The organism is Streptomyces africanus, from assembly GCF_002150735.1.
GTDB classification, from domain to species: domain Bacteria; phylum Actinomycetota; class Actinomycetes; order Streptomycetales; family Streptomycetaceae; genus Streptomyces; species Streptomyces africanus.
Map to the genome: position 1 here is coordinate 1 of NZ_MUKA01000111.1, position 83,732 is coordinate 83,732.

Sequence of the window (83,732 nt, forward strand, 5' to 3'; positions counted from 1 at the left end):
TCAGGGTGCTCGACGGCGAGCCAGTCGTCGCCCGTGAGCTCGCCGTCCGGCCCGAACGCCTGGGACGAATAGACCGTCTGACACCCCAACGCCACGCGCTTCTTGTCGACCGCGCAGGCGTCCACTGCAGGGCCGGATATCTCGTCGGCGCCGTCGAAGCGGTATCGGAAGTGGACCTGGTCGCCTTCGGAGGGCACCTGCGGGTGAGGCTCAAGGCGCCAGTCAACGACTTCGGCGGTGACGCCGAAGGACCGCCCAGACGTGTCCTCGACCTGCACCCTGACACCCGCCTCACCGCGCTCCGCAGTGGTGTCGGTGCAACCCCAGTGGGAAGAACAACCGGACAGGGCGAAGATCACGAGAACCAACGGAGCACCGGCAAGCATCCGTGCGGGGAACACTCAGGTGACCTCCAGTCAGGGCGGAGCGGAGCAGTGTATCCCTGGCCGGCTGCCTGACCCGTCGTACCCCGCGTCACCAGCTGGCAGACCGGGTTCCGGCGACTTCGTGACGCTGCCTGCCGACAGGGGGCGCGCTGTCGATGAGCAGCCGGTCACCCCGTTGGCTGAGACTGCCTCCTTCCGTCCCCTTTTCGTCCCCCGTATCTTCAGAGAACTCTGTGTCTCGCAGAAGAGGGGCCCTCCTTTGGTCCACGATGACGCCATCGTGGTCAGCTCGGCGCAAAGCCTTACTCGCCCGACGGGCGTGTTCGGCAACTTCGCGATCAGCTTCTCCGTCATCTGCAACCTCGCCGGCGGAATGAGCCCGATTACCAGCTCACCGCCCACGCCAGCACCGCCCAGCAGGGCGGACCAGAGGAGGACGTCTGATGCACAGCCACGACGAACAGCGCGACGAGCAACCCACGCCCGGGCCCGGGCCCGGGCCTACTGGAGCCGTCACGCTGGGGGCGTTCAAGGAATCGGTACAGAGTGGGGAGATCACAGCGGTGAGACTCGCCGTGCCGGACATGCAGGGTCGGCCCAAGGGCAAGATCCTCACCGCTCCCGTCTTCGTGGACCGGATGAACTCCGAGGCGGGGATGTGCGCCTACGTCCTGGCCACAGACGTCGACATGACCCCGCTCGATGGCTTCGCCCTCACCGGCTGGGAGCAGGGCTTTGGCGACCTCGGTGTGAAGGCGGATCCCCGCAGCATCCGCCTCCTGCCCCACCAGCCCGGCACGGCCCTCATCATGGGTGACGTCTTCCACCACGACGGCCGACCCGTCGAGGTCGCTCCCCGCCACATGCTGCGCACTCAGCTGGAGCGCCTGGCCGATCTCGGCTATCAGGTGGCGCTGGGCACGGAGGTTGAATTCATGCTGTATCAGGACACTGGCCAGGAGGCGCACAGGTCGGCATACCGTGGTCTGCGCCCGGCCTGGTCCGGCGACCTCGACTACGCCCTCAGCCATCCCCCGGAAGTCGCTGACTTCCTCCAGCACCTCCACGATGCCCTGCGGGAAGCGGGCGTTCCCGTCGAGGCGATCAAGACCGAGAGTGCGGCAGGCCAGGTCGAAGTGACCTTCGCCTATGGCGAGGTGATGTCAGCCTGCGACGCCTACACCGCCTTCCGGCTCATCGTGCCGGACCTCGCTCAGCGGCGCGGCATGACTCCGACGTTCATGGCCGCACCCGCCACCGGCGTGGGCAGCGGCCTGCACTTGCACCTGTCCCTGTGGTCCGCCAACGGCAACGCGTTCACCTACCACCGGAGCGCGGACCTGCCTCCGGTGTTGGAACGGGCCATTGCCGGCCTGGTGTCCGGCTTGCCACACCTGGCTCCGCTGTATGCCCCCACCCCCAACGCCTACAAGCGGTACGCTCCGCACACCTTCGCCCCGACCAGCTACACCTGGGGCTTCGACAACCGCACCTGCGCCGTTCGCGTCACCGGTGTCGGCGAGAGCGCCCACCTCGAAGTCCGCCTGCCGGGCGCCGACGCCAACCTCTACCTCGCCGTCACCGCCGCCTGCGCCGCCATCATCCACGGTATCCAGGACCGCCCCGAGCTTCCGGCGCCCTGTGGCGGCGACTCCTACACGGCAAGCGACGCCGCCCCCGTGCCGGCCGACCTCACCGAAGCCATGAACAGCTTCATGGGCAACAAGGTCGTGTACGACGCACTCGGGGAAACGGTCATGAACCACTACGCCCGCGCGGCCCAGGCCGAACTCGCCTGGCACCGCAGGCAGGTCACCGACGTGGAGCGCGAGCGGGGTTTCCACCGTGCCTGATCTTCCCCCGTCGCTCACAGAGATCCAACAGGTGAGCCCAGCCAGCCGAGCCACTTGTCCCAGCCCGGCCCCCGGCACCCGCCTGACTCAGGCAGTCCCCTCTTCATTCACCTGCGTCAGTCGTCGCGGCACGGAACACCGTCGGCTGCTGAAGTCGAGTACCCACATGGGTAAGTACGCGTACTCAAGCGGGGCGAGCGGTGGTGACCGGAGACTCTGCATATGACACGCATCCGTGCCTCCATCAGCGCATTCGCCCATCACCGGCGCGGTCTCGCGGCTGCCGCTCTCGCCTCTCTGGCACTCACCGGCTGCGGAACTGAGCTGAAGGGCAGTGCCCCACAGGATGAGCCGGTCAGCAGCGTCTCCTCCAAGGCGAGACCCACCCAGCCATCCCCCGAGCAGAAGGCGTTCGCGGCGATGCTGGACATGTACGCGCAGGCGTGTCCCCCGGCCGACGGGGTCCCGTCGGCACCGCCCGGAAAGTCGACCAGTCCGGAGCCGGTGCTGAGTCTCGCCCCTGGGGAAACGCCCCCGACTGACCCGATCGAGCCCGGCCCTCTGACAGGGCCCGCGGCAGAGTTGGACCGGCACGATTCGTGCACGAGCGTCCACCACGAACAGCGCGTCATCGAGGCGCTGCAAAAGGTCGTGGAGCCCACGCCCGCCAAGGTCCGGAAGACCCTGAACAGCCTCGGTTACATCGACGAACGCATTCACGGCCTCAAGCAGGACGGCAAGACCACGCGGTTCTACCTCGACCTGCGCGAGAATGGCGGCCAGCTGTGCGAGGCGGGTCTGGCGGCGGGCGAGACAACGGACGTCACCCCGTGTGTAGCCCCCGCCACCGGGCCATTCACCGTCAAGACAGAAGAGCAACCATAACGGTGGTCCATTCCTGGGGCGACGACGTTGCAGTGTCGCCAGCGGGGGCGGTGAGGGCCGGTGGGTCATGGGTGCTGCCGGCCGCCTGTGGTGTTCCAGGGCCAGGTGACCAGGGTGGTGCGCATCAGCCGGGTAGCGGTCGAGAGGCGACTGTCGGCGGCCCGGTGCAGGGTGAGGGTGCGGCGGCAGGCGGGGTCGTCGATGCCGATCCAGGCGCCCGGTGCGCTGATGTCGGCACCACGGGCCATGGCCGGGATGAGGGTGAGGCCGATGCCGGCGCTGACCAGGCCCGCGAGGGCGGCCGGTTCGTCGCCCTCGCAGACGATCCGCGGGGTCAGATTCCGGTCGGCGAAGAGCCGGTCGAGCAGGCGCCGCTGCCAGTGGCCGGGCCGTGAGATCACAAACGGCTCCTCGCGGAGTTCCTCGACACTGACCAAGGCGCGGGAGGCAAGCCGGTGGTCGGGCGGCGCGGCCAGCCAGACCGGCTCGTCGTGCAGGTGGACGCTGTCCAGTCCGTCGCCCGGGATCGGCTGGGAGGCGACGCACAGGTCGACCTCGCGGGCGTGCAGGGCGCGGTGCATGTCCCCGGCGGGCATCTGGTGGAGTTCGACGTCGATGTCGGGGTGGGCGTCTTTGTAGGCGGCCAGAGGGCCGGTGATCGTCAAGAACGTCTCCGAGGCCAGCCGTACGCCGCCGACGCCGCCGCGGGCCGCCTCGGCCACAGCACGGCGTCCCGCTTCCAGCTCCCCGAGGGAGCGCTCGACGTGCTCGCGGAAGAGCCGCCCCGATTCGTTGAGCCGAAGACGGCCGGCCCGGTCGAACAGCGGCGCGCCGAGTTCGGACTCCAGCCGTGCGATGGTGCGGCTCAACGACGGCTGGGCGACACGCAGTTCCCTGGCCGCCCGGCTGAGGTGCTCCAGCCGTGCGACCACGAGGAACTGCTGGAGCGCATGCAGGTCCATCGCCGCTCTCTCCTCTCATAGCATCGATCGCATAGCAGGATAGCGATATTGATCTTTGACGTGATGCCGTAGTGAGCATGACTGTGGATGGCGTGACCACCACATGTGAAAGACCATCAACAAGCTTGCGAATCTCGGGCGTTGCGGGCCTGCCGTTCCGGGCGGCGGTGACAGTGCACACCGTTGCGGCCTTCGGCCAGCCGGTCTTCGCGGGCGTCTATCTCACTGGGGAGATCGGCGGCCTTGACTGGCACGCCCGCGGCGCCGACCTCGTGTTCTCACTCGGACTGCTGCAAGCCGCCGTCGGCGCCGCGGCCTGGGCGCGGATGCGCCGCTGGTGGCCGATAGCCGTGTCGGTGCTGATCGTGGCGGCCGAGACGGGGCAGTACATGGCGGGCTTGTCCGGTCTGCTGTGGGTGCACCTCCCTCTGGGCGTGATGATCATCGCCGCGTTGGCCGTACTGTCCGCCGCGGTCTGGGTGCGGCCGCTGCCGAACCGCGCCGTGGCAGGGCGGGCCGCAGATGTGGGTGGGCCGCGGCGGGAGGAGCCCCATGTCTGAGCGACCGGGACTCAGCCATGACGACGGCTGGAGCAGCACGGAGTGGACCCGTCGGCGCGTGCTGGGACTCGGCGGCGCACTGGGGTTGGCCACGGCGGGCGGACTCGCGCTGTCCGGGGCGATGGCCCACCGTCCGGCGAGCACCGGCAACCAGCTGCGCAGTGCCGTGCCGCTGCCCAAGCCGTACACCGTGCCGCTGCCGATCCCGCCCGTCCTCGAACCGGCCGGTACCTCCAAGGGCTCCGACCGGTACGACATCACCCAGCGCCAGGTGTCCGCGGAGATCCTGCCCGGGATCCGAACGGAACTGTGGACGTACGACGGCATCTTCCCCGGGCCGACGATCGAGTCTCGCCGCGGACGCCCCGTCACCGTGGCGCACCGCAACGAGCTGCCCGTGCCGACCGTGGTGCATCTGCACGGCGGGCGCACCCCCGCCGCCTCCGACGGCTACCCCACCGACCTCGTCCTCCCGCGGAGCTGGCCCGACCCCACAGCGCACCACCGCCGGCACCATGCCGGAGCACACGCCATGCCCGACCCCCGCGCGGTCATCAGCCGGACCACGCGTGAGTACACCTTCCCGATGGACCAGCGGGCGGCGATGCTCTGGTACCACGACCACCGCATGGACTTCACCGCCCCGGCGATCTGGCGCGGTCTGGCCGGGATGCACATCGTCCGCGACGACACCGAGGACGCCCTCGATCTGCCCCGCGGGGAAGGCGAACTGCCGCTGATGATCGCTGACCGGTCGTTCGCCTCCGACGGCTCCCTGGCCTACCCGTCCCTCAACCCCGCACTGCGCGAGCGGCCCGGCGTGAGAGCGCCCTACGCGGCCGGCGTGCTCGGAGACGTGATCCTGGTCAACGGCGCCCCGTGGCCGATCCACGAGGTTGCCACATCCCGGTACCGGCTGCGGCTGCTCAACGCCTCCAACGCCCGCCACTACGAGCTCCAGGCCGTCACCGACGGCGGACGCCGACTGGATCTGGTGCAGATCGGCGCCGATCAGGGTCTGCTTGCCGCTCCCGTCACCCACACCACTCTGCCGATCGCACCGGCGGAACGCTACGACGTGGTCGTCGACTTCGCGGGCCTGCCGGTCGGCAGCCGGGTGCGCCTGATCAACCGGCTCGGCACCGGACGCACCCGCGAGGTGATGGCGTTCCGTATCGCGCGCCGCGCCCGGGAATCCGCCCGCATCCCCGCACTGCTCGCCGACGACCTGCCCACCTGGCGGCGCTCCGAGGAAACCACGGTCCGGGACTTCGTCTTCCGCGCCGGACAGATGCAGCACGGCCGCGGCTGGGTCATCGGCGGGCGAGCCTTCGATCCCTCGCGCACCGACATCCGCACCCGGCTCGGGGCCGTGGAGGTGTGGCGGTTCGTCGCCGACGTCCACCACCCCGTCCACCTCCACCTGGTCGGATTCCGGGTGCTGGCCCGCGGCGGGCGCGCGCCCCTGCCGCACGATGCCGGGCTGAAGGACACCATCTCGCTGCGACCGGGCGAATCAGCGGAGATCATCACCCGCTTCGACGGCTACCGCGGCCGCTACCTCTTCCACTGCCACAACGCGGAACACGAGGACATGGGCATGATGGCCAACATCGAAATAACCTGATGCGCTCTCATTGTGCGCGGCCGATGCGGCGGGGATGCTGACTTGTCGCGTGCTGCGCGATGTGTCGGACAAGGGGGAGCCCATGACCGCCGTACGGGGGAGCGATGTCCTTGAGGCGTCGCAGGTGCGGATCTACTCGTCTGCCGGTCGGGTGATCGGCGCCGGGTTCCTCGTCGCCGCCGATGTGGTGTGCACCTGCGCCCATGTTGTCGCGCGGGCACTCGGCGTCTCGGATGGTGCGGAGCAGGGGCCCGGCGAGCCGGTGGTCCTCGACTTTCCGCTGCTGGCCGGCCGGCCCAGGGCACGGGCGAGCGTGGTGTCCTGGCGGCGCGGCGGGATCGATGTCGCGTTGCTGCGGCTCGACGCTGCGGTCGAGGGGGCGAGGCCGGTGCAGCTCGTCGATGGGACGGGGGTGTGGGGGCACACGTTCCGCGCGTTCGGTTACCCGGCTCGCGCTGACAACGGGGTATGGGCCGCGGGCACCCTGCATGCCAGACAGGGCTCGGGCTGGCTGCAGATGGAGGCGCAGGAACCTGGGCCGCGCATCGAGGAAGGGTTCAGCGGGTCGCCCGTCTGGGACGACGTACAGGACGGCGTCGTCGGGATGACGGTCGCCGCGGAACGGGGTGACCGCACCGCGTATCTGTTGCCGTCGGCCGAGCTGATCGACGAACGGACGCTGCCGCCCGTGTGCCCGTTCAAGGGGCTCGAGGCGTTCACGGAGGACGACGCGGAGTTCTTCCACGGTCGCGACAGAGATATCGCCCGCGTGCATGCCGCCGTGCGCGGGCGGGCGGTGACACTGGTGGCGGGGCCCTCGGGGTGCGGGAAGTCTTCTCTCGTGCGGGCGGGGGTGCTGCCCCGGATGCGGGCCGAGGGTATGAGCGTGTCCGAGCTACGTCCCGTGCCCGGGGTGCGGGCGGCCGCCGTGCTGGCTCGGGGGCTGATCGGGGTCCTGGAGCCGGGGCTCGGCGAGGTCCAACGGCTCACGAAGGCCGAGGAGCTGGCCGGGCTCCTGGAGACCGCCGACGATGTGCCCACCGAACTGCGCGGCAGACTCCTCGCCCGTGGTGAGAGAGCGGGGCACGTCATCTTCGTTGATCAGCTGGAGGAGCTCGCGGCCGCCGAACCGTCCGCTGCGCGCGACCTGTTCGGCCTGCTCACCGCGTTGGCGGGCAAGGACGGCGCGGCTGTGCTGCGGATCGTCGCCACCGTGCGGCCCGACTCCCTCGACGAGCTGGTGACGGCCGGCACCTCCGACCTCGTCAGCGACGCCGTGCAGTTCCTTGCCGCGCTGGCAGCCGAGGATCTCGGGCGGGCAGTGACCGCGCCCGTCGACGCCGTGCCGGGGCTGTGGTTCGAGCCAGGACTGCCGGAGCGGATCGTCGCGGACGCGGGCAACGAGCCCGGGCGGATGCCGCTGGTCCAGTTCGCCCTGACCGAGCTGTGGAAGCGCCGCACCCGCTCGATGCTCACCCACGCCGCCTACGACGACCTGGACGGTGTCGTGGGCGCTCTCGTCGGATACGCCGATGACGCACTCGCCGGCTTGACGCAAACCCAGCAGGACTGTGCCCGGCGGCTGTTCGTGCAGCTGGCCCGGCCCAGTGACGGTGACACCTTCTCCCGCAGGCCCACCCGCACCACGGACCTTGCCCCCGAACTCCTGGAGTTGGCCCGGCAGCTGGCCCCCACCAAGCTCGTGGTGCTCTCCCCCGCCCCCGGTGGCGCCGGGCGGGAGGAGATCGTCGACCTGGCGCATGAGGCGCTGACCCGGCTCTGGCCACGGCTGAGGCAATGGCTCCTCGACTCCCGGGACCTTCGCCTGTGGCAGGAACAGGTGCGGGCCGACCTGCGCCGCTGGCAGGAACAACACCGCGAGCCCGCTCGCCTGCTGAGCGGAGGCGACCTGGCCGAGGCCGACCGCAGGCTGGCCGAGCACCCCGAGGACGTCTCCGCCGACGAGCGCGCATACATCCAGCTCAGCCGCCGCCACGCCAGACGCGGGGCTCGCCTCCGGCAGGCCGCCGTCGGTGCGCTGGCCGTTCTCACGGTGCTCGCCGTCGTACTGGCACTGTCCACCTACCAGAGCCTCAAGGAAACCGAGGAGCAGTTACGCACGCAGGCCGCGGGTCTGCTCGCCCAGGCCGCCGATGACCGCCCGGGCAGCGATCCCGCCACCGCGTTGCAGCTCGCCCTGGCCGCATACGAGACCAAGGACACAGCAAAGACCCGCCAGGCCCTGCTGAACCAGTACGCGCGAGGGCAGTACCTGGTGGGCAGCTACCCGTCGGTGTGGCGGGGCTGGGTCACCGGCATGGACGCCACCCCCGACGCCCGCACTCTCGTCGTGCAGTCCAAGCCCGGCGGCGGCAACCGGTCGACGATCCACGTGGTCACAGGCGCCCTGCAGGGCAAGCCCCGGGCGCGGAAGCTGAGCGGCGTCCCCGAAGGGGTGCTGAAGACGGCCCTCAGCCCGGACGGCCGCTTCTTCGCGGCGACCGCCGGTGAAGGTGTACGGCTGTGGCGACTGAGTGACCCGCAGCACCCGCAGGTACTGGACCTGGATGGCCGCGACCTCCCTGAGAAGGCGGGTGGGACGCTGGACTTCAGCAGCGACGGGAAGAGGCTGCTGCGCACAACGGACGACCACTCCGTGGAGTGTGCCAACGACACCCGGCGGTGCATCCCTGCCTTCGCCGAGGCGTGGCATGTACCCTCCGGCACCCGCATCGACGTGCCGGACCGACTCGTGCCCGAGACGGGGCTGAACGAGGCCGCGTTCACATCCGACGCGAACACCGTCGTGACGGTCAGCTACATCGACGATGACCTGCGCGAGCGCATCGAGATCAGAGACTTCACGACCGGCCGGCTGCGGTACACCTCCACCGTTCAAGACGGTGCCGCGAGCCTGTTGGCGGGTGGTGAGAGCATCGTCAGGTCACAAGGCACCACCAAGTACGGACAGGCGCTGGGCCGCACACCTGGCCGCAAGACCAAACTGCCCCACGGCGGAACGTGGAAGTTGGACGCCACCTCGCGGTATGCCGTCGACAACGCAAGCTCGTACTCCTCCGTCGGCTCGGTCGCGGGCTACGCTGAGACGGCCGTGACCGACCTGCGCACCGGGCGCACCTACCGCGCCCGCATCCCGACCTCGGGCGACGCTCCAAAGGCGTACGACCGTGTCGCTGTGGTGCCGGGTTCGGGCGGCGAGCTCACCGTCCTCGTACCGGTCGGCACCGCGCTGATGGCAGTGCGTGCCCAGCGTGCGGGTAGCGGACAGCTCCAGGAGGAGCACGGGACCGGGAAGTACGCCGTGTCCCCGGACGGGCGTTTTGTTGCCCGGGCCACGGACCGCCGTCTTGAGGTCCTCGACGCCTCCCGTACCCGCCATCGGTCAGTGCCGCTGCCGTCGCCTCCGGACACATCGGACTGGATACCTGCCTGGACGGCCGACTCGACGCGGATCGTGGTGTGGAGCGAGCACGGCAACCTCTACCGGTCGTACGCCGTACAGAACCTGAGCGACAGCGTGCCGCTCGACGACGTCGTCCCGAAGGCGAAGGAACTGGACGGCGTCACCGTGTTGCGGGGTGGCGAAGTGGACAGTGTTACTGCGCTCCGGGGCAGCGAGATCGTTCTGCTGACCGTTGACGGCAGGCTCACCCTCGTCGATGCCGCCGATGCGGCCGTGCACACCCGCCCCTTCCTCGTCCACCCTGCGCCGAACTGGGCCGGCATCGGCTTCACCAACGAGATCTCCGCGCGCGGCCAGCTCCTCGCCCGTCCAGGGCATCCCGGACAAGTCGCTGTTGTCACCAGGACGGGAAACCTGCGCGGCGAGATCCTTCTGTGGGACGTCCGTGCTCCTCGACGCATCACCACTCTTTCGGTGCCAGGCATCACCGTGCCGTACAGCCCCGAGTCCCTGGCCGGCGCGCTCGCCTTCGACGCGGACGGCTCACACCTCGCCGTGCAGAACCCCGATGGGCGCGTGCGTGTGTGGGACCTCGACCGCAGGAAACAGCTGGCCCGCAGCACCCCCAGCACGGTCGGTGACATCCTGGTCGGCTTCGGGCCCGGCGACAGCGTCGTCACATACCTCTCGAACAAGAGCCGGATCCAGATCCACGACCTGATGGGCGACGGCACGTCCGTCACGGTGCCGGTCGCGGGCGACTGGACGACAGGCCTCGTTCAAGGCCACCGCCTGACCATCGACACCGGAGCCGTGCGTCAGACCTTTGACCTGCGCCCCAGCACCCAGTTCCGCACCCTGTGCACCGCCGCAGGGCGCGACTACACCAAAGCCGAGCGCAAGCTGCTGCCGGAGGGAACCCCGTCGAAGCCGCCCTGCTCCTGACATTCGACGCAACCGGCCCTCCAGTCCACCGGGCCCTTACCCAGCGAGCCGGGGGTGTGCTCGGAGTGCCACTCCCTCGTCGCGTCGGACTCGGAGGCGCAGGTCGATGCCAACCGAAGAGCTGTCCCGGAAGTCGCCGTTCACGCTTTGCCTGGTTTGGTTGCTTGGAGTCCTCGGGTCAGGCGCGCGAGCGTCTCAGGGACCTTGCGTACGGTGATGCTCTGTTGCAGGAGTTCGAGGTCGGCGCCGCGGGCGCCGAGGTGGGCCAGGAGCGGCTGGTACCGGTCGGGGCGATCGCGTAGGAACTCGGTGGTCAGCCGGAGCTCCAACCGCACGCATTCGATGCGGTGCCCGCCGCAGTCCACGGTGACGTAGTGCCGCCAGGGGCCGGGCCCCTGGCACTCCCATCCATCCTCGTCGCACGGTACTTCCACTGTGCTGACGCTGAATCCGACGCCGCCCAGGCTGTAGCAGGCGAAGTACTGCCGGGCCGATGCCAGCCACTGCGGAGCGGTCACACACGGAAAGTCCGCCAGCGCCTCAGCAACAGCGTCGACGTCGTGGCGTCGGTCGACAAGGATGTCGACATCGCCCACGGACAGGTCGACGCCCTGCAGGCAGGCCGCTGCCGTGCCGACGAGCCGGTACCGCAGCCCCGGAGCGACAGTCCTGATCAAGTCAAAGCCGGTGCGTAGCACCGCCTCCAGTTCGTGGCGGTCGCGCAGCGGCTGAGTTTCGGTCCCATCCATGGTCGACAGGGTGCCCGATGGGTCTGACATGGCTCGCTGCTCGCTCCCGCCGACGGGTCAGGCAGCCCTTGGTCTTCACCCGGCTCGTCGTCGCCGTCGGCCGCTGCCCGGCAACCGCATCGACTGCACAGCGGACGGCGGCTACCGGGGCACCGGTCTGGTCATTCCCCGCCGCCGCAAGCACGGCCAGGATCCCGTCCCCTCCTCACCGATCCCTTCTTGACATCCGTCCCTCTTGCTCGCTCAATGGAAATATCTAGACAACTAGATACATTTCTCCTCAAAAGGGGCAGAGCGAAGGTATGAGGCATGTCTCGGTCAGTCACCGGCGGACAGCTGGTCGTGAGGATGCTGGAGTCGTTGGGCATCCGGACCGTCTTCGGCGTGCCCGGCGGTCAGACGCTGGCCCTCACCGACGCGATCCTGTCGTCGCCGGCGATGGACTTCGTCACCGCACGCCATGAGAACGCCGCAGCGGTCATGGCGGACGCCTACGGCCGGCTGACCGGGACGCCGGGCGTCTGCCTCGCGACGACCGGGCCCGGTGCGACCAACCTGCTCACCGGGATCGGCGGAGCGGTGCGGGACTCCAGCCCGGTCCTTGTCCTGACCTGCAACAACGCCGGTGAGAACATCCACCGGGACGACGCGCAGAACGCCGACCACGTCGAGCTCTTCCGCTCCCTGACCAAGTACAGCCGCCTCGTGGCACACCCCGGCGCGCTGCGGCAGGCCGTGGAGGAGGCCTATCTCAACGCGATGTCCGGCAACCCGGGGCCGGCCCACCTGGACTTCGCCCGGGACACGATCGAGGGGCCCGTGGCCGACGCCGACGCGGCCGTACCCGAGGGCGAGCACCCGATGTGCCGGTGGGTCACCCAGCGTCCACGCGCCGACGCCCACGCGCTGGCCGACGTCGCCACGCGGCTCGCGGAGGCCGAGCGCCCGGTGCTGTGGCTCGGCAACGGCTGCAACCGTTCCGGTGCGGGCGAGGCCGCCCTCGCCCTGGCCGAGTCACTGCGGATACCGGTGATCACGACGTTCAACGGCATCGGCACCGTCCCCACCACACATCCCCTGGTCTTCGGTGCGCTGAGCCGGATGGGCACACGGCTGTCCAGCCGTGTCATGGCCGACGCCGACCTGGTGCTCGCGGTCGGCAACAGCCTCAACGCCGTCTCGACCGGCCGGTGGCGGATGGAGTTGCCGCATGTGATCCAGATCGACGTCGACCCCGCCATGCTGGGCCGCTACTACGGCCGCCGGACGACCGGGGTCGTCGCGGACGCCCGGGCCACACTGGAGGAGCTGCACGGTCTGCTGGCCGACCGGGCCGGCGAGCTGTCCGCGGCCCGCTCCTCCTGGACAGCCGAGCTGCAGCAGGCCGAGGAGCTGTGGTGGCAGGAACGGGCCGCTGTGGAGGCACCCACGGGAGCCGACGGCCTATCGCCCGCGGAGGTCGTGCGGCGGCTGCGCACGGCCGCGCCCGACGACACCCTGCTCATCCCGGACGCCGGCAATCCGGGGGTGTGGTCGTACCTGTGGCAGATCCGGCAGCCGGGCAGCTACATCAAGCCGGTCGGTTTCGGGAACATGGGCTTCGCCGTCCCCGCCGCCGTCGCGGCCGTCGTGGCCGATCCCGGGCGCCCCGTGCTGGCCCTGGTCGGGGACGGTTCGCTCGGCATGAGTCTGGCCGAGCTGGAGACACTGGTGCGGGTCGGCGGACGGGTCGCGGTCGTCGTCCTCAATGACGCCGGTTACGGCAACATCCGCCAGGAACAGATCGTCCACTACGGCAACCGGACCATCGGCGTGGACTTCGGACCGTCCGACTACGCCCGGGTCGCCCGCGGTCTGGGCCTGCCCGCCGAGCGGACAGACCGCCTGGAAGAGCTCGCCAAACACGTCGGGGAAACCCTGAAGGGCCACTCCCCCGCCCTCTTCGACGTCCCCATCGACAGAAGCGTCAACGCCTGGACGTATCCCGCCTTCCGTCCCTACGAGCCGGAGGAGGGCTGATCATGACCGACGGCACCGGGGCACTCACCGGAATCAGGGTGCTCGACCTGTCGCGGTTCATCGCCGGACCCCTGTGCTGCCAGATCCTCGGCGACATGGGCGCCGAGGTCGTCAAGATCGAGCGGCCCAGCGGCGAGGACGCCCGCAAGCACGCGCCGTTCCACCGGCAGCACAGCGTCTACACGATGGTCTACAACCGCAACAAGTACGGGGCCACCCTGGACACCCGGCGCCCCGAGGCACGGGCGCTGCTGGAGGACCTCGTACGGCGCAGCGACATCGTGGTCGAGAACTACCGCCCCGGGACCATGGAGGCGATGGGCCTGCCCTACCCGCGGCTGCAGGAACTGCGCCCCGGCATCATCCTGGTGTCCATCTCCGGCTTCGGGCAGACCGGGCCGCTCGCGCGACGCGCCCTCTTCGACGCCATCGCGCAGGCCACGTCGGGCTTGATGAGCCTCACCGGCCCGCCGGACGGAGAGCCCACCCTGGCCGGCACGTACATCGCCGACTACATCGCCGGGTTCCACGGTGCGATGGGCGCGCTGCTCGCCCTGCTGCACCGGGACCGCACCGGGCACGGACAGCACGTCGACGTGGCGTCCCTCGACGCGCTGTTCGCCTCCCTGGGGACGCGGCCCAGCGCCTACGCCATGCTGGGCGAGCACCCGCGGCGCAACGGTTCCCGGGACCTGCTGACCGGCCCTGCCAATGTCTTCCCCGCCGCCGACGGTTACGTGTACATCCACGCCGGGACCGACCCCCTCTTCCCACGACTGTGCGGGGCGATCGGCCGTCAGGACCTGGCGGAGGACGAGAGGTTCTCCTCGGTTCCGGGCCGCATGGCGAACATCGAGGAGCTCGAGGAAGCCGTCGCCGCCTGGACCAAGAGCCGCCCCTGCGACGAGATCGCACACGTCCTCGGGGAGGCCGGCATCCCGTTCGGGAAGGTCAGCGAGATCCCCGAGGTCGTCGAGTCCGAGCAGATCAGGGCGCGGGAGATGATGCTCGACGTCGACCACCCCGCACTCGGCACACTCCGGCTGCCCGGCATCCCGATCAAGATGAACGCCTCCCCCGGGTCGGTCCGCAAGGCACCGCCCCTGGTGGGCGAGGACAACGACCACGTCTACGGGCGGCTGCTGGGACGGTCCGACGAGGAGATCGCCCGCCTGAAGTCCCTGGGGGTGATCTGAGTGAGCGTACTGACGCACCACCCCACCCACCTGCGCGTCGACCGGTCCGCTCTGGCCCTGGCAGGGGAAGGCCGCGTGTTCGACCTGTCCTCCGGGTGGTGGCCCGGCATGCCGCTGGCGCCCGGTCACCCGCCGTTCCAGGTCCTCACGTTCCGGACACCGGCGGGGGAACGCGCCCAGGGCTCCCGGGGAGATCTGGAGTGGCTCGGGGACAACACCTCCCGGTTCGGCTTCATCTCCGAGATCCTCTCCTTCTGCGCGCACTCCGGCACCCACGTCGACGCCCTGGCGCACATCACGTCGGGGGAGAACGACGAGTGGTACGGCGGCTACTCCGCGCGCGAACACCTCGGCGACCACGGCCCCCTCACCCACGACGCGTCGACGCTGCCACCGCTGGTGTGCAGGGCGGTGCTCGTGGACGCCCCCCGTGCGCTGGGACAGGAGACCCTGCGGCCCCACCAGCCCGTGGACGCGGACCTGATCTCCCTGGCGCTGGCTCGGCAGGACGTGCGCCTCAGGGAGGGCGACGTGGTGCTGTTGCGCACCGGAACCATGAAGTACTGGCCGGACACGCGGGCGATGACCGCGGTCGAAGGGGCCGGGCTGGACCTGGACGGCGCGACGCTGCTCGCCCGGCACCGGCCCGCCGCCGTCGGCAGTGACACCGCTGCCGTCGAGGTCGCCCCCTCCGGGGTCGCGGGCGAACCGCAGCCGGTGCACCGCCTGCTGATCCGTGACCTCGGCATCCCGCTCATGGAGTGGGTCTACCTCGAGGAACTCGCCGCCGCGGCGGTCCACGAGTTCCTGCTGCTGTGCCTGCCTCTTCCCATCACCGGCGCGACCGGCTCGCCCGTGCGGCCTGTCGCGATCGCCTGATCCACCATCCGTCCGTCGTAGGAGAAGCGACATCATGACCACCACACGCGGACGCCGCATTCGCCACTGCGTGCTCGCTCTTCCGGTCGCGGCGGTCCTCGCCGCGGGCAGCGCCTGCGCGGGGATCTCCTCCGCGCAGAACGACTCCGATGCCGGTGCCGACGCCCGGAACGCCGCCGCGATGGCCGGTCCACGCTCCGACCAGTGGGACGACCTGCACAAGGCGGCAACCACCGAATCGCCCGCCACGTACCAGGGCCCCACCCAGTCGGTCACCGCGCCCAAGAACGTGAAGGTCGCCGTCATCACCTGCCTGAGCATCCTCAGCGGCTGCGTATCACCCGCCACGGGCGCCCAGCAGGCGGCGAAGCATCTCGGCTGGCAGGTCAGGGTCTTCGACGGCGGCGGCACGCCCGACAAGCAGAACGCCCAGATGCTCAACGCCCTCTCCTGGGGCGCCAAGATCATCCTCAACATCGCCATCGACCCGAACGCCGTCCAGGACGGGCTGAGGGCGGCGAAGCGGGCCGGCGTGCCGGTGGGCGCCGGATCCAACGGCCTCGACTCCCCCAACCCGCCCGTCAAGCCGACCGGGAGCAATCTCGGTTACGCCTTCGACGTCGGCCCCGACTACGCCGCGCTCGGCACGAAGGCCGCCCAGTGGGTGCAGGCCGACTCCAAGGGCAAGGCCAACATCGTCGTCTACTCCGACAAGGAGTTCCCGTCCGTGCTGGCCCTGCAGAAGGGGCTGCTGGACCAGCTGAAGACGTGCAAGGACTGCACGGTGCAGCCGCTGCGCTACTTCACGGGCAACCAGGTGGCCCAGGTGCTCCCGCAGTCGGTCGTCAGCTACCTGCGGTCCAACCCTGACGTCGACTACGTGTTCATCCCCTACGACCCGGCGGCGGCAGCGGTCGTGCCGGCGATCGCCCAGGCCGGTCTGGGCGACCGGGTCCGCCTCATCAGTGTGCTCGGGAGCCAGGAGAACCTGAACTTCGTGCGCGAGTCGCGGGTCCAGGTCGCTGACGCCGCATACGACAACCGGTACATGGGTTACGCGATGCTCGACCAGACGTCCCGGCTGCTCACCAAGAAGCCACTGGCCGAGCCGCACGGCGAGAACCTGCCCTTCGTCGTACTGGACAAGGACAACGTGCCCGAGTCCGGCTCCGACTGGCACGCCTCCTTCGACTACCCGGGCACGTTCGACGGACTGTGGAAGTGAGGTCCGATGACTGCCGCGCTGCATGGCGTCACCAAACGGTTCGGGACCTTCGCGGCTTTGAGCGAGGTCTCCCTGACCGTCGAGGACGGTGAGATCCACGCCCTGCTGGGCGCCAACGGCAGCGGCAAGTCCACCCTGGTCCGCACGATGACGGGCGTGTACGTACCCGACGCCGGGCGGATCCTGATCGACGACCGGGACGTCACGGGCGGATGGAGCCCGCCCGTCGCCGCGACGGCCGGGGTCCGGGTGGTGCACCAGGAGGCCCCGCTGGTGGACCGGCTGTCGATCGCCGAGAACGTGGCCCTGTTCGCCGGCTACCCGCGGGGCCTGTTCGGCCGGATCGCCTGGCGCAGGCTGCGGGCCGACACGCAGCGGCTGCTGGACGACCTGTCGATCAAGCGGCTCAGCCGGGAACTGGCCGGGCGCCTCACCGGCGCCGAGCGGGCCATGCTCACCGTGGAACTCGCCGTACGCACCGCCGGCGAGAACCTGCGGCTGCTGGTCCTCGACGAGGCCACCGCGGCCCTGCCGGAGGCCGAGGCCGAGCCCTTCCTGCGGCACGTGAGGGGCATCGCCGACCGTGGTCTGCCGGTCCTGGCCGTCACCCACCGGCTCGCGGAACTCGCCTTCGCGGACCGGGTCAGCGTCCTCGACGCCGGCCGCGTGGTGATCGAGGGCCCCGCCTCCAAGGTGGAGCGCTCCGAGATCGTCCGGGTCATGCGGGGCGCTGCCCCGGCAACCCGCCCGGCCGGCGACACGTCTGCCATGACGGAGGAGGACCACGCCCGGGGCGGGATCGGGATCGCCGCCCTGTGGAGGCGTGAGGCCGGCGGCAGCGGGGCCGGTCCCCCGCCGCAGCCGAGGACCGGCCCCGTGCTCCGGGTGCGGGACCTGCGCGGCAACGACGTCGACGGACTCGACCTCGACCTGGCGCCGGGCGAGATCGTCGGCGTCATCGGGGTGCGCGGCAGCGGCCTGGAGGAGCTGCCGCGCCTGCTCACCGGTGCCGAACAGCGCCGCGGCGGCACCATCGAGGTCGCCGGGCGCCGGCTGCCCGCGACGCTGCCGCCGAGGGTGGCGATCCGTCACGGCCTGGTGTTCCTGCCCGCGGACCGACTTCGCGAAGGGGGCATCCACAACCTGTCGGTCACCGAAAACCTGATCCTGCCCGAGGCACGCACGTTCTGGCACCGGCGGGCGCAGATGCGTACGGCGGTCCGGCAGGTCGTCTCCTACCTCGACGTGCGGCCCACCGACCCGTCGACCGTCTTCGGCCGGCTGTCCGGCGGCAATCAGCAGAAGGTCGTCCTGGGCCGGCTGCTGCGCATGCGGCCGCGTGTCCTGGTCCTGGCCGACCCCACCTACGGCGTCGACCCGGCCGCGCGCGAGGTGATGTTCGACGCCATCCGCGACGCCGGAGCAAGCGGCATCGCCGTCCTGATGACCTCGACCGAACCCGAGCAGATGGCGGGGCTGTGCGACCGGGTCCTGGTGCTGCGCGACGGGCGCGTCGCCGAGGAGATCTCCGGATCCACGATGACCGCCGAGAACCTCATGACGAAGGCCCTGTGATGACCGACAAGACCATCCGGCACATCGGTGCCCCGGCGTCCGGCCGCAGCACGCGCGAACGCCTCAATCCGGCCCGGCTGCTCTCCTGGGTGAGCGGATACGAGACGCTCGTGCTCCTCGGCGTGCTCATCGTCGTCTTCACCCTCACCTCCGACCGGTTCCTGACGGCCGACAACCTGCAGAACGTGGCCCTGGTGCAGGCCGTCACGGCGACCATGACCCTCGCCGTGCTGATGCCGCTGATCATCGGCGAGTTCGACCTGTCCGTCGGGTATCTCATCGGGTTCCTGGTCATGCTCGAAGCCGTCGTGGCCCAGCACACCAGCAATCCGGGGATCATCATCGCCGCGGGCCCGGTCGTCGGCCTGCTCGTCGGTCTCGTCAACGGGCTGCTGACGGTCTACTTCAAGATCAGCTCGTTCATCGCCACGCTCGGTGTCGGCATCCTGCTCAGCGGCGCGACCCAGGGCATCAGCAACGGCAAGGTCATCTTCGAGAACATCCCGTCCTCCGTGACGACCCTGGCGTCCGAGGACTTCCTGGGCCTGTCGCTGGCGGTGTGGCTGACCCTGCTGCTCGCCGTGGTCCTCTTCTACGTACTGGAGCACACCCCCTTCGGGCGCTTCTGGTACGCCATCGGCGGCTCGGAGCGCGTGGCCTACCTCGCCGGTGTCCGGACCAACCGGATGCGGATGACCGCCTTCGCCGCAGCCGGGCTGATCGTGGGCTTCGCCGCCAACTTCGCCCTGGCGCAAGCCGGTTCGGCCAACCCCGGCTACGGACCCGAGCTGCTGCTGCCGGCCTACGCCGCGGCGTTCCTCGGGGTGGCCACCTACCGGCCCGGCTACTACAACGTCCTGGGCGCCCTGGTCGCGATCATCCTGCTGGCCATCGGTTTCAACGGACTGAGCCTGCTGGGCGTGCCGTTCTGGGTGCAGCCCATCTTCAACGGAAGCGTGCTGATCATCGCCGTCCTGGTGGCGCGGCAGGAGACCCGCCAGGTGCGGACCGGTTGACCCGAGGAGGACGGGATGCGTACAACGACGGCTGGACAGGACCCGACGACCGTCCGGGCACTGGGCGAGGTACTCGCCGGTGCCCGCCTGGTGGACCTCAGCCGGACCCTGGAAGAGGGCATGCCCACCTACCCCACCCACGCCAAGTACTTCCAGAACCGGTGGCTGTCGATGGGCGACGTCGCCCGCATGAACCAGCTCGTGCTCGGCGAGCACACCGGCACCCATGTCGACAGCCCCTGCCACTTCCCGATCCAGGGCCCGCACGCCGACGTGAGCGTCGGTCAGCTCCCGCTCACCGCGCTCACCGGACGCTGCGCGACCGTCACCCTGGACCCGCCACCCGGACCGGACGAGTTGGTCGGCCCCCGGGCCCTGCATGAGTGGGAGGAACACAACGGGCCGCTGCGGGCCGGGGACATCGTGCTGCTGGACTTCCAGTGGGCCCGCACCCGCTGGGGGCTGAACGAGGAGGGCTTCGCCCATCTGGAGAGCTGGCCGGGCATCGCGCGGGAGACGGCCGAGCTGCTGCGCGAGCGGTCCGTGCGGGCCGTGGGCACCGACTGCGTCAGCCTCGACAGCGGCGACGGCGGACGCGGCGAACTCCCGGCGCACTACGTGCTGCTGTCCGCCGGCGTGCTCATCATCGAGAACCTGGCCAACCTCGACCGGCTGCCCCCGCTCTCCTTCTTCCTGGCGTTCCCGCTGCGCATCGCGCACGGCACCGGCTCCCCGCTGCGCGCGGTGGCCGTCGTGGACGGAGCACAGCGATGACCACGCACCACACGGCCGTCCTCGGCCGCAACCTCACCGACCCGTCCCGCGCCGTACACGACAAGGACCTCGAGGCAGGCCTGAAACCACCGGTGTTCGACGAGATCGTCATCCCCGAGGAGTTCGGCCCGGTCGACCTGGTGGTGGACGACCTGAAGGTCAAGCGCTTCGCGTTCACACAGGACGATCACGGCGACTGGTACCTGCGCGCCGGCCCCGACGGCCCCCGCATCGGCCACGCCGGACTGCTCGCCAACGACCTGCTGCAGCTGTTCACCCTGCACTACGCGGCGAGCCAGGTGGTGGGGCTGCACACGGAGGAGGAGCTCTGGTTCGACCGGCCGGTCCTGGTGGGGCAGCGGGTGCGGCTGGCCGGACACTACGTGGACACGTACGAGCGCCGGGGGCAGGGCTACGTCGTGATGGAGGCCGACGCCCGGGACGAGGACGGACGCACGCTGGTCCGTCACCGCGGGGTGGAGATCATGCGGACCACGCCGGGAGAGGTGGCGGGCCGCGGCTCGGCCGGTGGGGGCAGCGGCCGCAGGGTCAGCGACGCGTACGACACGTCCCTGCCCCTCGCGGAGCGGCTGGGCGGCGGGACGGTGACCGGGATGGGGCTGGAGCCGCTGCGCAAGGAGATCACGTTCGAGCAGATGGCCGTGTTCTCCCGGATCGGCGAGTTCGTCACCAACATCCACGACAGCCTCGTCACCGCCCGGGCCGCCGGTCTGGCGGTACCGATCGTCCAAGGTCAGCAACTGGTCTGCTACCTGGCCGAGTTGCTGACCCGCGCCTTCGGCGCCGAGTGGTTCCGCACCGGCTGGCTGCGCGTGAAGCTCCTGCGGCCGGTGAGCGTCTTCGACGGCGTCGAGGCCGCGGGCGCGGTGCGCGAGGTGGAGCATGACGGCTCCCGGACCCGTATCGGCCTGGACGTGTGGGTGCGCCGCGGCGACGGAAGCCTGGCCGCGGTCGGCTGGGCGCGTGGCGAGGTCCCGACCGGTCGGCCGGCGCGTGGGATCCTGCCCTTCACGGGCAATGGGTGACCCGGCGTGCGGCGAGCAACAGAGGGAGGCACCGCATGGCACGACTGCCGATGTACGAGGTGATCTACCGTGACCTCGAGAGGCAGCTGTCCTGCGGCACGCTGGGCCCGGGTGACCGGCTGCCGTCCGAGGGAGAGATGGCGGACCACTACGGCGTCAGCAGAATGACGGTGCGGCAGGCGGTGGGCCGTCTCACCGACGAACGCCGGCTGGTCCGCCGCCGTGGCGCCGGCACCTTCGTGGCCGACCATCACGCCACCTACCGCAAGGTCCACACGCTCGGGCCGTTCAGCCAGGACATCGGCCGCGGGGACGCCGCCGTCGACACCCTGGTCCGCGTCCGTGAGGTCACCGACGCACCGGAGGAGGTCAGCGACCGACTCGGCCTCAAACCCCGCCAGAAGGTGGTACGGCTGCTGCGGGTGCGCGTCGTCGACGGCCAGCCGGCCGCCATCCAGGACTCCTGGATCCCCTACGGGCTGGCGCCCGCCCTCGCCGACGAGGAGTTGCTCGGCGGGTCCCTGTACCGGACCCTGGCCGACCGCTTCGGCATCAGGCTGACCTGGGCCGAGCAGGAGGTGTCGGCCGCCGCGGCCGACGCCGAACAGGCCGCGCTGCTCCAGGTCGCACCGGGCATGCCGCTCATCGCCATCACCCGGCTCACCCACAGCGACGGGGCCGGGCCGGTGGAGTTCGCGCACAGCTGGAGCCGGCCCGAGTTCCCGCTGCTCATCAGGCTCGGGAGGTGACGTGGGATGGCGAGCGACGACGTCGTGTGTGCCGTCGACGTCGGCACATCGGCCGTCCGGGCCGCCTTGGTGAGACACGACGGACAGCGGCTGCTCGACGCCCGCGGGGAGCGAGGCCCCGACGAGGGCGCCGAGACCTTCGACGCCGAACGCCTGTGGGACGGGCTCTGCCACGTCCTGCGCCGGATCACCTCGAGTGCCCCCATGGGCTCCCGCCTGCGGTGCCTCGCCCTCGCGGGACATGTCGGCCAGGTCCTGGTCGACGAGCGGAGCCGTCCGCTGGGCCGGGCCGGGGGGTGGGCCGACGCGCGCGGCGTCCGCGAGGTCGCGGCCCGGTGGCCCGACCCGGCCGCCGCCCTCCGCCTGACCGGCCGCCCCGCCATGACGGGCGGAGCGGTCCCTCTGCTGCACTGGCTGAAGGACAACGACCCGTCGCTGCACCGGCGGATCAGGTGGGTTCTCGCCCCCAAGGACTTCCTCGTCCTGCGCCTGACCGGGCAGGCCGCGACGGACGTGACGAGCGCGGCGTACACGCTGGGCAGCGACGTCATCCGCCAGGTCTGGGACCCCCGGCTGCTCGCCGTGGGGGGCAAGGGCCCGGAACACTTTCCCCCGCAACACGCGGCGACGGACATCGTCGGTGCCGTCACCCGGGCCGCCGCCGACACCACGGGCCTCCCTCCTGGCCTGCCGGTGGCCGCCGGAGGTCCCGACGGCACGGTCGGCGCCGCCGCCGTGGCAGGCTCGACCCCTGGCTCCGTCGTGGACGTGGCCGGCACCACCGACGTACTGACCCGGGTGATCACCTCCCCCGACGAACGTCCCCCCGCCGCGGTGCTCAACCCCTATCTCACTCCCGGCCTTTGGACCTGTGGCGGGGCGACCGGGATGACCGGCGGAGCGCTGGCCTACTGGGTCCGCCTGCTGGGGCTGGGCGACCCGGCCACCGCGCTGCACCGGCTGGGCCCCGACGTCCGCGCCGTCCCTCCGGGCAGCGCGGGGCTGTCCATGTCCCCGCTGCTCACCGGCAGCCGTTTCCCCGGCTGGAACCAGAGGGAGCGGGGCAGGCTCTGGGGCCTGGGCGAACACCACTCCGCCGCCCACGTGCTGCGCGCCGCGCAGGAGGCCGCCGCCTATGTCGTACGCCAGGCCGTGGACATCCTCATGGCCGACGACGCTCCCGACGTGCCCGTCATCCTGACCGGCGGACCATCACGCTCACCCGACGTGGCACAACTGCGGGCCGACGTGCTGGGCCGGCCGGTCCACGCCAGCTCGGAGGCCGACGCCACCCTGCACGGCGCCGCCCTGCTCGCCCTGGTCGCCGCAGGCCTGGAACCCGACCTGCCGACAGCCCAGGCCCGCAGGGCACCCCCTGTGCGCCGGTTCCTCCCCCAGGCCCCGGTCGCAGCACGCTACGACGAGCTCTACCGGCAGTGGCAACAGGCCAAGGACTGATACCTCAGCGGCAGCGTCGGGGTCGGTTCCCGTCGTGAAACAACACCCGCGGGGTCGCGGTGCCGGATGGCTGGGCGGGAGGCCGATCCGCTCGGTCTCGCGCGCGAGGACGGTCAGGATCAGCAGTGGGTCGATCATGTGGTCCATGTCCGGGTAGCTGTTCAGGTTCGCACCCGGCAGTCGCCAGGCCCCGGGGGCGGCCCCGTATCCGCCGCTGAACTGCATGCCCAGGATCATCTGTCGTCCTGTCATGGTTACTCCTCGGACGAGGCGATGAGAAACGGAGCCGCCCGATGGTTCCGGCGGGCGGAGGAACTACTGCCTTTCGAGGACTCCCGGGGTGTCATGCAGGACCACGCTCCGCTGCAGCGGAACCCGCTCCGTGCGGAGCGTGTTCACCGGTGCCGCCGGGTCGGCCATGCCGAAGGAGATGCCGAACAGCAGCTTGAGTTCCGCGGGGACACCCAGGAACTCGCGGACGGTGTCGGCGTAGACGCCGAGTATGGTCTGCGGAATGCCGGCCAGCCCCCGGGCCGCCAGCGAGAGCAGGAAGTTCTGCGCGTACATGCCGATGTCGCCGGCCGTCCGTACCCCGTCGCCGAGTGCCGGCATGAACAGGAAGGCGGCATGGGGAGCGCCGTAGAACTCCAGGTTCTCGCGGACCGCCGCCCTCCGGCCGTCCCGGTCCGAGCGCTCGACACCCAGGGCCCGGTAAACACTGGCGCCCAGGGCCTGCGACCGCTCGAGGTAGATGCCCTCGCCGTAGCCATCGGTGAAATCCGGGGAGGTCCGTCCCTCCTCCTCGGCCTGGAGCAGCTCTTTGGCCAGGGCGTCCCGTGCCGCACCCGAGACGACGTGCACCGTCCACGGCTGGGTGTTGCTGTTCGAGGGGGCCGTCTGTGCGTCTTCCAGCACGCCGCGGATGTCCGAAGGGGACAGGGCGGTGGGCAGGAACCGCCGAGGGGAGCGTCGGGAGCGGGCGATGTCGGTGAAGGGTGATGCGGTGCCGGGCAAGGCGGTTCCTCTCCATGGCGCGCAGTCACCGCCAGGGGCAGCAGCGCAGCGCAGTGCGGCAGGCCACGGGGACTGTGCGCTCTTCGTGTTCGTCGTGTGTGTTGGTGGCGTGCCGACGCTGCCGCCCTCGTGCCGTTGTGTGCACGAGAGCCGCGTCGGGTGACTCAGCGGTGGGCGGCGCGGTTCATCTCGACGACGTCCTCCAGGGTGGCCGTGGCCGGGAGGGCGGCGAGGCGTTCCGGCACGCTGTCGCGGATGGCCGCGTCCTTGTCGCGGTCGGCCGCGGCCAGGGCCGCCGGCAGTTCGTCGAGGGTCAGCTCGGTGCAGTAGGCGGGGCTGTTCGGCTGCTGGCGCCAGGAGTCGGCCAGCGTGCCGGCGTCGTAGGGGTCGAAGCCGGTGTCGTCCACGAGCTGCATGGCCACACGGCGCGCCTGCTCGGAGTCGCCGGCGACGGGGATGGCGAGGCGGCCGGGCGTCCCGGCCGGAAGGCCCTTGGTCCGCTGGGTCTCTGCCAGGGCGGCGTTCCACGCCTTGACCACGGGGCGCCCCAACTGCTTGGCGTTCCACACACTCTCGATCTCGCCGTTGTCCACGGCCTCGATGTGTCCGCTGAGGTGCGGATAGTAGTTCGAGGTGTCGATGACCACCGTCTCGGTGGGGACCGAGGCGAACAGGCCGGCCAGCTTCCCCGCTACCCCGAAGGGGGTGGCCAGAATGATGACGTCCCGGCCCTGTACGGCGTCGGCGAGCTCCACCGCGGCGGCCCCGGACTCCAGTACCTCCGCCCGGACGGCCTCGGGGCCGCGGGCGTCGGCCACCTGGACGTCGTGACCGGCCGCGCTGAGCTTGGCAGCGAGGTTCCCGCCGATGGCACCGGCGCCTATGACAGTAATTTTCATGATTTGTCCCTTGGGAGGTTGTGCCGCCCCGGAGGGCAGCGCAATGTGACAGCCGGGTGGTGGTGCCACCTGGCGTTGAGGGGGCGGGCGGAGCCCGACGTTTTACGCCCGGGTGTCCTGCTGGCGGTAGCCGCTCGCGATGAGCATGCGGAGCCGGTCGAGCGACTCCTCTTCGGTACCGGTGCCCTTGATCCAGGCAACGGAGCAGGCCGCGAGGAACAGGTCGTTCCCCCGCACCGACGCGCGCACGCGCCCCGCGAGCTGCGCGGCTCGCACGTACTGATCGGTGGCGGAGATGAGGATGTCGCAGGGAATCGTGAGCGGGTTGTCCGGCTCCTGAGCCCGGGCCGCGGCCATGAGTGGGTCCGGCAGCCCGCTGAAGGCGCTGAAGTACTCCTCCATCGCCCGCAGCCACTGCTCCAGCGCCTCGGCCGGGTCGTCGAGCTGATCGATGTCCGCCTGGCGGGCCACCAGCTCCTCGGAGCGCGTCTGCAGCACGGCCGCCAGCAGCGCCTCCCGGGTGGGGAAGTGCCGGTACAGGGTGCCGGGCCCGACTCCCGCCTCCTTGGCCACCGCCTCGAGGGAGGTGCCGACCCCGTGCTGCAGGAAGTGACGCTGCGCGGTCTCCAGGAGGGCCGCGCGGTTGCGCTGGACGTCCGCGCGGGGCTTGCGTCCCCGCTGCTCACCGGCGCTCATGCGCCCTCCTGCATGCCGTGATCCTGCGGCCGCATCAAAACGGATGCTGCCTCCGTACACACTCGAGAGTAAAACGGAGGGGGCGTCCGGTCAAACCAGGGCGACGAGCCTTGACCGGTCCCCCGGCCCAGGACGTCAGGGGGTGAGCTGCTGGTGCCCTATGACGGAGAGCAGTTCGAGCTTGCTGTGACTCTCCGTTCCGGGGCGAGTGGTCAGCACCACCAGGGCCTGGGCGCGGTTCTCGGTGAACAGGAGCTGGGCGTCGACGTCGATGCGGCCGAGTTCGGGATGGAGGATGGTCTTGCAGTCCTCGTAGCGTCGGGCGACCTCCTGAAGTTCCCACATGCGGACGAACTCGGGGCTGTGTTCCTGGAGTTCGGCGAGGATCCGGGCGGCTCGGGGGGTGTCGCTGCCGGCTGTCAGCGCGGCCCGCAGGCGTGCTGCCTGGGCGCGGCCGTGGCGTTCGCGACTCTCCTCGGGAACCATCAGGCGTTCGGCCGGGTCCATGAACCAGCGGTAGTAGCCGCTGCGGGCCAGCCCGGTGTGGCGGGTCTGGTCGCCGAGCAGCGCGACGGCCAACGGGTTCATCGCGAGGGTGTCGACCAGGTCGGTCTGCACCAGGGCCGGGGTGTCGTCCAGGCGGTCCAGGACCCGCAGCAGCGTCGGGTTGACATGTTCGGAGCGCTGGAAGCGGGCCGGGGCGTTGTGGCCGATGAGGACGAAGAGATGGTCGCGTTCGTCCAGGGTCAGCCGCAGGGCCCGGGCGAGAGCGGTGGTGATCTGGACGGAGGGCTGCGGAGCACGCTGCTGTTCCAGCCGGGCGTAGTAGTCGGTGGACATGCCGGCGAGCTGGGCGACCTCCTCGCGGCGCAGCCCCTGCGTACGCCTGCGCGGCCCCTCGGCCAGGCCGACGTCGCGGGGGCGCAACATCTCACGCCGGTGCCGCAGGAAATCCGCCAGTTCCTTCTTGTCCATGCCCCCATCCTCGCCGCATCCCGCCCGGCTATCCAGAGACCGCCGATCCATGGCTGAGGGCGACACCGAAGACGCTTCCTTACCGTTCCGCGTCGATCACTGCGGGTCGGTCAGCTGCCGCTGATCATGGCGAGGACGTCGTCGTAGGAGCCGTTGGCCACCGCGTCGCGGATGAACCTGGCGCGCTCGACGACCAGCTCCTTCGCGTCGGGCTTCTCGCGCAGCAGATCGAGGGTCTCGGTGAGGAAGTCGTCCAACGGCATGGACTGATCGCTGTCCTGCTGGCCCAGCAGGGTCGTGCGCACGCCCGGCGGGACCACCTCGATCACCTGGACGCCGGCGCCGGCACCGGCGAGCTGGATGCGCAGGCTCTCGGAGAAGGAGTGCAGCGCGGCCTTGGTCGCGCTGTAGGTCGGGGTGCTCGGGAACGGTACGAACGCCAGCGCGGAGGTGACGTTCATGACGACCGCGTCGTCCTTGCCCGCGAGCAGGGGCAGGAAGGCGTACGTCATCCGGATCGTGCCGAGCAGATTGACCGCGACGTGATCCTCGGCGACCTGGAGTCCGGCCGGGTCGAGGAGGTTCTCCAGCAGCATGATGCCGGCGTTGTTGACCAGGACGTTCAGCCCCGGGTGGCTCGCCGCCAAGGTCTCACGAGCCCGCGCGATCGAGTCGGGGTCGGCGACATCGAGGACGAGCGCGTCGATGCCCGGGTGCTCGGCCGTGATGTCGTCCAGGAGTTCCTTGCGCCGGCCGGCGACCACCACCTTGTTGCCGGATTCGTGCAGGCGCAGGGCCAGACCGAGGCCGATGCCCGAGGTTCCGCCGGTGATCAGGATCGTGTTGCCGGTCATCTTCATGGGGGTCTTGCTCCTTCGTCACGGCGGGCCGTTGAGCGCCCGTAGCCCCGACCGTAGGGGCGCCCGCGCAAGGGCGGGAGAGGAAGGTTTATCCATGGATCGGCGATCTCTGCCTGGCGAAGAACGGAGGGCAATGACAGCGCACGTCGTTCTGGACATTGGGTGGTGCCTGTAGCGAGATCCGCGAGGTGCGCCCCTCCTCCCCCGGGCTTACCTGGGCGATCGCACAGCTGTGGAAGGAGACTCGAATGCGCCCTGCCCCGAGCTGAGCCCGTCCAGCAGAAGGTCACCGAGCTCGGAGAAGGCGTCACCGGCGGTCAGGCCGGTCCTCTCCAGGAGGACCCCCGACTGGACCGCGTCGATGGTGACCGCCACGACCTGGGCGGCGAATTGGCCGTTGAGCGCGCGGAAAGCGCCGGCCTGTACGCCCTCCTCGATCAGTTCGTGGACCCGGCGCGCCGCGGCGGCGGAGTTCTTGCGGTAGATCTGCGCGGTCGGCTCGTAGCCGACCATGTCGTCGTAGAAGGCGTGGGAATGCCGGCGCATGGCCGTGCCGACGCCGGCGAGATAGACGCGGATGCGCTGCCGGGGGTCGGGCTCGGCCTGGACCGCCTGCTCGATCTCGGCTGTCGCCTCCCTGAAGAAGGCGCGGGTGATCGCCAAGACCAGCTGTTCCTTCGTGGAGGCGAGGCTGTACAGCGTCGCCTTGGAGCACCCCAGTCGCTGGGCGAGCTCATCCATGGTCACCGCGGTGAAGCCTTCGGTCAGGATGATCGCCTCGGCCTGGCGCAGCAGTTCGTCCCGCCGGTGAGTGTCGACGACCCGCCTGCGCGCCGTACGGCGTGGGCGTCGGTCGCGCGAGTCAGTTCGGGCCGTCACCGCAGCAGTCTCCCATGAGCGTCTCCGCCTGAAGCGGCGGGTGGCCGTCCGGACCGGAAGGCCGACCCCTGGCAAATGGGTACTAGCGTACCGCCTAACGTACCGGCGCGGAGTGTCCCCTTGAGTGACGTTCAGTCGCCCGGTTCGCGGTTATCGGATGGAGGATCCGATGGAGATCCCGCCGTCCACGTCCAGGACGATGCCGGTGATGTAGCCGGCGGCTTCGCTGGCGAGGAAGGCTGCGGCTTCGGCGATGTCCTCGGGCCTGCCGGTGTGGCGCATGGGGATCTTGTCCGTGAGTTTGTCGCGTGCCGGGCCGTTCATGGAGGCGAGCATGGGTGTGTCGATGAGGCCGGGGGCGATGGCGTTGGCGGTGATGCCGTGGCGGGCGCCCTCGAGTGCGAGGGTGCGGGTCATGCCGACGATGCCGGCCTTGGCGGCCACGTAGTTGGTCTGGCCGAAGTTCCCGCGCCATGACATCGAGGAGAAGCTGATGATGCGTCCGTAGCCCTGGCGTTTCATGGGGCCGAACGCGGCGCGGGCGCAGTGGAAGCCGCCGGTGAGGCTGACGTCGATGACCGCGTGCCAGTCGTCGTCGGTGATGTCCTCGACGCGGTTGTCGCGGATGATGCCGGCGTTGTTGACCAGCACGTCGAGGCGGCCGAGAGCGGCGGTGACACCGGTGATCCAGTCGTTGACCTGCGCGGAGTCGGTCACGTCCACCACGTCGGTACGGAGTTTCGCCTCATGGGCATGGGCGATCGTCTCGACGGCGTCGGTGAGGGTTGGGGCGTTGACGTCGGCCAATGCAACGGTGGCGCCCTCCGCGGCGAACCGGGTCGCCATGGCGAGGCCGAGGCCTTGTGCGGCGCCGGTGATGGCGACGACGCGTCCGTGGTAGCGGTTCACTTGTTTTCTGCTTTCGTGGTCCGGGGAGCGAGGAAGGCCCGCAGGGTGTCGGCCACGGAGCTCGCCGACCAGTTGTCGGCGAAGGTGGCCAGTTCCTCGCGCAGGGCCTGCTCGGGGGCGATGCCGTCGATCCGGTGCAGGAGCGTCTTGAGCCGTTGCTGGGCGGGGCTGTGGCGGTCGGCCAGTTGGTGGCAGATGCGGGTGGCGGTGGCGTCGAGGTCGGCCTCGGGCACGATCGCGTGGATCCAGCCGGTGTGCGCGAAAGCGGTCGCGGGCAGCAGTTCGCCGGTGAGCAGGAGCCAGCGCGACAGTCCCCGTCCGACCGCACCGGGAAGCCGCACGCTTGACCCGGCGGCCGGTACCAGCCGCCGGTTGAGGTGGCCGTCGCCGATGAGCGTGGTGTCGGCGGCGACGACGACATCGCAGACCAGTGCGAGTTCGAGGCCGCCGGCGACGGCGTGACCGTGCAGGACGGCGACCCATGGTTTCGGGCTGGCCGCGATGCGGCTGAAGCAGGCCGACACGTCGGTCAGGAAGTCGACCGGGTTGTCGCCCCGCTCGTGCAGCTCCAGGAACTGGTGGAAGTCCCCGCCGGCACAGAAGCTCGGCCCCTCGCCTGCCACGGCGACGACCGCTGTGCCGGGGTCGGCCTCGGCGCTGGTGATCTGCTTGCCCAGGGCCTCGATGAGGGTGACGTCGAGGGCGTTGCGCCGCTCCGGGCGGTTGAGCAGCAGCCACCGGACGGTGCCGCGTTGCTCGACGAGGAGAGGTTGGGTGTCGGTCAACGTGGCTCCGGGGTGGCGAGTTCGGTGCGTCGGCGGCTGCGCAGCAGGTAGCGCTGGGTCTTGCCGCTGGGTGTCTTGGGCAGGGCGTCGATGAAGTGGATCGTGCGCGGGTATGCGTGGGCGGCGTAGCGGGTCTTGACCAGCAGCTGGAGTTCGGCGGCCAGTTCCGGCGAGGCGTCGTGACCGTCGCGGAGGACGACGTACGCCTCGATGACCTCGCCGCGGACGTCGTCGGGTGCGCCGATGACGCTGCATTCGGCGACTGCGGGGTGCTGGGCGAGGACGCTCTCGATCTCGAACGGCCCGATCCGGTAGCCGGCCATGATGATGACGTCGTCGTCGCGGGAGGAGAAGAAGAAGTCGCCCTCGGCGTCGACCCTCCCTGTGTCGCCCGTGAGGTACCAGCGGCCGTCGGCGGTGAACTTGGCGTCGCTCTGCCCTGGGATCTGGTAGCCGCTGAAGGTCATCAGCGGGCTGGCGGCGACGTCGATCGCGACCCGGCCGAGCACGCCTGGTCCGGCGGGTTCGTCCTTCTCGTCGGCCAGGACGGTGAGGCTCCAGCCGGGCAGCGGCCGGCCCATCGATCCGGCCTTGAGGGGGCGGGCGAGTTCGGGATGGTGGTGGTTGGCCAACGGCATCCCGACCTCGGTCTGCCCGAAGTGGTCGTGCACGGTCAGGCCGAGCGCGGAGCCGGCCCACTCGTTGACCTCGGGAGTCAGTGGCTCCCCCGCGCTGGACGCCCGTTCCAGGTGCAGCCCCCGCGGCACCGGCACCGACGAGGAGCGCAGTCCCCGGTACACGGTCGGGGCGGCGGTGAAGTCGGTGACCTCGTGGTCGACGAGGGTGCGCCAGGTCGTCTCGGCGGAGAACCCGCCGGACAGCAGCAGGCTGGGGATGCCGGCGGCCATCGGAGCGACGATGGCGGCGTACAGCCCGTAGGCCCAGCCGGGGTCGGCGGCGCACCAGTACCTGCTGTCCTGGGTGACGCCGAGGCCGTACTCCAGGTAGACCTGCCATCCCGCGATGTAGGAGACGGGGTGGACGACCCCCTTGGGCTTGCCGGTGGTGCCGGAGGTGAACATGTGCACCAGCGGTCCGTCCCCGCTCGTGGGGATGGCGGGCACCGGCTCCGGCGACGCGGCCGCGACGAGGTCAGCCAGCAAGGTGTCACCGCGGGAGGCGGTGGTTCCGGTGACGACGACGCGGCGCTGCGGATCGTCCGGCATGTCGGGGCCCGGGTCGAGTTTTTGGCGCTGGTCCGGGTCGACGACCACGACGTGCGCACCGGAGCCTTCCAGGCGCAGGGCGATGGCCTGGGGCGCGAACGCGGTGAACAGCGGGACGTAGACCGCACCGAGCCGCCAGATCGCGAGGATGACGGTGACCAGGTCGGTGCTCTTGCCCATCAGGGTCGCCACCCTGTCGCCCGGACCGATTCCGAGCCCCTGCAGCGCCCGCGCACAGCGGTGCGAGTTCGCGGCGAGATCGCCGAAGGTCAGTGTGGAAGCCTTGCCGTCACTGTCGACCACGGTGAACGCGACGCGGTCGGCGGGGTGCCGGTCGCACAGCAGCCAGGCCGTGTTGAGGGAAGAGGCCGCGAAGGTCGCGGTCAGTTCGGCGACCCGGTCGGTGGCGCTCATCGCTGGTCCTTCCGGTCGATGACCGGCAGGACCAGACGGCTGGGGTGGTTCGGGCCGTGATGGATGTGGTTGACCGCGGGGATCATCTGCTCCTCGCTCTCGCGGGCGATGACGCCGCCGGTGTTGGTGTTGCGGTCGTAGCGCGGGAAGTTGCTGCTGGAGACGTCCACGCGGATGCGGTGACCGGGAAGGAACACATTGGAGGTGGCGGTCATGTCGACGGTGATTTCGTAGACGGTGCCGGGCTCCATCAGTTCTTCGGTGGCGAGGCCGCCCCGGTAGCGGGCGCGCAGGATCCCGTCACACAGGTTGATCGCTTTGCCGTCGGGGAAGACGTCGACGAGCTTGGCGGTGAAGTCGGTGTCCACCGCCGAGGAGGACACGAACAGGGTCAGTCTGACGGGACCCGTGACCTCGACGGGCTCCTCCAGCACAGGGCCCGTGAAACACAGGACGTCCTCGCGGCCCGCGACGGTCCGCTGGTCGACCGGGCCGCAGAAACCGGGTGTCACCGGCATGGACGCCCCGCCGGCCGTGGGAACCGGGCGGCGCGGGTCGTAGAGGTAGGTGTCGTGCCCGGTGCCGGTGGGCGGCTCGGTCGTCAACAGGCCGTCGCCGGCCGCTGTGTTGGCGTGGCCGGCGCTGGTCAGGTGGTAGTCGGTCCACCGCGTGTCGGGCAGCGGCCACTCCTGCTCGTCGCGCCACTGGTCGATGCCCATGACGAAGATCTTCACGGGCGCCACGTCGTCGAGAGCGGTGGTGTCGCCGCGGAGCCAGCGGTCGAAGAACTTCACGTGCAGGCCGGTCAGGCCCATCGTCTGGGCGCTGGCCAGCGGGCCGAAGGAGCGGTCGGGATAGACGCCACTCGCGGACATGTGGTCCCACGGACCGATGACCAGCCGTTGCCCCTCGCGCGCCTGCACACTGCCCGCCTGCCGGCGGGCGGTGGTGTAGGTGCGGACGGTCTGGCCGATGTACAGGTCGTACCAGCCGCCGATGTTGAGCGCCGGGGCGGTGACGTTCTTGAGCTCGGGTGTGAGCTCCATGGCGTCCCAGTACCCATCGTGGGAGGGGTGGGCCATCCAGTCGTCCCACCACTTGCCGTAGGCCGCCAGGACCGGAACCTCGGCCGTCGGCAGCACATCGTTGAGAGGCTCGGGAAACAGCGCCGCCTCACCGAGCTGCTGCAGTTGGGACACGGTGTCCTCACCGGCCGCCAGGGAACGCTGCGCGTCGGCCGCGTACATCATGGCGTTCCACACCGTGACCAGGCTCAGTGACAGCGCTCCGCCCGCGGAGTACCAGGGCGCCTCGTAGTTGTCGATGGAGGTGAAGGTCGGCGCGATCGCCTTGAGGGCGGGGGCGCCGGTTACGGCTGTTTCCCACTGGACCATCCCGAGGTAGGACGGCCCGTACATGCCCACCGTGCCGTCCGACCACGGCTGGCCGGCGATCCAGGCGACGGTGTCCTCGCCGTCGGCCCGGTCGGCCATATGGGGAACGAACTCGCCTTCCGAGCGGTGGGTGCCCCGGCAGTCCTGCACCACCACCGCGTAGCCGGCCTCCACCAGAGTCAGGAGGTCGGGGATGGCTGACTGGCCGAAGCCCATCACGTCCTTGCCGTACGGCAAGCGCACGAGCAGCGTCGGGGCCTCCCCCTCGGCCGGATGCCACACGTTGGCGGCGAGGGCTACGCCGTCACGCATCGGAACCTGGACATCTATGTCATATAGGTGCTGCATCGGTGCTCCTCGTTGAGCTGACGGCGTCGCCCCCGGATGTGGGTACGTTAAGAGGTACGTTCGTACCCTGTCAATTACCGAAGCAGGGTGGCACGGCTACTTGCCGGCGCCGACCTTGGTGTCCAACTCGGTCTGCGGCGGCGTGGTTGTGGTGGTGCGGGAGTGCAGGACCTTGCGGGCCTGTTCGGTGTCGAAGTCGTTCTCCCACTTGCCGATCACGATGGTGGCGACGGCGTTGCCGAGGACGTTGATGAAGACGCGGCCCTCGTTGAGGATGCGGTCGATGCCGACGATCAGGGAGAGGGCGGCGAGCGGGATGTGGCCGAGCGCGGTGACGGTGCTGGCGAGGACGATGAACGCGCCGCCCGCGATCCCGGCGGTGCCCTTGCTGGTGAGCATCATGACGCCGACCATGATCAGCTGCTGCTGCCAGGACAGGTCGATGCCCATGGCCTGGGCCAGGAAGAGGGAGGCCATCGTGAGGTAGACCGCGGAGCCGTCCAGGTTGAAGGAGAACCCGGAGGGGATGACGATGCCGACCACGGGCCGGCCGATGCCGAGGATCTCCAGTTTGCGTACCAGCTGGGGCAGGACGGCCTCGCTGGAACAGGTGCTGAGGGCGACGAGCAGTTCGGCCTTGAGGAAGCGGATGAGGCCGAACAGGCTCAGGTGGCAGGCCCGCATGATGGCGCCGAGGACGACCAGGACGTAGACGACGCAGGTCGCGGTGAACAGGATGATGAGGTAGCCGAGCTGTTTGAGGCTCTCGGCGCCGTAGGTGGCGACCACGGTGGCCAGGGCGCCGAAGGTGCCCAGGGGCGCGAGCCGCATCACCCAGCCCACGATGCGGAAGACGACGTCCGACAGTGCCTTGATGCCGCGGGTCAGCGGTGCCCCTTCTTCGCCGGCCATGTTCAGGGCCACACCGAAGACGATCGAGACCATCAGCGCCGACAGGATCGCATCCCCGGTGATCGCGCCCAGCAGGGAGGCGGGGATGAGGGAGGAGACGAAGCCGGTGAAGGTGGCGTGCTCTGCGGCGGTCTCGGGCACGTCGTCGGCGTTCAGCGACGAGGGGTCGACGTGCAGGCCGGAGCCGGGCTGGAAGATGTTGGCGACGACCAGCCCGATCAGCATGGACGCCAGGGACAGCACCAGGAAGTAGCCGATCGCCTTCACACCGATCCGGCCGGCCTTGCGCAGGTTGTCCATGGAGGCGATGCCGGTGGTGACCACGCAGAAGACGACCGGGATCACGATCATCTTGACCAGCGCGATGAACCAGTCGTTGAGCGGCTTGAGGTCCTCACCCAGCCCGGGCGCGAGGATGCCGACGGCGATGCCGAGGACGGCGGCCAGGACGACCTGGAACCACAGCTCCCGTATGAGACGGCTCAGCCGTGACCGCTGCGGGCGGCCGGCGGTGGTGGTGCTTGTCATCGTTGGTGCTCCCTTGCACGACGATCGTGTGTAGCCCTGTCCCGTGGGGGTGCGGGGGACGCGAGGCTGCTCGCGCGCCCCCGATCTCGTGTGTGGCGCCCGTGTCCGGCGGCCGCTTTTCAGGCGCGCCGGGCGACGGCGCCCGCCCGTGGCGGGCGCATCTGCGGTGGGGCGGCGGTCAGCTGTGCAGGGCGCGCAGCACCTTGTGGAAGGCGGCCTTGCTCTCGAAGCCGATGCCGGGGGTGTCGGTCAGGCCGACGCGGCTCTTCTCGACGACGGCGTCGTCGGCGAAGCCGCCGGTGGGCTGGAACTCGCCCGGGTAGGACTCGTTGCCACCGAGCTTGAGGGCGGCCGCGATGTGCAGGGAGAACTGGTGCCCGCCGTGCGGGATGCAGCGCCTCGATGACCAGCCGTGCTGACGGAGCATGTCCTGGATGCGCAGGTACTCCACCAGACCGTAGGAGAGCGCGGGATCGACCTGGACGGTGTCGCGGTCGGGGCGCAGGCCGCCGTAGCGGATCAGGTTGCGGGCGTCCTGGAGGGAGAAGAGGTTCTCGCCCGTGGCGATGGGGCCGGTGTAGCGCTCGGCGACGGTGGCGTTGAGGTGGTAGTCGAGCGGGTCGCCGATCTCCTCGTACCAGAACAGCCCGTAGGGCTCGATGGCCCGCCCGTACTCCAGGGCCGTCTGGAGGTCGAAGCGGCCGTTGACGTCGACGGCCAGCCGGGAGCCGTCGCCGTCCAGGACGTCGATGACGGCCTCGATACGACGCAGGTCCTCCGCCAGGTCGGCGCCGCCGATCTTCATCTTGACGACGTCGTAGCCCAGGTCGAGGAAGCCGCGCATCTCGTCCTGGAGGTCGGTGAGGGTCTTGCCGGGGGCGTAGTAGCCGCCGGCGGCGTAGACGAAGACGGAGTCGTCGGGCTGCCCGTCGCCGTAGCGCTCGGACAGATACCGGTACAGCGGCTTGCCCTCGATCTTGGAGGCCAGGTCGAACAGGGCCATGTCCACCACACCGACCGCGACCGAGCGCTCGCCGTGCCCGCCGGGCTTCTCGTTACGCATCATCACGTCCCACGCCTTGGCGTGGTCCAGGCCGCCCCGCTCGTCGAGCAGGCTGCCGGGCTCGGCGTCGAGGAGGCGGGGCAGGATTCGGCGGCGCAGGATCTCTCCGGCGCTGTAGCGGCCGTTGGAGTTGAAGCCGTAGCCCACCACGGGCTTGCCATCCCGGATGACGTCGCTCTCGATCGCCACGATCGAACAGTCCATGGAGCTGAAGTCGATCCAGGCGTTGCGGATCGAGGAGCTGATCGGAACGACGCCCTCGTAGACGTTGGTGATCTTCACTGCGGGCCTTTCTCATATCTTATAAGATGTGACGCCTGTTAGACTCGGCTGATCCGATGCGGGATGTCAAGGGGTGGGGAACCTCCGGGAAGGAACGGTCAGGGGGCCATGGCAGGACAGAACCTGTTCTTCAGCAAGAGCGACCTCGCCTACGCTGAACTCCGCGATCGGATCCTCTCCGGCACTCTTCCTGCCGGGTCACGGCTCGCCCAGTACGACCTCGCCGAGTCCCTCAACATGAGCATCACGCCCCTGCGCGAGGCCATCCGCCGCCTCAGCAGCGAGGGTCTTGTCACCGTCGAAACCCACCGGGACGTCCGGGTCTCCGTCATGAACTCGAACGAGGCCCGCCAGCTGTTCGAAGTCCGCCTGTCCCTGGACCCGACCGCCGCCGAACTCGCCGCCCAGCGACGGACCGACGACGACATCACCACGATGCAGGCCGCCGTCGACAAGCTCCTCCCCGTCACTCGCCAATGGGGGGAAGAGGCACTCACGGCCCACCGCGCCTTCCACCAGGCGCTGTACCGGGCCTCGCACAACGATGTCCTCATCCGTCTCCTGGACGACCTGTGGGACAAGTCCGACCGCTACCGGCGCCTCGGCCTCGAACTCCCGCCCGGTGACGAACCCCGCACCCGGGACCTACAGGAACACCACCAACTCGTCTCCCTCATCGCGGACGGCCGCCCCGCCGAAGCCGCCCAGCTGATGCGGGGCCACATCACTCACAGCCTCACCGCGAGCGCCATCAGCGCCCTGGAAGACCGCGAGGGCACTCGCGTGACGTGACGCGCGGTGACCCGTGCGGTAGGGGCGAACCTCCTCGGATTCTGTTTCTGAACTGGAAGGCCGCTGGCCGGTCTTCGCTGCGCGGGTCGGTCATCTGGTGCTCGGTGCCCGTGATGCCCGCGGGCGGTGGCGTCGCCCCGCACGCCTGGGCGGGCATCCACGCGTGGTGCTTCCTTCATGAGGCTGATCAACGAAGCAACACATGCGGCGGAGCCGGGCCCTGGCCGTGGTGGAGATCCTCGTTACCACCGGCGCCGGTTTGCTCACCTACCTCGCCCAGCACAACACCGCCGCCGTACTGGCCGGCGGCGGTCCGAGTGGGCTGCCGCAGCAGTCGTGCAGGACGCATGCGGTCGGCCGCGGTGGGAAGGCCGCATCGCGCCGGCTCAGTACCCGTCAGCGATTTTGATCGTAAGAAGGCGGCGCTCATCGGCTTCCGGGGGCACCGTGCACTGCAGCCGCTGCTGGATCGCTCGCACTGCGTTCGCGTAGGCATCGTGACGCTCACCGTTGTTGATGGCCGCGACATGACCGGTGAGCCGTCCGAGCACTTCAGGCCGCGCACCCGAGTCGATGTCAGGGAAGAGCGGATCGAAGGATGAGAGGATCTCGCCGTCCTCGGCGTAGGAGATCCAGCACGCGCCTGACTCGCTGTCCCTCAGTGAGAGCGCCACTGTCTTGCGGGACGCCGACGTCACGATGCCGTCTGCTGCCAGCCAGGAGCCCTCGGGCTCGATCACGAATGACCAACCGTCGTGTTCGCCGGACCGAAGAACGGGGCCATCGCCGGCGAGTACTCCGCTGTCCTGCAGCTGCTCAAGGTCCAGCCCCGGCATGTCATTTTCGTCGATGTCCTCGCCGAGGGCCTCAATGGTCATTGTGTCAATGCGGGTCAAGGCGACAGGACGAAGGCCTGCACCTCCTACCCGCGCCAGAAGTTCAGCGGGAGCGATGCCTCTCACGAACACAGCGCAGTAGCCGAACTGATAGAGCCCACGGTTAGGGAAGATGTCTCTGGTCACTGTGATACCCCGTCGAATTCCTTGATACGGCGTGAACCGTCGCTGGCTAGTCTTCCTTGCAGGCGGCGGCCGACCGGCAGGGTTCGCGAGCTTCTTGTAGAAGGTCAGGGCAGCGGCCAAGCGGAGGAAGGCGAGGCAGTGGGAGCCCTTTCGTTCGTTTCGGACGGTGAGGCGGCGGTAGCCGAAGAGCCAGGCGATCGGCCGTTCGGCCTTCCAGCGGTGCCGGTCGAGGCGTTCGCCGGACTCGATGCCTGGCCGCGCGAGGCGCGCGACGAGCCCGCTCGCGCAGCCAGGTCAGGTGTTCGGCGACGAAGTACGCCCTGTCCGCATGGTCTTGATTGGTGCGGCCGACCTGGCGGCCTGTTCGATCTTCGCGCAGTAGGCTGCGCGGGCGTCCTCGTCGATCTGCTCCTCGTGTTCGGCGCGCACCCCGGTCCGGCCGTCGAGGCCCTCGCGCAGGATATCGGCGTGCCCGGCATGCCGGATGGACTCGCCGAGGACATGCACCATGACGGCGAACAGGTTCGTGTTGGGATAAGGCTCCGGCCACCACGGCACGTGGCCGGGGGCGTCGAGGGGAAGCTCGTTGATCGTCGCGTCCGAGTGTTCCCACGTGCGCCGGTAGAACCCGATGATCTGATCGCGGGTCTCGTCCTCGGTCGCCCACAGATCGCTGCCGTTGTAGTCCTGCCACCGGGGCAGCGGCTCCGGGGAAGGGCGGTCGAAGACCTCGCCGAAGTACCTGGCTTCGACGGTGGCCACGTGTTTCACCAGGCCGAGGAGGTTGGTCCCGGTCGCTGTCAAAGGTCGGCGGGCGTCGTATTCGGACAAGCCGTCGAGTTTCCAGAGCAGCGCATTGCGATCCCGCCGCAGTCTCCCGTGCAGGTTGTCCTTCGCGAATTCATCGATCATGCGGCATGAGCCTGCCATGGGCTGCTCGTGGTCTCAAGATCCCGTATGTGGTCCGCAACGACTGGCAGAGCCGAGGCGATACGCACGTGGCCAGGGTGGCAAGTTCGGGGGCATTGCCCGCCATTTGATGCCGTTGTCGACGAAGTAGCGCGCCGCGTCGATCATCTGCCGATGGCAGTAGCCCTCCGGTCTGCCTCCCCGCCTGCCAGCCATCCCGGCACCGGCATCCGATCCCGCACCAGCGCCCACTCCGCATCGCGTGATGGTGGGGATCGTTGAACGACAGGCGCCGTTTCTCCGATCGACGTCTGTCGCTTGCCGGCGGTGGCTACGGCGGTGGCTAGACCTCGTGCGAGCGTACGAGGCGGGCGAGTTGCCGGCCAGCCACCTGTAGTGGTTCCTCGCTGCGGTTGACCTGGGCGGTGACTTCGGCACCTTCCAGGGTGGAGATGACGGTGGTCGCCAGTTCCCGGGCGCTCTGGGAGGGGAAGCCGCAGCGCAGCAGCTTGTCGCGGACCAACTGCTCCCAGCCGCGCAGTGCGTCGGCGCACGCCTGCTGGATCTCCGAGTCGGTGCCGAGCGTCTCCAGGGCCGCTGCCGTGACGGGGCAGCCGTCGATCCAGCCCGACTCGCGCAGTTCGTCGGCGAGTTGCCGGGCGCAGGCCGTCACGGCCTCCGCCGGGTCTTCCTCGCTGTCCAGTGCCTTCCGCAGGAGCGTCGCGAACTCCTCGGTGCTGTGCTTGATCGCGGCGACGGCGACGGCCTCCTTGCCGCCCGGGAAGAAGTGGTAGACGGAGCCGAGGGTGGCCTGCGCCTCCTGGGCGATCTGCTTGATTCCCGTGCCGACGTAGCCCTGCCGCTGCAGGAGGCGTGATGCAGCGATGACGATCCGGTCCCGTGTGCTGGTCTGCATGGAGCCACCGTATCGCCCATTGAGTAGAGCGCTCGTTCTAGAGCTGTGATACGTTCTCGTCGCGCTCTAAATAGAGCGATCGTTTTAGCGAAGGGTGGAGATCTCATCATGAGCGGCACCAAGCAGTCGGTCACCGTCATCGGCCTTGGCCCCATGGGGCAGGCCATGGCCGGCGCCTTCCTCGACCGCGGCTACGACGTCACCGTCTGGAACCGCACCGCGTCGCGCGCGGACGCCCTGGTCGCGCGCGGGGCGGTGCTCGCACCGAACGTGGAGGAGGCCCTTGTCTCCAATGAGCTGGTGATCCTCAGCCTCACGGACTACGACGCCATGTACGCCACGCTCGAGCCCGCCGCGGCCGCGCTGGCCGGCCGGATCCTGGTGAACCTCAGTTCGGACACGCCCGAAAAGGCCCGGGCCGCGGCCTGTTGGGCGGCCGAGCGGGGTGCCGTCCAGCTGACCGGCGGCGTCACCGTGCCGCCCTCCGGGATCGGTCAGGCCGAATCGGCGACCTTCTACAGCGGCCCGCGTGAGGTCTTCGACCAGCACCGGCCCGCGCTCGAAGTCATCACGGGGCGGACCGACCACCGGGGAGAGGACCCCGGGCTCGCCGCTCTCATGTACCAGATCGGCATGGTCATGTTCTGGACCTCCATGCTGAGCTACTGGCAGGCCATCACCCTCGCCGACGCCAACGGCCTGACGGCGGCGGACATCCTGCCGCACGCGGTGGAGACCGCGAATTCGCTGCCGGGATTCTTCTCCTTCTACGCCGAGCGCATCGACGCCGGCCGCCACATCGGCGACGTGGACCGCCTCGCCATGGGGATGGCCAGCGTCGAGCACGTCCTGCACACCAACGCGGACGCGGGAGTCGACACCACGCTTCCGGCCGCGGTCGTCGAGCTCTTCCGGCGCGGCATGGACGCCGGCCACGCCGCGGACAGCTTCTCCACGCTGGTGGAATTGATGAAGAAGGCAGAGGCATGACCGCGGCTGTCCGACGAGCGATTCACCGCGCCGGACGTGATCAGCAGAGGCGATCTGACCGACGAAGAGTGGGCCGTGCTGGAGCCGCTGCTGTCGCTGAGCGGTAACCGGTGCGGCCTATGGCGCAGCCACCGCCTCGTCCTCGACGAGCAGCCCGTTGTCCGGCGCATCTTGGACGGCCTGCCCGTCGGCACGCGGACATGCTCGCCCAGGCCCGCAAGCGTCTGCCAGATGTCACCTTCCGCGAGGCCGACCTGCACCGACTACCGCTTCCCGACAACGCGGTCGACACCGTCGTCTGCGCCCTCGCCCTGATGCACGTCCCCGATCTGGCCCCCGTATGGGCGGAGTTCGTACGTGTCCTGCGCCCTGGCGGAAGCCTCGTGATCTCGGACGCACACCTGCTGGTGTCCTACCTCCGGCCGACCCTGGCCCGCCGTCGCGGTCCGGACGGCCGCCCGTCCCTCCTCGTCGAGCACCACCGTCCGCTCAGCGCCTACCTCGCCGCAGCCCCACTGGGCTTCCAAGTCCGGCAATGCGAGGAACCCCGCCGTCCGCGCCACTCCCTCGATCCCGACAACGCCCCGGACCCACTGAAACAGCGTCCGGCATCCACTCCTCCAGGACCGCATCGCACGAGATTCCCACCGCCTCCAGGTCTGATGAAGGAGAGGGGCGTCAGGCCGGGCGGACCGCGCCCTTGATCGCCGACTGGCCGGCGAAGAACACCGACTCCTCACGGATGAGCGCTCCCGGGCCCGGGGCGTGAATCACCATGCCGTCGCCGCTCCAGATGCCGACGTGACCGAGGTCGTCGTGGAAGAAGACCAGGTCTCCGGCCTGGGCGTCAGCGAGCGAGACCTGCACTCCCGCTCCCCACTGGGCCTGGGTCGTCCGGGGAAGCGTGACGCCGGCAGTTTTCCACGCCGCCTGGGTCAGACCGGGGGCGTCGTACGACCCCGGCCCGACCGCGCCCCACACACAGGGCCGACCGATCTGCGCTCGGGCGAACGCGACCACCCGCTCGGCCTGGGTGCTGTGGCCGGCGTCCGGCGACAGCCAGGAGCCACCGTGAACACCGGCCGTGAAGGTGGTGAACGGAGTCTCGCCTGCCGAGAAGGTAACCGGTTCCGTCGGGGTGGGTGCGGTGGCCGGTTCGGGTGCGGTGGTCGGCTCGGCGGGCACTGGCCCAACAGGGGCCGCCAGGACAGATGCAGGGATGCTCGGCAGACCGGCGCCATGGGTCGCGGTGGTCACGTCGGCCGATGGACCGGAGGTGTAGTACGCGGTGGGATCGGCTGACAGCGCCATGGCATACGTTTCGGTCGCGCCGGCCGCCGGACCGGCACCGTACGTCTCCCACCCGCCTTGCGCGACGGTGGGCAGCGCCGCGGCGGACTGCGGGCCGGGCAGTGGACCGGACTCCGGGGCAGGCGCTGGTACGGGCTCGTACAGCGGTCGCGCCGCCACGTCGCCGACGACCGGCTGTCCACCGGCGCGCCAGGCATTCTCGTCCCACCGGGAATCGCCCGCCGCAGCCGGTGCGACACGCCGGCCGGAGAGCTCCGGGAGGACTCCAGTGGCCGGTGCCTTGGCTGATCCGCCGGTCAACTCCCCCGCAATGCCGGTGGGCGCCTGGGGCGCTTCGAGAGCGCGGGGCTCCGCAGGACGTTCCGCCGGGCGCACGGGCCGTGCCGCCTGGGGCGCGCGGTCGGGACGGGCCGGCAACCTCCTGTCCGGCTGCGACACCGGCACGGTCGGGCCCAGCTTGGCACGGGCGGCGTCGAACCACTGCCGGGCAAGAGTTCCGATCGCGGGGTCCGTCTCCCCCTGGGACGGGGCGCTGGCGGCCGTGCCCCGCTGGCGCGGGATCGCTGCGAAGCGGGTCGCGTTGAAGGTACCCGTGTCGCTCTCGGCCCGGTCGTAGAGGCTGTCGATCCGCCGCCGGACCTCGTCAGGGCTCGGCCCTTCGCTCTGGCCAAGGGAGTCGGCCTTGCCCGCGGAGTCGGTCACTCCGGGGCGCGAGGTTCGTTCCATCGCCATGGAAAAGGGCGCTCCTTCCGTCCGAGAGCGCACAAAACCACCTGCCTGTCGGAGGAAGTCGTGCACGCAGTGGTCAACTTAGCCAACTTGTGAGCCTTCCGTGAAGATCGAAGACCGAAAACGCCCGATATGCTTCTGTGACCTTCACCCCTCCATTCGCAGCGCCTACGCAATCCACCCCACAGACATAGACCTTGGACCACATGGGGACATCGCGGGCGGCTGAGGGAGCGTCAAGAGGGCGGGAGGTGCGCGTCGAAGAGATGGATCCCCCGCCGGGCCGTTGCCCTGCCGCCGAACAGGCCGTAGTGAAGCAACCGGGCAAGAAGGAGGTACGCCAGGGCTGTCATGAGCGACCCGGCAGCCAAGGCGGGGGCAGTGCACCACGTTCCCTCTCCCAAGCCGGCGCACGCACGCGCCACGGCCCGGCCCAGCCCAGCAGCCGGGCCCCGCGGCGCAAGCCAGTTTCACGTAGGTGCGGTGCAGGCCGCCGTCGTCGATACGGCCCCCGAGCCGGCTGCGCAGCAGGAACGCGGTGAGCGCGAGGCCAGTGACGTGGGAGAGGGTGTAGGCCCCGGCCATGCCCCATCACCGCCCAGCGGGCGGGCAGCAGCGGCTGACAGGCCGTGGCCAGGGCGATGTTCACGCGCGCGATCCAGGCCGCCATGACGTCGACCGCCGGGAGTCGGCCTTTAACGGGTGCAGCCGCGCACGATCCGTGTTGCCGCCCACCGCCGTGCGCATGGGGTGTCCCCCCGTCTACCTCTCCCCCCGACTCACCCGTGCCCAGCCCCACGTGCCTGTCACGACGATCAGCGCTGCCAGGCCGCCGATCAATCCTTTGTACGCGCCGGGGTCCAGGTCCACTTCCGTGTCCTCGTCCTCCAGCGGACCGGCTGCGCCCTTGGGGTCGTACAGCACGCGCAGTGTGTCGCCTGGCTCAATCCTGTGCGGATCGCAGCCGTCCGTCATCCGGGGTGAGATCTCCCGGCCGTCGCGGGTGCGGAGCGTGCACTCGTCGGTCTTGCCGTTGTCGACGTCGACGACGACGGCCTCGGTCCACCGGCCCCTCTTCTCCAGCCCCCGCTCTTCGCCGGCCTCTCGGGTGACGACCGCCAGCACGATCGCGGCAGGGAGCACAACGGTGATCGCCACGATGGCCGGTTTCGGCGCCTTCTTGTGCTTGACGTGGCGGAGCAGGACGCCGGGCACCAGGATGAGCGCCAGGGGTATCGCCAGCGCGGAGGTGGCGAAGGCCGGGCCGCGCAGGAAGGCCGGCAGGGGCACCACCGGCGCGAACCACATCAGGGCCACCGAGGCCGCTACGCCCACGCTGTTGAACAGAAACCAGTGGATCGGGCCCGTACGGCGTCGAGGAGGAGCGTTCTCGGCCGGCGGGGCCGTTCGGTCGCCTCCTGCCGCCGGCCCGCGTAGGTTCCTGTCCGTTGCCATGCGCTCTTTCTCCGTCTACGTCGGCTCGTTGACGGACGAGCCTACGGGGCGCGGATTCCAAGTGGGCTTGTAGTGCGTAGGCACCAGGACAGGTGCGTGGCTGGTCCGGGTGCACCAGGCCAGGACGGCTGCGGGGGACGATGCCCGCCAGGGCGCCGGAGGGAAGTGTGGGAGGCGCGCGGATCTCGCGCATTCCTCTTCTCTCGTGGTGTCTGGAGTGATCAGCAGGTGGCGAATTTTCTTTGTCCGATCGGACGGTGGGCGTTCTGCACCGAGTCGCAGCAGGTGTTCGAACTGCTGGAGGAGCGCCGGTGAAAGGGATGTCCTTATCCGAAGCCGTGGTCTCCCCCTCCCGCATCGGATGGCTGTCGATCGGCGCGCTCGGCATCCTGGCACTCGCCCTCGGCACCCTGCAGTCAGTGGTGGAGCCCGCGCTCCCGCTGCTCCAACGTGAGCTGGGAGTCAGTCCTGCCGAAGGGGCTTTGATCGGCAACGCACTCCTCATCACCGGCGCGGTCATCACACCCGTCGCGGGCAAACTCGGCGACCGCTACGGCGGAAAGCGGGTGCTGGTCCGGCTGATGGCCGTGGTTTCGGTGGGTGGAGTGATGGCCGGTCTGGCGCCGAACCTGCCGGTGTTGTTGCTCGGGCAGGTGTTGCAGGGCGTCATGGTGGGTGCGCTGCCCCTCTCGTTCATCCTGGTGCGCAAACACCTCACGGCGGGACAGTCACAAGCGGCCATCGGGCTGGTCGTCGCGCTGTTCACGGGCGGCGGCATGGTGGGCATGCTGTTTGCCGGGCCGATCGCGGAAGGCCTGTCCTGGCGGTGGATGTTCGCGCTACCGACGATCGCGATCGTCGCGACGACGTTGGTCGTGACGCGGCTGATGCCGCATGATCCGCCGATCCCGTCGGGCAACGGGATCGACTGGCCCGGCACGGTGCTGCTGAGTGGCACGTTGCTCGCGTTCATGCTCGGGCTCGTGACGGTGACGAGGGACGGCGGCGTGCCGTCGCTCAGGGTCGGTGCCATCGCGGCGGTCGTGGTCGCCCTCGCGACCGGGTGGGTCGTCGTCGAGCGCCGGGCGGCCGCGCCGATGGTCGATCTGCGCATGCTGGCGAAGCCCGCGATGTGGAACGCGTGTGTGCTCACCTTCGTCATCACCGCCAGTTCCGGGATGGTGCTCTTTCTCCTCCCGCAGCTGTTGGCGGTGTCGGGCGACGGGTACGGCTTCGGAGCCGGCACCACCGACATCGGACTGTTCCTGCTGCCCGGCGCCGTCGCCGGGGCGGTGAGCGATTCGGTCGGCGGGATCGCGGCGCGGCGTTTCGGCCCGCGTGCCGTGGTCATCGTGGGCACGGTCGTCACGGCGTCCACGTTGATCGCCCTGGCGTCGCTGCACACCGCGGAATGGCAGCTCGTCCTCGCGAAGGTGCTGACCGCGTTCGCCGCGGGCGTCGGAACCACGGCGCTGCTCGCCGGCACGGCCACCGCCATCGAGACCAAGGACATCGGCATCGCCACCAGCCTGCTCGTGGTCACTCGCGTGGTCGGCGTCGCCCTGGGCGCCCAGGTCGCCGGCGCGATCCTCGACGCCGGTGCCGAGCCGATGACGGGCCGGCCGGCTGAATCGGCTTTCGTCACCGGGTTCGCCGTGGCCGGCCTCGTCGCCGCGTTGTCCCTGCTCTTTGTCCGTATCACGAAGAAAGGAGTCCAGGCATGACACCGACCGGTCTGTCGACGGGCGTGAGTACTACCGCGAAGCGCACAGTTCTGATCTCGGGGGCCAGTATCGCCGGGCCCGCGTTGGCGTACTGGCTGCACCGGTCCGGATGCGCGGTCACCGTGGTGGAGAAGGCAGGCGCACTGCGCGACGGTGGTTACCCGATCGACGTCCGCGGTACCGCGGTGGAGGTGGTCCGGCGGATGGGGATACTGCCGCAATTGCAGGACGCGCACATCGACTTGCGTCGCTGCACCTTCCTCGACGCCGATGGCGGTGAAGTGGCCTCGCTCAGCCCGCGTGCCGTTGCGGGCGGGGTCGAGGGCCAGGACCTCGAGGTGCGGCGTGGGGATCTGGCCGCGATCCTCTACGCGACAGTCCGTGACGACGTGGAATTTCTGTTCGGCGACTCCATCGACACTCTCGACCAGTCCGGACCAGGGGTCGACGTCACGTTCCACAGTGGTCGACAGCGCACGTTCGACCTGGTGGTCGGCGCCGACGGTATGCACTCACATACCCGGGAGTCCCTGTTCGGCCCCGAGGAACAGTTCCACCGCTACCTCGGGTACTGCTTCGCCATATTCACCATGCCGAACACCTTCGGGCTCTCCCGCGAGGTCATGGTGTGGAACACCCCGGGGAAAGCCGCGGCCCTCTACGCCGTCGGGGACAGCGACGAGCTGCACGCCTTCCTGAACTTCCACCAGTCGGAACCGCCGTTGGACGCCCTCCGCGACCCCGACGCCCAGCGGAACCTGGTCGCCTCGGTCTTCGCGGGCGCGGGCTGGGAGGTCCCTGCCATGGTCAACGCCATGCACGACGCCGATGACCTGTTCTTCGACACGGCCGGTCAGATCCGCATGCCCCACTGGTCCAGTGGCCGCGTCGCGCTCGTCGGCGACGCCGCGTACGCACCCTCGTTCCTCACCGGACAGGGCTCGAGCCTCGCACTGGTCGGTGCCTACATGCTCGCCAACGGGACAGCCACGAACCGGGACCACAGCTCGGCCTTCGCCGCCTACGAACGCGACACGCGCGAGTTCGTGGCCATGAATCAGGCGCTGGTCGACAACGGTGCGGCCACGCTCTTCCCCACCACGGCGCGGGCCCTGGAACAACGCAACACCATGCTGCGTGACCTCGTCACCCTGCCCTCCGCTACAGCACGACCGGCCCACTCAGCGCTCGGGCTGCCGGAATTCACCCCGATGCGATGACCTAGTACTCCTGCCGGGCTTCTCCCCTACGCGGAGGGGGCGGGACGGTCTTGGCGGACCGTCCCGCGAGGGGCTCCCGGTACCGGACTACGGCAGGCGGTCGGTACCGACGTCGGGGATGGCGTGGGCCAGGCCCGTCCGGTAGGCGATGACCACGAGTTGCGCCCGGTCGCGGGCCTCCAGTTTCGTCATGGCGCGCTGTACGTGGGCGCGGACGGTGAAGGGGCTGAGGTACATCCGCTCGGCGATCTCCTGGTTGGACAGGCCGGTCGCGACCAGGGCCACCATCTCGCGTTCGCGCGGGGTGAGGACGGCGAGCTGTTCGGGGTGGTGCGGCGGGGCGTTGTCCGGTGTGGCCAGGAAACGGGCGACCAGGGAGCGGGTCGCTGCGGGGGACAGAAGCGTGTCGCCGTCGGCGATCGTACGCACGGCGTCCGCCAGGTCCTCGGCCCCGATGCCCTTGCCGATGAAGCCGCCGGCCCCCGCGCGCAGCGCCTGGGCGATGTACTCGTCGGTCTCGTACGTGGTGAGGATCAGGATGCGGCTGGCGCGCAGTTCGGGGTCCGCGCAGATCTCCGAGGTGGCGGTGAGACCGTCCATCTCGGGCATACGGATGTCCATGACCACCACGTCCGGGCGCAGTTGGCGGGTGAGTCTCACCGCCTCCCGGCCGTCGCCGGCCTCGCCGACCACGGTGATGTCGTCGGCGCTTTCGAGAAGCATGCGGAAGGCGCCGCGCAGCAGGGCCTGGTCGTCGGCGAGGAGAACCCTGAGCGTCACGGCGTGTCCCCGGCCTCTCCGTCGCCCGTCCGTCCGTCACCTGTCGCTTTGCCGGCCATCCGTCCCCCCTCGGTGATTGTCGCTCTGTCAGCGTCGCGTGTCGTGTCCTTGACGGGCGGGAGGGGCAACTGGGCGGAGACGAGGAAACCGCCCTCCGGGCGCCTGCCCGCGGAGAGGTGTCCCCCGACCGCCGTGGCACGTTCACGCATCCCGATCAGACCGTAACCGGGCGGCCGGTCCGGCATCGTGGACTCACTCGGTCCCGTGGACGCGGTCGGCGCCGTACGCGTGTCCCGTCCGTCGTCGGCGACGGTGATGGTCACGCGGTCGCGGGTCCAGGTGAGGCGGACCCGGGCGCTCCCGGTGCCGGCGTGCTTGGTCACGTTGGTCAGGGCCTCCTGGACGATGCGGTAGGCGGTGAGGTCCACTCCCGGCGGCAGCGGCCTGGCCGTGCCCTCCTGGTGCACCGACACCTCCAGGCCCGCGCGGCGGAAGGACTCCAGAAGCGCGGGAAGCCGGGACAGCCCGGGTGCCGGCTCGGCGGGCGTGGCCGCGTCCCCGGACTGACGCAGCAGACCGACCGTGGCCCGCAGGTCGTCGAGCGCGTCGGCGGTGGTCTCGACGAGTTCCTTCAGGCTCTTGCGGGTCTGCTCCGGGCGGGCGTCGAAGAGGTGGGCGGCGACGGTGGCCTGCGCGTTGGCCAGGGTGATCTGATGGGCCACCAGGTCGTGCAACTCCCGGGCGATGCGCACCCGTTCCTCGGCCACCCTCCGGCGCGCCTCGCTGTCCCGGCTCTCCTCGGCCCGACGGGCCCGCTCCTCCACGGCCGCCAGGTAGGCCCGTCGGTTGCGCACCGAGTGACCGAGTACGCCGGCCACCAGTGGGAACACCGCCACCACTCCCGTCCTGCTCGCGTCCTTCCATGAGAAGTCCTCGAACAGGGGGATCGAGGTAGCCAGCGCCACGGAAGCGAGCAACACCGCGCTCGCCGCGCGCCGTTCGGAGCGCGCGGCGAGCGAGTAGGAGTAGGCGCTGATCACGGCGGGTGCCACGATGAGCGGGGTGAGCAGGAGGCCCAGGGGCGGCACCAGCACGCCGACCGCGGTCGTGGCCGCCAGGGCGGCCAGGGGTGCCCGGTGCCGCACCGGCAGCACGGCACAGGACACCACGGCGAGGACGTAGACGGCGGCGGGCGGCGCCGACAGCGTGTCGTCGACCTGCAGCACCCCGCCGAGCAGACAGAACGCGAACGCCGTCGCCGTGATCGCCGCCTCCCGCCACCACGCGCCGCGTGATCGCGGACCACCGCCACCCGGTTTCGTCATGGCCGGCTCAGTCCCGGCCGACGGGGAGCCGCCGCACCGCTGCGTCCGGCGCGGTCGCGGAGGCAGGGACACGCCTGCTCAGTGCCTCATCCTCGATATCGACATTCGGCAGCACACGGTTCAGGATACGAGGCAGCCACCAGGCCCGGTGGCCGAGCAGTGCGAGGACCGCGGGTGCGTTCGCCATCCGGACCACGAAGGCGTCGAACGCGAGCCCACTCACCTGCCCTGGTGCCTGCGCACTACAAGCCGAGGTCGACGCCGGTCAGGTCACGGCTTGCGTCCCACGCCCGCGTCGCGACGGAGGTGTCGGCGAGGTGGTTCCACACCGGTTCACGTCGGGGCCTGCCGCGCAGGCTGAAGACGCGTGGTCCCCACAACTGCCCTCCGCGTACCGTCGGGTCGAGCACCGCTCGGACCGCGGGCCATGCACCGGCGTGCTTGCCCTGGACGAGGAGGGCCGCTGGTGCCCCGCGCAGCCGCGCACCGGCGGTCCGTACATGGACCGGTGGTCGTGACGGGGTCAGGGAGTCCAGCGCGCCGCCGGGATGGACCACCACGCTTGCCACCGTGCTGCCGACGGCGCGCAAGCGGCGGTCGAGTTCGAGGCCGAAGTACATCTGCGCCAGCTTGGAGCGTCCGTAGGTGCGCTGGGGCCGGTAGTCGTTCCGGGACTGCAGGTCGTCGAGGTCGAGCCGTTCCGACTTCGCCGCGAAGCTGCCCATGGTCACGACGCGGGCCGCCGGTGCGGCCGACAACAGCGGCATCAGCCAGTGAGTCAGCGCGAAGTGCCCGAGGTGGTTCGTCCCGAACATGAGCTCATGGCCGTCCGGGGTCTCCCGGCGCGGCGGGTCGTCGAGCGCGACGCCGGCGTTGTGGACCACCGCGTCGAGGCAGTCCACCTCCAGTGCTTCCGCCGCTGTTCTGAGCGACGAGAGGTCGGCGAGATCCAACGGTACGGCCCGCACCCGCGCGCCGGGGACACGCGAGCGGATCGAGGCCGCGGCGACGTCGGCCTTCGCGGGACTCCGGCTGCCCAGCACGACAGTGGCTCCGGTCGCGGACAACTGCTCCGCGACGAAGTACCCGATTCCGGCGTTGCCGCCGGTGACCAGAAAGACGCTGCCATCGGCATGCGGCAGCCGGTGAACATCCCAGGGCGTGACGGAGGACGTGGACGACATGACGGCGGGGGTTCCTTGCTGTGGAAGGCGGCTGAGGCTGCCCTGCGGGGCAGCTCGACGCCCACGGTTCCAGCGGCCCCCGACACATCGCCTACGGATCACCGACAGCCGCGCCGGACGGCCGGCATCCTGCCGACACGGTGCCGGCCCGTCGCAGCCACCGTTTCGGCGTGGCTATTCCTTGACGGCGCCCGCGTTGGCGCCTTGGACGAAGTACCGCTGGAAGCAGAAGAACAGCGCGTTGACGGGCAGGGTGGCCAGCAGGGCCGCGGCCAGCTTGAGGGGGTACTGGGTGCCGCCGCCCAGGCCCCCGGAGACGAGGCGCGCGAGGCCGGTGGTGAGGGTTTCGTACTGACCGGACTGGGTGGCCACGAGGAAGTGGGTGAACTCGTTCCACGAGCCCTGGAACGACAGGATGGTCAGGGTGATGAGGGCCGGGCGGGCCATGGGCAGATGCCGCGTCACCGAGCCATCCCTCGGTGCCCGAGCGACGCTGCGGAACGGCCGCGGCGATCTCCTCGTTCGCCACCCGGCGCATCGCCCGAGGTATTGCCCTTCCCGACCCGTCGCGCTTAAGGTCACCCCGTTTGTCGAATCGATTCGACTGAGTGGGGTGGGGATGACCACGATCAAGGACGTCGCCGAGCGGGCAGGCGTCGCGCCGAGCACCGTGTCGTACGTCCTGAGCGGGTCGCGCAAGATCTCCGAGGACACCCGGCGCGCGGTGCAGGTGGCGATCGACGAGCTCGGATACCACCCGCGCGCGAGTGCCCGTACGCTGCGCAGCGCACGGACCCGGGTGCTCGCGCTGGCCGCGCCGCGCGTGCCCGGGGCGTACCGGGCGATCGACGGGCGGTTCGCGATCGACGTCACCGACGCCGCCCGGGTGCACGGGTACGACGTGCTGCTGATGACGGACAGCGACGGCGTCGGCGGGCTGCGCCGGGTGGCCCGCAGCAGGCTCGCGGACGCCGCGGTGCTGATGGCGGTCGAGGACCGCGATCCCCGTGTCGAGGTCCTGCGCGAACTGGGCTTCCCCGGGGCGCTGCTCGGTCACGACGATCACGCGGCGCTGCCCTGGACCGACCTCGACTGGGAGGCCGCCGTCGCCCTCGCCGTGCGCGAGACGGCCGCAGCCGGCCACCGGCGGATCCTCTTCCTCTCGTCGGCCGAGCACGAGGTCGCCGCACGCCGCGGCTACGCCCTGCACGGTCTGGACGGCGCCCGGCGAGCGGCCGTCGAGACCGCGGCCGATGTCCGCGTGATCCCGTCCCACCGCGACCCGGACGTCCTCGCGCGGCGGCTGAGCGAGGCGCTGGCCGTGCGGCCCGTCCCGACCGCGCTGGTCGTCCAGCACCTGATCCTCCTCCCCCGCCTGCTGGACGCGGTGGCGGCGGCCGGGTTGCGGGTCCCCCACGATTTGACCGTCGTACTCGTCGGCAGCCTTCCGGACGAGATGGGCATCCGGCATCTGCCGCGGATCGATCTGCCCGTCGCACAGATGTCCACGGCCGTGGCCCGGCTCGCCATCGACGCGATCGGCCCCGGCCGCGACGGCCGGTCATCGACGTCGCGGGAGTCCCTCGCGGCACCTGTCTCGAGCACACCGTCCGGCGCACCGCACCACCTGATCCAGCCGCGGATGGCCGGGCCCGTCATCGCCCCGCCGTCGCCCGGCTGACCACCCGGACCGCCCGTACGGCACGGCCGGCGACGCCCCATCGCCGGACACCGCATGTCCAGAGCCGCACATGTTACGGAGGACCAGCCTTGCCGTTCTTAGCAGGACGCATCAGAACAAGACGCGGACGCGTTCCCGCGCTCGCCGTCACCCTTGCCTGTGCCCTCGTCGCGCCAGGGCTGAGCGGCTGTGCCGCACAGCCCGACCCGGGTACCGTCACCGTGCTCAACTCGGCGACCGACACCGCCGAGCACACCGCCAACCAGCGGTTCTTCGACCGTTGCGGAAAGCCGCTCGGCCTGAAGGTCGAGCAGATCAGCGTGCCCGCCGACCAGATCGCCTCCAAGGCGCTGCGGATGGCGTCGTCCGACTCGCTCACCGACATCCTGGAGCTGGACGGCTCGGAGCTGCCCCAGTTCGCGCAGACCGAGGGCCTGCGCCCGCTCGACGAGGTCGGGGTCGACACCTCCGGCCTCTCCGCGAGCGCCAAGTCCCTCGGCGCGTACGACGGCACCCAGTACGGCATCGCCCGTTCCGTGAACTCCCTCGCGCTGATCTACAACACCGAGCTCCTCAAGGACGCGGGCATCGCCGTGCCCACCACCTGGAAGGAGCTGCGGGCCGCCGCGAAGAAGCTGACCGCGGGTGACACGTACGGGATGGCCTTCAGCGCGAGCCCGAACGCGGACGGCGTCTACCAGTTCCTGCCGTTCTTCTGGTCCGCCGGCGGTGACGAAACCAAGATCGACAACGGAAAGGGCGAGGCCGCGCTCCAGCTCTGGAAGGACCTGGTCGCGGACGGCTCCGCCTCCAGGTCCGTCGTCAACTGGAACCAGCAGGACGTCAACGACCAGTTCGTCGCGGGCCGCGCCGCCATGATGATCAACGGGCCGTGGCAGGTGCCGGTCCTCAGCGCCCAGAAGAAGGTGGACTGGGCGGTCGCGAGCATTCCGGTGCCCGAGGCGGGCAAGCCGGCGGTGCCGCCCATCGGCGGCACCGTCATGGCCGTACCGAAGAACGACGAGGACCCGGCCCGCGAGAAGAACGCCGGCAAGGTCCTGAACTGCCTCAACTCCGAGAAGAACCAGCTCCAGTGGGGCGCATCGGTCAACAACGTGCCCACCCGCACCACGGCCGCACAGGCGTACGCGAAGCAGAACCCGAAGCTCGCCGCGTTCGCCGAGCTCGTCACCACCGCCCGCTCCCGTACGGCGAAGGTCGGCACCGGCTGGCCGGTCGTCGGCGACGCGCTCGCGGGCGCCTTCCAGTCCGTGCTGACGGGCCGGACCAGTCCCGAACAGGCCCTGCACCGGGCCCAGCAGCAGGCTTCGGCGGGGAAGTGAGGAACCGGCCATGACCACCATCACCTCCCCGGCGCCCGCCTCGGGCGCCGCCGAAGCGAAGTCCGCCGCCGGCCGTGCTCCGCTGCGCCGCGGGCTGCTGCGCTGGCTCTTCGTCGCTCCCGCGCTCGCCTACATGGCGCTCTTCTTCGGCTACCCGCTCGTCCGCAACATCGTGATGAGCTTCCAGCACTACACGCCGAAGACATACTTCACCGGCGAGGCGCCGTTCAACGGCCTCGACAACTGGCGGGCCGTCTTCGCCGACGAGCTGTTCACCGACGCCCTGTGGCACACGGCCCTGTTCACCGCCGGCTCGCTGCTCGGACAGTTCACCATCGGCCTGGCCCTCGCCGTCTTCTTCTCCCGGCGCTTCCGGCTCTCCGGCTTCGTGCGCGCCGTCCTGCTGCTGCCGTGGCTCGTGCCCATGGTCGTCTCCGCCGTCGTCTGGCGGCGCATCCTCGACCAGGACCACGGCATGCTGAACACCGCCCTCCACGCGGCCGGCCTGGCCCCGCAGGACGGCGTGCCGTGGCTGAGCAGCCCCGGTGTGGCGCTGCTGTCGGCGGTCCTGGTCAACATCTGGATCGGCATCCCGTTCAACATGGTCATCCTCTACGGCGGCCTCCAGGAGATCCCGCGCGACCTGTACGAGGCCGCGTCGCTCGACGGATCCGGCCCCTGGCGGACGTTCCGCAGCATCACACTGCCCATGCTGCGCCCGGTGATCACCGTCGTGCTCGTGCTGGGCTTCATGTCGACGGTGAAGATCCTCGACCTGATCCTGGCACTGACCTCGGGCGGGCCCGCGGACTCCACGCAGACGCTGGGCACCGTCACGTACCAGCTCTCCTTCCTTCAGCTCGACTTCGGCCAGGGCGCCGTGGTGGGCAACGTCCTGATCCTCATCAGCGCGGTCTTCGCCGTGCTGTACCTGCGGGCCAACCGCGCCGACTTCGGCAAGGGGAAGTGACCGACGATGAAACGACCGACCAGCCTTCTGCGCGTTCGTCCGGTGTGGAACACCGCCGCCGCGCTGCTGATCCTCGCCGTGCTGCTCTTCCCCGTCTACTGGATGCTCAACGCCGCGCTCCAGCCCGAGTCGAGCATCGCCGCCACCGAGTGGTTCCCCGTATCGCCGTCCCTGAAGAACTTCGACACGGCGATCAGCACCCAGGGCGGCTCGCTGCTCACCAGCTTCGTCGTCGCACTCGGCGCCGTCGTCGTCTGCCTCGCGCTCGCCGCGCCCGCCGCGTACGGGCTCGCCCAGTTCGGACTCCGCGGCGGTCAGGGCATCGTCTTCGCGACGCTCATCACGCAGATGGTCCCGGGCATCGTCATCGCCAACGCCCTCTACAGCGCCTATGCGCAGCTCGACCTCGTCAACTCCTATCTGGGGCTGATCCTGGCGGACGCCTCGCTCGGTCTGCCCTTCGCGGTCGTACTGCTGCGGGCGTTCATGGTGTCGATCCCCAGCGAGGTCGTCGAGGCCGCGATGGTGGACGGGGCGAACCGCTTCACCGCGTTCGTGCGGATCGTGCTGCCCATGAGCCGCAACGCCATGATCACGGCAGGCCTGTTCACCTTCCTCTTCGCCTGGTCGGACTTCATGTTCGCGCTCACCCTCAACACCACGGACGACGTCAAGCCCATCACGCTCGGCATCTACCAGTTCGTCGGTGCGCATGTCAGCGACTGGGGCGCGGTCATGGCGACCGCGGTGCTCTCCGCCGTACCGGCCGCGATCCTGCTCGTCGTCGCCCAGAAGTACATCGCCGCCGGGATCACCGGCGGGTCGGTCAAGTAGGCAGGTGCCTTCCCGTGAGTCTCTCCGAGTCCACCGAATTCCCCGAGTTCCCGCCCGGCTTCTTCTTCGGTGCCGCCACGGCCAGTTACCAGATCGAGGGTGCGTACGACGAGGACGGCAGAGGCCCGTCCATCTGGGACACCTTCTGCCGCGAGCCCGGGCGCGTCGCGGACGGCGCCACCGGTGACGTCGCCTGCGACCACTACCACCGTTACCGCGAGGACGTCGCGCTGCTGCGCGAGCTGGGCGTGGACAGCTACCGCTTCTCCGTCGCCTGGCCGCGTGTCCAGCCGGCCGGCTCCGGCCCCGCCAACACGGCCGGGCTCGACTTCTACGACCGGCTCGTGGACGAGCTGCTGGCCTCCGGCATCTCCCCCGCCGCCACCCTCTACCACTGGGACCTGCCTCAGGCCCTGGAGGACCGGGGCGGCTGGCGGGTACGCGAGACGGCGGAGCGGTTCGCCGAGTACGCCGGGGTGGTCGCCGCCCGGCTCGGCGACCGGGTGGACCGCTGGATCACGCTCAACGAGCCCTTCTGCAGCGCCTTCGTCGGCTACGCGGCGGGCGCCCACGCCCCGGGCGCCCGCGAGGGCCGCGGCGCGCTCGCCGCCGCACATCATCTGCTCGTCGGCCACGGGCTGGCCGTGCAGGCGCTGCGCGCGGCGGGGGCACGGGAGGTCGGGATCACGCTCAACCCCGACCGGCTGCTGCCGGCCACGGACTCCCCCGCCGATCTGGCCGCCGTACGCCGCGTCGGGACGCTCCACAACGACGTGTGGTTCGAGCCGCTGTTCGCCGGGCGTTACCCGGAGCACGAAGCCGAGACCTGGGGCGAGCTGCTGCCCTCCGGCGACGGCTCGTACCGCCTCGACGGCGACCTCGACCTCATCGGCGCACCGCTCGACTTCGTCGGCATCAACTACTACCGGCCGATCACCGTCGCCGACGCCCCGTACCGCGCCCCGGACCCGGCCACGCGCACCGCGGTCGACGTCCGGGCCGAGGAGACCTGGCGCGACGACGTCCGCCACACCACCATGGGCTGGCCCGTCGTCCCGCACACCTTCACGGACCTGCTGGTCGACCTGGCCGAGCGCTACCCCGCGCTGCCACCGCTCCTGATCACCGAGAACGGCTCGGCGGAGGCGGACACCGTCGACGCCGACGGCCGGGTCCGCGACGTGGAGCGGATCGACTACCTCCGCAGCCATCTGGACGCGCTCGCCGCCGCCCTGCGCGCGGGCGTCGACGTGCGCGGCTACTACGTGTGGTCGCTGCTGGACAACTTCGAGTGGGCCCGCGGCTACGGCCAGCGCTTCGGCATCGTCCGGGTCGACTACGACACGCAAGTACGCACACCCAAGGACAGCTACCGCTGGTACCAGCGGCTGATCGCCGCCCACCGCGCCCGTACCACCCCTGGTGAGGATCCCCGATGAAGTTCACCGACGGCTACTGGATGATGCGCGAAGGTGTCCGGGCGTCGTACGCCGCGGAGGTCGCCGACGTCCGCGTCGACGAGGACCGGTGCACGCTCTACGCGCCCGTGCGGCACGTCACGCGCCGCGGCCAGACCCTCAACAGCCCGCTGCTGACCGTCGAGTGCTGGTCCCCCGCCGAGGGCGTGATCGGCATCCGTTCCACCCACCACGCGGGCGCCGCCGAGCGCGGCCCGCAGTTCGCGCTGCGCACCGAGCCCGGCCACGCGGCAAGGGTCACCCGGGAGGGCTCGCTGCTGGAACTCGCGGCCGGGGAACTGTCGTTGCGGGTGGACACCGCGGCCCCGTGGCGGCTGGACTTCACCGCGGACGGTCGCGTCCTCACCTCGGCGACGGCGCGCGGCACCGGTTTCGCGGTCCTGGGCGACGGCAGCCACCACTCGCTGGCGCAGCTCACCCTCGGTGTCGGCGAGCTGGTGTACGGGCTCGGCGAACGGTTCACGCCGTATCTGAAGAACGGCCAGAGCGTGGACATCTGGCAGGCCGACGGCGGCACCGCGAGCGAGCAGGCGTACAAGAACGTCCCCTTCCACCTCACCAACCGCGGCTACGGCGTTTTCGTCAACCACCCCGGCAAGGTGAGCTACGAGGTCGACTCGGAGGCCGTCGGGCGGGTGCAGTTCAGCGTCGAGGGCCAGTCGCTGGAGTACTTCGTCGTGTACGGTCCGACGCCCAAGGACGTCCTGGACCGCTACACGGCGCTGACCGGCCGCCCGGCGCTGCCGCCGGCCTGGTCGTTCGGGCTGTGGCTGTCGACGTCGTTCACGACCTCGTACGACGAGGAGACGGTGAACCGGTTCGTGCGCGGGATGGCCGAGCGCGACATCCCGCTGGGCGTCTTCCACTTCGACTGCTTCTGGATGCGCGAGTACCAGTGGTGCGACTTCACCTGGGACCCGGAGGTCTTCCCGGACCCGGAGGGCATGCTGCGGCGGCTGAAGGAGGAGCACGGCCTGCGCGTGTCGGTGTGGATCAACCCGTACATCGCGCAGAAGTCCCCACTGTTCGCGGAGGCGAAGCGGCACGGCTATCTGGTGCGCAAGGCCAACGGCGACGTGTGGCAGTGGGACCTGTGGCAGGCCGGCATGGCGCTGGTCGACTTCACCGATCCGGACGCGCGCGAGTGGTACGCGAGCAAGCTGCGCGCGCTCACCGCGCAGGGCGTCGACTGCTTCAAGACCGACTTCGGCGAGCGGATCCCGACCGATGTGGTCTGGCACGACGGCTCCGACCCGGAGCGCATGCACAACTACTACACGCAGCTCTACAACGAGACGGTCTTCGAGGTGCTGAGCGAGGCCCGGGGCGCCGGTGAGGCCGTGCTCTTCGCCCGCTCGGCAACGGCGGGCGGACAGCAGTTCCCGGTGCACTGGGGCGGCGACTGCGAGTCGCACTTCGGCGCGATGGCCGAGTCGCTGCGCGGCGGGCTGTCGCTCGGCCTGTCCGGGTTCGGCTTCTGGAGCCATGACATCGGCGGCTTCGAGGGCACGCCGACGCCCGAGGTGTTCAAGCGGTGGGTGCAGTTCGGGCTGCTGTCGTCGCACAGCCGGCTGCACGGCAGCCAGTCGTACCGGGTGCCGTGGGGCTACGACGAGGAAGCGGTCGCGGTCACCCGCGACTTCACCCGCCTCAAGCACCGGCTCATGCCCTACCTGTTCCGTGCGGCACAACAGGCCGCCGAGCGCGGCACGCCGATGATGCGGGCGATGGTCCTGGAGTTCCCCGACGACCCGGCCTGCCACACCCTCGACCGGCAGTACATGCTCGGCGACGACCTGCTGGTCGCCCCCGTGTTCTCCGCCGACGGCGTCGTCGACTACTACGTCCCGGACGGCACCTGGACACATCTGCTGTCGGGCGAACAGGTCCAGGGGCCGGGCTGGCGGCGGGAACGGTACGGCTACGACAGCCTGCCCCTGCTGGCCCGGCCCGGCTCGGTCATCCCCTACGGCGACAGCGACGACGCGGCGGAGTACGACTGGGCGCACGGGGTGACACTGCGGGTCCACACGCCCGTCGACGGTGCGACGGTCACGACACGGATCCCAGCCCGGGGCGCCCGGGACGGCTCGGCGGCCGTCTTCCGGACGACTCGCCACGGCGACACGGTCACGGTCGCCGCGGAGGGGGCACCCGGACCGTGGCGGGTGCTGCTGGTCGGAGCGCGGGCGGAACCCGGCGGCACCGGATCGCCGGCGTCGGCGGAGCGGACCGCGCTCGGCACGCTTCTCTCCGTGTCCGCGGGCACGGCCACCCTCACGGCACACGTCACCGGTGGCTGACCTCCGACCAGACCCGGCACGTGCCCGGAACTGTGGCTTCCACCACGGCGAATGTGATCGTGTCCTGGTGAGATCACCAGATGCTCGGTTTCCTCCTCCGTCTCCTGCCATTCTGGGTCCGCGAGCCCCTGCTCATCGCGGTCGGATCCGTCCTCGGCGTACGCATCATGTATCTCGCCGTTCACGATCACGACCGGGTCGCGGCCGGTATCGGCCTGGTGTTCCTCGTGTTCACCGCGATACGCGTCCACATGATGGTCCGGGCCCTGCGCGCACGCCGGAACCCGAGTCCGGCGGCCTCCGCAGACGGGACGGCGGTCGATGCCGCCGACCACATCCAAGTCCAGGCCCAAGACCAGGCCCAGGTCCAAGCCCAAGCCCAGGTCCAGGCCCAGGCCGGAGCTGGGCCGCGTCCCGGCCCGGGCGGCACTCCGGAGAAGGAACCCAACGCATGGGGCCAGGCCATCGCCGCCGTCGCCGTGTTCGGGGCACTCGCGGCCGCGGTGTGGCTGGGCCCGCGCATGATGCCGTCCGAGGACAGCACCCCTCAGCCCGCCTCGTGTTCGGCCGGGGAACACGAGGAGCTGCCGAAGGCCTACAAGCGGACGCCTCAGCCTGCCACCGGTGAAGAGCTGTGCAAGGCGCTCAACCGGCCAGACCTGGCCAAGCTCCTCGGAACGCCCGGGGAAACCGCGACCACTGCTTCCGGCACCAGCAACACCGCTCCCCTGACTGACGGGAAGGTCGCCCAGCCGGAGGCCGAGGTCGCGTTCGACACGTACACCGTGAATGTCTCGGCCACGTACAACGAGTTGACGACCGACCAGTACGTGAAGCTGATGAAGTTCGGGGATGAGGAGGACGTCAAGACGCTGAGGGTTCTCGGACGGCCCGCGGTCTTCTCCTCGGATCACACCATGAAGATCGAGATCAACCTCGGGGGCGGCGGATCCGGCGGACCGGTCGAACAAGGCCCTCTGGCCAGGACGCTGTCCGTGGCCCTGGACCGTGGCGACCGGGGCGGCTACTACGAAATCACCGTGTGGAGCGAGTCCGGAACCCTCCCGGACGACAGCGTTCTCCTCGACATCGCCGAGAAGGTTCTTCCGACCATCGCCGACCGGTCGCGCGCCGCGTCGAGGTCATGACCCGGCACTGCTGCGAGGCGATGACCAGTCGCGTGAACCTGGACTGCGACCAGCACGATGACCCCGTCACCTGCCCGGACGCGCTGGTGGACTTCCGCGCCGAGTTCCAGGAGTACGGGCTGGTCGTCCATGACGGCGGCACGTCGAGCATCACGATCAACTTCTGCCCCTGGTGCGGACGGCGCCTCCCCGAGTCGCAGCGCGACCGATGGTTCGACGAGCTGGAGCGCCGCGGGATCGATCCTTGGGAGGACGAGGTGCCCGCCGAGTTCCAGGACGACCGCTGGCTCACCTCTCTGCACCAGGAGTAACCAGGCGGGATCGCCTCGCCCTCCATCAGCCGGTCCCGGAAGGGGCTACCGCGGCTTGGTGGCGATCTGGATCAGGTTGCCGCAGCTGTCGTCGAAGACGGCGGTGGTGACGGGGCCCATCTCCAGGGGTTCCTGGGTGAAGCGGACTCCGAGGCCGTGCAGGCGCCGGTACTCCGCCTTCACGTCGTCGACGGCGAACTGGGCGAGAGGGATGCCCTCCTCGACGAGTGCGTCGCGGAAGGTCTTGACGGCGGGGTGGCCGGCGGGCTCCAGGAGGAGTTCGGTGCCGTCGGGCTCGTCGGGCGAGACGACGGTCAGCCACCGGTCCTTCTCCCCCACCGGGACGTCGTGCTTCTTCACAAAGCCGAGGACCTCGGTGTAGAAGCGCTCGGCCTTGGCCTGGTCGTCGACGAAAACGCTGGTCAGATGGATCTTCATGGAGTGCCCTTCTCCGGTCCGGACGTATCGGCCACCAGCCATCGCTCGGCGATCTGCCGCAGCGGGGCCGTGTTCAGCTCGTGGAACTTGTAGCGCCCCTCCCGCCGGGTCTCGACGAGCCCGGCGGCCTCCAGCAGGGCGAGGTGCTGGGAGACCGCTTGGCGCGAGATGCCGAGCTGGTGCTTCATGCTCAGTCGGGAGCAGATCTCGAACAGCGTCTGTCCGGACTTCTCCGTGAGCTCGTCGAGGATGGTGCGGCGGGTGGGGTCGGCCAAAGCTTTGAACAGGTCATCGGCCACGGCCCCACAATAGGCAACCATTCACTTGCGTATCAAGTGGACGTGCGACAGTCATGGAGGTGTAGAGGCGTGCACTGATGAGTGCTGGAAGATCGCGCTGCGCCTGGACGTTGCCCCAGGTATGAAGATCAGCGATGCGTCCAGGGTCAGTGGTGTGAGTGCGCGTTCGTTGCGGCACTACGAGGATGAGGGCCTGATCGTCCCAGGGCGTTTCAGCAATGGGTTCCGCGACTACTGCCAGTCCACCATCGACCGGGTGCTCGTCATCCGCTCGCTGCTGGAGTCCGGGCTGCCCGTGCGGTTGATCAGGGACGTTCTGCCCCGCCTTACCGACGGACCCGATGCCGGCCCGGATGCGGTGTGCGAGGAGTTCCTGCACGAGGTGCAGAGCTATCACGATCGGCTCGCCGCACGCATCGCCGTGCTCAGCGATCAGCAGGCGGCACTCGACACCTACCTGCGAGAGGCCCGCCGCGCTGATCTCTGACAGTCGCTTGACCTTGACGCAAGTGTCAAACTCCTAGGTTCGGCGCATGGAGATCAACGAGCAGCGGCACTCCGCTGAGCAGACGGTGCGAGCACTGGTCCAGCTCTCGCACCGGGGACCGAAGGATCTGACTCTCACGACCGATCACCGCCGCCCCGCCCCGGGCCCCGGCGAGTACCTGATCCGTGTCGGTGCCGCCGGGGTCAATTTCGCGGACGTCATGCAAACCCATGGAGCGTACGGCGGAGGCCCGCAGGCGCCCTATGTGGCGGGTTTCGAAGCCGCCGGCGAGATCGTGGGGGTCGGCGCGGGGGTCGAGCGCCCACTGCCGGTCGGTACCCACGTCGTCGGGGCCGGCCCGGGCGCCTTCGCGCAGTACATGACGATGCCGGCCGAAGGTGTACTTCCTGTGCCGTCCGGCTGGAGCGACGCCGAAGCTCTCGGCTTGGTACTGAACTGGGCAACCGCACTGGCGGCACTGAAGCCCTTGGGTGAGATCTCAACGGGTGACGTGGTGCTCGTCCATGCCGCGGCCGGTGGCGTGGGGCAGGCCGCCGTCCGTCTCGCCCGCCACTACGGCGCGCGCGTGATCGCCACGGCGTCACCGGCCAAGCACGACGTTGTCACAGCGCTCGGCGCGGACGAGGTCCTGGACAGCCGACGCCCCGATCTGGCCGCCGAGATCACCCGTCTGACGGGCGGGGTCGACCTGGTCCTGGAATCGGTGGGTCAAGCCACGTTCGAGGTCAGCCTGTCGGTCACCAAACCCTTCACCGGACGCGTCGTCGTGTTCGGCGCCGCCTCCGGCGACGCCACACTCACGACGCACGACCTGGTCTTCACCCACCAGGTCCAGGTCAAGGGCCTGCACATCGGTGCGCTGGCCACCGCGGCCCCGTCCCTCTACGAGTCGCTGCTGGTCGAGATCGAGGCACTCATCGCCCACGGCGTCTACCCGCCCGGCACCCCCCAGGTTCACTCCCTGGCCGAGGGACCAGCGGTGCTGCAGCAACTCGAAGCAGGCCGGACCCGCGGTAAGCACGCCCTCGATCCCTGGCGCCAGTGACCGCGGCTTCGCTTGGGCGGGGCCGCGGTCCCTGGCGCGAGGGCTCACCGTGGGCGCTCACGGATTGACGCTCACCCCGGTGGCTCCCATGCTGGTACGAGGGGCTGGCGGAAGGGACCGCGGTCGTGCGTGGTGGGCAGATTGGTCTCCCGCGGGTGTTGACCGCCGCTGAGACGGCGGCGCCGGCGGAGGCCGTCGACGTGGTCGCGGAGGACCTGCGGCGGCGTTTCGAGGCCGCCAAGGTCTCCTTCCTCATCGTGGACCTGACGGGGAAGGCAGTGGCGCGGCTGTCCACGGCACCCGCGGGCGGGGGCCGGGAGGCTGAGCGGATCCCGATGTTCGGCAGCGTCTACGAGGAAGTGATCCGTACCCAGCGTCTTTACCAGGAGGAGACCGCCCAAGGACATCGGGTGATCATGCCGGTCACCAACCGGGGGGACGCCATCGGGCTGCTGGAACTGCTCCTGCCGGCCGACCCCGGCGACGACGTCCTCGACGCGGTCGGGGAAGCCGCCCACCTCCTGGCCTACATCGTGATCGCCAACGGGCGCCTCACCGACCTCTACACCTGGGGCAAACGCTCCAGGCCCCCCACCCTGGCAGCAGAGATCCAGTACCAGTTGCTGCCTCCGTCACTGTCGTGCGAGGCCGCACAGTTCACCCTGAGCGGGAACCTGGAGCCCTCCGAAGACCTCAGCGGCGACACCTTCGACTACGCCCTGGACCGCGACACCCTGCATCTGTCGGTGACCGACCCCATGGGGCACGACATCGATGCCGCCCTGGCCGCCACCGTCCTGGTCAGCGCCCTGCGTGGTGCCCGCCGCGCGGGAGCCGGCCTGGCCGAGCAGGCCCACCTGGCCGACCGGGCACTGATCGACCACAGCCACGGTCACGCCACCGGGCAGCTGCTGCGCATCGATCTCCACACCGGACAGGCCCAACTCGTCAACGCCGGCCACCCCTGGCCGCTGCGCATGCGCGACGGGACCGTTGAGGTGATCACCTGCGAGGTGGACCATCCCTTCGGACTGTCCGAGTTCGCCCCGCGCTCCTACCGCGTCCAGGACCTCGATCTGCGTGCCGGTGACCGTCTGCTCATGGTCACCGACGGCATGCTCGAGCGCCACGGGGAGCAGGTCGACCTGCTCGCCCTGCTCAAGGACACCCGGGACCTGCACCCGCGGGAAACCGCACTGGCACTGACATCCGCGGTCCTCGACGCCGCCGGCGGCCGACTCGACGACGACGCCACCGCCATGTGCCTGGACTGGCACGGCGTCCAGGAGACCCAGCGGCGCGTCAGCTCCGGCGCGGACACCCGTCGAGCCTCGGCCGCCCGCCCGAGACAGCAGCCATGACCAGGGTGCTCGCGTGGCTCAGCGGGTGACGTCCATGCGCTGTGTGCCGATGACCGACAGCAGCCGGAGCGCCTCTTCGGAGGGCGAGCCCGGGACCGCTGTGTAGATCACGACCTGCTGGTCGCGGTCGGTGATGTCGAGGACGTCGCAGTCGACGGTGACCGGGCCGACCAGCGGGTGCTGGAAGGTCTTGCGCAGGGTGGGCTCGGCGGAGACGTCGTGGGACTCCCACAGGCGGGTGAACTCCTCGCTTCCGTCGAGGAGTTCGGCTACCAGCTCGGCCACCTCCGCATCATCGGGGTAGCGGGCGGCGGCGGCGCGCAGCCGTTGCGTCGCTCTGCGGGCGAACGCGTCCGCATCCGACACTCCGTACAGCCGCTGCCCGTGCGTGTGCGGCCCGAGAAAGACACGGCGGACGAGATTGCGGTCGCGTCGCGGCACGGCGGAGAAGTCCTCCATCAGGGCGGCCGCCAGATCGTTCCAGGCGAGTACCTCGAACGTCGCGGACGTCACGGTTGCCGCGGCCTGCGGCAGTCGGTGCAGCAGGTCGAGGATGCTCTGCCGTACCGCGCGCGAGGGCCCGGCCGACGGGAGCGGCGGGGCACCGGCGAGGTGGTGGAGGTGGTCACGCTCGGCGTCCGACAGGCGCAGGGCACGCGCCAGTCCGGCCAGCACCTCGTACGACGGGTGCGGTGCGCGTGCCTGCTCCAGCCGTGTGTAGTACTCGGTCGAGATGAACGCCAGTTGCGCCACCTCCTCGCGGCGCAGTCCCGGGGTGCGACGGCGTGGACCGATGGGCAGCCCGACCTCGGCAGGGGTGATCCGCTCCCGCCGGCTGCGCAGGAAGTCCGCCAGTTCTCTTCGATCCACAGGGCCAGTGTGTACGGCCGTCGGCCGGCCCAGCCAGGTACCGTCGGTGCCTGGCTCGGCCGCACGGACGGGCGCAGGCTCGCCGCCATGGACAACACACCTGCCACCGGCGCATCCACCGCCCCTGCCGCCCTGGGCCTGCTGGCCGGCAAGGTCGCCTTCATCACCGGTGCCGGACGCGGCATCGGAGCCGCCGCGGCCCGGCTCTTCGCGAGCGAGGGCGCACGAGTGCTTCTGGCGGCCCGGACGCGGGACCAGCTGAAGACGGTGACCGAGGAGATCCGGGCGGCGGGCGGCACGGCGGAGTACGTGGTGTGCGACCTGGCCGACGCGGCCGGTGTGCGCGCCGCCGTGGACCGCGCGGTGAACCTGTTCGGCCGGCTCGACATCGCCTTCAACAACGGCGCGACGATCCAGCGGCCCGGCCCGATGGACCAAATGCCGGAGGCCGATTTCGACCGCCTCTACGACGTGAACCTCAAGGGCGTGTGGCTGGCCATGGTCGCCGAGATCGCCGCCATCCGCACCACCGCCGGGACGGGCGCGATCGTCAACAACTCCTCCGTCGGCAGCCTGATGGGCAACCCCGAGCTGCCGGCCTACGGCGCGATGAAGCGGGCGGTCAACAGCCTCACCGAGTCGGCCGCCGTCACCTACGGCCCGGAAGGCATCCGCGTCAACGCCATCGCCCCCGGCCAGACACCGACCGAGATGATCCGCACGTGGGAGGAGGCATCCCCCGGTCTGCGAGAGCGGCTCACGGCGCACACCCCGTTGCGCCGCGCGGCGGACCCGCAGGAGATCGCGCAGGCCGCCGCCTGGCTCCTCAGCGACCGCTCCTCCTACGTGACCGGCGCGGTCCTACGGGTGGACGGCGGCGCGCGGGCCTGAGCCGGGGATGTCCTTCCCTCGCATCTCCCTTTCGAGGAACGCACGGAACGTGCGCGGGGGCCGATCGGTGAGGCGCTGGACGGTGTCGGTGACGCGGTCCTCCGCCCCTTCGGCGATGGCACGGTCCATGCCGGCCAGCATCGCGGCGAACTCCACCGGGACCTCCGCCGCGAGGCGATCGCGCATCTGCTCGTAGGACAGACGGCGGTGGACCACGGGCCGGCCGGTGACCTCGGTGATGATCGCGGCGATGCCGTCGTGGCTGAGTGCCTCGGGTCCGGTGATGACGAGATCGGTGTCGGGGGCCTGCTCGTCCGTCAGGGCGCGGACGGCGACGGCCGCGATGTCCTCGGCGTCGACGAAGCCGACCCGGCCGCTCTCGGTGGCGGTCCGGATGGTGCCGTCGTCGCGGATGCCGCGGGCGTGCGCGTGCGTGCCGGTGAAGTTCTGCATGAACCACGAGGGCCGCAGTACCGCCCACTGGTCGAACAGATCGGGCAGGGTCTGGTGCACCGTTCCCACCGCCGGGCCGCCCTCGGGGATGGCCGAGGAGCTCAGCAGCACCGCGCGGCGCACGCCTGCGGTGCGGGCCCGCTGGAGGAACGGCAGCATGATCGCCGCGGGGTCTGGGTCGCCCAGGGGCGGTATGAGGTAGACGCGGTCGGCTCCGTCGAGGGCGTCGGCGTGGGTGGCGGGGTCGTACCAGTCGAAGCGGACCGGCTCGGCACCGGCAACCGGGCCGGCCTGGCGACTGGCGGCCTTGACACGGTGGCCGGCGGTCGTCAGGTGCGCGGCGGTGCGGCTGCCGGTGGTGCCGGTGGCGCCGATGACCAACGTGGTGCCGGCGGTGCTCATCGGAGGCTCCCTGCGAAGTCGGTGCCGGGTTCGAGGACGGCGAGGGGGTTCCAGTAGTCGCGGTAGGAGGTGATGTGCCCGTCTCGAACGGTCACGACGGCGATGTAGGTCATGTCGAACGGAGCGTCGGTCTCCACCAGGCGGCCGACGCCGCGCATCTCGACCACGATGGTCTGCGGATCGGTGGTCCGGTGGATCCGCAGGGCGGGGAAGTCGTGCAGGTCGATGTGGTCGGGATAGTGGCGCATGTAGGCGGCGACGGCCTCCTTGCCCTCCAGGCGCCGGGGCCAGCCCTCAGGGGCGAAGGGGAACTCCATCACGCCGTCCTCGGCCCACAGGCCGACCCAGCCGGCGATGTCCTTGTCCAGCAGCAGCCGCAGGCTGTGGCGGTAGAGATCCGCCGGAGAAGTCGGTTCGGGCATGGGTATCCTCCATCTCATAGAATCCGGACCTCGGGTCCGTTTTGAACATACGGACCCGCGGTCCGTTTTTCAAGTGGAGGAGCAGCATGCCCGAGCGCAAGTCCCGCAAGGACGCCGTTCGCAACCGGGAGGCCGTGCTGGCGGCCGCCGACGCCCTCTTCGCCCGGCGCGAAAGTCCCGAGGACGTCACCATGGCCGATGTCGCGGCAGCGGCGGGCGTCGGCAAGGGCACGCTCTTCCGGGCCTTCGGTGATCGCGCCGGGCTGCTCCGCGCGCTGTACGAGGCACGGCTGGAACCGATCCGCGAGGCCGCCGAAGCCGGCCCGCCGCCTCTGGGGCCCGGCACCCCACCGCAGCGGCGCGTGTCCGCCCTGCTCGACGCCATCCTGTGCTTCAAGCTCGACAACCGGCGCCTGGCGCTGGCCCTGGAGGAAAGCGGGAACGGCAGCCCGTACCAGGCGGAGCACTACGAGTGGTGGCACAGCTTGCTCCGAGCCGTACTGGAACAGGTCCCCGGCCTCACCGACAGCGGCTTCACCGCCCACGCCCTGCTCGCCGCCACCCGAGCCGACCTCGTCGAGCACCTGGCCGGACACGAGCGCGTGCCGCGGGAAACAGCGCGAGCCCAGTTGGCGAACTTCGCCACCAGGGTCCTGACTTCCGGGCCGGCACGGGAACTGAGCGCTGACGACTGACCGACGACCACGGACCGCGACTGAGATCCCGGCCCGCCCTGGGACCGAGTGTTACTCCTGGTACTGCGTGAGGTCGATGCCGTAGACCGCGAGGTCGTGGCCGTGGACCGGGTCTTGCGCGGTGCCTTCCGCCTGCATGCCGAGTTTGTCGAGGACGTTCGCGGAGGCCCGGTCGCCCGTCCGGCACACGGCGGCCACGCGGTCGAGGCCGCGGTCCTGCAGCGCGAACTCCAGGGTGGCGTGCGCCGCTTCGGAGGCGTACCCCTGCCCCCAGAACACCCGCCCGAGCCGCCAGCTGATCGTCACCTGGCCGGCGACCTCGGCCGGAGTGTCCGCCACGGACAGTCCGACGGCGCCCGCCAACTCACCGGAGCCCAGGAGCTCGACCGCGAACACGCCGAAGCCTTCCTCGTCCCACTCCTCTTCCCACGCCTCGATGTCCTCGGCCGTCTGTTCCGACGAGCGCGGCCTGCCGTCGCCGACGCCCCGCATCACCACCGGATCCGCCTGGATCTCGGACAGGGGGACGAGGTCGTCGTCAAGCCATCGGCGCAGGAGGAGACGGGGTGTGCGGATCTCGGTCATCGTCCCATCCTGCCGACACGGCGGTGGGAGCGCGAACCGGGGCCGCGGCACCACCCCGCCTTCGCGGTCTCGACGCCGATAATCCTCGAAGCGCCCGCCCGAGCGGATGAACCCGATGCGCGGAGACGTTCGGCGTGGCCCTGCGCACGACCGTTCCCGGCCCGTACGCCCTTGGAGCACGTCCGCCCTTATGCGGAAATGGCACTACCTCGCCCTGTCGACTGAAGGCGTGGCGGGGAGCGTGCGTGCCCCAAGCCGGCCGCCTCCTGGATTCCTCGTGGTGAAGGACGGACACCCATGCATGTGCAACCCGGCGTCGCGGAGCCCGGAGCGGGTCGGAGCGAACCGATTGCGGTCGTCGGAGCCGCCTGTCGGTTCCCCGGTGCCGTCCGTTCCCTCACCTCGCTGTGGCGGTTGTTGATGGCCCGTGGCGAGACGGTGCGGGAGGTGCCCGCCGAGCGGTGGGAACAGGCCGAGCTGGCCGGTCTTCCCGCCCAGGTCGCGGCCCGGCTGCGCTACGGCTGCTTCCTGGACGACGACGTCTACGCCTACGAGCCGGAGTTCTTCGGTATCAACGCGCAGGAAGCGCCCTGGGTGGATCCGGAGCACCGGTTGCTGTCCGAAGTGGTGTGGGAGGCCGTCGAGCATGCCGGCATTCCGGCCCGGCGGCTGTCGGGCACTGCGACGGGCATGTTCTTCGGGGTCTACCAGAAGGACTACATGCTGCGTGTGCAGCGGCCTCTCGAAGAGGTCGACGCCTACGCCATGTACACCGGTTTCGACAGCATCGGGCCGGGCCGCGTGGGGTTCATGCTCAATCTGAGAGGCCCTCAGGTCGTGGTCGAGAGCGCCTGCGCGTCCGGGCTCGTCGCCGTGCACTCGGCCTGCCAGAGCCTGGCGACCGGCGAGTCCGACGTCGCCCTGGCCGGGGCCGCCATGCTGACGCTGGGTCCGGAGGGCGTCATCGCCCCGGCGCTGTGGGGGGTGTTCTCCCCCACCGGTCGCTGCCATGCCTTCGACGCCGCCGCCGACGGCTACGTGCGCGGGGAGGGCTGCGGTGTGGTGGTGCTCAAGCGCCTTTCGGACGCGGTGCGGGACGGGAACCGGGTACTGGCGGTGGTGCGGGGCACGGCGGTCAACCAGAACGGGCGGGGCACGCGGCTGAGCGCGCCCTCGGAGCCCGCACAGATCGATCTCTACCGTCTGGCTCTGCGGCGCGCGGGCGTCGAGGCCGGTGACGTCGGCATGGTGGAGGCGCACGGCCCGGGCACGGCGGTGGGGGACCCCATCGAGTTCGCCGCGGTGGCCGCGGTCTACGGCAAGGGCCGCGACCGGTGCGCGCTGGGGTCGGTGAAGACGAACATCGGCCACACCGAACCGGTGTCGGGCGTGGCGGGCCTGCTGAAGGCCGTCGCTTCCCTGCGGCACGGCATGGTCCCGGCCAGCCTGCACTTCCGCGACTGGAACCCGCAGATCGACCCCAGCGGCACCCGGCTGTTCGTGCCCACCGACACGACCGAATGGCCGGTGCGGCAGGGCACCCGGCTGGCGGCGGTGTCCTCCTTCGGGATCAGCGGCACCAATGCCCACGTCGTGCTGGAGCAGCCTCCCGCGCCCTCCCCCGGGCGGCGCGGGACCCGTCGTCTTCCGCCCGGAGGGTCCGGCCCGGCCCGGGATGACGAAGTGCTGCGGCTGTTCCCGCTGTCCGCCGGCACGCCCGTTGCCCTGCGGTCCGCGGCGGGCCGTCTGGCCCGGTGGCTGGCGGGAGAGGGGTCACCGGTGCCGCTGGGCGATGTGGCGCACACGCTGGCCGTGCGTCGCTCGCCCTCCCGGGAACGTGCGGCCGTCGTCGCCGCCGACCGGTCCGAACTGGTGGCGCGGCTGGAGGAACTGGCGGCCGGAACCGCGCCTGCCACCGGGGTGGCGACCGGCAGGGCGGTGCCGGATGCCGGGCAGGGCGTGGTGTGGGTCTTCTCGGGGCACGGTTCGCAGTGGGCGGGCATGTGCCGGCGACTGCTGGACCGGGACCCGGAGTTCACCGGGGTCATCGACGAACTCGAACCGCTCGTGGCCGAGGAGTCCGGTCTCTCCCTGCGTGAGACGCTGCGCCGCCCCGAGGTGGTGACCGGGTTCGACCGGGTCCAGCCGGTGATCTTCGCCATCCAGTTGGGCCTGGCGGCGATGTGGCGGTCCCACGGCGTCGAACCGGCCGCCGTGATCGGCCATTCCATGGGAGAGGTCGCCGCCGCGGTGACCGCGGGAGCGCTGAGCGTCCGGGACGGAGTACGGGTCATCTGCCGCCGGTCCCGGCTGATCCTGCGGACGGCCGGGCAGGGCCTGATGGCCTCGGTCGCCCTGAGCCGTGCCGAGGTCGAGCGGCTGCTGGCCGAACAGGACACCGGGGGCGTGAGCGTCGCGGTCGTCGCGTCCCCGGAGAACACCGTCATCGGCGGCGACGCCGACCGTATCCGCCGCCTCGCCGAGGAGTGGGACGCGCGCGGCGTGGGCATCCGCGTCGTCGACGTGGACGTCGCCTCGCACACCGCCCACATGGACACCGTCCTGCCCGATCTCGCCGACGCGCTCGCCGACGTCACCGGCAGACAGCCGGCCGTGGTCTTCTACAGCACCGTCACCGACGACCCGCGCGGACACGCCGCCTTCGACGCCGCCTACTGGTCGGACAACCTCCGGCGGGTCGTGCGCTTCGCCGACGCGGTACGGGCCGCCGCCGAGGACGGTCACCGGCTGTTCGTCGAGATCGGCCCCCACCCCGTGCTGTCCCACCCGGTGCAGGCCACGCTCACCGCGCACGGCCACACCGACACGGCGGTCGTGCCCTCCCTGCTGCGGGACACGGACGACACGCTGGCGTTCCACACCCACGTGGCGGCGCTGCACTGCGCGGGCCACCCGCTGGACTGGGCCGACCGCTACGGCGACGGCGCCCTGGCCGACCTGCCGCCGACCACCTGGGAGCGCACACGGTACGTCGTCGAGCCCTCCCCGCTGCGGCAGTCGGCCGGGGCTCACTCCTCCCCCGCCGCACACCCGCTCACCGGGCCGCACACCACTGACCCCGACGGCGAGGGCCGCCACCTGTGGCAGACCCGCGTCACGCCGAGGACGCTTCCGTGGCTGGACGCGCACCGCGTCGACGATGTCGCCGTGGTTCCCGGCGCCGCGCTGTGCGAGATGGCCGTGGCCGCCGCCGGCGACCTGTACGCCACCGGGCCGGAGCGGCTGCGCATCACCGGCATCGACCTGGAACGGCTGCTGCTGCCGGCCGAGGACGGCACGCCCGTGACGGCCACGGCCGAGGCGGCCGGCCCGGACACCGCCCGCTGGCGGGTGGTCAGCACGGCTCCCGACGGAACCTCCGTCCGGCACGCACAGGCGTTCCTGCACCTCGCGCCGGAAGGCGAACCCGTCCCGCAGGGCTGCGATCCGCAGCAGCTGCCGGCCGAGTTCCCGCACACCGTGGACGCCTCGGACGTCTACCGGCAGATGCGGGAGGAGCGCGGCGTGCACCACGGCCCGCCGTTCCTCGGCCTGCAGGCCGTCCACACGGACGGAACACCGGCGGACCGCACGGGCGCCCGCCTCCTGGCACGTGTTCGGGTACCCGACGAAGGCCGCGCCGGGGCGCAGGTACTGCACTGCCATCCCGTCGCGCTGGACACCTGCCTCCAGGCCGTCGCGGGCGCCGTACTGCGCACCGGAGCCGTGCCCGCCGGAGGCATCCTGCCCCGGCGCATCGAGGAGCTGCGGTTGTACGGAGCGGTACCGCTCAGCGGGTACTGTCTCGTCACCCTCGGGCGGATCGACGGCGACCGGTTCACGGCGGACTTCCGGCTGTGGGCCGACGACGGGTCCGTGGCCGCGGACGCCACAGGAGTGGAGTTCCGCCACGTGCCCGCCGAGAGCGCGCGGGAGCGCTTCGACCGCCGTCTGCTCCAGGCGGCCTGGGAGCCCTGCGAGCACCCCGCGCCGCGACCGGCGACCGGACCCTGGACCCTCCTGGCCGAACCCGGGCAGGAGCCGTTCGCGACGGCGCTGGGCGGTGCCCTGGAGGAGCGGGGCGCCGCGGTGGACATCCGGACGCTCGCCCTGGAGGGCGGCACCGCACCGGTGCTGCCGTCCGGGGACGGACGGCAGGCACCGCAGGCGGTGGTGTACCTGCCGGCGCCCGGCAGCGCATCCCCGTCCCCCGACCGCCGGGCACGGGAGCAGGTCGCCCGCCTGGTGGAAACGGCCCGCGCGCTGACGGACACCGCAGGCGGCACGACGGCGCCGCGCCTGTGGACCGTCACCGGCACCGCGCAGCAGGTCACGCCCGAGGACCGGCCGGACCTGGGACAGGCGGGACTGCGTGGACTCGTACGGGTCCTGAGCTACGAGCACCCCGAACTGCGGCCCGGCGTCCTGGACATCGACGCGCGGACGCCGGTGGCGGACGTGGCCGCGGAGCTGCTGTCCTGCCCCGAGGAGCAGGACGAGATCGCCTACCGGCACGGGAGGCGTCATCTGGCCCGGCTGCGCACCATCCCGCTGGACGAGCGGGAGCGCCGGCGGACCACCGTCGACCGCGCCCACGACCGGGTGGCCCTGCACCTCGCACGCTCCGGTGACCTGGACTCCTTCGAGTTCGTCGCTCAGTCCCGCCGCAGGCCCGGGCCGGGCGAGGTCGAGGTGCGGCTCGACGCCACCAGCGTCAACTTCATCAACGTGCTCCAGGCCATGGGCGTCTACCAGCGGTTCAGCGCGGGCGAGGAGCGCGGGGACGTCTGCGCGTTCGACGGCGCGGGCGTCGTCACCGCCGTCGGCGACGGCGTCCGGGAGGTACGGGAGGGTGACCGGGTCGCCGCCATGTTCGTGGACGGCGAGAAGTCGGCCGTCATGTCCTCGGTCGCGACCGTCCGCGCCGACTGCCTCCTCCCGGTGCCGGACGGGGTGAGCGCGCAGGACGCCGCCGCCCTGCCGTGCGCCTACCTGACCGCCTGGTACGCGCTGCGGCACCTGGCACGGCTCCGGCCGGGCGAGAAGGTGCTGATCCACTCGGCGAGCGGCGGCACCGGTCTGGCCGCGCTGAACCTCGCGCGGGCCTGTGGCGCGGACGTGCTGGCCACGGCGGGCAGCGAGGCCAAGCGGGCGTACCTGCGCGGGCTGGGCGTCGCGCACGTCATGGACTCCCGCACCCTGGACTTCGCCGGCCAGGTGCGCGAGCTCACCGGGGGACGCGGCGTCGACGTCGTCCTCAACTCCCTCACCGGCCCGGCGCAGTCGGCGAGTCTCGACCTGCTGGCGCACCGGGGCCGGTTCCTCGAACTCGGCAAGCGGGACATCTACGCCAACACCCGTCTCGGGCTGCTGCCCTTCCGCCGCAACGTCACCTTCGCCGGCGTCGACGTGCTGATGATGATGCAGCAGGACCCGGACCTGCTCGCCGAGGGCTATCGCGAACTGGCCGGCATGCTCGCGGGCGGCACCCTGCCCCTGCTGCCCGTCACCGAACACCCCGTCACCGAGGCGTCGTCGGCCTTCCACACCATGGCCTCCGCCCGGCACACCGGCAAACTCGTCCTCACCTGGCCCGCCGAGGGCACCGACACCCTGCCCGTACGCCCCGAGGACGTCCCCGTCGTCCGGCCCGACGCGAGCTACCTGGTCACGGGCGGCCTCGGCGGACTCGGGCTCCTGGTCGCCCGGTGGCTGGCCGAACGAGGCGCCGCAGCCGTCGTGCTCACCTCCCGCAGCGCCCCCACCGAGCCCACCCGTGCCCTCCTCGACGCCCTCACCGCCGACCTCGGCACCCGCGTCGAGGTCGTGTGCGGGGACCTCGCCGAGCCGGGCGTCGCCGACTCGCTCGTGCGGGCCGCTGCGCACACCGGCCACGCACTGCGCGGCGTCGTCCATGCCACGGCCGTCGTCGAGGACGCCACGATCGCCCATCTCTCCCCCGCACTCCTGGAGAAGGTCTGGCGCCCCAAGGCGACCGGAGCCTGGCTGCTGCACCATGCCACCGCGGGCCAGGAGCTGGACTGGTGGGTGACCTTCTCCTCCGCCGCGTCCCTGCTGGGCAACCCCGGGCAGGGCGCCTATGCCGCCGCCAACGCCTGGCTGGACGAGTTCACCTCCTGGCGCCGGGCCCAGGGCCTGCCGGCCACCTGCGTCAACTGGGGGCCCTGGGCGGAGGTCGGCCGCGGCGCCGGGATGGCGGAGCGCGGATACGCCATGATCGCGCCCGCGGAGGGCATCGCCGCCCTGGAGCGCATCCTGTCCCACGACCGCCACCGCACCGCCTACACACCCCTCGACCTGGCGCGGTGGCTGGAGTCCTACCCCGACACCGCCCGCACCGCCTTCTTCGCCGAACTGGCCGCCCCGGCAGCGGGTGCGGACTCCGCCGGCCACCGCAGCGCCCTGCTGGAATCCCTGCGCGAGACGGACTGCCCCCGGCAGCGTCAGCGGATCCTTCAGCCCCACGTCGTCGAACACATCGCCGCCGTACTGCGGCTGGGGACCGACCGGTTCGACGCCGACACGTCCCTGGTCACACTCGGCCTGGACTCCCTCATGGCCATCGCCCTGCGCAACCGCCTGCAACGCGAACTGGCCCTGGACATCCCCACCACCGTGATGTGGACCCACCCGACGGCCTCCGCGCTCACCCACTACCTCCTGGCCCGCCTCGACCCCGGACACGGGCATGCCGACGCGCGTCCCGACACGGAACCGTCCGCCGCCTCACCGGCCGTCCCCGGCTGACCGCCCCTTCACCCGACCGCCCCTTCACCCGACCGCCCCTTCACCCGACCGCTCCGCCCGACCGCTAGGTGACCTTCGTATGCCTCCTCCTTCCACCCCCTCCCGCACGCCCGGCACCTGGGACGTGATCGTCGTCGGTGCCGGCCCGGCCGGCGCCACCGCCGCGCGCGTCGCCGCCGAGAAGGGCTGTGCGACGCTGCTGCTGGAGCGCGCCGCCATCCCCCGCTACAAGACCTGCGGCGGCGGCCTCATCGGAGCATCCCTCGCCGCCCTGCCTCCCGGCCTGCCCCTGCGGGTCTACGACACCGCCCGGCAGTTCACCTTCTCCCTCAACGGCCGCAGAGAACGCACGCTCGCCTCCGGTTCCCCGACCATCGCCATGGTCTACCGCAGCGAACTCGACGCGGCGCTGACCGAGGTCGCCGCGGCGGCGGGAGCGGAGGTCCGGGACAGCACCGCGCTGACCGCCCTGGAGCAGCAGGGCGGCACCGTCACCGTGAGGACCAACCACGGTGACACGCTCCGCGCCCGGGCCGTCGTCGGCGCCGACGGCAGCGCCGGCAGAGTCGCCCGGTACGTCGGGGTGCGGTGCGCACAGGTCGACCTCGCCCTGGAGGTCGAAGTGCCGGTCGACGAACGGACGGCCGGCCGATGGCGCGGCCGTGTGCTGATGGAGTGGGGGCCTCTGCCGGGTTCCTTCGGGTGGGTCTTCCCCAAAGGGGACGTCTGCACCGCCGGAGTGGTGGCCGCCCGTGGCAACCCCGCCGCCCTGCGCGCCTACAAGGAGGACTTCCTCACCCGCCACGGGCTTCTCGGCCCGCGTCCCCTCCACGACACCGGCCACCTGACCCGGTGCCGCCGCTCCGACTCCCCCCTGGCCCGCGGCCGCGTGCTCGTCGCCGGTGACGCCGCCGCTCTCGTCGACCACTGGTCCCGGGAAGGCATCTCCTACGCACTGTGCTCAGGAGACCTGGCGGGTCATGCCGCCGCCCGTCTCGTCACCTCCGCCGACGGCGCGGAGGCCGGTGCCATCGCCGACCGCTACGGACGGGAGGTCGATGGCATCCTCGGCACCGAGATGCGGGCCAGCGGCACACTGATGAACCTCTTCGCCCGCAATCCCGGCCTCGTCCACACCGCCCTGACCCGTCTGCCTCCGGCCTGGCGCCGTCTCGACGCCTACATCGCCGGCCGCACCACCGTCGCGGGGATCATGACCACGCCCCTGGCACGCAGCGCCACGGCCCTGGCCACCCGGCTCCCCCGCCAGGCGGCCCGCGTCTAGCCGCTCAGAGATCGGCGGCGTCCACCACGTCGCCCAGGTCGACGAACTTGAAGCCGGTCGCGGTGCGCGTGCCGCCCTCGCCGTCGGGGACCTCGGGTGTCTCGTGACCGTCCTGGACGACCAGGAGGCCGTTCGGGAAGCGGCTGCCGAGCGGGGCGTTCAGGACGGCCGCGCCGTCGCACTCCTGCGCCCCGTCGAGGGTCGCCGATGCCGCTCCGACGCGGAAGCCGCCTTCGTACTCGTTGTCCTCGCTCACCTCGCGGTCGTAGAGGGCGAAGGTGTCGTCGCCCTGGCTGGAGGCGAGCAGGTGGCCGTCCCCGTCGGGCTCCTGGAGCAGGGTCAGGCCCTCGACATCGGCGGACAGCCGGTCACCGCCGTAGCCGGGGTCGGCCCCCGCCGCGCACTCCTCGGTCTCCTCGTCGTAGACGCCGGGGACGCCGAACTCGCGGACCTTGTCCACCAGGACCGGCCTGCCGGTGAGGTCGGCGCGGATCCGCCAGATGCCGATGTCCTCCTGGCCGGCGTAGAGCGTGCCGGTGGCGGGGTCCACCACCATGCCCTCGACCTGCGGGAGCTCGCCGGGCTCCGCGCAGGGGGACCAGGTGGTGCCGTCCGGGAGGCGGAAGGACGCGGGCAGGTCGAGTGTGCGGACCTGCTGGTACGTGACGGTCCCGCTCGCGGTCGGCTTCAGCTCGACCAGCGCGAGGCGGGTCCGCTCCCGCCGGCTGACCAGGGCGTAGGAACGCCCGGTGGACTTGTCCTGCCAGGTCGCGAGGCCGTAGGCGGTGCGCTGGTCGTTGATCTCGGCCTGGTCGGTGGAGAAGACCGGGGCGGCCGCCGGGTCGGTGATGTCGGTCAGCGGGCCGCCGGGCCGCGACGGGTCGATGCGGTAGATCCGCAGCCGGTCGTTGCCGCGGTCGCTGACCACGGCGACGTCGGCCCGGCCGGTGGAGGTGCGCAGACCCGTGACGAGGTCGACGTTGTTGTACCGGCCCGGGGCGTCGTCCTCGGCGGGCGGACGGGGCGCGGGCAGCGACTGCACCTGGCGGGCGCCCAGGTCGTACACCCGCAGGCCGCCCTCCTTGGCGGTCGCGATGACGAGGCTGCGGGCGGGGTCGGCCGGGTTGCGCCAGATCGCCGGGTCGTCCGCGTCGGAGTTGCCGCCCGCCTCGTCGTCGTGGAGGGCGGGGGTCTCGCTGACGGGTGTGACCGTCGGCAGTCCCCCGTCGTCGGCCCCGGCCCGGGCGGGGGTCAGGAGGGCGAGCAGGGCGGTGCCCAGGGCGAGGGCGGCGGTCCTGCGCGGAGTGCGGTGCGTTCTCACAACCACTTCCTTGGTCGATGACGAGGACATGCCGATCGTGCGGGGAGAACCTTGCGCGCAGGAGACTGTGGTCTGTCCACGTGATCACAGAAAAGACGATTGCCCGCCAACTGCCGTTCAGCTCACGCCGTACCCTGACGGCATGCGCATGCGCCCGACTCTGAGCTGGACGCCTCCCGAGGACCTGCCGCCGGCCACCACCGATCCGGAGCCGGTCGCCGATGCGCTGAGCACCGGCGGCGTGCTGGTGCTCAGCGGAGCGGGCATCTCCACGGAGTCGGGCATTCCCGACTACCGGGGCGAGGGCGGGAGCCTCAGCCGGCACACACCGATGACCTACCAGGACTTCACCGCCAGTGCCCGGGCCCGGCGCCGGTACTGGGCGCGCAGTCACCTCGGCTGGCGCACCTTCGGCCGCGCCCGCGCCAACGCCGGGCACCGGGCCGTGGCCGCCTTCGGGCGGCACGGCCTGCTCTCTGGGGTCATCACGCAGAACGTCGACGGCCTGCACCAGGCCGCCGGCAGCGAGGACGTGGTGGAACTCCACGGGAGCCTGGCCCGGGTCGTCTGCCTGGCCTGTGGCGCCTTCAGCCCGCGCCGCGAACTCGCCGAGCGGCTGGAGGAGGCCAATCCGGGCTTCGATCCCGTGGCCGCCGGAATCAACCCGGACGGCGACGCCGACCTCACCGACGCGCAGGTCGCGGACTTCCGCGTGGTGCCCTGCGCGAGCTGCGGCGGCATCCTCAAGCCGGACGTGGTGTTCTTCGGTGAGAACGTCCCGCCCCGACGGGTCGAGCACTGCCGCGAACTGGTCCGTGAGTCGGCCTCGCTGCTGGTCCTCGGCTCCTCCCTGACGGTGATGTCCGGGCTCCGCTTCGTCCGCCAGGCGGCTCAGGACGGCAAGCCGGTGCTGATCGTCAACCGGGAGCCGACCAGGGGCGACCGGCACGCCTTCACCCGGGTCTCGCTCCCGCTGGGAGCGGCACTCACCACCGTCGCGGAGCGGCTGGGCATCACCGTCGACTCACAGGCGGCGGCGCGAAGGTGACAGCCGTCCGATCCCGCCCCGCGAAGCGCATGGCGGCGAACGCCCCGAGGTAGAGGGCGGCGACGACCAGGAGCAGTGCCTGATAGCCCGTCACCAGGGCGAGGTACTCGATCGCGCCGCCGGTCATCGCGCCCAGCAGGTTCGCGCCGAACGCGGAGGTCGGGTCCGGGGCGAGGGCGAGGCGGTCCGAGAAGATGAGGTTGGCGCAGAAGATCGGGGTGAAGGCCAGGGCGATGGCGGCGGCGAGCCGGGCGGCGAAGGGCAGGGACAGCACCGCGCTCGTGGGGACGAGCCAGACCACCGCGAGGGAGCCGAAGAGCAGCACTTGCAGCAGCAGCCGGTTGACCTTCCGCAGTCTGCGCCGGACCTCCACCGCCGCGAGGACGGCGACCAGGACGCCGAAGAACACGAGGGCGTTGACCAGCCAGGTCGTACCGAAGTAGAGGGCGAAGCCGATCACGTTCTTCGTTTCGAGCAGCAGGAAGGCCGCACCCAGCAGGAACATGTCGGTGTAGCGGAGCGTGTTGCGCACGCGTACACCGGTCAGGCGTACCGACAGGAGCGTCACCAGCAGGATCGCGCCCAGGGCGCCCAGGTAGAGCGTGGGGATGCTGCGGTGCAGCAGGTACGGGAAGGGGTGGTCGTCGCTGGCGGCCGCCGGGACCGCGCCGCTGGGCCGCCAGGTCTTCGCGCAGGACTGGTCGGCGGGCGTCATCCCGGCCACCAGCACGGCCGCGTTCCGCTTGAACGTCGTCATGCAGGGGGCGTGACCGTAGACGTGGTCGAGGCTCCCCGCGAAGCGGTCGACCAGCCAGCTCTTGCGGTAGTAGTTGTACATGGCGAACGCGCCGTTCGGCGCCAGGTGATCGCGCGCGGCCTCGAAGGCCTGGCGGGTGAACAGGTAGCTCTCCAGGCGCAGGTTGCTCGCGCCGGCGACCAGCGTCAGCGAGTCCGGCAGGGCGAGGACGATCAGGTCGTACTCGGTCTTCGTCCGCTCCAGGAAGGCACGCCCGTCGTCGATGTGCACGTGCACCCTCGGGTCGTCGTACGGCCTGGCGGGGTGCAGGTCCGAGCCGATCTCCTGCAGCCGGGGATCGATCTCGACCGCGTCCACGCGCTGCGCTCCGTACGCGAGCGCCACCGCGACGTCGTTGCCGTTTCCGGCGCCGATGATCAGCACGCGCTTGTGCGGGTTGCGGGGCGTCTGCTCGTACGCCTGACGGTACGGCGAGTCCTTCCGCAGCAGCACCGCTCGGGGGGCGGTGCTCTGGTGGGGGACGCCGTTGGCGGAGATGTACCAGGTCCGGGTGGTGGTCGGCGAGGGTTCGAGCTCGATCTTGTAGTAGGGCGACCAGGAGATGCCGCTCGTCGTCGTCTCCAGCAACAGGGGGGCGACCATCGCCGTGAGGGGAATGCCGTACCGCAGGGTGTTGCGCCGTCCTCCGAGGACCAGCAGGGCCACTGCGGCGAGTACGCCCCACACGACCGAGGGAGCGCGCAGCCAGGACAGCACGGCGAAGGACAGCGAGCCGGTGATGCTGCCGAGCAGGTCGTAGCGGTAGGCGTCGAGCGAGGGCAGCTGGCGGAAGAGATCCGCTGTGATCTTCCCGATCCCCGCCATGATCACCGCGGTCAGCAGGAAGATGGCCGGCAGTGTCACCCATTCGGGAAGGCCGGTGGTCTTCACGGCGGTGAAGTAGAGGATCTCGCTGCTGTTCTGGCGCACCTGCACCGGATACTCGCGCACCAGAACGACCAGGAGCGCGAGCGGAACGGGTGTCCAGCGCTTGAGCCACTGTCCGCGCGCGGCAGGGATCAGGAACCCGATGCCGATACCGAGGAACGATCCCAGCAGGATGAAGTTCGAGAAGTAGCTGAGGTGGACGACGTTGGCACCCGCCCATCTGATCAGCGCCAGCTCGACGAAGAGCATGGTGGTGCTGGCCAGTACGAGCCTCCAGCGCACAGATCGCACTGTTTGCCCTGACTCGGTCCGCTTCATGGTGATTTACGGTGCCATCCCTGGTGCGGTGAGTCGAGGTGCCGTGCCGTCGAGTGTCACTCCTGTGTTCCCACCGGCCGCGCCAGCACGGCGACGGTCGCGGAGAACAGCCATGGCAGCCGTTGCGCCACGGGCACCAGCGCTGCTCGGGCCGGGGGTTTCCGCGTCGCGCCGAGCAGCGCGTGCGTCAGCCACCGGTAGCGCCGGGTGAGCCGTCGCCAGTCCCGCTCGTAGGCAGCCAGGTCGCCGCCGGTGATGGCCGACACCGCGGCAGGCGCCTGCGCGAGGGCCAGTGCGATGCCCTCGCCGGTGAGCGCGTCGACGTACCCGGCGGCGTCGCCCACGAGCAGCACCCGGCCTGCGGTGCGTGCGCTCGCGACCTGGCGGAGCGGTCCTGCTCCCCGTACCGGCCCGGTGCGTCCGGCTCCGGCCAGCCGCTCCCGCAACTCGGGGAAGGCGGCGAGGTGGTCGTCGAAGGGCCGGCGGGCGGAGGTGAGCACCGCGACGCCCACGAGGTCGTCGGCCACCGGGGTCACGTAGGCCTCCGCTTCGCGGGCCCAGTGGACCTCGACGTGGTCGCTCCAGGGGGCGAGCGCGTAGTGGCGCCGCAGCCCGTGGCGCGCGGGCGACCGGCGCGGCCGGTTCAGCCCGAGGGCGCGGCGGATCGGCGAGTGCAGGCCGTCGGCCGCTACGAGGTGTCCGGCGCGGGTGCCGTCGACCACCACCCCGTCCTGGTCCTGTTCGACGTGGTGCGCGGTGCGCTGGTCGACGCGTACGCCTGCTGCCAGCACCGCCTCGCGCAGCAGCGCGTGCAGCGTCGTACGGCGCACTCCGCGCCCCGGGCCCGCGGCGAAGCCTGCGTCGACGCGGCGGGGTCCGGCGACGTACCGGATGCCCCGCAGGTCATATCCCGGCGGACGCACGCCCAGTGCCGCCAACGCGGCGACGGCGCCCGGCATCAGCCCCTCGCCGCACGCCTTGTCGACGACGCCGGCACGCTGCTCCCAGACGGTGACGTCGAGTCCCGCCCGGGCCGCGTGCAGGGCCGTGGCCAGACCCGCGGGACCCCCGCCGACGACGAGCAGATCCATGCGCGCCCCCTCAGGCCAGCCGTGCCAGGGCAGCGTCCTCGGCGCGGACGCGGGTGGCGAGCAGGAGCCCGTTGAGCGCGGTGAAGACGACCGCCGTGATCCAGGCCGAGTGGACGAGCGGAAGCGCGAACCCCTCGGCGACGACGGCGACGTAGTTCGGGTGCGGGATCCAGCGGTAGGGCCCGCCGGTCACTCGCGTGGCGCCGGGTACGACGATCACCCGGGTGTTCCACTGCCGGCCCAGTGTGGCGATGCACCACCAGCGCAGTCCCTGCGCGAGCGCGACGAGGGCGAGCATCGACCAGGCCAGGACCGGTACGACGTCCGGCCGGCCCACCCACACCTCGACGAGCGCGCCGACGAGCAGACCGGTGTGCAGCACCACCATGAACGGATAGTGCCCCCGCCCGGACTCCACGCCGCCCCGCGCGAGGCTCCAGGCGGCGTTGCGCCGGGAGACGGCCAGCTCGGCGACCCGCTCCAGGCCCACGGCCAGCACCAGCACGGTGAACCAGGCCTCGCTGCTCACTGTCCACCCCCCGGGGCGCGCAGGAGGACGAGTTCGGAGCAGAAGCCCGGGCCCATGGCGAGCATCAGCCCGTAGGAGCCGGGCGGCGGCGGCCGGTCGGCGAGCGTGTCCGCCAGGACGTGCAGCACCGAGGCGGAGGACAGATTGCCGATCCTGCGCAGCGAGTCCCAGGTCACGCCCAGCGCCTCCCGCTCGACACCGAGGGCGTCCTGCAACGCCTCCAGGACCTTGGGGCCGCCGGGGTGCGCGACGTACCAGTCGATGTCACGACTGGTCAGCCCGTGGTCGGCGAGGAAGCCGCGGACGTCGTCGCCGACGTGCCGGCGCACCAGGTCGGGGACCGCGGAGTCGAGGACGACTCTGAACCCGCCGGAGCCGACGTCCCAGCCCATCATGCGCTCCGAGTCAGGGTAGAGGCGGCTGCGCGAGGCGAGCACTTCGGGAGCGGCGGGGTCGTCGGTCTGTGCGAGAGGGTGCTCGCGCCCGACGGCGACCACGGCGGCGGCACCGTCCCCGAACAGGCCGCTCGCCACGGCGTTGGCGACCGAGGTGTCGTCGCGCTGGAGCGTGAGCGAGCACAACTCGACCGACATCAGCACCGCGACGGCGTCGGGGCGCCCGCGCAGCAGGTCGTTGAGGCGGGCGATGCCGGCCGCGCCGGCGACGCAGCCGAGGCCGACGAGAGGCAGGCGCACCACGTCGGGGCGCAGTCCGATCTCCGCCGCGACCCGGGCCTCCAGGGAGGGCACGGCGAGGCCGGTCACCGTGCACGAGACGATGTA

72 protein-coding genes and 3 pseudogenes are annotated in these 83,732 nt (G+C 70.7%); 37 read left to right on the forward strand and 38 right to left on the reverse strand.

What is annotated here, in order from left to right; genetic code table 11:
• Positions 1-401, reverse strand: a 401-nt coding sequence (locus CCL05_RS16480) for a hypothetical protein (RefSeq protein ID WP_208641545.1), incomplete at its 3' end; no start/stop codon positions are given.
• 428 nt (positions 402-829) lie between these two features.
• Here CCL05_RS16480 and CCL05_RS16485 point away from each other — a divergent pair.
• Together CCL05_RS16485 and CCL05_RS46185 are read left to right on the forward strand one after the other, a co-directional pair.
• Positions 830-2,239 (forward strand): glutamine synthetase family protein, encoded by a 1,410-nt coding sequence (locus tag CCL05_RS16485; protein WP_086561266.1) that lies wholly within the window; start codon positions 830-832, stop codon positions 2,237-2,239.
• A gap of 222 nt (positions 2,240-2,461) precedes the next feature.
• Positions 2,462-3,124, forward strand: coding sequence for a hypothetical protein (locus tag CCL05_RS46185; protein ID WP_086561267.1), 663 nt, complete (start codon positions 2,462-2,464; stop codon positions 3,122-3,124).
• A gap of 65 nt (positions 3,125-3,189) precedes the next feature.
• On the opposite strand, the gene CCL05_RS16495 is transcribed toward CCL05_RS46185, so the two are convergent.
• Complete coding sequence (locus CCL05_RS16495; RefSeq protein WP_086561268.1) at positions 3,190-4,086, reverse strand: LysR family transcriptional regulator; 897 nt, start codon at positions 4,084-4,086, stop codon at positions 3,190-3,192.
• A gap of 77 nt (positions 4,087-4,163) precedes the next feature.
• On the opposite strand from CCL05_RS16495, the gene CCL05_RS16500 reads away from it, so the two are divergent.
• The 3 genes from CCL05_RS16500 to CCL05_RS16510 all read left to right on the forward strand — a co-directional run bounded on the left by CCL05_RS16500 (position 4,164) and on the right by CCL05_RS16510 (position 10,642).
• Entirely contained in the window at positions 4,164-4,646 is a 483-nt protein-coding gene (locus CCL05_RS16500) for a hypothetical protein (protein WP_158102459.1), read from the forward strand.
• Positions 4,639-6,273, forward strand: a complete 1,635-nt coding sequence (locus CCL05_RS16505; protein ID WP_086561270.1) for a multicopper oxidase family protein — start codon at positions 4,639-4,641, stop codon at positions 6,271-6,273. The genes CCL05_RS16500 and CCL05_RS16505 overlap by 8 nt, the downstream gene beginning before the upstream one ends.
• Before the next feature lie 82 nt (positions 6,274-6,355).
• Positions 6,356-10,642: an nSTAND1 domain-containing NTPase gene (locus CCL05_RS16510; protein ID WP_158102460.1), complete on the forward strand. Its 4,287-nt coding sequence runs from the start codon at positions 6,356-6,358 to the stop codon at positions 10,640-10,642.
• A 140-nt stretch (positions 10,643-10,782) separates the two neighbouring features.
• Here CCL05_RS16510 and CCL05_RS16515 read toward each other — a convergent pair whose 3' ends face one another.
• Positions 10,783-11,391 (reverse strand): hypothetical protein, encoded by a 609-nt coding sequence (locus CCL05_RS16515; RefSeq protein ID WP_143589897.1) that lies wholly within the window; start codon positions 11,389-11,391, stop codon positions 10,783-10,785.
• 97 nt (positions 11,392-11,488) lie between these two features.
• On the opposite strand from CCL05_RS16515, the pseudogene CCL05_RS43955 reads away from it, so the two are divergent.
• The 11 genes and pseudogenes from CCL05_RS43955 to CCL05_RS16565 all read left to right on the forward strand — a co-directional run.
• Positions 11,489-11,593, forward strand: a pseudogene (locus CCL05_RS43955) (IS5/IS1182 family transposase); the annotation flags it as partial.
• Positions 11,594-11,700: 107 nt separating this feature from the next.
• Complete coding sequence (locus CCL05_RS16520) at positions 11,701-13,410, forward strand: thiamine pyrophosphate-binding protein (protein WP_086561273.1); 1,710 nt, start codon at positions 11,701-11,703, stop codon at positions 13,408-13,410.
• 2 nt (positions 13,411-13,412) lie between these two features.
• Positions 13,413-14,606: a CaiB/BaiF CoA transferase family protein gene (locus CCL05_RS16525; RefSeq protein ID WP_086561274.1), complete on the forward strand. Its 1,194-nt coding sequence runs from the start codon at positions 13,413-13,415 to the stop codon at positions 14,604-14,606.
• A complete protein-coding gene (locus CCL05_RS16530) occupies positions 14,607-15,485 on the forward strand; it encodes a cyclase family protein (protein ID WP_086561275.1) in 879 nt (292 codons plus the stop codon).
• A 34-nt stretch (positions 15,486-15,519) separates the two neighbouring features.
• The gene (locus tag CCL05_RS16535) at positions 15,520-16,710 is read left to right on the forward strand and encodes a sugar ABC transporter substrate-binding protein (protein ID WP_086561276.1); all 1,191 of its coding nucleotides are present in this window, start codon (positions 15,520-15,522) and stop codon (positions 16,708-16,710) included.
• Positions 16,711-16,716: 6 nt separating this feature from the next.
• Positions 16,717-18,285 (forward strand): ATP-binding cassette domain-containing protein, encoded by a 1,569-nt coding sequence (locus CCL05_RS16540; RefSeq protein ID WP_086561277.1) that lies wholly within the window; start codon positions 16,717-16,719, stop codon positions 18,283-18,285.
• Positions 18,285-19,301, forward strand: coding sequence for an ABC transporter permease (locus tag CCL05_RS16545; protein ID WP_086561278.1), 1,017 nt, complete (start codon positions 18,285-18,287; stop codon positions 19,299-19,301). The genes CCL05_RS16540 and CCL05_RS16545 overlap by 1 nt, the downstream gene beginning before the upstream one ends.
• A gap of 15 nt (positions 19,302-19,316) precedes the next feature.
• Entirely contained in the window at positions 19,317-20,075 is a 759-nt protein-coding gene (locus CCL05_RS16550) for a cyclase family protein (protein WP_086561279.1), read from the forward strand.
• Positions 20,072-21,121 (forward strand): hypothetical protein, encoded by a 1,050-nt coding sequence (locus CCL05_RS16555; RefSeq protein ID WP_208641546.1) that lies wholly within the window; start codon positions 20,072-20,074, stop codon positions 21,119-21,121. Before CCL05_RS16550 ends, CCL05_RS16555 begins: the two co-directional genes overlap by 4 nt.
• A gap of 35 nt (positions 21,122-21,156) precedes the next feature.
• Positions 21,157-21,870 carry a GntR family transcriptional regulator gene (locus CCL05_RS16560; protein ID WP_086561280.1) on the forward strand — a complete coding sequence of 238 codons (714 nt, stop codon included), beginning with the start codon at positions 21,157-21,159 and terminating at the stop codon, positions 21,868-21,870.
• Positions 21,871-21,876: 6 nt separating this feature from the next.
• The gene (locus tag CCL05_RS16565; RefSeq protein ID WP_086561281.1) at positions 21,877-23,328 is read left to right on the forward strand and encodes a xylulokinase; all 1,452 of its coding nucleotides are present in this window, start codon (positions 21,877-21,879) and stop codon (positions 23,326-23,328) included.
• Positions 23,329-23,643: 315 nt separating this feature from the next.
• Here CCL05_RS16565 and CCL05_RS16570 read toward each other — a convergent pair whose 3' ends face one another.
• The 12 genes from CCL05_RS16570 to CCL05_RS16625 all read right to left on the reverse strand — a co-directional run bounded on the left by CCL05_RS16570 (position 23,644) and on the right by CCL05_RS16625 (position 36,512).
• Positions 23,644-24,342, reverse strand: a complete 699-nt coding sequence (locus CCL05_RS16570; protein ID WP_086561282.1) for a nitroreductase — start codon at positions 24,340-24,342, stop codon at positions 23,644-23,646.
• Between the two features lie 164 nt (positions 24,343-24,506).
• The gene (locus tag CCL05_RS16575; RefSeq protein WP_086561283.1) at positions 24,507-25,241 is read right to left on the reverse strand and encodes an NADPH-dependent F420 reductase; all 735 of its coding nucleotides are present in this window, start codon (positions 25,239-25,241) and stop codon (positions 24,507-24,509) included.
• Between the two features lie 102 nt (positions 25,242-25,343).
• Entirely contained in the window at positions 25,344-25,937 is a 594-nt protein-coding gene (locus CCL05_RS16580) for a TetR/AcrR family transcriptional regulator (protein WP_086561284.1), read from the reverse strand.
• A gap of 135 nt (positions 25,938-26,072) precedes the next feature.
• Complete coding sequence (locus CCL05_RS16585) at positions 26,073-26,912, reverse strand: helix-turn-helix transcriptional regulator (RefSeq protein WP_086561285.1); 840 nt, start codon at positions 26,910-26,912, stop codon at positions 26,073-26,075.
• A 110-nt stretch (positions 26,913-27,022) separates the two neighbouring features.
• Positions 27,023-27,772, reverse strand: coding sequence for an SDR family oxidoreductase (locus CCL05_RS16590; protein WP_086561286.1), 750 nt, complete (start codon positions 27,770-27,772; stop codon positions 27,023-27,025).
• Between the two features lie 210 nt (positions 27,773-27,982).
• Positions 27,983-28,651: a TetR/AcrR family transcriptional regulator gene (locus tag CCL05_RS16595; protein ID WP_086561287.1), complete on the reverse strand. Its 669-nt coding sequence runs from the start codon at positions 28,649-28,651 to the stop codon at positions 27,983-27,985.
• A gap of 150 nt (positions 28,652-28,801) precedes the next feature.
• Positions 28,802-29,560 carry an SDR family oxidoreductase gene (locus tag CCL05_RS16600; RefSeq protein ID WP_086561288.1) on the reverse strand — a complete coding sequence of 253 codons (759 nt, stop codon included), beginning with the start codon at positions 29,558-29,560 and terminating at the stop codon, positions 28,802-28,804.
• Positions 29,557-30,345: an enoyl-CoA hydratase/isomerase family protein gene (locus CCL05_RS16605; protein WP_086561289.1), complete on the reverse strand. Its 789-nt coding sequence runs from the start codon at positions 30,343-30,345 to the stop codon at positions 29,557-29,559. The genes CCL05_RS16600 and CCL05_RS16605 overlap by 4 nt, the downstream gene beginning before the upstream one ends.
• Positions 30,342-31,985 (reverse strand): AMP-binding protein, encoded by a 1,644-nt coding sequence (locus CCL05_RS16610; protein WP_086561290.1) that lies wholly within the window; start codon positions 31,983-31,985, stop codon positions 30,342-30,344. The genes CCL05_RS16605 and CCL05_RS16610 overlap by 4 nt, the downstream gene beginning before the upstream one ends.
• On the reverse strand, positions 31,982-33,691 hold the full coding sequence (locus tag CCL05_RS16615; protein WP_086561291.1) for a CocE/NonD family hydrolase: 1,710 nt from the start codon (positions 33,689-33,691) through the stop codon (positions 31,982-31,984). The genes CCL05_RS16610 and CCL05_RS16615 overlap by 4 nt, the downstream gene beginning before the upstream one ends.
• Positions 33,692-33,823: 132 nt before the next feature.
• Positions 33,824-35,167 (reverse strand): cation:dicarboxylate symporter family transporter, encoded by a 1,344-nt coding sequence (locus CCL05_RS16620; RefSeq protein WP_086561292.1) that lies wholly within the window; start codon positions 35,165-35,167, stop codon positions 33,824-33,826.
• A gap of 178 nt (positions 35,168-35,345) precedes the next feature.
• On the reverse strand, positions 35,346-36,512 hold the full coding sequence (locus CCL05_RS16625; protein WP_086561293.1) for a mandelate racemase/muconate lactonizing enzyme family protein: 1,167 nt from the start codon (positions 36,510-36,512) through the stop codon (positions 35,346-35,348).
• Between the two features lie 108 nt (positions 36,513-36,620).
• Between CCL05_RS16625 and CCL05_RS16630 the strand changes: the two genes are divergently transcribed.
• Positions 36,621-37,304, forward strand: coding sequence for a GntR family transcriptional regulator (locus tag CCL05_RS16630; protein ID WP_086561294.1), 684 nt, complete (start codon positions 36,621-36,623; stop codon positions 37,302-37,304).
• Positions 37,305-37,690: 386 nt separating this feature from the next.
• On the opposite strand, the gene CCL05_RS43965 is transcribed toward CCL05_RS16630, so the two are convergent.
• The 4 genes from CCL05_RS43965 to CCL05_RS16650 all read right to left on the reverse strand — a co-directional run bounded on the left by CCL05_RS43965 (position 37,691) and on the right by CCL05_RS16650 (position 40,151).
• Entirely contained in the window at positions 37,691-38,326 is a 636-nt protein-coding gene (locus CCL05_RS43965; protein ID WP_279629939.1) for a DUF6461 domain-containing protein, read from the reverse strand.
• Positions 38,327-38,620: 294 nt separating this feature from the next.
• A complete protein-coding gene (locus CCL05_RS16640) occupies positions 38,621-39,238 on the reverse strand; it encodes a DinB family protein (protein ID WP_086561295.1) in 618 nt (205 codons plus the stop codon).
• A gap of 33 nt (positions 39,239-39,271) precedes the next feature.
• Positions 39,272-39,451: a transposase gene (locus CCL05_RS16645; protein ID WP_107400474.1), complete on the reverse strand. Its 180-nt coding sequence runs from the start codon at positions 39,449-39,451 to the stop codon at positions 39,272-39,274.
• A 127-nt stretch (positions 39,452-39,578) separates the two neighbouring features.
• Positions 39,579-40,151: a TetR/AcrR family transcriptional regulator gene (locus CCL05_RS16650; RefSeq protein WP_086561296.1), complete on the reverse strand. Its 573-nt coding sequence runs from the start codon at positions 40,149-40,151 to the stop codon at positions 39,579-39,581.
• Positions 40,152-40,259: 108 nt separating this feature from the next.
• On the opposite strand from CCL05_RS16650, the gene CCL05_RS16655 reads away from it, so the two are divergent.
• Positions 40,260-41,141, forward strand: coding sequence for an NAD(P)-dependent oxidoreductase (locus CCL05_RS16655; RefSeq protein WP_086561297.1), 882 nt, complete (start codon positions 40,260-40,262; stop codon positions 41,139-41,141).
• 200 nt (positions 41,142-41,341) lie between these two features.
• Positions 41,342-41,845: a class I SAM-dependent methyltransferase gene (locus tag CCL05_RS47485; protein WP_158102462.1), complete on the forward strand. Its 504-nt coding sequence runs from the start codon at positions 41,342-41,344 to the stop codon at positions 41,843-41,845.
• On the opposite strand, the gene CCL05_RS46195 is transcribed toward CCL05_RS47485, so the two are convergent.
• From CCL05_RS46195 to CCL05_RS16675, 3 genes and pseudogenes are all read right to left on the reverse strand, one after another.
• Positions 41,820-43,184, reverse strand: coding sequence for a C40 family peptidase (locus CCL05_RS46195; RefSeq protein ID WP_244204300.1), 1,365 nt, complete (start codon positions 43,182-43,184; stop codon positions 41,820-41,822). The genes CCL05_RS47485 and CCL05_RS46195 overlap by 26 nt on opposite strands.
• 233 nt (positions 43,185-43,417) lie before the next feature.
• Positions 43,418-43,851: pseudogene (locus CCL05_RS46200) on the reverse strand (hypothetical protein); the annotation flags it as partial.
• A 92-nt stretch (positions 43,852-43,943) separates the two neighbouring features.
• On the reverse strand, positions 43,944-44,516 hold the full coding sequence (locus CCL05_RS16675; protein ID WP_143589898.1) for a hypothetical protein: 573 nt from the start codon (positions 44,514-44,516) through the stop codon (positions 43,944-43,946).
• Positions 44,517-44,956: 440 nt separating this feature from the next.
• On the opposite strand from CCL05_RS16675, the gene CCL05_RS16680 reads away from it, so the two are divergent.
• A complete protein-coding gene (locus tag CCL05_RS16680; protein WP_086561300.1) occupies positions 44,957-46,360 on the forward strand; it encodes an MFS transporter in 1,404 nt (467 codons plus the stop codon).
• Entirely contained in the window at positions 46,357-47,580 is a 1,224-nt protein-coding gene (locus CCL05_RS16685; protein ID WP_086561301.1) for an FAD-dependent monooxygenase, read from the forward strand. The genes CCL05_RS16680 and CCL05_RS16685 overlap by 4 nt, the downstream gene beginning before the upstream one ends.
• A gap of 87 nt (positions 47,581-47,667) precedes the next feature.
• Here the strand turns inward: CCL05_RS16685 and CCL05_RS16690 are convergent, their stop codons facing one another.
• The 5 genes and pseudogenes from CCL05_RS16690 to CCL05_RS16710 form a co-directional block, all read right to left on the reverse strand.
• Positions 47,668-48,360, reverse strand: coding sequence for a response regulator transcription factor (locus CCL05_RS16690; protein ID WP_086561302.1), 693 nt, complete (start codon positions 48,358-48,360; stop codon positions 47,668-47,670).
• Positions 48,357-49,685 (reverse strand): sensor histidine kinase, encoded by a 1,329-nt coding sequence (locus tag CCL05_RS16695; protein WP_086561303.1) that lies wholly within the window; start codon positions 49,683-49,685, stop codon positions 48,357-48,359. Before CCL05_RS16695 ends, CCL05_RS16690 begins: the two co-directional genes overlap by 4 nt.
• A 7-nt stretch (positions 49,686-49,692) precedes the next feature.
• Positions 49,693-49,899: pseudogene (locus CCL05_RS46205) on the reverse strand (hypothetical protein); the annotation flags it as partial.
• 28 nt (positions 49,900-49,927) lie between these two features.
• Positions 49,928-50,869: an SDR family NAD(P)-dependent oxidoreductase gene (locus CCL05_RS16705; protein ID WP_086561304.1), complete on the reverse strand. Its 942-nt coding sequence runs from the start codon at positions 50,867-50,869 to the stop codon at positions 49,928-49,930.
• A 174-nt stretch (positions 50,870-51,043) separates the two neighbouring features.
• Complete coding sequence (locus CCL05_RS16710; protein WP_244204301.1) at positions 51,044-51,334, reverse strand: ABC transporter permease subunit; 291 nt, start codon at positions 51,332-51,334, stop codon at positions 51,044-51,046.
• Between the two features lie 154 nt (positions 51,335-51,488).
• Between CCL05_RS16710 and CCL05_RS16715 the strand changes: the two genes are divergently transcribed.
• From CCL05_RS16715 to CCL05_RS16750, 8 genes are all read left to right on the forward strand, one after another.
• Positions 51,489-52,550 carry a LacI family DNA-binding transcriptional regulator gene (locus tag CCL05_RS16715; RefSeq protein WP_086561305.1) on the forward strand — a complete coding sequence of 354 codons (1,062 nt, stop codon included), beginning with the start codon at positions 51,489-51,491 and terminating at the stop codon, positions 52,548-52,550.
• Positions 52,551-52,639: 89 nt separating this feature from the next.
• Positions 52,640-53,893, forward strand: a complete 1,254-nt coding sequence (locus tag CCL05_RS16720) for a sugar ABC transporter substrate-binding protein (protein ID WP_086561306.1) — start codon at positions 52,640-52,642, stop codon at positions 53,891-53,893.
• A gap of 10 nt (positions 53,894-53,903) precedes the next feature.
• A complete protein-coding gene (locus CCL05_RS16725; RefSeq protein WP_086561307.1) occupies positions 53,904-54,863 on the forward strand; it encodes a carbohydrate ABC transporter permease in 960 nt (319 codons plus the stop codon).
• Between the two features lie 6 nt (positions 54,864-54,869).
• Positions 54,870-55,697, forward strand: coding sequence for a carbohydrate ABC transporter permease (locus CCL05_RS16730; RefSeq protein WP_086561308.1), 828 nt, complete (start codon positions 54,870-54,872; stop codon positions 55,695-55,697).
• 14 nt (positions 55,698-55,711) lie between these two features.
• Positions 55,712-57,136: a GH1 family beta-glucosidase gene (locus CCL05_RS16735; protein WP_086561309.1), complete on the forward strand. Its 1,425-nt coding sequence runs from the start codon at positions 55,712-55,714 to the stop codon at positions 57,134-57,136.
• Positions 57,133-59,478, forward strand: coding sequence for an alpha-xylosidase (gene yicI / locus CCL05_RS16740; RefSeq protein ID WP_086561310.1), 2,346 nt, complete (start codon positions 57,133-57,135; stop codon positions 59,476-59,478). The genes CCL05_RS16735 and yicI overlap by 4 nt, the downstream gene beginning before the upstream one ends.
• Before the next feature lie 80 nt (positions 59,479-59,558).
• Complete coding sequence (locus CCL05_RS16745) at positions 59,559-60,626, forward strand: DUF6215 domain-containing protein (RefSeq protein WP_086561311.1); 1,068 nt, start codon at positions 59,559-59,561, stop codon at positions 60,624-60,626.
• A complete protein-coding gene (locus CCL05_RS16750) occupies positions 60,623-60,937 on the forward strand; it encodes a DUF6980 family protein (RefSeq protein ID WP_086561312.1) in 315 nt (104 codons plus the stop codon). Before CCL05_RS16745 ends, CCL05_RS16750 begins: the two co-directional genes overlap by 4 nt.
• A gap of 45 nt (positions 60,938-60,982) precedes the next feature.
• On the opposite strand, the gene CCL05_RS16755 is transcribed toward CCL05_RS16750, so the two are convergent.
• Positions 60,983-61,375, reverse strand: a complete 393-nt coding sequence (locus CCL05_RS16755) for a VOC family protein (protein WP_086561313.1) — start codon at positions 61,373-61,375, stop codon at positions 60,983-60,985.
• Positions 61,372-61,674, reverse strand: coding sequence for an ArsR/SmtB family transcription factor (locus CCL05_RS16760; protein WP_208641548.1), 303 nt, complete (start codon positions 61,672-61,674; stop codon positions 61,372-61,374). The genes CCL05_RS16755 and CCL05_RS16760 overlap by 4 nt, the downstream gene beginning before the upstream one ends.
• Before the next feature lie 121 nt (positions 61,675-61,795).
• Between CCL05_RS16760 and CCL05_RS16765 the strand changes: the two genes are divergently transcribed.
• The 3 genes from CCL05_RS16765 (at position 61,796) to CCL05_RS16775 (ending at position 64,588) form a co-directional block, all read left to right on the forward strand.
• The gene (locus CCL05_RS16765) at positions 61,796-62,161 is read left to right on the forward strand and encodes a MerR family transcriptional regulator (RefSeq protein ID WP_086561315.1); all 366 of its coding nucleotides are present in this window, start codon (positions 61,796-61,798) and stop codon (positions 62,159-62,161) included.
• 46 nt (positions 62,162-62,207) lie between these two features.
• On the forward strand, positions 62,208-63,227 hold the full coding sequence (locus tag CCL05_RS16770) for an NADPH:quinone oxidoreductase family protein (protein ID WP_086561316.1): 1,020 nt from the start codon (positions 62,208-62,210) through the stop codon (positions 63,225-63,227).
• 140 nt (positions 63,228-63,367) lie between these two features.
• On the forward strand, positions 63,368-64,588 hold the full coding sequence (locus CCL05_RS16775) for a PP2C family protein-serine/threonine phosphatase (RefSeq protein WP_425275921.1): 1,221 nt from the start codon (positions 63,368-63,370) through the stop codon (positions 64,586-64,588).
• An 18-nt stretch (positions 64,589-64,606) separates the two neighbouring features.
• Here CCL05_RS16775 and CCL05_RS16780 read toward each other — a convergent pair whose 3' ends face one another.
• Positions 64,607-65,458 carry a helix-turn-helix transcriptional regulator gene (locus CCL05_RS16780; protein WP_086561318.1) on the reverse strand — a complete coding sequence of 284 codons (852 nt, stop codon included), beginning with the start codon at positions 65,456-65,458 and terminating at the stop codon, positions 64,607-64,609.
• 87 nt (positions 65,459-65,545) lie between these two features.
• On the opposite strand from CCL05_RS16780, the gene CCL05_RS16785 reads away from it, so the two are divergent.
• On the forward strand, positions 65,546-66,349 hold the full coding sequence (locus tag CCL05_RS16785) for an SDR family NAD(P)-dependent oxidoreductase (protein ID WP_086561332.1): 804 nt from the start codon (positions 65,546-65,548) through the stop codon (positions 66,347-66,349).
• Here CCL05_RS16785 and CCL05_RS16790 read toward each other — a convergent pair.
• Positions 66,320-67,204 (reverse strand): NmrA family NAD(P)-binding protein, encoded by an 885-nt coding sequence (locus CCL05_RS16790; RefSeq protein ID WP_086561319.1) that lies wholly within the window; start codon positions 67,202-67,204, stop codon positions 66,320-66,322. The genes CCL05_RS16785 and CCL05_RS16790 overlap by 30 nt on opposite strands.
• Complete coding sequence (locus tag CCL05_RS16795) at positions 67,201-67,626, reverse strand: nuclear transport factor 2 family protein (protein WP_086561320.1); 426 nt, start codon at positions 67,624-67,626, stop codon at positions 67,201-67,203. Before CCL05_RS16795 ends, CCL05_RS16790 begins: the two co-directional genes overlap by 4 nt.
• 86 nt (positions 67,627-67,712) lie before the next feature.
• Here CCL05_RS16795 and CCL05_RS16800 point away from each other — a divergent pair, with 86 nt between their 5' ends.
• Positions 67,713-68,321: a TetR/AcrR family transcriptional regulator gene (locus CCL05_RS16800; RefSeq protein ID WP_086561321.1), complete on the forward strand. Its 609-nt coding sequence runs from the start codon at positions 67,713-67,715 to the stop codon at positions 68,319-68,321.
• A 51-nt stretch (positions 68,322-68,372) separates the two neighbouring features.
• Here CCL05_RS16800 and CCL05_RS16805 read toward each other — a convergent pair whose 3' ends face one another.
• On the reverse strand, positions 68,373-68,906 hold the full coding sequence (locus CCL05_RS16805; protein WP_086561322.1) for a GNAT family N-acetyltransferase: 534 nt from the start codon (positions 68,904-68,906) through the stop codon (positions 68,373-68,375).
• Positions 68,907-69,203: 297 nt separating this feature from the next.
• Between CCL05_RS16805 and CCL05_RS16810 the strand changes: the two genes are divergently transcribed.
• Together CCL05_RS16810 and CCL05_RS16815 are read left to right on the forward strand one after the other, a co-directional pair.
• Positions 69,204-75,674, forward strand: a complete 6,471-nt coding sequence (locus tag CCL05_RS16810) for a type I polyketide synthase (protein WP_086561323.1) — start codon at positions 69,204-69,206, stop codon at positions 75,672-75,674.
• A gap of 79 nt (positions 75,675-75,753) precedes the next feature.
• Complete coding sequence (locus tag CCL05_RS16815; RefSeq protein WP_086561324.1) at positions 75,754-76,959, forward strand: geranylgeranyl reductase family protein; 1,206 nt, start codon at positions 75,754-75,756, stop codon at positions 76,957-76,959.
• Positions 76,960-76,963: 4 nt separating this feature from the next.
• Here CCL05_RS16815 and CCL05_RS16820 read toward each other — a convergent pair whose 3' ends face one another.
• Positions 76,964-78,280 (reverse strand): phytase, encoded by a 1,317-nt coding sequence (locus tag CCL05_RS16820; protein WP_086561325.1) that lies wholly within the window; start codon positions 78,278-78,280, stop codon positions 76,964-76,966.
• Positions 78,281-78,422: 142 nt separating this feature from the next.
• Here CCL05_RS16820 and CCL05_RS16825 point away from each other — a divergent pair, with 142 nt between their 5' ends.
• Positions 78,423-79,328 carry an NAD-dependent protein deacetylase gene (locus CCL05_RS16825; protein ID WP_086561326.1) on the forward strand — a complete coding sequence of 302 codons (906 nt, stop codon included), beginning with the start codon at positions 78,423-78,425 and terminating at the stop codon, positions 79,326-79,328.
• Here CCL05_RS16825 and CCL05_RS16830 read toward each other — a convergent pair.
• From CCL05_RS16830 to CCL05_RS16845, 4 genes are all read right to left on the reverse strand, one after another.
• Positions 79,294-81,294, reverse strand: coding sequence for a spermidine synthase (locus tag CCL05_RS16830; protein WP_244204303.1), 2,001 nt, complete (start codon positions 81,292-81,294; stop codon positions 79,294-79,296). The genes CCL05_RS16825 and CCL05_RS16830 overlap by 35 nt on opposite strands.
• A gap of 92 nt (positions 81,295-81,386) precedes the next feature.
• Positions 81,387-82,421, reverse strand: a complete 1,035-nt coding sequence (locus CCL05_RS16835; RefSeq protein WP_086561328.1) for an NAD(P)/FAD-dependent oxidoreductase — start codon at positions 82,419-82,421, stop codon at positions 81,387-81,389.
• A 10-nt stretch (positions 82,422-82,431) separates the two neighbouring features.
• The gene (locus CCL05_RS16840; RefSeq protein WP_086561329.1) at positions 82,432-82,950 is read right to left on the reverse strand and encodes an isoprenylcysteine carboxyl methyltransferase family protein; all 519 of its coding nucleotides are present in this window, start codon (positions 82,948-82,950) and stop codon (positions 82,432-82,434) included.
• Positions 82,947-83,732, reverse strand: a 786-nt coding sequence (locus CCL05_RS16845) for a type III polyketide synthase (RefSeq protein WP_086561333.1), incomplete at its 5' end; no start/stop codon positions are given. The genes CCL05_RS16845 and CCL05_RS16840, both read right to left, overlap by 4 nt.

Bases quoted from the DNA above. Each gene is read 5' to 3' on its own strand.
- CCL05_RS16515 (WP_143589897.1), bottom strand. From the start codon at position 11,391: ATGGATGGGACCGAAACTCAGCCGCTGCGCGACCGCCACGAACTGGAG.
- CCL05_RS16790 (WP_086561319.1), bottom strand. From the start codon at position 67,204: ATGAGCACCGCCGGCACCACGTTGGTCATCGGCGCCACCGGCACCACC.
- CCL05_RS16590 (WP_086561286.1), bottom strand. From the start codon at position 27,772: ATGAAGATGACCGGCAACACGATCCTGATCACCGGCGGAACCTCGGGC.
- CCL05_RS16795 (WP_086561320.1), bottom strand. From the start codon at position 67,626: ATGCCCGAACCGACTTCTCCGGCGGATCTCTACCGCCACAGCCTGCGG.
- CCL05_RS16655 (WP_086561297.1), top strand. From the start codon at position 40,260: ATGAGCGGCACCAAGCAGTCGGTCACCGTCATCGGCCTTGGCCCCATG.
- CCL05_RS16835 (WP_086561328.1), bottom strand. From the start codon at position 82,421: ATGGATCTGCTCGTCGTCGGCGGGGGTCCCGCGGGTCTGGCCACGGCC.
- CCL05_RS16510 (WP_158102460.1), top strand. From the start codon at position 6,356: ATGACCGCCGTACGGGGGAGCGATGTCCTTGAGGCGTCGCAGGTGCGG.
- CCL05_RS16805 (WP_086561322.1), bottom strand. From the start codon at position 68,906: ATGACCGAGATCCGCACACCCCGTCTCCTCCTGCGCCGATGGCTTGAC.
- CCL05_RS16615 (WP_086561291.1), bottom strand. From the start codon at position 33,691: ATGCGTGACGGCGTAGCCCTCGCCGCCAACGTGTGGCATCCGGCCGAG.
- CCL05_RS16730 (WP_086561308.1), top strand. From the start codon at position 54,870: ATGAAACGACCGACCAGCCTTCTGCGCGTTCGTCCGGTGTGGAACACC.
- CCL05_RS47485 (WP_158102462.1), top strand. From the start codon at position 41,342: ATGCTCGCCCAGGCCCGCAAGCGTCTGCCAGATGTCACCTTCCGCGAG.
- CCL05_RS16750 (WP_086561312.1), top strand. From the start codon at position 60,623: ATGACCCGGCACTGCTGCGAGGCGATGACCAGTCGCGTGAACCTGGAC.
- CCL05_RS16695 (WP_086561303.1), bottom strand. From the start codon at position 49,685: ATGACGAAACCGGGTGGCGGTGGTCCGCGATCACGCGGCGCGTGGTGG.
- CCL05_RS16765 (WP_086561315.1), top strand. From the start codon at position 61,796: ATGAAGATCAGCGATGCGTCCAGGGTCAGTGGTGTGAGTGCGCGTTCG.
- CCL05_RS16645 (WP_107400474.1), bottom strand. From the start codon at position 39,451: ATGGCTGGCAGGCGGGGAGGCAGACCGGAGGGCTACTGCCATCGGCAG.
- CCL05_RS16585 (WP_086561285.1), bottom strand. From the start codon at position 26,912: ATGGACAAGAAGGAACTGGCGGATTTCCTGCGGCACCGGCGTGAGATG.
- CCL05_RS16705 (WP_086561304.1), bottom strand. From the start codon at position 50,869: ATGTCGTCCACGTCCTCCGTCACGCCCTGGGATGTTCACCGGCTGCCG.
- CCL05_RS16550 (WP_086561279.1), top strand. From the start codon at position 19,317: ATGCGTACAACGACGGCTGGACAGGACCCGACGACCGTCCGGGCACTG.
- CCL05_RS16560 (WP_086561280.1), top strand. From the start codon at position 21,157: ATGGCACGACTGCCGATGTACGAGGTGATCTACCGTGACCTCGAGAGG.
- CCL05_RS16580 (WP_086561284.1), bottom strand. From the start codon at position 25,937: ATGAGCGCCGGTGAGCAGCGGGGACGCAAGCCCCGCGCGGACGTCCAG.
- CCL05_RS16810 (WP_086561323.1), top strand. From the start codon at position 69,204: ATGCATGTGCAACCCGGCGTCGCGGAGCCCGGAGCGGGTCGGAGCGAA.
- CCL05_RS16630 (WP_086561294.1), top strand. From the start codon at position 36,621: ATGGCAGGACAGAACCTGTTCTTCAGCAAGAGCGACCTCGCCTACGCT.
- CCL05_RS16555 (WP_208641546.1), top strand. From the start codon at position 20,072: ATGACCACGCACCACACGGCCGTCCTCGGCCGCAACCTCACCGACCCG.
- CCL05_RS16745 (WP_086561311.1), top strand. From the start codon at position 59,559: ATGCTCGGTTTCCTCCTCCGTCTCCTGCCATTCTGGGTCCGCGAGCCC.
- CCL05_RS16685 (WP_086561301.1), top strand. From the start codon at position 46,357: ATGACACCGACCGGTCTGTCGACGGGCGTGAGTACTACCGCGAAGCGC.
- CCL05_RS16540 (WP_086561277.1), top strand. From the start codon at position 16,717: ATGACTGCCGCGCTGCATGGCGTCACCAAACGGTTCGGGACCTTCGCG.
- CCL05_RS16485 (WP_086561266.1), top strand. From the start codon at position 830: ATGCACAGCCACGACGAACAGCGCGACGAGCAACCCACGCCCGGGCCC.
- CCL05_RS16715 (WP_086561305.1), top strand. From the start codon at position 51,489: ATGACCACGATCAAGGACGTCGCCGAGCGGGCAGGCGTCGCGCCGAGC.
- CCL05_RS16815 (WP_086561324.1), top strand. From the start codon at position 75,754: ATGCCTCCTCCTTCCACCCCCTCCCGCACGCCCGGCACCTGGGACGTG.
- CCL05_RS16825 (WP_086561326.1), top strand. From the start codon at position 78,423: ATGCGCATGCGCCCGACTCTGAGCTGGACGCCTCCCGAGGACCTGCCG.
- CCL05_RS16800 (WP_086561321.1), top strand. From the start codon at position 67,713: ATGCCCGAGCGCAAGTCCCGCAAGGACGCCGTTCGCAACCGGGAGGCC.
- CCL05_RS16680 (WP_086561300.1), top strand. From the start codon at position 44,957: ATGTCCTTATCCGAAGCCGTGGTCTCCCCCTCCCGCATCGGATGGCTG.
- CCL05_RS46185 (WP_086561267.1), top strand. From the start codon at position 2,462: ATGACACGCATCCGTGCCTCCATCAGCGCATTCGCCCATCACCGGCGC.
- CCL05_RS16495 (WP_086561268.1), bottom strand. From the start codon at position 4,086: ATGGACCTGCATGCGCTCCAGCAGTTCCTCGTGGTCGCACGGCTGGAG.
- CCL05_RS16755 (WP_086561313.1), bottom strand. From the start codon at position 61,375: ATGAAGATCCATCTGACCAGCGTTTTCGTCGACGACCAGGCCAAGGCC.
- CCL05_RS16545 (WP_086561278.1), top strand. From the start codon at position 18,285: ATGACCGACAAGACCATCCGGCACATCGGTGCCCCGGCGTCCGGCCGC.
- CCL05_RS16770 (WP_086561316.1), top strand. From the start codon at position 62,208: ATGGAGATCAACGAGCAGCGGCACTCCGCTGAGCAGACGGTGCGAGCA.
- CCL05_RS16575 (WP_086561283.1), bottom strand. From the start codon at position 25,241: ATGAAAATTACTGTCATAGGCGCCGGTGCCATCGGCGGGAACCTCGCT.
- CCL05_RS16640 (WP_086561295.1), bottom strand. From the start codon at position 39,238: ATGATCGATGAATTCGCGAAGGACAACCTGCACGGGAGACTGCGGCGG.
- CCL05_RS16500 (WP_158102459.1), top strand. From the start codon at position 4,164: ATGACTGTGGATGGCGTGACCACCACATGTGAAAGACCATCAACAAGC.
- CCL05_RS16565 (WP_086561281.1), top strand. From the start codon at position 21,877: ATGGCGAGCGACGACGTCGTGTGTGCCGTCGACGTCGGCACATCGGCC.
- CCL05_RS16520 (WP_086561273.1), top strand. From the start codon at position 11,701: ATGTCTCGGTCAGTCACCGGCGGACAGCTGGTCGTGAGGATGCTGGAG.
- CCL05_RS46195 (WP_244204300.1), bottom strand. From the start codon at position 43,184: ATGGCGATGGAACGAACCTCGCGCCCCGGAGTGACCGACTCCGCGGGC.
- CCL05_RS16650 (WP_086561296.1), bottom strand. From the start codon at position 40,151: ATGCAGACCAGCACACGGGACCGGATCGTCATCGCTGCATCACGCCTC.
- CCL05_RS16785 (WP_086561332.1), top strand. From the start codon at position 65,546: ATGGACAACACACCTGCCACCGGCGCATCCACCGCCCCTGCCGCCCTG.
- CCL05_RS16610 (WP_086561290.1), bottom strand. From the start codon at position 31,985: ATGAGCGCCACCGACCGGGTCGCCGAACTGACCGCGACCTTCGCGGCC.
- CCL05_RS16620 (WP_086561292.1), bottom strand. From the start codon at position 35,167: ATGACAAGCACCACCACCGCCGGCCGCCCGCAGCGGTCACGGCTGAGC.
- CCL05_RS16525 (WP_086561274.1), top strand. From the start codon at position 13,413: ATGACCGACGGCACCGGGGCACTCACCGGAATCAGGGTGCTCGACCTG.
- CCL05_RS16535 (WP_086561276.1), top strand. From the start codon at position 15,520: ATGACCACCACACGCGGACGCCGCATTCGCCACTGCGTGCTCGCTCTT.
- yicI (WP_086561310.1), top strand. From the start codon at position 57,133: ATGAAGTTCACCGACGGCTACTGGATGATGCGCGAAGGTGTCCGGGCG.
- CCL05_RS16725 (WP_086561307.1), top strand. From the start codon at position 53,904: ATGACCACCATCACCTCCCCGGCGCCCGCCTCGGGCGCCGCCGAAGCG.
- CCL05_RS16505 (WP_086561270.1), top strand. From the start codon at position 4,639: ATGTCTGAGCGACCGGGACTCAGCCATGACGACGGCTGGAGCAGCACG.